Genomic DNA, 113632 nt, shown 5'->3' with positions numbered 1-113632 from the left:
CTGAAGACTCAGGGCCATAGATTTCTACAATACGCCCCATTGGAAGGCCACCAGCACCCAGTGCAATGTCCAAAGAAAGCGAGCCAGTAGAAATCGTTTCAACGTCCATGGTGCGGTTGTCACCAAGACGCATAATTGAGCCTTTACCAAACTGCTTTTCGATCTGGCCTAACGCTGCAGCCAACGCTTTCTGTTTATTATCGTCCATTACTTTCTCCGATCACTTTACTCATTGGGGGAGTATAATTTTGTTGCGGAATTGCCCTACAGGACATTAAGGCCCATTCGCTGTTTAAGCTTAACACGCCTTTACCTCAATTGGTGTTAATTATACTGTAAATACATACAGTGTCCACTGTACAAAGCAAACTTTTTTGCACTCGGTCTAAAGATACAATTTAACCCATTGTGTCGTCAGCATTTATTTTATCGGCGAATTTCACACCTGTTCTCACCCGATCGGGTCATGCAAGTAGTGCTCGTTAAGCACCTGTAAGGCATATCGAACAGATTGTTCACGAACACTCGCCCTATCACCAGTAAAATATTGCGTCTCGACATGCAGCCACCCCGACTTATCGGCCCATGCAAAGCACACAGTGCCAACAGGTTTGGTTTCGGTGGCCCCTCCAGGTCCTGCGATACCACTCACCGATATGGCCGTAGTGGCTTGAGAATGTTCCAACGTTCCCAAAGCCATCTCTGTGACTACAGCCTCACTGACCGCTCCATATGCCTGTAAAGTTTGTGGCTTCACTCCTACCATTTGCGTTTTCGCATCGTTACTGTAGGTCACAAATGCACGGTCAAACCAGGCTGAACTGCCTGCGATATCAGTGATCGCACTTGCAATACCCCCCCCGGTACAAGATTCTGCGGTTGCTAAAACTAATTTGTTTTTGAGTAAAATTTGCCCCGACTGATGACTTAGTTGAAGAAGGGAATTCATAGACAAATACCTTTTGTGTCTTTTCGCGTGCATGGGTTTCACGTATCCTAAGCCGCAAAGGAAATAAACGAAAGAATTTACCTGTGAAAGCCGATCAAAAACACACTCCCATGATGCAACAATATCTGAAACTGAAAGCAGAAAACCCAGATATCTTGCTATTCTATCGTATGGGTGACTTCTATGAGCTGTTCTACGAAGACGCAAAACGTGCCTCACAACTGCTAGATATCTCACTCACTAAAAGAGGCGCTTCCGCAGGTGAACCTATTCCAATGGCTGGCGTCCCTTTTCACGCTGTTGAAGGTTATCTGGCGAAACTCGTTCAGTTAGGTGAATCGGTCGCTATTTGTGAACAAATCGGCGATCCTGCCACAAGTAAAGGGCCTGTCGAGCGAAAGGTCGTGCGCATCGTAACACCGGGAACAGTTACCGACGAAGCCTTACTCGAAGAGCGTATCGATAACCTCATCGCTGCTATTTACTATGCCAATGATCGTTTTGGTTACGCCACCCTCGATGTGACCTCCGGCCGCTTTCAGTTGAGTGAACCTGAAACAGAAGAAGCCATGGCCGCTGAACTACAAAGAACATCACCAACTGAGCTACTGTTTCCTGAAGATTTTGAGCCCGTACATTTGATGGCCAGCCGACAGGGCAATCGCCGAAGACCTGTATGGGAGTTTGAACTCGATACGGCAAAACAACAACTGAACCAACAATTTGGCACTCGAGATCTGGTTGGTTTCGGTGTCGAACACGCGAGCTTAGGATTAGCAGCTGCTGGATGCTTGATTCAGTATGTCAAAGACACGCAACGTACGGCTCTGCCTCATATTCGCTCTCTTACTTATGATAAACACGACAGCTCAGTAATACTGGATGCAGCAACACGTCGGAACCTAGAGATCACCCAAAACCTCTCCGGTGGCACCGATAACACTCTTGCTGAAGTGCTTGATCATACTGCGACGGCAATGGGCAGCCGTATGCTAAAGCGCTGGCTGCACCAACCCATGCGTAGCATAGATACATTAAACCAACGTCTAAACGCTATCACTGAGCTCAAAGAGGATGGCTATTTTTCTGATCTGCATCCAGTGCTTAAGCAAATTGGCGATATAGAACGTATCATTGCTCGTTTAGCCCTACGCTCTGCTCGACCAAGAGACATGGCTCGACTAAGGCAGGCATTACAACAACTTCCAGAGCTGGCTACTGCGTGCAATCACTTTAGCAATGATTATCTGTCACAACTGGCCAAGTTTTGCTCCCCCATCGATAATATTTGCCAACTTTTAGGACGAGCCATCAAGGAAAACCCTCCGGTTGTTATCCGCGATGGTGGCGTCATTGCCAATGGCTACAATCCAGATTTAGATGAATGGCGAAGCTTAGCAGAAGGCGCAACAGAGTATTTAGAGCGCCTAGAAGAAGATGAAAAAGATCGACATGGTATCGATACACTTAAAGTGGGTTACAACAATGTGCATGGTTTTTTCATTCAAGTCAGTCGTGGGCAAAGTCATCTTGTGCCGCCACATTATGTTCGCCGTCAAACATTGAAAAATGCAGAGCGTTACATCATTCCTGAGCTCAAAGAACACGAAGATAAAGTGCTGAACTCTAAATCTAAGGCCTTGGCCATAGAGAAGCAGCTATGGGAGGAGCTCTTTGATCTGTTAATGCCACACTTAGAGAAACTGCAAAACCTAGCTTCAGCTCTTTCTCAACTAGATGTCTTGCAAACGTTAGCAGAACGAGCAGACACATTAGACTATAGCCGCCCCGTATTGACATCCAAGCCCGGCATCCAAATATTGGCAGGTCGTCATCCTGTCGTAGAACAAGTAATGGATGAGCCATTTATCGCCAACCCAATCGACCTCAACGAAAGTAGAAAAATGCTCATTGTCACAGGGCCGAACATGGGAGGTAAGTCCACTTACATGCGCCAAACGGCTCTGATTGCACTGCTTGCTCATATTGGTAGCTTTGTTCCTGCGGAGTCTGCGCAAATTGGCGTCATTGATCGCATTTTTACTCGCATTGGCGCCTCTGACGATCTTGCTTCAGGACGTTCGACCTTTATGGTTGAAATGACAGAAACCGCAAATATTTTGCACAATGCTACCGAGAAAAGCCTTGTTTTAATGGACGAAATTGGGCGGGGAACCAGTACTTATGATGGACTCTCACTCGCTTGGGCAAGCGCCGAATGGCTGGCGAGTAAAATAGGTGCGCTGACACTCTTTGCCACACACTATTTTGAACTCACAGAGCTGCCAAACCAAATCCCAACCTTAGCTAATGTTCATTTAGACGCGGTTGAGCATGGCGATAGCATTGTGTTTATGCACGCTGTCCAAGAAGGCGCGGCCAGCAAATCTTATGGGCTGGCTGTTGCTGGGCTCGCAGGTGTGCCGAAAAGTGTCATAAAAAATGCGCGCAGCAAGCTATCTCAGTTAGAAAGCATTGGCCAGCACATACCATCCAAAACGGCTAGCGCTCCAGATATCGCTAACCAGTTAAGTTTGATCCCTGAGCCTAGTGAGATCGAAGAAACCTTGGCCAGAATAGATCCCAATGATCTTACCCCACGTCAAGCCTTAGAAGAGTTATATCGATTAAAGGCTATGCTATAAAACTTTCTTTTCTTATGCGCGAAAGGGCCACTTAATATTAAGTGGCCCTTTTATCATTGATGATGAGAACGAAAATGGGTGGAGATAAAAGTAGTTACTCGTCCTCTACACTGAATAAATTCTCCATATTGAGCCCTTGTTTAACAAGGATCTCTCTTAAGCGACGAAGACCTTCGACTTGAATTTGGCGAACGCGCTCGCGAGTTAAATTGATTTCACGCCCCACTTCTTCTAGCGTTGAAGGCTCATAGCCAAGCAAACCAAAACGGCGTGCTAACACTTCTTTTTGCTTCGGATTCAGCTCATCTAACCAATGGATTAAAGAAGATTTGATGTCATCATCTTGAGTCGATACTTCCGGATCTGAGTTGTTAGCATCAGGAATAATATCCAATAGCGCTTTCTCACCATCTCCGCCAATGGGCGTGTCCACTGAGCTCACTCTCTCATTCAAGCGCAACATCTTGCTCACATCGTCCACGGGTTTATCCAATTGCAGTGCGATTTCTTCTGCTGTAGGCTCGTGGTCAAGCTTTTGTGATAACTCCCTCGCGGTACGCAAGTAAATATTGAGCTCTTTCACCACATGAATAGGTAAACGAATGGTACGAGTTTGGTTCATTAACGCGCGTTCGATCGTTTGGCGAATCCACCAAGTGGCATAAGTAGAGAAACGGAATCCTCGTTCAGGATCGAACTTCTCAACCGCACGGATCAAACCTAAATTCCCTTCTTCAACTAAATCAAGTAAGGCTAAACCACGATTGCTATAACGACGGGAAATTTTAACCACTAAACGCAAATTACTTTCAATCATGCGCTTGCGAGCTGCTTCATCACCTCTTAATGCACGGCGAGCATAAAGCACTTCTTCTTCAGCGGTTAATAGTGGAGAAAAGCCAATTTCACCAAGATAAAGCTGAGTCGCATCCAAACTCTTTGTGGAGACTTCAAACTCTTCTTTCGCTTCTTCTACGGTTTCAGTGGTTGATTCATTGGTAGTAGTCAGTTCTTCTTCCGAGAGCGAATCCATCGCTTCACGATCTATCTCGAACTCTTCAACTTTTGTTGCTGTGTTGCTGATACTCATAACGCCTCCCCCTGGCGAGCTAGCAAGACATTACTACTTTTTAATGTCGCTACATTACTCTATACAAGTAAGTTTATGGTAAGTAGCGATTAGGATTCACCGACTTACCTTGATAGCGAATTTCAAAGTGCAAACGAACGCTGCTGGTTCCTGAGCTGCCCATCGTTGCAATTTTTTGGCCTGCTTTTACACTTTGTCCTTCGTGTACGAGCAACCGATCGTTGTGAGCATAAGCGCTAAGGTAATTATCGTTGTGCTTAACAATCACTAGATTGCCATAACCTCTTAGTGCATTGCCCGAATAGACAACGGTTCCTCCGGCAGTAGAGACAATTGATTGACCACGCCTACCTGCGATGTCAATCCCCTTATTGCCATGATCTCCTGCAGAATAGTTTTTTATCACTCTCCCTTTTGTTGGCCATAACCACTTAGATATTTTTTGATTTGGTGGCGATGTCTCATTTATAGGTTTTTTAACATTTTGTTTACCTTTAGATTCAACATACTCTTTTGTTTTTGATTGATCAAGCCCATTTTTTGAGTATTTTTTAGCCGATTGTTGATTTTTTGAGTTATTTTTATAACTAAGTTGTTGATTTTTGTTCGCAGTATTGGATGATAGAGAACTGGTAGGAGTTGTAATTTTTCCAACTCCTGTTCCACCGTAGGAAGGAGCAATATATGAAGGACGCCACAAATCCAACTTTTGACCTGGATGAATCGTGTATGGTTTCTTTAGGTTGTTGTATCGGATAATATCGTTGACATCTTTGCCAGTGATATAAGAGATGAAATACAGCGTATCGCCTTTCTTCACTACATAATAACTACCACGGTAACTATTGCGTGAAATAGAACCGTAATCTTTATGTAGCCCAGAAACAGGCGCAGGTGTTTGGGCAGTGCAAGCGACCATCACACTACATAGTCCCACTAACAACGCTTTTTTGGCCGAACACTTCATTTTGATTTAAGCAAGATCCCCCGCAATAAGCGGAACAAACCTTACCATCTCTACCGTTTCAGTAGAATAGTGTTCACCTTGTCGAGTGATCTTCAAGAGCTGTTGCTCGTCGTCGCCGACCGGAATCACCATTATCCCACCTTGATTCAATTGCTCCAATAATGAATTGGGTACGGACTCGGCAGCAGCGGTTACGATAATGGCATCAAAAGGCGCTTTAACTTCCCACCCTTGCCAACCATCTCCATGCTTGGTTGATACATTATAAATATCAAGCTGCTTTAGACGCCTTTTGGCTTCCCATTGCAATGACTTAATTCTTTCTATTGAATAAACATGATCAACGAGTTGGGCAAGCACCGCGGTTTGGTAACCCGATCCCGTCCCAATCTCTAGGACCTTGCTGTGACGAGATAAGTTCAACATCTCTGTCATTTTTGCGACGATATAAGGCTGGGAGATAGTCTGCCCTTGCCCAATGGGCAACGCATTGTTGTCATACGCTTGATGTACCATTGCCTGAGAAACAAAGTTTTCCCTTGGCAGTCGGTAAATCGCGTCTAATACTTGTTTGTCGCGAATACCGCTGGAGACTAAAAACCTCATGAGTCTATCTGCTTGCGGGTTCGTCATTAAGATTCCTTTAACCAATGTTCCATTGTTAATAGCGACTCATGGGCGGTAAGATCAACTTGTAACGGCGTCATCGACACTTTGCCTTGTTCAATAGCGTAAAAGTCGGTCCCCACTCCTGCATCTTGCTCTTTGCCAGGAGGCCCCAGCCAGTAGATTTCATGTCCTCTAGGATCGATTTGTTTAAGCATGGGCTCAGCGTGATGGCGTGCGCCAAGCCGAGTCACTTGTAACTCAAGCCCCTGATCATCGGCAACATCTGGAATATTAACGTTTATCAAACGATTTGTAGGAATAGGAAAACGTTGGTGCTGCATTACCAATCGTTTAGCCACGCGAGCTGCCATATCAAAGTGCACCTTACCCACTAATGACAATGCAATCGATTGAACGCCCAGAAAATGCCCTTCCATCGCCGCGGCAACCGTACCTGAGTACAGTACGTCATCACCCAGGTTTGCACCATGATTTATGCCTGATAGTAAGAGATCGGGCAAATCATTTTTCATCAGCTCATTGAGAGCAAAGTGAACACAATCAGTTGGCGTACCTTGCACAGAGTAAACATTGGGCTCTATTTCATTAACGCGAAGTGGCTGCTCTAGAGTAAGAGAGTTCGATGCGCCACTTCGATTTCTGTCAGGCGCAACAATAATGATATCAGCGATATCTCTTAACTCAGCAGCCAGAAAGCGAATACCCTTAGCGTGCACGCCATCATCGTTACTCAATAAGATTTTTAGTTTATCACCATTCATTAATAACTACGCTCGACTTCAATTTCGTTGATAAGCTCGCGCACAATAGCAGTAGCAAAACAACCCGCTTCAAGTGAAAAAGAAAGCGTGATAGTGTCTTTATCAATTTGCCACGTCAATTGGTTAGGACGCAGCATGATAGGACGCCTATCGTGCCTCATTCTATTCCCTCTAATCAGCGCCATGAGATCAGGCTCTGAATCGAGGTGTTTTTGCTCTAATTCAAGTGCTTGCGACTGAGTAGGTAACGCGTTATCTCCCGGTAGGGCCGCTGTGATTGCCACATCAGCATTGAATAACTGCTGATTGTACTGTGCGATATTGTCTTCGGTTACATTGAAAAGTGTAGAATCTTTTTGCGCGATATCACCAATAATAAGTTGATTGAAGTAGGATTTTTCTATTCTTTCCGACAAAATGGTGTTGAATATCCACGATCTTGCTGCCGACAAATACATACTGCGTTTATTGGCATTGCGAGTACGCACGTTTTCTTTGCCCCAACGACGCGCTTCTTTTAGGTTGTTACCATCACGGCCAAACCTCTGATTACCAAAATAATTTGGTACGCCTGACTCAGAAATTTTCTGCAACCTCTTTTCAACATCTTCGACGTCACTGACTTCTGTTAACGCCACAACGAAATCATTCCCTACTAGGTCTCCTGGGCGCAGCTTCTTGCTATGCCAGGAGGTCTGTAAGACTTCAATAGTTGGGTGCTTGGATAAAAACCCGGACAAATCTGGCTGCTCATTTTTTGGCAAACGCACGCTGAGCCATTGTTCCGTAACCGCGTGACGATCTTTTAAGCCAGCCCAACTGACATCTTTTGAAGCAACGCCACATGCTTTGGCAAGTTCATTAGCGACAAAAGTAGTGTTTTCACCAGTTTTCCTGATTCTCACCATGAAATGTTCACCGTGACCGGCAAAATCAAAGCCCAAACATTCGTTGACTTGAAAATGCTCAGGCTTGGCTTTTAATTTAGCTGTCGCAGTAGGTTTGCCATATAAATAAGATAGGGAGGACAACATATCTGACATGTAATTTACCATCGGAATAATCGTGTTCGACACCAGAAGAGACACTCCTCCTCTAATGTGGATATTAGAGAATCAGCCTTGAGTAAGCAGGACAACCGCTTCCGTAGCGATGCCTTCTTTTCGGCCTGTAAAGCCCAACTTCTCCGTAGTCGTTGCTTTGACATTAATATTGCGAATATCCGTTTCTAAATCTTGTGCAATAACCGCACACATAGCGTCGATGTGTGGGGCCATTTTGGGGGCTTGAGCTAAGATAGTGACGTCCGCATTGCCGAGTACATAGCCTTGCTCTTTCACTTGGCGGTAGACTTCTCTTAGCAATTTGCGACTGTCGACGCCTTTCCAAGTATCATCCGTATCTGGAAAGTGGCGTCCGATATCCCCCTTCGCGATTGCCCCTAATAAGGCATCACAAAGCGCATGTAAGGCAACATCGCCATCCGAATGGGCTACTAACCCTTGCTCATAAGGTATCTCAACGCCACCTATAGTAATCGGCCCTTGCCCACCAAATTTATGTACATCAAAACCATGACCAATTCGAATCATTGTCATTCCTCTAAGGTTGCTTATTTAAATAGTATTTGGCGAGATCAAGATCTTCTGGCTGGGTGATCTTAATGTTGTCTGCACGACCTTGAACCAATAACGGCTGAAATCCAGCCCATTCCATTGCTGACGCCTCATCAGTAATCGTAACGTTCTCTTGCAAAGCCTTGGATAATGCAGAGCGTAGTGGCTCGGTTCGGAACATCTGTGGCGTGAGGGCATGCCAAAGTAATTCTCTTTCCACCGTATGCTGAATTTGCGAAGTCGCGTCGGATCGTTTCATCGTGTCACGAACAGGCGTCGCCATAATGCCGCCAACCGTATGACTCATTGCTTGGTTTATTAATTTGTCTATATCAGCTAAGCAAACACAAGGCCTTGCAGCATCATGGACCATCACCCAATGCGCCATGTCGTTTGAGGCTACATAATCAAGAGCTGATAGCACAGAGTCTGCTCGCTCACCTCCCCCACTAACTCGAATAACCTCTTGCTTATCTGACAAAGGCAATTGGGCAAAGTAAGGATCATGTTCTGAAATAGCGACAACGACTCGAGCAATACTCGAATGAGACAAGAGCTTTTCAATGGTGTGTTCAAGTACGGTTTTGTTGCCGATAGTTAAATATTGCTTCGGCCGATCGGCTTGCATTCGGCTTCCCACGCCCGCTGCAGGCACAATCGCCACTATGGAAGGTTTATTGGTCATACGACTTCGCTCCGTCAGTCAAACGATAGAATGTTTCCCCTTTTTTGACCATGCCTAACTCGTGACGCGCTCTTTCTTCAATCGCATCCAGCCCTTGGCGAAGATCATCAATTTCAGCAAACATCTCATCATTGCGCACTTGCAAACTGGCGTTGACCTTTTGCTGTGCTTGAATTTCGCTACTGACGAGTTGGTACTCGGTAATGCCATTCTTACCAAGCCAGAGCTCGTATTGTAACCAGCCCAGTATCACCACTAAGGCTAAGGTAAAAATTCGCATAACATTATATCTATTGAGGGTATTACTGTTAGGCCACATATATAACATAAACGTACATATCATTCGATAAAGGATTGATTATCAACGCGTCTCGAAGAGAGTTTGTCGACGCTTGGTCAATTCACCCGCTGATTTTGGCGACAAAGCCATCAATGCTCTAACTATGTAGTTTATACCCAAGTGGCCCGTGAAGGCAGAATGTATCATCAAAACTGCCAACAAGTTTATCATTAACGCGCTACTTTTTAACTCCGAGATAACATTTTTTAGCTGAGAGATAAAAAGACAAATAGCGCAGCACCTAGCAATAGCCTATAGATAACGAAGGGCGTCATGCCGATGCGATTAATCAAAGCTAGGAAAAAGTGGATGCATATGTAAGCGCTAACAAAGGATGTCACTATGCCTACGGTTAGAAATCCCACATGAATAGGCTCGCCACTTATTGCCAGCTTCAACCCTAAATATCCTCCAGCCAATAAGATGATTGGAATAGACATTAAAAAAGAAAAGCGAGCCGCGGCTTCGCGAGTAAAGCCAAGGTACAATGCAGCGGTCATCGTAATGCCTGAACGTGACGTACCTGGTATCATAGCGATAGCCTGCGCTACACCGATAAATAGCGCTTTTTTCCAATCCGCCTGATACTCGTCGTCCGTTAACTTGGATACCTTGTCTGCCCACCATAACAGTACAGCAAATACTATCGTCGTGGTGGCAATGACCCAAGCACTGCGTAAATACAGCTCGATAACATCTTTCATTAGCAAGCCAAACAGGGCGGCTGGGAGCGTGGCAACAATGATCATCCAGGCCAATTTGGCTTCTTTGCTTCTATTGCCTTTAAACAATGAAGCAAAAAATGCGCTGAGCAACGCGACCACTTCGTGACGAAAGTAGATCACCACCGCTGCCAACGTGCCGACATGAACCGCCACATCAAAAGCAAGCCCTTGATCTTGCCAACCCAATATCGCAGAAGGAAGGATAAGGTGTGCCGAGCTAGAAATAGGTAAAAACTCGGTTAGCCCTTGAATCAGGGCTAACAAAAACGACTCCATGTAACTCATAGTTTCCTTGACCTTTCTAAACCTCGAACCAGCGCTCGACAGGTTTAAGTAAATCTAATTGGGTTGAATTTTGCCAAACTTGGCGGATGCTTTTGCAATCAGACGGTATGACTCTGTCAGGGCAGAGCTCATACAGCGGCTGGATCACGAAGGGGTATTTGTAGATATCGATACGTGGGATCTGCGGATCTTGCTGAGAGATTTCTTCACCAAATAGGATCAAGTCGAGATCTAGGGTACGGTCTTGATATTTGGCGCTGTGCTCTTTTCTGCCCCAATCTATCTCAATCTCTCGCAGCTTGCGACTGAACTCAGCTAGAGAGAAGTCGGTTTGCAATTCCACCACAAAGTTATAAAAAGCTCGGCCATCAAACCCTAATGCTTCACATTCATAAATTGTTGAGACTTTAAGAGAACATCCTAATTTAGAGAGTTCCTTGACCGCCACTTCTGAATGCTTACAAGGTTCAATATTTGAGCCCACTCCAACATAGGCTACTGTCATAAGCTACCTCGCTCAATGACAACACCGACACCTTTAGCTTGAGGAACCGCACCAGGTTTGGTCAGACGAATTTTGATCCAAGGCACAGAAAATTCAGACATGACGAGACTCGCCACTTCTTCTGCTACGCGCTCGACTAGCAAAAATCTGCCTGACTCAATATGTGTCAAAATGGCTTCGCTGACCGTCGCATAATCCAATGCGTCAGCCACATCATCACTCGCCCCTGCTCGGCGATTATCGTGAGCCATTTCAATGTCTAGTACTAACTTTTGTTTTATTTCTTGTTCCCAATCGTAAACACCAATCGTGGTGATGGCTTCTAGCTGTTCGATAAAAACTTTATCCATAGTCATTCGTGTCCTATACCGCTTATGGTCGAAATATGAGAAAAAAATCGTACTAAATTGGTGATTCGCGATATCATACCAACTAGTGGGACACAGAGCATTATTTTCAAGTAATAAGAAAGACCATGACCTCATTAACACTTGCGATCATCATTTTCGCTTACCTACTTGGCTCAATTTCGAGTGCGGTGTTGATTTGTCGTTTACTCAAGCTACCCGATCCACGCAGCGCTGGTTCCAACAACCCTGGCGCGACGAACGTGCTACGTATTGGTGGAAAAAAAGCGGCGCTCGCAGTGCTATTGGCCGATATGCTAAAAGGAACGATTCCCGTTTGGGGCAGTTACTATTTGGGTGTCGACTCTCTGATGTTAGGCGTGATTGCCATTGCCGCCTGCCTTGGTCACATGTACCCGATTTTCTTCCACTTTAAAGGTGGTAAAGGTGTAGCAACTGCACTGGGCTCGGTTGCCCCTATTGGTCTTGGCTTAACTGGGCTTATTGTCGCAACTTGGCTGGCCATTGTGGTGGTGTTTCGTTACTCCTCGCTCGCTGCCATCGTAACCGTTCTACTCACACCATTTTATACTTGGATGGTTCGACCTGAGTTCACCTTACCCGTTGCCATGCTATGCTGCTTAATCGTGCTGCGCCACCATCAAAATATCCGCCGCTTATTTGAAGGCACTGAGCCTAAGATTGGTCAAAAGCAAAGCAGCAGTAGTTAACGAACAACCAGCTAAATAAAAAAACGGCCGCTTAGCGCGACCGTCATCGACTTAACAAGCTTAGCTATCTTAGCTATTTTCAATTGGCTGCAACTCATCGATGGGCCAACGTGGTCGCACATGAATAGATAAATCGGCCACTTCACCATTTTTCAATCTCTGCATGCCCGCATAAGCAATCATAGCGCCATTGTCGGTACAAAACTCGGTGCGTGGGTAATACACCTCACCACCAATACTAGTCGCAAGTTCTTCAAGAGATTGACGCAGTTGCTTGTTCGCACTCACGCCACCGGCAATCACAATTCGCTTCATACCAGTTTGCTTTAATGCCCGTTTGCATTTAATCACTAATGTATCGCATACCGCTTCTTGGAATGCATAAGCAATATCCGCGCGAGTTTGCTCATCATTATCATGGGCCGCGATGGTATTGGCGGTAAAAGTCTTAAGACCTGAGAAGCTCATATCCAGACCCGGACGATCCGTCATTGGCCGTGGAAACTTAAACCGACCTGGAGTACCTTTTTGCGCCAATCGTGACAATATCGGCCCGCCAGGATAATCCAGCCCCATTAGTTTAGCGGTTTTATCAAACGCCTCTCCGGCAGCATCATCTATCGATTCACCCAAAATTGCGTAACCGCCAATCCCGTTCACTTCGACCAGCATGGTGTGCCCACCCGAGACCAACAGGGCAATAAATGGAAATGGTGGTGGCGTCTCCTCAAGCATAGGTGCAAGCAAATGCCCTTCCATATGATGAACCGGCACCGCAGGAACGCCCCATGCGTAAGCCACACTACGACCAATGGATGCACCCACCATCAAAGCTCCGACTAAACCAGGCCCTGCCGTATAAGCCACACCATCGATGTCTTTTGAGGTTAAGTTTGCATCTGCCAGTGCTGCTTTGATAAGCGGTAGTGTCTTCTTTACATGATCACGAGAGGCAAGCTCTGGCACCACGCCACCGTAATCAACATGCAGATCAACTTGGCTATATAGTTGATGGGAAAGCAATCCCTTTTCATCGTCATAAATTGCAATACCTGTTTCATCACAGGAAGTTTCGATGCCAATAATGCGCATAGTTTTCTCAATATGCCGTGTCAGAATTTCAAAATTGGCGCAATCTTACCTTGCCTTTCCCCAGCAAACAAATTTTGTACAGACTATAATCGACAAAATGCTTTACAAACTCACTCGGATCGGATTAAAATTCCGCACCAATTTTGATCTAGCTGGTTAACGACCGACCAAGACAAAACGTCTTTGAGTTGAGTCAAAAGATGCCAGCATTAACGAATAACCCCTGAGGTGAAAGGCATATGCCAGTAGTTAAAGTACGTGAAAACGAACCGTTCGACGTTGCACTACGTCGTTTCAAGCGCTCTTGCGAAAAAGCAGGTATCCTATCTGAAGTACGTCGTCGCGAGCACTATGAAAAACCAACAACAGTTCGTAAACGCGCTAAAGCAGCAGCTCAAAAGCGTCACGCTAAGAAGCTAGCTCGCGAAAACGCACGTCGTGTACGCTTGTACTAATAGTTAAACTTCTAAAAGGAATTTAACTATGGCTCTCATTGAACAACTCAAAGAAGAGCAAAAATTAGCGATGAAAGCCAAGGACAAACCGCGCCTTGGCACTATCCGTTTGGCCCTATCAGCAATTAAACAGCGTGAAGTTGATGAAAAAATCACTCTAAGTGATGAGGACATCCTTGCTGTGCTGACTAAAATGGTCAAACAACGTCGCGATTCTGTCTCTCAATATGAATCCGCTGGTCGTCAAGACCTTGCCGATGCAGAAAAAGCAGAAATCACAGTGCTTGAGGAATTTATGCCTCAACCATTGAGCGAAGAAGAAGTAAGCGCGCTGCTTGAAAGCGCAATTGCAGAATCTGGTGCTGCTGGTATGCAAGACATGGGCAAAGTCATGGGCGTGCTCAAGCCAAAGATTCAAGGCCGAGCAGACATGGGCAAAGTCAGTGGTTTAGTTCGCGCTAAACTGTCTTAAGCTCAAGTAAATTTCTAGCAAACCGTGCTATCCTTTGGGACGCGCGGTTTGTTTGTCTCTAGGGGCTGTTGACCGAAAGACATTTTCTCTCAAGCATCGTTTCCTTATTTGTTAGGTTTTATGGCTGGACACATCCCAAGACAGTTTATTGATGACCTCCTAGCTCGTCTCGATATCGTTGACGTGATCGACGCGCGAGTAAAACTTAAGAAACAAGGAAAAAACTACGGAGCTTGCTGCCCGTTCCACAACGAAAAAACGCCGTCATTTAGCGTTAGCCAAGAAAAACAGTTCTATCACTGCTTTGGTTGTGGTGTGCATGGTAATGCGATTGATTTTTTGATGGAGTACGAGCGCCTTGACTTCGTGGATACCATCGAAGAGCTCGCTTCTCTGGTGGGCGTCGAAGTACCTAGGGAGCAACGTAACCCTAACTCCTCACCATCAAACCAACCACGTGCGAACAGCGAACAAAAAAGAAGCCTATACGATTTGATGACGAGCATTGGCCAGTTTTATCGCCAGCAACTGAAACAATCGACCAATCGTGCAGCCATTGATTACCTGAAACAGCGCGGCCTATCCGGTGAGATCGTGCAAAAGTTTGGCATTGGCTATATTGCTGATGAGTGGGATCTGGTGCGCAAGAACTTCGGCCAAACCAATGAGAGCCAAGACATGTTGGTCTCTGGTGGTATGCTGATTGAAAACGATAAGGGTAATCGTTATGACCGCTTCCGTGGTCGAGTCATGTTCCCAATTCGCGATAGACGAGGCCGGGTGATTGGCTTTGGTGGGCGAACACTTGGTGATGGTACCCCGAAATACCTCAACTCGCCTGAAACGCCAATATTCCATAAAGGCAAAGAACTGTATGGTCTTTATGAAGTGCTGCAAGCCCATCGAGAGCCAGAGCAAATCTTGGTGGTTGAAGGCTATATGGATGTGGTTGCCCTAGCTCAATATGGCGTGGACTACTCGGTCGCCTCATTGGGTACATCAACAACAGGCGATCACTTACAAGTCTTGTTCAGGCAAACCCATACCGTCGTCTGCTGTTACGATGGTGATAGAGCAGGTAAAGAAGCCGCATGGCGAGCCTTAGAGAACGCACTTGCCTACCTTAAAAGTGGCCACACTCTTAAGTTTTTGTTTTTGCCCGATGGCGAAGACCCAGACAGCTACATTCGACAGCATGGTCGTGAAGCATTTGAAAATAAAATTCAGCAGGCAACCCCTTTATCAAGTTACTTATTTGATAATTTGATTGAGTTGCATCAGATTAATTTAGGCAGCAACGAAGGTAAGTCTGCACTAAGAGCGCAAGCATCTAACCTAATTAATAAAATTCCAGATCCCTACTTTCAAGAACTATTAGAAAAAATACTCGATGAACGGACTGGGTTTGACAATCAGCTAAGGCAGAAAAAAAAGCCAGCAAGGCAAGTGATTCATAATGCTCAGAAAGAGATAAAGCGCACGCCAATGCGCGAAGTTATTGCTTTGCTAATTCAAAATCCGAGCTATGCTGATATGGTACCCGAGCTTGATAGCCTTAAAGAGCTAACATTACCGGGATTAAGTTTGTTTATGGAGGTGCTTGAATATTGTCGCACGCACCCCCATATCAAAACGGGCCAGTTATTAGAGTACTGGCGAAATAAAGAAAATGAGACTCTTCTGTCTCGTCTCGCAAGCTGGAATATTCCGCTTAACGAAGACGACAATCAAGAAGATATATTTTTGGACTCACTGGACAATATATTTGCCCAATGTGTCGAGAAACAAATTGAGAACCTGCAGGCCAAAGCAAGAAGTGTCGGTTTATCAACCGAAGAGAAGAGGGAGCTGCAAGCTTTAATGCTTGATTTAAAAGCGTAACCCTGTTTGATTAGTCAGCAATGAAAAAATTTGTTAGTATTCGTGGTTTGCAATTCGCATACTAATTCCTTCACCAGATACGAAGTTGGATACCGTCTATGGATCAAAATCCGCAGTCACAGCTCAAAATACTTGTTATAAAAGGCAAGGAACAGGGCTATCTGACCTACGCCGAAGTTAACGACCACCTACCAGCAGAGATCGTCGACTCTGAACAGGTTGAAGACATTATTCAGATGATTAACGACATGGGCATTAAAGTAGTGGAAACTGCGCCTGATGCCGATGACCTCGCTCTGAACGATGACAACACCATCACTGATGAAGACGCTGCTGAAGCCGCTGCTGCTGCACTTTCTAGTGTAGAAAACGAGATTGGTCGCACCACGGATCCTGTCCGCATGTACATGCGTGAAATGGGTACTGTTGAGCTATTGACTCGAGAAGGCGAAATCGACATTGCGAAACGCATTGAAGATGGCATTAACCAAGTACAAAACTCCGTTGCTGAATATCCAGGCACTATCCCTTATATTCTTGAGCAGTTTGATAAAGTTCAAGCAGAAGAGCTCCGACTTACTGATCTTGTGTCAGGTTTTGTAGACCCGAACGATGATGAGACAACAGCCCCGACAGCTACTCACATCGGTTCTGAACTTTCAGAAAGCGATCTTGAAGACGAAGACGATGAAGATGTCGATGACGACGATCGTGAAGACAGTGATGATGACGACGAAGAAGATAGCGGCATCGATCCAGAGCTTGCTTTGGAGAAATTCACTGCACTTCGTAATACATTCCAAGATTACCAGCTAGCCGTTAACGAGCATGGCACAGAAAGTGGCCAAGCATCTAAAGCGCAAGAGCTAGTACAAGAAGTCTTCGCTGAGTTCCGCTTAACACCCAAGCAGTTTGACTACTTGGTAGATGAGCTGCGCACCTCTATGGATCGCGTAAGAACGCAAGAGCGCCTTATCATGCGCCAAGCGGTTGAATACAGCAAAATGCCTAAGAAGTCTTTTATTGCCCTCTTTACTGGCAATGAGTCTGACGAAGCATGGCTGGATGAAGTATTGGCCTCTGACAAACCTTACGTTGAAAAACTCAAAGGCTTTGAAGAAGAGATCCGTCGCTCTATCCAAAAGCTAAACACGATCGAACAAGAAACCTCTTTGAGCGTACAAAGCATCAAAGACATCAGCCGTCGTATGTCTATCGGTGAAGCAAAAGCTCGCCGAGCCAAGAAAGAGATGGTTGAAGCGAACCTACGTCTGGTAATCTCTATCGCTAAGAAATACACCAACCGTGGTCTACAGTTCTTGGATCTTATCCAGGAAGGTAACATTGGTTTGATGAAAGCAGTAGATAAGTTTGAATACCGTCGTGGTTATAAGTTCTCAACTTATGCAACATGGTGGATCCGTCAGGCCATCACTCGCTCAATTGCAGACCAAGCTCGTACGATCCGTATTCCGGTGCACATGATCGAAACGATCAACAAGCTAAACCGTATCTCTCGTCAAATGCTACAAGAGATGGGTCGTGAGCCGTTACCGGAAGAGCTGGCTGAACGCATGCAGATGCCAGAAGATAAGATCCGCAAAGTGCTTAAAATTGCCAAAGAGCCAATCTCAATGGAGACACCAATCGGTGACGACGAAGATTCGCACTTAGGTGACTTCATCGAAGATACAACGCTTGAGCTACCACTAGACTCAGCGACCTCTGGTAGCCTAAAAGTGGCCACCAAAGACGTGCTAGCAGGCTTAACGCCTCGTGAAGCGAAAGTACTTCGTATGCGCTTTGGTATCGATATGAATACGGACCACACTTTGGAAGAAGTTGGTAAGCAGTTCGACGTAACTCGTGAACGTATTCGTCAAATCGAAGCAAAAGCACTGAGAAAACTACGCCACCCTAGCCGCTCAGAAACCCTGCGCAGCTTCTTAGATGAGTAGTTTTTAAACACCCTATAGAAAAAGCGAGCTTCGGCTTGCTTTTTTTTTGACCAAACAGTTTAAGTGGGCAAAAACTAAGCGAAATTACCCCCTTCAACACCTAGACACCACCATACGCATCCCCTATAATCATGCACCTAGATTGGCCCCTTAGCTCAGTGGTTAGAGCAGTCGACTCATAATCGATTGGTCCGCAGTTCAAATCTGCGAGGGGCCACCATATACAATAAGGCCTGAGAGCATTTTCGCTTCTCAGGCCTTTTTCGTTAAAATGTATTTATAGCAGTTTAAACCTTCTACTGCTCATTCTCCGACGGACTAAGCATCAAGTTCAGAGTCAAACCAGACATCTTCATAGTCTTCTTCAATCAAAAACCTCCAGCCTTCTGGTAGCGCTAAGTACGGAAGAACGATTTCTGCATGCTTACTTAAGTGCGTTCCGTGCAAAGGAAGAAAAAAGTCTGGATCATCTGACCATTCACCAGCCCAAAAATACCAACCACTAGTGCCATTCTCTTCTTTTACACGAACGCCATTAATTGGTCGCTCGCCATCTAAAACCGCTTGTGAAATTCCTATTTTCAAAGATAAGTCGCAGGGCTTGTAATTTGCTGAGAACCTTTTACATAACTTTCTTTGTCGGAATTGAAGTTCATTGGACATTATCTTAACTCTTTCACTGCTTTCATATTACAGCGTAGATTCTCACCTAATGTATGAGATAAGCCAATAAACAAAGTAGCACTGCTATCAAAGCAAACAATTTCAAAGAGCGAGCTTTTAAGCTGCTTCTTCGCGTGACCATTCCACAAATCTGCGTTTCCATCAGCAAAAGGCTTCTCTGTTGTGAAAGGCTTTGTACCTTTAGGAAAAGCCGAAACAACAGCCCAAGAAAATTGGTAATCGCACTCTTTCAACTTCTTGTGCAAGTTTTCACCTAGAACCCAAGACGGGTCATTTAATTCATCCCACGCACCTTCAATATCTGAAAAATGCCAATCATACTCTCTCAGATCAATACCAAGCCAACTCTCAACATCGAGTAAACTTGTGTACCACTTAACCTCTGGGCAGTTTTCTACAATGAAATTCAAAATACTAACTAACCTCTTCTGAGCATATTTTTATCCTACACAACAGATTTTCTGTCTACTTCCCAATAGCTCAATTCCTGCTCTTCAAATATACCTTCAAGTGCATCGAGCCCATGCTTAACTTTATAAGCACTTTCATTTTCTGTTATAGGAAGAAGCCAATAGACATGAGCGTGCCCATCTTTTAGATTGCAAATTTCTAGATCTGGCCCGAACGGATAAGGAAGAGAGAGTAGAAGATGATCACACATGCTATTTGATATCCACGGCTGACCAATAGATAAGCTGAAGCCAAGCTTTACATTACGTGTTTGATGATAGTATGCAACCATAGCCAACAATTCAACGCACCTTGGATTCTCTTCGTCGGATAGCATGACAAACTCAAGCCTGCCTGAGTCAGGGTGCTCAATAGAGCTAACTCCTATAGTGCCATAAACCCATAAATCTATTTCTGACCCTGGGCTAGCACGAAAAACGCGAAATTGCGGGATGGCCTCCAATACAGGCCCTGCATACCAAGAAAAAATTTCGTGTTCATGCCCCTGAAAAAAATCACAGTAATGATTTAGTACTTGTTCGTTTAAGGAGAGTGACAAGTCTTCATGAATGTTAGTCATATATGAATTTGACGTTATAATCGTTCTTCACTGGGAACTGATTATATCTAGATGATTTTCAATAATGAACCGTATTGTTCCGATAAAGAAAAAACCTGAAGATAGTGACTACCAGTTTTTGTGTGGCTGTGACGTATCAGAGCTAGAACGCCCTCACTTAGTTTTGCGTGAGTCACTTTTTAGATAAAGAACCAGATCTCGAACAATTTGCAAACTTAGAGCCGGGAACAGGCGCTGAGAGAGAATCAATACAGCATGATTGGGAGTTTTTCGAACTTGAGTAAAATAAGAGCTATAAGAGAAAAACAAAGCAAACAATATCAACGCTGTGACCAGTTAATTCGCCGTAAATTCTCAGTATCCAATATGAGTGATTCAAAGTGGATAAGACTACTAAGAATTGCTAGCCAACTATACTCCGATATCAACACCATAGATTTCAAGTTGGTCAACAGCGAAGACGTACGAAGGACTTTCGTGGAAGAGTTTGAAGAGCACGTAGATGAACAATTTTTTCGAGAGCCTATTCTCTACAAAGAAATTGAATGGCTTGAGTTTCCTGATAGTGAGAACTCGAAACTAGACGTGCTCCGCTTGAAGCTCAAAGAAAAAGGGCACTTTCCATTACTTGATACCTCTTCGGGGTTACGCGTTATTGGGTATGAATAGCTTGAACTTTGTATTGAAACTTTAATCCTAAGCCAGATATAAATTCATCTACACGAGACAAAAAGTTAATTGCTGCCTGATCAGGTTCATATTGGCAGACCAGAGAAATTACTACATTTCTTTCTTTTGCATCGTTATATGACCTAAGCAGTTCACCACTTTCAATGAAGCTTACGTAGTTATTTAACTTATCTTGTAAAGCTAATAAGTGCTCTGATGAGCCCCATTCGAGATGATCGCTAATAGTAAGAATAACTTGGTTATCTTCGTCTAAAACACTAATTATATCGACGACATTGGTTTGAGTAACCGACATACAATTCCTCTAATTAAAACTATCATTCGCGAGTTATGCGTTATTTGACGTATTATCACCATCAAGTATTCAAAGTTAAAGACATTAACTCTGGTTCCTTACACAAAATACACTTATTCACAGAACTCCAAGTTAAAAGGTGGCGCGAGCTTTGATTCAAAGCGCCATTGCATAAAACGAGTCACAATCGCTTTGCTCAATGCAGTAACACCCTTAAGTACTTTTGTTAGCTCAGTTTCACAGTAAAGCGTTGTTTTCACCTCGTCTGTGCTTTGGTCTACTGACAACTCATAGTACGGATGGATGGCCTGTTCTTTTCGGCCACAGAACACGCCACCCATTTTCTCTATAAAGTTTTTCTAATCACCTTTGTCTGCTGTTCTGCTTTAATTTGACCGGACACTTCAATAAAGGAATATAATCCTGATATCGAGGTGTGTATGACAAGAAGAAAAAACAGAACTTATACCAAGACTTTAAAACAGCACAAGCTGCCTCAAAGCAATATGAAATCCTAGTTGATGTAGCAGGAATTGGAGACGACTATGGGACGCCTCGAGGTAGAGAAAAGTACATGGAGCAGTTTAAAAAGGCGCGAGAGAAATTAGGTTATCACGATCAAATTGTGGAAGAAGAAAAGCAAGCTCGGTCTAGCTCAAAAAGTCAATCTTTCTCATCAAGAGTAAAGAGCAGGATGGAGTTTGCTTATGATCTCCTTCAACCAATTTGCTTCGCTCCACTTGAAAACTACTTCAGTTAGTCTGATGGCTATTACAACATCACTCGTAACTCACCCTAGTATCAATCTTTAACTTATCTAGAACCGTTATACGATCTTTAAAGGAAGAACCACTATCGAGAGGGATCTCGATGTGAAAATGGCATCCATTGCCTGGCTCACTATGGCATTGAATAGTGCCATGCAGTTTATGCGTCACTAAGTTGTAAATAATATGGGTACCTAACCCGCAGCCTCCTTGCCCTCGCTTTGTCGTCACAAACGGATCAAAAATTTTCGCTAATAGAGCCGCTTCGATTCCTAAGCCGTTGTCTTTGTAATCGATGACAAGTACTCGCTCTGCCTTACTTAAACAAATAGAGATCTCATGAGGCGCATTGGCAGCTTCAAAACCATGAATCAGTGAGTTGAGAATCAAGTTAGAATAGATTTGAGCAAATGCTTCTGGGTAGCTATCTATCTCAAACTCTGGAATGCACTGGGCCTCAACGATAACCTGCTTTTGCTTGAGTTTTTGTTCATGTGTCGATAGCACTTGATGCAGGTGTTCTTCCAAGTTAAACCGACAGTGCTCATCAGACGCTTGCGTGACCGCTACCTGCTTAAAGCTGGTAATCAGCTCGACCGAACGTTTAAGGTTAGATTGAATAAGCTCAACGCCTTTTTCTACATCATCTAACAACTCCTCGATATGCTGCTGTGTCATTGCACCAGAGGTCAGCCCTTGCTTAAACTCAGCCAGTTGTGATTGGATAAACGTTGATGATGTCATGCTAACACCTATCGGCGTATTCACTTCATGGGCAACACCTGCGACAAGTGAGCCAAGCGACGCCATTTTTTCCGACTCGACTAATGTTCGCTGTGCATGCTTAAGATCGTCGTACGCTTTCTCTATCCCAAGAATCGCTGTGATATCGGTGCACACCTCGACGTGTCCAACTGGTTCACCGCTCAGGCTGTATAAGTAATGAGTATCGACCCGAAACTCACGATCAAACTGGCTGAAGAAGGTTTCTGTTTCTCCTTTTCGTAAGCGCCACACTCCGCATTTTTCTGTTTGGCATATCGCTGCTCCCCAATGATGACATTGCTTGCCAACAAATTCCTTTTTGGGCTCATCGAACAACTGCTCTACTGGTTTGTTAATAAAGGTCCAGTTCATCTCCAAATCGGTCACAGAAAGTGGAGTGGGAAGAGAATCTAGCATCTGTTCATACCAATAGTATTTATTTGCCACTTCAAGATAAAGCCGCCTTGCTCCCCAGACAGTAAAGCCAAACAATACAAAGCAGAATACCCAAGACAGCCCCGACATCACCCCATGGGTAGCAAAAATATAGCCAACCATCGCCGATAAAATTGCTACCACGACGACAAGAAGAGCGAGCTTTCTGCCAAATGTCATTTTGGAGTCCTACTAGTGATCCTGCTCCATTAACTTTAGCTTATTCCATCCAAATAGCATTTCATTCGAGAAAGCGCGAGAGTGGCGTACCAGCCTTAATGCACTAACCATTGTTAATAAGAACTGATTGGATAAATCCATAATGTCGATAAATTTAAAAATTCATGACAAATATTGTTAACATTTGCTTACATTTAAAGCCTAGATATAATGTGTACGTCTTGATTTAGCAAAAGCTTTAAACCATTAAAAAATCAATACAATATTAGAAAGGCGTACGATTAAAACTATTCATAAATTCGCCACTTCCACAGTCAAAATTAGCCAATAAAAAGAGTTACAATGAGCCTAAAATTAAAACAAGTCGCTATCGCCGTGTCGGTTACCGTGCTAGGTGCCTGTTCAACCATCCCTCACACTTCTCCTGAGCTTTCAAACTTGATAGCAAAAGCAAAATCTGGTGATGCCGTGAGTCAAGCTCGGCTTGGAGAACGCTACTACGATGGGAAAGGGGTTAAACAAGACGACCAACTCGCCAAGAGCTGGTATCAAAAGGCAGCGAAGCAAGGCAATGCTGACGCCGAACGTAGCCTGGGTGATATGTATTATTACGGTGATGGCGTTGAGCAAGACTACACCACCGCAAAAAAATGGTATTTACAAGCTGCCGAGCAAGGTGATGCCAATGCTCAAAATAGCCTAGGCGATATGTACTACTTTGGCCGCGGTGTCGATATTGATAATCAAAAAGCCGTCGAATGGTATCGCAAATCTGCGGAACAAGGTAACCAATATGGCGAGTTCAATCTAGGCTACGCCTATGAACAAGGCTATGCCCTTCCAATCAATAACAAACTAGCTGCCACTTGGTACGAAAAGTCAGCCAAACAAGGTTATGCTCAAGCGCAAAATGCTTTGGGTAACCTTTACCAACAAGGAAAAGGCGTACCAAAAAACAACAAAACCGCCGAAAGTTGGTATCAAAAGGCCGCCGCTCAAGGTGACGCCACCGCGCAACTCAACATTGGCTACCTGTATGATTACGGCCTAGGCGTAGAGAAAAATGCAAAAATAGCCTTCGGTTGGTACAAAAAATCAGCACTCAAAGGCAATGTCGACGCCGAATATAACCTAGGCAATATGTACCAATATGGCGTCGGAACGAAAGCCGATCTCAAAATTGCCGCAAAATGGTACGCAAAAGCGGCGCAAAAGCACGATGGCGATGCCGCTCTTGCTCTAGGCTACATGACCGAGCAAGGTAAAGGAGTCAAACAAAATGATAAAGAGGCATTAGGCTTGTTTGAAATAGCTTCTTTTTATGGCAATGTCCAAGCTGAGTATGAAGTGGGTCGATACTTTGAAGACGGCATCATTTTCGCTAAAGATGATCAACGAGCATTCACTTGGTACAACCTAGCCGCGCACAGCAACAACATTGATGGTCAAAATAGTGTCGGTCGATTCTATCAATATGGAATAGCCGTACCACAAAACTACCAAAAAGCCGCCTATTGGTTTAAAAAAGCAGAAGCAAATGGCAGTAAGTACGCCAAAGACCACTTAGCTTCGATGTACCTTTACGGTCAAGGGGTGAAGAAAGATTATCAAAAAGCGCTGACCATGTTTAGGACAGCAGCTAAGTCAGACGATGGCTATGCTCAGGACATGATTGGCTGGATGTACGAAAAAGGCTTAGGTGTTAGAAAAAATGATAAAACCGCCGCTTCTTGGTACTTAAAATCTGCCAACCAAGGTGACTCTAGCGGCCAAAATGATTTAGGTCGCGCTTATCAATATGGTAAAGGCGTTAAACAGAGCAATCAAAAAGCGGTGAGCTGGTATAAGAAGTCAGCGGCGCAAGGCAACTCAGATGCTGAGTTCAACTTGGCCTACATGTATGACGGTGAGAAAGGCGTGACTGATTATGCGAAAGCGAAAAAACTGTATGAGAAGCTATCGAATGACAATACAGACGCTATCAATAATCTAGGTGTCATGTACCACTCTGGCCACGGTGTGAAAAAGAACATTGCCATTGCTGGCATGTTATATAAAACAGCAGCTTTAGACGTTGACGCCACCGCTCAAGAGAACCTGGCTAACTTGTATGAAGATGGCATCGATGTCGAGCAAAACTACGTTAAAGCCTATGCCTGGATGAAAGTCGCTGCCAGCAATGGTGATCAAAGTGCGGCAGAACAAGCTAAGTCGATGAAACCGATCCTCTCGGAGTCTCAATTAAAAGCTGCAGATCAATACGTAGCCACACTTAAAAAAGCGATGAACACTCACCCAAGCGCCTAGTTATCATAGATAACCAGACACCAGCGGCATAGTGTCGCTGGTGTCGTTTTAAGAGGCGGCTTGAGGGCAGGTACTGGCTCTCTTATCCGAAGCTGAAGTTACTTACTTGGCTTTAACGCCCACTCGGTACAGCGCCACGAGTCGTCAGAATTTGCGTCATGCTCAAAAATACAGATCCCACCAGTAGGGACTTTAAGGCTCTCGTATTGATATGACTCATCCAATACATTGCTAAATCTCATCAATCCATTACTACTGACCAGCAAAACAGTTTGATTGGCATATTGGTCTACAATAGACGCAGCAAGCCGATGCCAAGATTGTTCAAGCTGCTCAGGGTCGACAAGCCAACCATCAGGCACGATAGCATCTTGGTTCCATTGTTTGATGATCGTTTTACCTTTTTCCATATCACCATGACCAAGACGCAGCATGACCGCTTCTTCTGGCTGGTTCTCATCAGGGCCATAATCGATCTCGTTTAGAAAATGAGATTCCACAATGTGCGAAGCATCATAATCCACTTGCTTGCAAATGATCTCTGCCGTTTGTTTATGTCGTTTTAAAGGCCCAGATAACACGACATCGGGCAGCAAGTTATTTTGTAATAAATACTGGCCTACCGCTTCACTACGCGCTGATTCCACTAAGTCTAAATCAGTACGAGCGCCAACTCTCGTCGGTGTCTCAGAGGGTAAAAAAGTATTGCCATGTCTAGCGATAATAAGTGTTGTTGTCATGATATTTTACTTTGTCCGTGTTCACAGCTGGTTAATATCAAATTCACCATTTTTAGCAATGATCTTTTCCGCTCGCTCAATGTCTTCAGGGCTATCCACACCACTCATTCCATCGCGACCTTGGTAGCTTACTTCAACCATCTTGACTGGCACGGCATTTTCAACAAATCGCATTTGCTCCAGCCCTTCACACTGCTCATACAGGCTTTCGTCCATCGATAAATACGCTTTCAGAGCATCAAGGGTATAGCCATATAAGCCAATATGTCTAAGCACTGGTGAGTACTCACTTTGCTTTTGCATATCCTGCTCTTTGCGAATCGCGGGGACAATATTTTTACTAAACGTCAACGCACACATGTTTTTATCCACTTGTACCGTGGTACCACTAAAAGGCGTGACTGCTTTGGTTTCTCTGAGCGTATTTAGCTCGTCCCAGTTGAGTCTAACAAAAGGTGTAAAGACTTCGCCGAGGTTGGACTGACTCCAAGAATCGATAAGCGATTGGATAAACCAAGGTGGGCACAGGGGATTATCACCTTGTAAGTTGATGATAAAGTCTGGTTTGCTCTCAAGCTTACCAATAAGATCGTAACAACGCTCTGTGCCACTTTTGCAGTGTTCTGATGTGTACTGGAAAGCGATATTGTGTTGTTTGCAAAGTTCACCAATACACTCATCATCGGTGGCAATGACAAAATCGCAGTGCTCGTTTTTACTGCACACATGGTGCGCAATATCGGCCACTCTTAGCAACATTTCTCGGCCAGCAATTTTCAGCATTGGCTTTCCTGGTAAACGCGTACTTCCGTAACGGGCAGGAATAATAATTAGCACTTTTTTCATTGAATTTGTCCGACTATGAGCTTGCCTGAGCCAAGCTCAGAAAGGTAAATAACACAAATGACGAGAGTATATCATAGCTTCACCGAACCACTTCAATATCGGTTCAGTAGTAGCTTCACTTCCTCATCAAAAGACAGGCCACTGATATAATCCCATTCAGCTTGACGCACAGATTGAAAAGCTTGCTGCAGGTTCTCTCCCATGGACGCTTTTAGCATGTCATTACTTTTATACTCAGCCAGCGCTTCAAATAAAGTGGTGGGTAGACGATAAATATTGCGTTGCTTTCTTTGCTGCTCCGAAAGTAGCCCGGGATCTTGATTGCATGGTGGGGGAAGCTGCATCTTGTTTACTACCCCATCCATCCCAGCGGCAATAACCACACCGAGTGCTAAATAAGGATTGGCTGATGCATCCATCGTTTTTAGCTCAAATCGAGTTGGGCTCTGATCAAAACCAGCGAGTCTAAGGGCGGCCTCTCGATTTTGCTCTCCCCAACTCCCAAATGCTCCACTCCAGTAGTGAGGTAAGAAGCGACGATAAGAGTTCACACTGGGAGCCGTCACCGCCATAATCGCTGGCAAATGACACAACACTCCAGCCATAAAACATTGAGCCTCTTCACTCAGTGCATACTGTTTAGATGGGTCGCAGAAGATATTTTTACCCTTGCGCCATAAGCTAACATTCAGATGACAGCCACTGCCTGCGGATTCTTCGTAGGGCTTCGGCAAAAAGCTGGCGACAAAGCCAGATTGCGCTGCAATGGCTTTTACCGTTTGACGAAACCAAACATTTTGATCGGCGCACTGTAAAACGTCGGTATGTTGCAAGGAGATCTCAAATTGGCCAGGTGCAGACTCAGCATGGACTAAATTCACCCCAATATCTTGCGCGCTGAGAGACTCCGTGATTCGCTCTAAAATGTCCGCGGATAAATCTAGTGCCATTGACTCGGCATAAATACAGCTATCGCTTGGTTGTGAAGGTGTGCATTCCTCTGAAGCATGCTTTAGCAAGATAAATTCAAACTCTTGCCCCATTTTAAGCTCAATACCCGCATCTTTTGCCATCGCCACCATTTTGTTCAAAAAGCCTCGTGGGCAATACTCCCACATAGCCCCCTGGTCATGCATTGCACACATGACGCTAGCGTGTTTGGTTGAGTACGGCAGTAGTTGTAAGCTCGACCAATCTGGCATCAGCCTTACTTCGCCAACTGGAGAAAGGCCAACTGGATTGGCGACGACCGTATCAAACATCGCGGGCTGAGCCTGGGCGGCTTTGGTTAAACCTACCCCATATTGAGAGAAGTGCTCCAGCCTATCGATGGGGACAGCCTTAGCGCGGACAATATTGGCGTTATCACAGTATTGAAAACGGACAAATTGTATTCCAGCACGAGTTAATTTTTCTTTGATTTGCTCTAGCATCACCCTCTTCCTAACGTAAATAGGCAAGTAGATTTAATGCAACCAAATTATCATAACTCGTGAGTTTCTCTATTTTTACACTCAATAACTTTTAACTGCTCGACACTGATGTTTTGTGATTGAGTGGTTTAAGTCTCATCAAGAATATATTTGGGAGAAGAAGGTGATGTGTTTATCCTAGGGTACAGTGTCAAGTTGAGTTCAATATCGAGCGTTTCTACAACCGTGTTTGAACCACTATTAAGAAGGTATTCAACCGCATGGATCACTTCCCAAGAGCCAAGCTTATCCTGGCTGATCATGTTGATCCCTTTCGTCATGGTGGCATCGCTTATTCCTGGGCACAAAGCGGTGACTTTTACGTTGTAGGGTGAAAGTTCTTGCCTTAGCGCGGAATTGAATCCCACCACCGCATATTTTGATGCGCAGTAGCCTCCTAAATACGAAAGCGAACGTTTTCCAGCTACCGACGCAATATTGAAGATGTAGCCATCGCGCTGTTGTTTCATTTTCTCACCAAAGATCTTTGCAACCGCAAACACACCTTTTACATTCAAGTCCATCATTTCTGAAAACTGTTCAAAGTCGAGATCTAAGGTGCCCGGGTAAGCAATTCCAGCATTATTGAATAGCACATCCACTTTACTCACTGAGCTCGCTATTTCTTGCAACTTGGGTATCGAGACCTTGCAATTGGCAAGGTCAAGCGGGTGCACATCAATCTGCAAGCTTGGGTAGGATTCAAGAATTTCACCCTTTAGTTGGTGCATCGCGTTACCATCCCTAGCAATCAAAATTAAATTGTACCCTCGGTGCGCAAGATATTGCGCCATTGCTTTTCCGATACATTTTGACGCACCTGTTACTACAGCTGTTTTGGTCATTGAGCGCTTCCTACTTCAACGGTATACCCGGAGCTTATATACCCAAGTTATCCTTTACTTACAGAAATCTCAGGTAGCGTTATGATTTCAAAGCGCAATTAAACACAATTAACAGGCGAAAATGTTAAATGAAAATTAAGATTTAATTTTAATTTATCACGTCTATTTAATAATATTTCCATTAGATTATAAAAATACTAAAACTTCTCACCAAACGTTTTTAATTGCGTTAAAAAAAGATATGCCCAGTATTATTTAAATCTCGCTAGATAATTCTCTAATTTTTGGCGTAAGCACCGATTAAAACTATCCCCTGTCATTAAAGGTTAAACATTCGTTAACATCACTTTAACCGCTGAGCACTTTTTCTGTCATACATCCGAGATAGCATTAGCCATGCGATAAACAAGCAAAGGTTGTTAAGGACATGACTAGCCCGTTTCGTTTGCCGAGAAAAACCCCATTTGGAATCGGTGAAAACATCGCTGAGTGGGCCATAGGATTAAGCAAGCTGGATAAATTCTATGCCGAACGCCCACTAGGCTGCACTACCTCTTCATTTCTTCGTTACACTTTAGAAACCCTAGGTATTCAGTATAAAGTCACTCATGGAGAACTTACCGGAGTGCCCACACATGGCTCAACGTTGGTGGTAGCCAATCATCCACTAGGTTGTGTTGAAGGCGTCATTCTCGCTGAGCTACTATTGATGATTAGACCTGACGTTAAAGTCTTAGCTAATCATTATCTAAAAAACATTCCTGAGTTAGATGAGCTTTTTATTGGTGTGGATGTGTTTGAAGGTCAGCAAGCCAATACCGCAAACCGCAACGCTTATCGACAAGCTCGAGATCACCTCAATCAAGGGGGGCTTTTACTGATCTTCCCTGCAGGCGAAGTATCACAGATGGTCGATAGAAAAACTCAGCGACTAGAAGATAAAGAATGGAGTCGCTCTGTCAGCGCCTTCATAAAAAGTAGCAAAGCGACCACTGTGCCTGTTTTTATCCAGGGAGCCAACTCAAAAAGCTTCTATATGGCTGGAAAAGTGCACCCCTTTTTACGAACCTTAATGCTAGGCCGTGAACTTCTCAATAAACATCAGCAAAACATCAATATATCCATTGGCGAACCGATCAAATACAAAGAACTCCATCGGATAAAAGATGGGCAAATCGTCAGCTATGTCCGACTCAATACTTATTTGCTCAACCCTTCACATCAAACTAAGCGCAATCCCTCTCCCTGTCATCAAATCGAGTCGCCTTTAGCGCCAGCGTTATCTTTGGCAAGCCTTCTCGACGATATAGAAAATATACCCACAAAACACCACCTTTTAAGTAGTGGGGAATTTGATGTCTACTGCACGACTTCGGAGCATATTCCGGCGATCTTGCATGAAATTGGTCGATTACGAGAAGAAAATTTTCGCGCCGTTGGCGAAGGCACGGGACGTTCATTGGATATCGATGATTTCGACCAACACTATCGTCATTTGTTTGTCTGGGATCGAGATAACCAATGTCTAGTGGGAGCTTATCGTTTAGGCATGGTGGATCAAATCTTGGACAACCACGGCCTGGATGGACTCTATTCAACAACCTTATTCAACTACGACCATCATTTTTTACACAAGATGGGGAAAGCCATTGAGCTCGGACGCTCTGTTATCGCAGCCGCTTATCAAAAAAGTATGAGCGCCTTACTGCTACTTTGGAAAGGGATTGGCCGCGTCATTGTTCAAAACCCTCAATATACGCATCTGTTTGGCCCAGTTAGCATCAGCAATGACTACAGTGAACAAGCTCGTCAGTTATTAGCCGACACGATGACGCTGCACTACTACGACACTGACAGCGCAAGTTATGTCGAAGCGTCTAATCCGTTGCATTCATCACCACCCGTTTGGAATACCAGTTTACTCACCGCGCTTGGAGATTTGCAGCTGTTATCCAAAGTTATCGCTCGTATGGACAATGGTAAAGGCGTGCCTGTACTGCTTAGGCAGTACTTGTCCATGAATGGCAAGCTAGTCTGCTTCAATGTTGACCCTGAGTTCAATGGTGCGCTAGATGGACTTATCATGGTGGATTTGAGGAATGTTCCGCTGAAAACATTAGGGCGTTACATGGAGCAAGAGCCAGCAAGGCAGTACCTAGGTTCTCATCAATGTTAATCAAGTTTTCATGGCACTAAATAAATTCAGCTAAGGCAACACTACAACGCATAGCAAAGGTGCACTGAGTGTATTTACATGGTGCACTTTTCCTTTTTTTATGCAGTCAAGTGAGCACAAAACTACTCGAAACTACGGTCAAGTAAAACATTCTTTCCGACTCGAGCGCGTCAAAAACAAGAAACCCGCCTCCCAACGTGACAAATCTGTATTCGGTCTATACTTCAAGTGTATTAAAAATCAAATTGGATGTTTCGATATAACACCAATGAAGCCATTATTTAAAGCGATAAAGGATTGTCTATCTAGGTGATGCAATGGAATGCAAAAAACAAACAAACTATGGATGGAAAAAACTAGCCCGCTACTTGACTGCGACCCTTGTCCTTTTTATGACTCCACTCTTCTCTGTGAATGCCGAGCGCCTGTCGAGTAATGAACTTATTACTTCGTTAAAATCTGGAGGCTATATCATTTATATGCGTCATGGCCCAACAGATCAAACACAAAAAGACTCTATCAAGCCCGATTTTAATGACTGCAACACGCAGAGAAATATTTCTCAGTCAGGATATCAAGAACTAGAAAGGATATCGCAAAGCTTTCGGTCTTTAGAAATACCCGTCGGTGACGTCTTTACTAGCCCTTATTGCCGATGTGTAGAGACGGCAAAAATAATGTTTAATGAGTATCAAATTGAGCCAGATCTTGCATTTTCTCTTACCAAGGATGAACAAGAATCAAGGTATCTAGGAAATCAACTTTACCAAATGATGCTGGACTCGCCCAATAATAACCAAAACACCGTTTTTGTCGGGCATACCTCTAATTTAAAGGAAGGGTTAGGAGTTTGGCCTAAACCTGAGTCCGTGGTAGTCATTTTCAAAAAATTAAACAATGAAATCATCTATCAAGGTATGATTCACCCGTCAGAGTGGCCTAAATAAATGTCCGAAAATGAAGACAACAAACACGCTCTCAAAAGTGGTGGGTTATGGTCTCTTTCGATAAGAGGATGGTTCTTAGTTTCTCCTATATTGGCCATTTTTCTAACCATTGTGTTTTTTATCGCAACCAACAACGTGATTACCCAACATGAGCGCATTTTCGCTAAACTGGAAAGGCAACAGCTGCCAGAAATCACAAAGTTTTCAGAACTGATTATCAATCTAACAGACGTACATAACCAATTGACCTATTTACTGATTTCCACCATCAGCGAGCCAGATGAGGAAAGAGTTTACGTAGAAGGTAAAAGCATTATTCGACAAATATTGTCAATTGAGGAAAAGCTTGAGCAAGAATTAGTGAAAAACGAAGGGCTATTCCATGATAATAAGGAGATCTACAAAAGGATCTATGATGACTTTATTCTGTATAAAATCGCTGTTTTTGGGGCAATAGAACTCTCTACAGTCAATGCGAAACTCGCAGAAAAAGAGCTAAACAATGCCAACAAATTCATGTATGACTTGGTCAGAACGTCCCAGTCCCTCGTCAAACATAGCTGGCAAAGCTTAACAGGGCAATACCATGATGCCTCTGGCTCATCGCATGATAGTGGCCTGATATCAGGCATCTCAATCATGACCATTGCACTGATGATCCTGTCAGCAATGTACTTCTCTAAGCGATTGACTCGCGATCTTATCAACATCAATGACTCCTTGATCCAGCTCTCTCGTGGTAATGAAAATATAACCTTACCGGAAAATAGCCCACCTTATTTACAAGACAGTATTCAGGCCGTGAAAACGTTTCAACAAATGCTCATCAGTCAACAAATACAAAAAGCAGAGCTTAAATCCCTAAATGATGAGTTAACCAAACATAAAGCGAATTTAGAGCAAACCGTGCAAGAAAGAACCGACGAGGTCAAAAAGTCGTATGAAAAGCTTAAAGAGGCAGAGACCAGTTTAATAGAGTCACAAAAACTGGCTGCATTAGGTGCATTGGTTTCAGGCATCTCTCATGAAATAAATACACCCATTGGTATTTCACTTACTGCTGCGACGCATCTTATTGAAGAAACACAACAAATAGTCAACCAAAATGAAAAAGGGACTGTTCATCAGCAAGATTTCGACAATTTCACCGAAGACACCATTGAGATCTCAAACATTATTATTTCCAACATAGAGAGAGCGTCTGAGCTGATTAAAAGCTTCAAAGGTGTTGCTGTCGACCAAACCAGTGAGAAAATGAGAACCATCGAAGTGAAAAAATATATTGATGACATCGTACTCAGCTTAAGGCCACAGCTAAAGAAAACCAATCATGAGATTCGTATCCTCTGCTCCGCTACCATTACCGCCAACACTATTCCTGGTGCACTATCGCAAATACTGACAAACTTGATCATGAATTCCGTTACTCACGGTTTTGAAAATATAGATAAGGGCACAATTGAAATTTCCGTAATCACGCGGGAAAACGACGTAGAAATTGAATACAAGGACAATGGCATCGGCATGAATGATGAACATCAGAAAAAGATCTTCGAGCCTTTTTTCACCACTAAGCATGGTAAAGGTGGTAGTGGCCTAGGCATGCACATAGTGTATGATCTGGCGACAAAGACCCTACAAGGCAGTATCAGTTGTAGAAGCACGCTAGGTGAAGGAACGGTATTTACACTTACCTTCCCAAAAAACCTTGAACATAACACAGTAGATCCTATATAACGGGCTGCTAAGTTGCATACCGAGTAATACGTGATCTAAGCAACATTTGTTTTCTCATTTGACCAGATATTTCCCTTTCAATATTCATCACAATTTACTAACCTTGATCAATAAATCGTTATCTATCTCAATGAAATAGGTGGATTTATATACCTTCACATTGACGTCACTTATATTTGATCATGGATGTTCCAAACCTGCCTTTAATTCTCGTCATTAAATAGGGGAACAAAATGAGCTCAATATCAATGAAAGCCTCAGATTTTAGTAGCAACTGGGGAACCCACAATTCCGTTACCAACGGAGATACCAATACCTTTAATATCGGCAGTACTGTCAACATATTCGGAGGAGCGGTCAATCGTTTCTTTTCGGTTGAATATGGCCAAGTATGCCCAGCTCTCACTTGGGTCTTAGCGGGTAAGCATTATAATTGGACCTTATCAAAAACCGCCGCCACCGGATTGAAACGTGAAACAGTAGGTCAGAAGCTGTCTGCCATTAATAGCAAAATTTCCGCTAATGCCAGCAATATAGAAACAAATTTGGACCAAATAAATTCCAATAAATCTTCCGTAAACAGCAATGATCTGCGTTTATCCTTATCAGATTTTGAAATTAACAAGATCAAAATGCGTTTGAAACAAAGCCAAATAGAGCAACTAGATTGTGATGTACTCTCAGAGCAAAACAGTGTACGTAGTAACAGCGTTGATGCTCAATTATCCAATGTAGGCTCTGCAGTCAATGACTCCGATGTTCGTATTCTTACTGGTGGCTTAACCATTTTTGCGTAACCGTCGCAAAACCAAGAGGAGCAAGGTAAAAAAGGCTCCTCATATCATTATGAGCCTGCTTCTAATCCCTCTTAACTGGTAGCTTTTTCTTTCTCTAACGTTTTTGCCACCGCTAAATGAGAAAACAACTCGATAAAGTTGTGTGTCAATTTGTGCTTTGGATGACTGTAGACCAATGGCGACTGCTCAAAATGAGACTCTTTCATTTTGACCGATTGAGGTAGGTAAGGCTCGAGTACAGGTAAGCCTAGCGACTTGACCGATTCGATGATCTGCTGCGGGAAACGAGCTTGCGAGTTGTACATATTGACCACGATACCTTCAAGCTCTAGATCTCGGTTATGATCATCACGAAGTTCCGCCAAGTTATCTAACAGTGTCATTAATGCTTGTTGGGAGAAACTGTCACAGTCGAAGGGTATCAACAGTTTTTGCGCAGCAATCAGGCCCGCTTTACTGTAAAAATTTAAGTTCGGTGGGGAGTCGATAAAGATACAATCGTAATTTGGCTGGAGCTCGTCGAGGGCCTCTCTGAGTTTGTAGATTTTGTATCGGCGTTCGAGGTCATTTTCCATTGCCGCTAAACGTGGGCTCGATGGGATGACATCCAGGTTTTCATGTGCAGTCTGGTGGGGAAAATCTTTGATTGGCGTGGAGAAAGAAAACCAAGAAGAAGTTTGGTCAAATAAATCGGCGATGGTCTTATCGCTTTTCTGTTGGATATCGTAGCCGAGATAATGGCTACTGTTTCCTTGCACATCGAGATCAAACACTAACGTTTTGAGCCCCTGACTGGCACTCACGGCCGCCAAGTTGACTGTTATGCTCGACTTCCCTACTCCACCCTTTTGATTAAAAACGATTGTGCGCATCTACCTTGCCTCTCAGAACTCATCATATGTTACCCATTGTATAGCATACAAAACAGCGAATCTCCGTTCGTTTATTCATTCTGGTTAAGTTCAGCGCACAAATCTCACAATAATACCCCTGCCGATAGAATCTAGGTCACACGACACTCTCACACCAATAATCTGTCTTTCCTAATGACTCAATACCTTAGAGCGTCGAGCAAACTTGGACAACACTACCGCAAACAAAATCGCAGCAAGTACTAAGAAGAACCAACCTAAATGCATAGATGACGGAGAATAAAGCGATAAAAATGCTGTACCAATAACGCTCCCTAAACCATAACGAATGCTGGCTAGCGCCGCACTGGCAGAGCCCGCAATGGTTTTGTAGTTTTCCATCGCCGCTGAAATTGAAGGCCCAAAGCTAAAGGCAACTCCCCAAAATAAGAACCAAGCTGGAATAATGAAAGTAAGGGCATTTTTAGCAATATACGTGTTGGCTAAAAGCATCATTAGCGCGCCAAACAACATAAAGCTGCTTCCAATCAAAATAGATCGATTGATACCCAAACGCCCCACATATTTATTGGCCGATAAGGCGCCAAGCATAAACATCACAGCAAGAGACGCAAAATAAACTCCATACATAGATTGAGACACATGGTATTGCTCAATCAAAATAAACGGTGACACGCTGCTTAGGGTAAAAAACAAGATGACACTTGCAATACTAAACACGCTATAGCTCAACAAATGCTTGTCTGACAAAATCTTGCCGTAATTACGAAATACCGATGTAAAGCTCGACGGTGCTTGAGAGCTCGACGTGTCCTCTACAAACATCACCGCTATGACGAGTGCAAGCGCGCCAAATAAAGACAGGGCAACAAACGCTGCACGGAAACTATGAAAGTGCTCTTGGAGCAAACCACCAATAACTGGCCCGATGATAGTCCCAAGCGTAGTGGCGCTGGATAAAATGCCAAACCCTTTCGCCGCTTCAATACCCGCGTATTTGTCACGAATAATGGCGAAAGCGGTAACCACAGCCGCTGATGCTGCTAGCCCTTGTAAAACACGAACAGCAATCAATACCGTTACATCTTGCACTAATCCGCAAACAACGGAAGCCAAGGTATAAACAAGCATTGCGGCAATAGCACTTTTTCTGCGGCCAAACTTATCAGAAAGAGGCCCGCTGATCAGTTGGCCAAAACCCATAGCAAAGGTATAAGCCGTCATCGTAAGTTGAGCTTGAACCGTCGTGCTTGATAGAGAACGAGCCATATTCGGCAAAGATGGGGCATAAATGTCTAACGATAGGGTGATGATCGCCACCATCGGACCGAGTATCAAACAAACCAATGTCATTTGGTCTGGAAACTTAGCAAACTTCATTACAGAATCTCGTTTTTTGTTCTGTGAACCTATAACCCTAGTCACTAGGGGATATAACCATTTGCTTTATTCTAGCCCGACATTTAATTTATAAACAAAGCATGTAATTTAAAAACACTGTTTCCATATAGAAACAATAATAGATAGGTGCGTTAAGGTGAAAAGCAATATTCAAAACAACCTAAAAGCCATGGCGGTCTTTGCCAAAGTAGTAGAAACGCAAAGCTACACCATGGCGGCCAACGCGCTACAAATATCCAAGTCATTAGCCAGCAAAGAAATCTATTGGTTGGAGCAAGAGCTCGGGGTCAAACTGCTGCATCGAACCACAAGAAAAGTCCATATTACCGAAGTTGGACTCGCTTATTACCGATACTGTGAGCGAATCTTAACCGAGCTAGACGGGGCGAACGCAATGATTGAAAAGCAGCAATCCGAGCCAACCGGACTCGTAAAAGTGCTTTCACCCATTTCTTTTGCGCATTTCAAGTTAATTCCTGTCGTAAACCAACTGCTTGCCGAACATCCAAAATTGCAAATTGATCTCGAGCTGTCAGACCAAGATGCTACGCTACTTGCGCCTAACTTTGACGTTTCGATAATCATTTCAGAACGGCCACCCGAATCCTATGTGGCGAAAAAGTTGATGGATATAGATTGGGTATTTTGCGCCTCGCCGAATTTTTTCAAGAAGCACTCAAGGCCCAAGCAACCTGAGCAACTGGCGCACGTCGACTGCTTAACCTACCGACAAAGACATCCCGTGCACCACTCCATTACCTTGCGTCATCAAAACAAAGAGCCCGTTAACATCGATATAAACAGTAAGTTTCGTTGCAATACCAGTACGGCATTATTAGAGGCAGCAATATCCGGATTAGGCATCGCCTACCTACCCAAGTTTATTGCCCAGCCAGCGATTAACGACAACAAACTCACGTCGATTCTGGATGATTGGTATTTACAGCCCGAATCCGCCTATGCGATTTACCAAGCCAGCCATTTTATGCTGCCAAAAGTACGTGTTCTGGTCGAGGGCTTAGAAAGTATTCATCGATAACAGCAAAAAACAGTGGAATCACCTTAGCGATTCCACTCATTAATCAACCATTAAAGAGTAACATTTAGGCTATCCATGATGGTAAATTGATGCTTAGGGGAGAAGTGCAAGGTAATGTTAACTAGGTTCTCTTGGATTTCGAAGATCCCGGTCGTAAGCGTTTGAGCATACTCACCTCCAGAGTCACCTTGACGATACAGGGTGTTTTCACTGCCCTTCTCTTGATCAAACAATATGGTGGTAATTTTGTCACTCGAATGCGACGCAAGAGAGTCAAAGATGGAGGTCATTCTTCGTTCACGATACAAAGAAGAGCTGGTTTTTCGGTTGGGCAATTCTCTTAATCGTGAAGATTTTAAATGATTCGCATGACCATAGAACTCATTATTTCTCAGTTGAATCACTTCACATTGATTAGCGGAGGTTTCAACACTAAAGATATAATTTTCCCCAACTTGTGCTAGACCATGATGATAACCAGATGCTCTATCTTTACGCTGCAATAATTCAATCGCTTCCACCAGTGAATTCGCATCTAAAATGGCTCTTGAGATAAATTGTCTTGGAATGCCCGGTTTGCCATCATAAGCACGGATATTATTGATGGTTTGCACTAAGCCTTTTTCATTCACCGAAATAGCATTACCAGCAATCAGTCCTGGGTAGATAAAGCTTTTAAACATGTTGCCGTTGTCAGGGATCACCGTCACCCACGCGCATTTACCCAAAAACTCAACATCCCCATCCTCATTGTGTGCAATGTAGGCGGGGCTTTCATTGGTACCTGGCAGGAAGATGGTCGTACAACCATGAACAGATGCCGTCTCATTTCGCTCCGAAGGAAAGGTAAAATCGCCGCGGCAATTCCACATGAAGATAGTATCAAAGGGCACACCTGCACCTTCACTGATCCCCCTGACCTCTTCATAATAGCCAGAAGAGAACTGTTGTGCGTCCGCTTTCAAGCAGTCGAATTCGTTACTGTCTGACCACTTTTCTAGAAGGTGGGTTAGTTCTTGGTTTTTTAATAAGCTTTCCTGGATGGCAGCCTTAAAAAACTGCCCTAGTTGAAAGCCAATTTGGAAATGATCGCCTTTTATAGTGAGCTGCGGGATATAGGGTGAGTGTCGTCTAGTCATTCCAATTCTCTCTTGTTTTTATTGTTGTTATACCTTTCAGTTGGAGGCGGAAAGGTGAATGTATTTTTGTTGCGCTATGATAGTCCATCCAGAGTGTGATATCAGCGTCAAATAACTTTTAGTTTTAGGAAAAAAACGAGACTTAAAATAAACTTTTATCAATTTATCTATTTAATTTTACAACACTCCGTACCCATTAATTGAATATAAAGCTACCGTCTACTTAATGGGTTGCATATTTAAACCCAAGCCATTTGTTAAATTTCAAAACAATCAATAGTAGCAATTTGTTTGATGGGAAATATTATAAATATATGACAAACCCAATATGATACATTATGTGAATGATTTTTAATGGTTCATTTCTGGTTTATATTTTTTGAGTTAATTTCATCTAACGAGCGTAAAATCTTTGTCATATTTCATTGCTAGGCTTTCGAACAACTACTACTTGTTGTCGAGAATTTTCTAATGAAAAAAATGCGCATGAGTAAGGCCGTCTTGTTGGTCGCCTCTCTAATATCAACCAGTGCTATGGCTCAAGAGCGGACTCAGATCCCTTTTTGGAATGCTATGACTGGCTCGTTACAGACGACGCTACAAAAGATCGTCACCGAATTTAATCAGTCACAAGATAAATACCAAGTCATATCGGTGCCCAAAGGCAGCTACGAAAGCACCTTGACGGCTACGATAGCCTCAGTTCGCAGCCACACATCGCCCGTACTTACCCAAGTTTACGACGCGGGTACCGTGACTATGATGAGTGCAGGTGACCGAGTGTATTACCCAGTCCAACAACTGTTTAAAAACACGGATACACCACTCAACAAAGACAACTTCATTCCAGCAACACGCTCTTATTACAGTAATGGCGCTGGCGAAATGCTTTCCATGCCATTTAACTCATCCACTCCCGTGCTGTACTACAACAAAGATTGGTTTAAAAAAGCAGGCATAACTCAAGCGCCTAAAACATGGCAAGAGTTCAAGCAAGACGCGCAAAAACTGGTGGATGTCAAAGGTGCACCTCAATGTGGATCTACCACCGCTTGGTTTATGTGGGCGATGTTTGAGAACTTCTCAGCCATTCAAAACATCCCTTACGGTAATAACGAAAACGGCTTCAGCGGCAACAGTACCGAATTGCTACCTAAGCCTAACTACTTCATCAAGCAGCTCACCCTGTTAAACGATATGAACAAAACGCACGCCTTCCAATACAAAGGCCGTGATAGTGCTGCCACCAGCTATTTCCAAAATGGCAGCTGTGGCATGCTCATCGACTCTTCTGGCTCATACGGTCAGCTTAAGAATGGCTCTAAGTTCAATTTGGGCGTGACGAGCTTGCCTTATTGGCCAAATGCGGTTGATAACAAACCATACAAAGGCATTATCGGTGGTGCATCAATCTGGGCACTAAAAGGACACTCACAAGCACAGTATCAAGGTGCTGCCGCATTCTTGAAATTCCTAACCTCGGATAAAATTCAAGCACAATGGGCAAAAGCAACGGGTTACGTCACTGTCACTAAGTCTGCAGAAAAGTACCTTGCCAACACTGGTTTCTTTAAAGCAAACCCTGGCACCAAAGTCGCTTACGATCAGCTTTCAAGAGACAGAGTGGCACCGAAGGGCGATGATAACTCGCGAGGCATGCATTTAGGTTTCGACCCTGAAATCCGTGACGCTGGGTACAATGCCATCGAAAGTATGTTCCAAGGCAACATTACTCCTACTCAAGCCATTGAACAGTTGAAGTCAAAAGGAACGAAGATCCTTCAACAATTTAACTCGATCAATAGTTAATCAGGAGCCACGGTGAATCACCCTCAAACTATTGAGCAAGTTGGATACAAGCACCCTTGGGTCGCTTGTATCCTTTTGCTTCCCCAGTTAGCCATTTCGGTTATCTTTTTTTACTGGCCTATGGGCAGTGAATTTCATCAATCTTTGTTTCAAACCGACCCCTTTGGCTTTTCTCAGCGCTATGTTGGACTGAAAAATTTCTCCGAGTTATTGGGCTCATCTCAATTCTGGCATAGCTTTTTGATTAGTGTGGTAATGGCTATTCTGATTACGGTGGGCGTCATGGCATTGACTCTGGTGCTATCGACCATGGTTAACTCGGTAAAATCTAAGCCACTCTCCTTGTTGTATCGCACCTTTTTCATGCTGCCATACGCGATTGCTCCGCCAGTAACTGGAATGATTTGGCTATTCGTTCTCTCTCCATCTGTGGGCATCATTCCCCACTACTTGACAGAGCTTGGCATCAATTGGAACCCGGCACTCAATACCACGAACGCTTTCATACTGGTAACCGTTGCAGCAATTTGGAACCAAGTCGGCTACAACTTCTTGTTTTATTTGGCGGCACACAAAGGGATCCCAGGGGCACTTTACGAAGCGGCGACACTCGATAACGCAAAAACAGTACGAAAATTTACTAAGATCACGGTGCCAATGCTCAAGCCAATGTCACTTTACTTAGTGATCGTCAATTTCATCTATAGCTTCTGTTACATCGTGGGGCTTATTGATGTGACGACCAAAGGCGGCCCTACTAACTCGACCAATGTATTGGTGTACGAAACCTACCAAAAAGGGTTTGTAAACAATAATGTAGGCATGGGCGCTGTCCTTTCTGTCTTGCTGCTCGTCATCGTAGCCAGTCTGGTTTATATCCAATGCAAGTTCTTAAAGCCTAAGGCGGACTACGCATGAAAACACTCAATTTTTGCTTAAAGCATTTGTTCCTTATCCTATCCGCTGGGCTGATTTTACTGCCACTTTGGATGGTCATCTCAGTGGCTGGCACTCATAACACCGATGTGATTGGCTCAACCGCACCGCTTTACCCAAACCTCTCTTTACTCATTGATCATATCAACGAAGTCTTGTTCAAAGGAGTATTAGGTTTGCCGCCGTATGTGGATTTATTGTGGCGAAGCTTTGTGATGGCCGCGAGTATCGCGATTGGCAAAATTCTGCTGTCTATCTGCTCGGCGTATGCCATAGTTTATTTTCGATTACCCTTTAAGCGCTTTTTCTTTGTGGTGATCTTCTTAACCTTGATGCTGCCAATTGAAGTACGTATGTTGCCAAGCTATCAGATCATTGTCGATTTCCATATGATCAACAGCTACACCGGATTGATATTACCGGTGATCGCATCCGCAACTGCTACCTTATTCTTCAAACAATTTTTTGAAACCATACCAGTTGAATTACTGGAAGCGGCTAGACTTGATAACGCTGGCTATTTCCGCTTCTTATTTAAAATTGTACTACCACTATCGAAAACCAATATCGCCGCTATTTTTCTGATCATGTTTGTGTATGGCTGGAACCAATACTTGTGGCCTTTGATGATCACATCGAAGCCTGAGTTTTACACTATCACGATGAGCTTAAGTCAGCTCAGCACATCATTAGATAGCCAACCTTTATGGTGGCAAGCCATGGCCGGAACCCTTGTTTCTACCATACCTGTCATCATCCTTATGATCGTCATGCAAAAATTCTTTGTTAAAGGCCTGATCCAAACCGAAAAGTAACGGAGCCAACATTATGCTAACTATCAAAAACCTCAGTAAGAAATACCCCAATGGCTACGAAGCGATTAAAGCACCTGGCTTAAGCTTTTCAATCGAACCGAATGAGTTTGTGGTGCTTGTCGGACCTAGCGGCTGCGGAAAATCCACACTACTTAGAATGATTTCAGGCCTTGAAAGCATTACAGCTGGCAGCATAGATCACGATGGGTTTCGCATGGATGATAAAGATCCCGCGAAACGTAAAATTGCCATGGTGTTCCAAAACTACGCACTTTATCCACATATGAGCTGCTATCAAAACATGATGTTTGGTTTGAAAAACCTAAAAGTGCCCAAAGCGGAAGCCCACGAACGTATTGTGCGCACAGCCAAAATGTTAGATGTTGAACACCTTCTAGAGAGAAAACCCGCTATGTTGTCTGGTGGCCAACGTCAACGAATTGCCATTGGCCGTGCGATTGTGAAAAAGCCTAATATCTTTTTGTTTGATGAACCCCTCTCCAACCTAGACGCACAGCTGCGTAACCATATGCGCATGGAAATCAAAAAGCTGCACAAACAGCTCAATGCGATTTCCATCTATGTGACTCACGATCAAACCGAAGCCATGACGTTGGCAGATAAACTGGTCGTGTTAAATAAAGGGGAAATCGAGCAAATTGGTACACCACAAGAAGTGTTCGAAAACCCCAACACGCTATTTGTCGCCAAATTCATTGGCACCTCGCCACTTAACCAGCTTTCAGCGGACGACATACCTGTTAGCAAACTCGGTGGACAGATACTGGATGAAACGAGAACACTAGCGATTCGCTCAGAGGATATTTGTTTTGAACCAGATTCAGCCCGAGAGCCATATTTAGTGCTTGAAAATGGCAAACTTGAAGAGCAGGAAATACTAGGTACCGATTCTTTATATCACTACGATTTTTCAGGCTTACAAGTCACCGCTAAAGGCTCAACCAATCGTCCACAAAATGATTCTCAAACACTGTATTTACCATGGCGAAAAATCATACAATTTAATGACAAGGGTGAGAGTTTAAACGAGGTAAAAAAGTCACCTGGCAACAGCCCGAAGCTGCGTTTGCACACATCTAGTGCGGCATAATGGGTTGGTTAACTCGAACCGATGTAATTGGCGAGGGTTAAAGGAAGATTAAAAACGAATAGAGGAGCGGCAGCTCCCCTACTGCGTGATAGATTATGAAGTTTGCTGAGTCACTTGACCAGCCGAGCTGGTTTTTGCCACCACGGCATGCTGATCTGGTTTATTAATGGAGTTCACACCAAAAACAATGACAGCAGCAATAAATAGGACTAAAGATGAGGTAATCAACTTCTTCGCTTTTGCTCCCGCACCTTTCCATTCACCGTGAACAAAACTCCAAAAGTTTGCTGTAAGCACGATAAAAATCATAAACAGTGGCCAAGCGATGGTTGGCGCTAACGCCCCACCGATGAGGGCTTGAGCTTGGCAAAACAGTAGCACTGACCCCCAAGCACCAACGCCCATTAGTAATGCATAGAACCAATTGGTGGCGGCACCTTTTTGCAGCAAACTCGATAGTGATTTTCTGCGATAAGCAAGACAGGCAAAATAAATAACATTAGGCAAAAACGCACCGACAAATATGAGCGTGAAAGCAATGGTGTTCGCTGGTAATAACGTCGCCCCATTCTCTATCGCTGCATGCGATAAGGTTGGATTCGCATAGGTATAAGAGTTCCCTTGAATAATACTACCCAGCCCAGAAAGAATGGCAAAAAACACCCCTAGAATCATATACAAGACACTGCTATTTGCTTGGCTATTTTCTTGATGAGTCTCTTGACAAGCTCGCCTCGCTTCACCCGCTAAAATCGTGGTGATCACAGCGACAACAAATATCACCGCCCCTAACAGCTGCAAATAGGCATATTTAGTCCCAAGAAGTGATTGATTCCAAAGCAGTGGAAGCAACGCGCCACCCGCCGTTCCCATAGAAATATTCACAACAAAGCTCACGGCCAACCCGGTCCGTTTAAGCGCTAAAACGAAAAATAGCTGGCTGATCCCCCAAAGTACACCTCCTACTAAAACCAACTCAATATAATGGCGCGGAACCTGACTGATCTGAGTAAAAATTTCAGGATCGAGGGCAAAAACACTTAATACGGGCAATAATATGAAACCAAATAAGGTATAACTCAACCAAACAACTTCATCATTCCACCCTTTCATCCATTTTGACGGCGTCACATAAGAACCATTAATGAACCCGGCGACAATACAAAGAATGATAGGAAGCAGTACATACTGCAAAGACATAGCATCTCCTAACGACATAAAAACTCGGCTTTAATTTTGAGCCGTAAAAAAATTGCCGCATTATCACCAATTTTGGCTACAAAGTTCAATGCCATTCACGCCTTGATTTTACGATCAGCGCAATTATTTGATAAAACTCTAGATAGGAATAGTCTTGCTGGCCACTTACTCCCTTGGTTTGCAAAATCCAACGAGAAATTTAAGAAATAGTTTTCCATAAATGACAAATTTCATCCCGATGAATAGATAAACCATCAATATTGTCTTGATGTATACCCAAGTTACTTCAAGATCACGTATTGACTCCTAATTTTCACGCACTTTGTTATTTATTTTCAGGTATTAACCAATTTGTCATATTGACTAACTATTATTCAAAGCCTTTCTTATACCCAAACTTGCAATTCGGTATTGATTAATGAGTGATGAGAAAAGTAATGAATTCCCTGGCATCTCGATATCCACCTCCGATGGTATCGATTTTAAGTCTTCAGAGTGGTGCGCCATTACGGTTGGTAACAAAGACGACTGGGTAATAGGAAACTACTTCAGTGTAGCTGGCCCTTTTACCAATAAGATCTATGGCGGAGAGTATGTACAATACTACCCAGGGCAAAAAATAGACATCCATTACTGGACACATAAGTTCCATGGCTGGCAAGGCGTATATACTGCAGCGAAGGATGCTTATTATATGAATAAGCTTGAGGCTATCCAAGAAAACGTTAATGTCACTGCCACTGCGTTCAACGCATGTAACGCCGAACTATCAACCATAGCCGAGACCGTAAGGACCAGCCAAAACGAAATTAACTTTAGAACGTTGTATACTCAGGTTGGCCAAATTAACACCGAGAAAAACGAGCTATCTACCAGGGCGAACGGTTTGAATGTAGAGAAAAATAAAATAGTGTCAAAATTGTCTGAAACGCAGCTGAACAAATCCACGGCTATGTTGAACAGCATTAATACCCAGATCACTTCTGTCACAGGCGTGATAATGCTAGGGTAAGGCCTCTGTTGCTTTGGCCATGCCAGCTCCAATCGTTAGCCTAGAACGCTCACCCCACCAAACAAAGCTCAACCTTGATATGTTTAGTTGAGCAAAACCATAGCTCTAATTCTCGTTTAGATAGCGTTATGCTCGACAAAGCAGCATAATTTCTGATTAGACTAGATACACCACCGAAACCATTGAGACACAACAAAAGATGACCGATAAGAAAATCCTGGTTCTCTACGCACACCCTTCTCAGCGTCGCAGTGAAGTAAATCAGCCTTTATTTAAGATGGCCAAAAGCATACCCAACGTGACCTGCGTTGACTTATATGCCGAATACCCCACCTACGATATTGATATCGACAAGGAGCAGCAGAGACTCGTCGATCATGACGTGATCGTCTTTCAATTCCCCCTGTATTGGTATTCGACACCTTCGATACTAAAAGAGTGGCAAGATTTGGTGCTTGAATACGATTTTGCTTATGGAGAGCAAGGCACAGCTCTGCATGGTAAAACTCTGGTTTGCGTCATTTCTGCAGGCGGGAAAGCGGATGCTTATCAAACAGATGGTTACAACCATTTTACCATCCGAGAGCTGCTTCAACCTATCGAACAAACCGCTAACCTGATCGGCATGAAATACCTTGCTCCTTTTGCCATCTTTGGCTCTAGAACGGCTTTGGAAGAGAACAGAATTGATAACCATGTTGAGCAATATCGTCAACTTCTGCTGGCCTTAAGTGAAAATCGCGTCAACCTAAAGAAAGCCAGCAAAGTGGAAAAACTCAATCATTATTTGAGTGAACTGATAGCGGAGCGTCCACTATGACCGATTATTTCCTGCAAGCATTTATTTATCTCGTTGCCGCTGTCATTGCGGTTCCTATTGCAAAAAGGCTAGGGTTAGGCTCTGTATTGGGCTACCTCATCGCCGGGGTAATCATTGGCCCAGTACTTGGATTAGTTGGAAAAGAGACCACCACTATTCAGCATTTTGCAGAGTTTGGCGTGGTAATGATGCTTTTTCTGGTGGGGTTGGAGCTCGAACCCAAAACCTTATGGAACATGAGAAACCGTTTAATGGGCTTAGGTGGCCTGCAAGTTGGACTCACTGCTGCGGTTGTGATGGGCGTGGCCATTGCATTCGGACAAGTATGGTCGGTTGCGCTCTCTATCGGTTTGATCTTTGCGCTGTCATCCACCGCTATCGTCTTACAAACCTTCAATGAGAAAAACTTAAATAAAACCGATGGAGGCAAAAATGCCTTCTCTGTATTACTTTTTCAAGACATTGCCGTGATACCCATGCTAGCGTTTATTCCCTTACTGGCGTTACCTGAACTCATCGCAAAATCTCAACATGCAGTAAAAGCCGCCGCAGATCATAGCCAAACATTGAGCTTAGTCGCAGGCTTGCCTAGCTGGGCATACGGCCTGGTCATTATTGCTTCCATCGCGGGTGTCGTCATCGGTGGGCATTACCTAAGTCGGCCATTATTTCGATTTGTTGCCACTTCAGGGCTAAGAGAAATATTTACTGCGACGGCTCTTATGCTGGTAGTCGGTATCGCCGCCATCATGAGCTTGGTGGATTTATCTCCAGCATTAGGGACCTTCTTAGCCGGTGTGGTGCTTGCCAATAGCGAGTTTCGCCATGAGCTAGAGTCGAATATTGATCCCTTTAAAGGCTTATTATTAGGGCTATTTTTTATTACCGTTGGCGCAGGTATCGACTTTACTATTTTATTTAACCACCTATTTCTGATTGTAGGTATCACGTTAGCGGTCATGCTGATAAAAGCGGCGGTGCTTTATGCCCTAGCCGCCACCTTTAAGATAGAGAACAGTGACCGCTGGCTGTTCACACTTAGCCTTGCACAAGCGGGAGAATTTGGTTTTGTCTTGTTGAGCTTTACGGTACAAAACCACGTGATTCCCGAGTCTATCGCCCAAACCCTGTCTCTTGTCGTTGCCTTATCGATGTTTTTAACTCCTGGTCTATTTATTCTGTTTGATAAAGTGATTCTGCCCCGATTTGAGCAAAAGTCTAATGATAGAGAAGCCGATATTATTGAAGAAACAGGCAGCGTCATTATCGCAGGTGTTGGCCGATTTGGTCAGATTGTTAACCGCTTGCTGGTGTCTAATGGCATTAAAACTGTCGTACTTGATCATGAAGCTGCGCAAGTAGATACATTACGCAGAATTAACACCAAAGCCTATTTTGGTGATGCCACTAAACCCGATCTATTACACACCGCTGGTATTGAAGAAGCTTCTTTGCTTGTTGTCGCTATCGATGATCAAGACAGCAGTGTCGAGCTTGTTAAATATGTCAAACACTCCCACCCTAACCTAAAAGTACTCGCGCGAGCTTTTGACCGCGGCCATGCCTATCGATTAAGACAAGTGGGGGCAGATATTATAGAGCTGGAAACCTATCATTCAGCGTTAGAAGTCGGTTCAGCATCAATGCGAGAGCTAGGCTTGCACCCGTTTTTTGTTGAGCAACAAAAAACTAAATACAAGAAAACAGAAGCTGCCCAATCGGATGCACTATATGAAGCTTGGCTTGATGACTCTGAAGGTGAACGCTATGACAATAACTTCCGTAAGTTATTCATTCAGCTTGAAGAGCAACTCAAGTTAGGCATGAAACAGGATAGGTCTGACAAACATTCGAAAATTGAGCGGGAGTGGACGCCACCACCAAAAGGTTATGATGAAGAGTTTTGCGATAAGTGTTAGATAAAGCCTAACAAGAAGCGTCCTCTGTTGGAGCATAAAAGTGGACGCTGACTTTACGGCCACCATCAACAAGCTCATTTTGGTACTGCCAGCCAATTTTGCTCACAATACGCTCCACTAATCTAAGCCCTAACCCATAACCATAATCACTGGTGCTTATCGGTTCAGGGCTTTCACTATCATCATTATTTTCGATCACTATGGATTGATTGGAATAATGAATAGCGACGCTACCTTGCTGAGTATATTGAAATGCGTTACGCAGAATATTGTTGATCACCAGTTGGCATGGAATCGCTTCAATAGATAGGTTTTCTATTGAAATATCAGTTTTAATTTTAATATCTTTGCCTTCACGCAAATAAGCATTGTCTTCGATAAGACTCTGTATTAACGCATGTATGTCGACAGTTTCAACCTTTATTTGTCGTTCATCATCACTGCTTAACCAGAGCAAGGTTTCTGTAATGTGCTGCATATTTAGTGCAGCGCGATTCACTCTTGCAATTGAAGGAGCATATTTCTCCTCACTACTTGCTAGCTTGTTAAGCAACTCACCATTGTTACGCAAAATAGCAATAGGTGTCCTGAGCTCATGGCTAGCATGACGCAAAAAACTCTTCTCTTGCTCGATAAGTTGAGTAATCTTTATAAAACTCGATTGCTGTTGCCTAGCAACTCGATTGATCTCTTCAAAATAAAAGTTAGGCACGGGCTTATCGACATCTTGTGGCTGTAGCGAGTCCACCCAATCACCCAACTTTTTTAATAGACTCATTGCCTTATAAAATAAAGATCTGGCAAGAAAATGCATAATGAGACCCACGATAAGTCCGATAGGGAATGTGAGCAATAAAAGATTTTTCAGTCTGTTATCACTGTATAAAGTAATGCTGATGGGATAAAAGATAGAGGTAAGATAAAGCGTTTTGCCATTTTTTAACGGGTAAGTCAGCAAGAATAGGGTCTTATCTGGCCAAAATACCCAAGTAACCTGACCATCGATATACCGTATTCGTTGCAAGCTTGGCTGCCCTTCTGATTTGGGCGTGCTGACTGTGTTTTGTATCCACTCTGGTAAGGCTTGCCAAGATAGATAACCTGTAATGCTGGCGGTATGTGGCAAGGAAGCATTGGCATTGATCTCATACTGCTTTTCAAAGTGAATCGCTTCATTCATCAAAAACTCGCGCTGCGCTTCTTTGAAGCCCTGTAACATGAAAAAGCCAATGATATACGAATAACAAGCCACAACGATAATTGTGGTAGTGAGTTGCGATTTGTAGAACGTTTTGGATATATATGTGAGTTTAGCCACTTTGAAATGCAGGAATTAACCCCTAAAAGCTATCCCTTGCCCCGCTATGGTTGTAATGAGTTTGCACTCAAACTTACTGTCTATCTGCTTTCTGAGCTTGAACATGTGAACTTTAAGCGTATTACTATTGGGCCGCTCATCTCCCCAAACAGACGCATAGAGTTTCTCCTGCGACACGACCTGAGGCGACTTACGCATCAGTACTTCCAGTAGCTTCCAACCTGTGGGAGACAGCTGTATTGACTGGCCATCCCTTGTTAGCGTTTTCTGGCTAAAATCCGCTTCTACGCCCCACATGGAAAGCTTATTGCTTTGGCCACTGCTCCTTTTCGTCAGCGCTTTTAATCTCGCGGTTAGTTCGAGTAGTTCAAAAGGTTTGACTAAGTAGTCATCTGCACCAGCCTCAAACCCAAGTAGCTTATCATCCAATGTATCCCGAGCGGTTAACATGATTATAGGTACGCTGACGCCCTGCTCTCTTAACCGCTTGCACACGGTAAGGCCATCAATTTTCGGCATATTGATATCAAGAATGATCACATCAAACTCAATTTTATTCACAAGAGCCAGACCTTCGGAACCATTGGCTGCATGGTCACAACAAATGTTTTCGAGAGACAGATAATCAACGACCGTCGCGGCCAAATCTATGTCGTCCTCAATTAATAACACAGATGAACTCATGCCATTACCTTAACTTTCTACCCATTGTTTCGCCATCCATTAATTCTACCCTAGACGTCGTTTTACTACTCTCAATATTGTTGTAGCAAATGTCCCCTTCGTCCAGATTCTGGGCGTTATTATATACCCATGTGACTTCTAGGTGCAGGAATAAGGTGATGCAATTAAAGGAATGGTAAAGAATTACACCTTCAAGCAAGTTAAGGTTAAACAGAAAATAAAGTTCTCATTATCAGTGAATTTCAAATAGGAACCATATAAAAAATATAATACTGGAGGTAACTTAAAAACTATCCAGCCGATGCGCTCTCTGCCGAATTTTGGTAAGTCACCAGTCTGCCATCAGGATGAATCACTTTTATACTACCATCACCAAGAAAAAGCGTTGTCATACCATTGGGCTGTACCATCTGTACCACTTTTCCAGCTTTATACACCACCTTACTGCCATCTTTGTAGATATCTGTCGTGGTGTTTTTGGAGTTATCAGTGATCGTTTTCTCGATATAAAACACCGAATTCATGCTACTGCCCTGCTTGCTCTTACTCCGTTCCACTTTTTCAGCATGTTCTAATGAAGTAATCGCTTGCCTAGGCGGAGGCAATGGTACGCCGGGGGGTAGCGGTATCATCACAGTATCGGCATAAGACATACCAGGTACAACTAGCCCAATAGAGATAAATAACAAACAGAGTTTCTTTGTCATAATATGTATAACCGTTAATAGACACGGTTACACAACATACTAATGTTTAAAATAAAAACAACGTTTATATATTATAATTCTTCATTTTCTAATAAATCATTAAATAACACTTAAACGTTAACCAAGCAGTAACCCAAGGCACGTTATTATAATTGGTTTAAATAGAGAAAAAATATAAATATTATTTATTTACAACATTCAATATAATGAATAGTCTTCCCAGTACTTTACTGGATATTCTCAATTGGTTTAGCCGGAATCTGAAATACCTTCTGACGAATGAGATCGTATACCCAATTAAACACAATCGCGTAAATCACAAAGAAAATGACCACACCGATATCCATTGCCAATACCGTCCAAAAGCCAAGATCCAGCACCCACATCAGCAGCGGAAAGGTCACCAATATCATACCAAACTCAAATCCAACACCATGCAGGATACGAGTCGTTGCGGTACGTTTGCTTCTATCTGCACCAAATATACGGTCGTAAACATAGTTATAAACATAATTCCATGCCATCGCGATCACCGAAACCATCAGCGCCAATCCCGCCATTTTTTCCATCTCACCATCAATGATGAGTGTCGCCAATAGCGCCATTAGCACTAGGGCAACTAATTCAAATAACACCATATGCACTAAACGTTCTTTATGTGACATATCTAATACTCCTTAACAAACCATTGCTGGCAATTCTATCTGCAATTATGATTAATAAAAGATAGTAACTATCAGATTTTATGATATGTACAACATAGATAAATTACGTATGTTTGTTGAAGCTGCGGAACTGGGATCGTTTTCCGCGGCAGCAAGAAAGTTGGCAAAAGTGCAGTCCGCCATTAGCCAAGGAATTAGCGATCTTGAAATAGACTTCAACGTACAACTGTTTGATCGCTCGACCAGAAAGCCAACCCTCACCAAGGCGGGTAAGCAGCTATTTAAGCAAGCAAAAGTCGTTATATTACAAGCAGAAGAGCTCAGTGCTACCGCACACTCTATTAATAACCGAGAAGAAGACATCATCAGGCTCACGCTTGATGATGCGCTGTTTATGCCATCGCTGTTTCGAATCTTGGGAGATTTTAGTCAGGTGTTTCCATCAACCGAGATAGAAATCATCGCGGTATCTAGCACAGATGTTATCCCTATTATTGGTGAACAAAGAGCAGATATCGGCTTAATGTTTACCGATCTCAATCCATATAAAGATATCGATCCCTGCTTTATTGGCAATCTCCGCTTTAGCTCAGTCTGTCACCCGAAGCATGATCTAGCTCAAGTGGGCGATATTAGCTTCCCTGAACTGGTGTGCTACCGGCAACTTGTCGTGCGTGGATATGAAGAAAAATCCATTTGGCAACTTCCCGTTAGCACGGGCAAAGTCTATTGGTCAAACAGCTTCAATTCCGTAAAAGAGATGTTAATTCACGGCAATATGGGATGGGCGTATTTACCTAGCCATCTAGTTCAAGCTGATATCGACAATCAGCGACTTGCTGAAATTAGTATTAGCTTTGACCACAAAGCCTGGACGCCACCAGTCGATCTGGTCGTATCCAAATTAAAAGCAAAAGGGCCTGCCCTTTCTTGGTTGGAAAAAAAGCTTAAAACGTTGTTGGACTAGAGAAGAGTGAGAATGGAGAAGAAGGGAGTGAGTCCACCTTGCTATAAGGCGGACTCAGAATCACATTAGTGAGCGAAGCTTTCTTCCAATTGTGAATTGGCTTTGTGCTTGGTGAACATCCCCAACAGCGCACAAGAGATGAAAACTAGCACGTACAGTGCGTCAGCAGTCACCAGTGCCGCGTGCGTTCCATACGCCTTAACGATTGGGCTTGAAACGACAAACGTCAGCATAGTACCCGTTGTGCCACAAGTAAGCACAAAGTTAACTAGCTTAGGCGAGGCAATCTTGGTTTGCTGAGACGCCAGAGTGATGATGGTGGTGTAGATTGCGCTAGAAACAAAGCCTAATGCAATAATCCAGTAGCCAAGGTGGGCGGCAACCGTAGAAGCATTAAACATATACATAAATACCGTCGCCAGCAGAGATAGCACAAGTACCAATTTATGTAGATCCACATAACGTAGAACAACCGTCAGTACCCACATGCCTATCATGTAAGACATCCAGAAACGTGCGACCATTGTACCCGCTTCTTCAACACTCATATGGAATGAGTTTTGTACGTATTGAGGTACCCAAGAAATAAAGGCTAATTGACCTAAAATGTAGCAAAGTGCTGCAAACGCCAAGATATAAACCCCAACCCCCCACTTTTCACTACTCTTGCTCTCGGCGTTGTCGCCACTTTCTTTATTGCCAATGGCAGGAAACTCAGAGATCCAAGTTAATACGAATATCGCCACATAAATAAGGCCAATGACCGCATAGACCCAGTACCAAGGTGCGTGTTTGCCCAGCATGTAACCTGCAATAGCTGGAAGTATCATGCTAGCCATACTAAAGAAAGAGTCCGTAAATAGAAGACGAGAACCACGCTGACGGCCATCATACAAACGAGTAATTAAGAAGGTTCCGATGGACATAGTGATTCCACCCATCACGCCAAGAACAAACATACATAGCGAGAAGATGGTTAAACTGTGGGTGAGCATCAATGCGATGATCATCAATACCATCAAAGCAAAACCGAAGTTCAATTGCTTTTTGAGTGGGATGATTTCCATCAACCATGCGTTGAGGAAAATCGCGATCAACATACCGCCATTGAGAAAAGTAAAGGTATTACTCATGCTCGAGACTGGAATGGAAAAGAAGTTAGCCACTGGCTCCATCACAATGCCCGTTACCGCGACGAGCGCTCCAACTAAAGCATAAGAGAGGAAGCTAATCCACGTTAATTGGATTCGATTTCGATTATTCATGTCGACACCTGAAGAGTAAGATAAACTCGATGTATTTCAATGGTATTGATAAAAAACCAATGCCATCCATCAGACCTATTTATTGAAAAAATTATTGTAATTCAGCGAGATGCTGATTTTATGTGGTCTTCATTAAATGAAAGGGGGGATTCTATTGAAGGTCAAAGCCCTTACATGTGATAGAACTCTCAATAATAATGAAAACTATGATGTAACAAATTCTGATAACTAAATCTGTGGAAGGGTAAATTTAGCTAAAAATTTGAAAATATAAATATATAAAAAAAGAGAGCCGAAGCTCTCTCTAGGTGTATGGTCGGACTGAGAGGATTTGAACCTCCGACCCCCGACACCCCATGACGGTGCGCTACCAAGCTGCGCTACAGTCCGATGGGGCTAAATTTACCAGTAACTCACTAATTGTCAATGCTTTGATTTTAATAAAATTTAAATCACTCTTAGTGGTGGATTTTTAACCTAAAAATTCACCACTTCGTAAGAGGGGAATCCCTATCCTTCTTACTTGGTGTTTATTGCATACAAACCTTTCTTGCTTGAGCTATTTTTTGCACCAGCTGATTTTTTACCTCTGCAGCCGTCATCGCAACATCATCAAACTCGTGATACGTCGATTGACTACCGTTTCTTATATAACAGCCATCCGGTTGAATGCCGGTCATGCTAATCTCCTCTTCCGGCGTGCGTTTAAGCGCCGATAGCAATATTTTCATGGCATCAACATGATCCTGATTCATGTGCTCAGCCATATCGAGTTCAGCTTGCTCATTCCACTCAGGCTTAGGCAATAACCACTCTTTTTTGTCTATCCAGTAGGCTTTGGCAAAACCACCAATATAACGAATCATTTGTGGCTCGATTTGCCAAAAATGAAAGCCGTGATCGATTGGGTAATCTTGATATTGAGGGTATTGTTGTAAAAACCGTTGCCGAATTGCTTGGCTCGCTTCTTGATCTAATGGATGGGCATCGCCCATGATGGTGACGCGCGCATTTTGGTTTTGATCATCCGTTGATGCCGGGTTGCCAAAAAAGGTCAAGCTGACCTTATTGTTTCTTTTAATATTCTTAGTGTGCTGAGCAATATCACTAATATAGACAATGGGTTTTCCTTCATAACTAGAGATAAAAGGCGTCACCGAGCCAAATGGATAATCCGCCAGTTTTTTCGATACGGTGGAAATAACGCACTGACGTGACTGACGCATATAATGCCTTGCTTGGTTAACCACTTTGTTATTCATAATGTTTCCCTTAAATGATTGTTTAACCTAACGCGACTTAAAAAGTGTAACGTGCGCTGAGTTTAAAGTTTCGACCTGGCTGGGCTAATGTTTGCGGAGCAGGTATGTAGTATTGGTTAGTCAGGTTATCTATGCCGAATCGTAACGTCAGTGGCTTGGCGCCAAACGCATGATTCCAAGATGAGTAGATATCGGTAATGGTGTAATCGCCGTAGTACTGACTATCTTGTGTTGTTGACGCGGTATAAGTCACTCTCGCCCCTACATTGACTGTATTGTCCATAAAGCCTTGATCGATATGAGCAACCCATTTGTTAGCAGGTATGGAGTCAATCGTACTGCCATCATTGCTCTTAGCCTTGACTTGCCCATAACTAAGGCCTGCACTGGTATCATGGATCTTGTAGTCAGCGGCAACGGAATAACCTGTCAGTCTGGCATTACCGACATTTTGGAATGTCGTGGTTCCGCCACTAATATTGACAATGGTGTTGATAAAGTCATCGACATCATTACGAAATACTGACGCTTTAACCGTGAGTTCGTCGTCACCGAGTAAATCACCAAATGCCATATTGGCGTCAATTTCTTTATTTTTGGCTTTTTCAGGTTCCAGATTTGGATTGGGCACAAATTCATTGCCCGGGAAGTGATAGCCTCCAGTGTAAAGCTCCTCAGACGTTGGTGCCCGGAATGCTTCATCGTAACGAGCGGTTAATTGAAGCCAATGGGTGGTTTGCCAGCTTAGTGCTGCACTCGGTGACAATGCTGAATCGCTACGGCGTGCTGACGTAGCTTGCTGGTTACTATCTGTATAATCGGCATTCGTGCGCCAGTAATCGTAACGAAGTGCAGGTTGTAGCGTCCAATCCTGTGCAAAACTCCAACGCACACGAGAAAACACGCCTAATGTTCGGGTTGTCGCGTCAGGTATAATTGGACGAAACGAGGATGAGGTTCTGTCACGCGTACCACTAGAATGTTCTTGATAACCATCTGTACCGACAGACAGATCGAGATGTTCAAATTTAGAGTGGTTGATGGCACTTAAACCCAATGTACGATTTCGAGTGGTATCGTTTTGCGTTGTCGTCGTGCGTGAACTGTCCACTTTCACATCGTTATAGTAGAGCGTCCCTTGTGTATTGATCAGATCGTTATCTTTCGGGTCCAATTTATAGTTAACGGTCGCATTGAGTGAATCGGTTTTCATGCCAACGATGTAGTTACTGTTTGCATTCTCCGCAGCACTCGGATCAATGGGCGAATCTTGGTTATCACGTGCATAGCGAGTCGATAATTCGATGCGCTGGGAAGGGGTAAGCTGGATGCCAGTTTTGGCTAAGAATCCCTTGTTTTCATCGGAAGAGTTTTGCAACTCAGTACCATTACCATCTTTTACATTATCCGAATCGCTGTAATAACCATTGAATAACCAATCGTAGTTGTCTTGCTTACCATACGCCGCACCATTAGTTAGCCAGCGTTGATTGACCGATTGATAGCTCTGCTCTACGTAGCCACCTACGTTTTGGCCCTTTTCCAACAACTCTTCTGGTGACTTGGTCGTAATAGCCACAACACCACCAATTGCGCCGCTGCCCCAAATTGCGCTACCAGGGCCTTTAAGCACTTCTATCGAGTTCACAAGGCTTGGGTCTATCAAATAGGTTCCTGTGTGACCAGAGCTATAAGTTTGGCGCGCACCGTCAATGACTTGTAGCACTCGGTCATCAGAAAGACCTCGAATAATCGGCTCCTGGGCTGAAGGCCTTGGCCCTCCGTCAAAACTCAAGTTAGGCTGATATTTCAATGCTTCAGCCACAGATTGAGGTTGAGTTTGTTCAAGCTGTTTTTGGCTAATTTTATCAACGGGATATAGATGCTTGCTATCGGTGGCATCTTCGCGTGTTGCCGACACTTCAATGGCATCGAATACCACAGCATTATTGGGCTCTGTAGAAGGCGAGTTGGTCGCCGCATAACTAATTTGCATCAGTTCAGCAGATGAAAGCAATACCAAAGCTGAGACCTGAGTTATTTTCCTTCGGTTCATGAAAAGACCTTATTTTAACAATCAATAGATTTAAGTTGATCCATTGCATTACCAATGATGCGGCGTATAATACGCACACCACAAATGATAATGCAAACGATAATTATTACTATTCGTGTTATGGATAATTTTGTTAATAGAACAAGCTTGGCAGTCATGCTGCTTGCATCATTGTCAATTCACTTATTGATACTGTTTGGCCAACAGGCCCATCGAGTTCATTCTGGAAAGATTGGCATTCCAGCAGAGCTATCCTTATCCAATTTCTCTTCCGTGCAGTTAGCGCCATCTTCCAAATCGACAAACGACATTCAGCCAAAGGCTCAAGCAAAACAGGTTTCCAGTCAGATAACCAAGCCAACGCAACCTGTGCGACCGGAAGTAAAAAGACAAGGCCGAGGTTTGATAGATAAAAAAAGTCAGCCAACCGCTGATAAAAGATTAAATACCGCGAAGGATACGATTAAAAAGCCTGATCCAGTAAAGAAAACCGCCGCAAAACAAGAGCAAACCACTAAGCCTTCTGTGGAAAAAGCTCTGGCAAAATCGACCACATCAACCATAGCGTCGGGTGCTCAAAGTGGGCAACTAGGCAGTAAATCTACCCCTATCGTCAACACCGCCCCCAAGTTTAAAACCCGGCCTGTTGCGCCCATTTACCCCGACTCCGCTCGACGTTTTGGCCGTGAAGGTGAAGTCATCATGTCGATCATTCTTAATGATAAAGGGGATAAAACATCTATTTCTATTGTGCATTCTTCCGGCTATCGCAGCCTTGACCGCGCCGCGTTGGCGGCAGTGAAAAAATGGCAATTTGTTGCTTATATAAAAAATGGTCGCCCTGTAGCGTCTCAGGTGACCATTCCAATTCGGTTCTCTTTAGGAAATTAGCTTTATGTTGATGATATTACACTCTCTTGAACAGTCAGCCGTCGTACGCTCTATCAGCGAAGCGATAGCTCAGCTTGGCTCGATGAAATGGCCGCTACTCATCTGTTCAATGCTGGCGTTAGCGCTACTATTGGATCGACTATTTCATTTGCTTGTGACCCGCACACACGTTTCAAACCAGAGAATGCATCGCGGCCTGAAAAATTTTCAAGGCAAACGCCAAACTGACAGTCAATTGGCCGTATGGGGAGCGAAAAAAAGCCTGAGCCGACAGCTGGCGGAATTACTCCACCATCATCGCGACATCCCACGTGATCAACGTGAAGATCTGGCATCCATTTGGATAGACAAGCAAGAGCGCCGCTTAGGCACAGGCCTTAATATTCTGGCGTTAATATCAGTCGTCAGCCCACTTTTAGGTCTGCTGGGAACAGTATTAGGTTTGATGGAAATGTTTAGCAAGATTGCCTCCACCAGCCAAGCCATTAACCCTTCCATGCTCGCGCAAGGACTTGGTATGGCATTGATGACCACCATAGTCGGTCTCTTTATAGCAATACCTGCTCTGGTCGGCTTTCACACCTTAAAACTGTGGCGCAATCATAAAATCGCCTTCATCGTTATGCTAGCCAATCAGATCAACCTAGTAATAGATGGGGTGGGCATTGCAACGACTTCTGATAGTGAAATCGAATCCGAGCGCTCTGCGCCTATAGAGCTTGCCTATTCGGCGGTGGCAGGTGAACGACGTGATTAAATCTTCACCTCGCGATAATGAAAGCGATATTTTATCGCCAGATTTGATGCCTTTATTGGATGTGATATTCATTGTTTTGGTGTTTTTATTGCTCACCGCCAATGCACCGTTACAAACGCTAAAAGTGCAAGTTCCGCAAGTCAATCAAGAGCACCTATTACAACCTATGGACGCGCGCGACCCACTTTCACTCAGCTTAAGTCCTCAATCTCCCCATTGGAAATTAAACAGCCGAACCTATGATTCTTGGCAAGCTCTTGAGCCCGTGCTACTGGCAGAGCTTCGCAATAATCCAAATAAACCACTCATTATTTCGGGCGATCGAAAAGCAACCTTACAGCGTTTTTTAAAGCTGATTGCCTTCTTGCAAGCCCATCATATTCAACACAGCAAGATTGTTTTGGAACCTGAACATCATGAATAACAAGTATTTAAAATTCTGGCTAGTATTACTCGCTGGCTGTTGGTTTACTTTCCCAGCTTTTGCTTCGAGCAATGAAGCGTCTCCCTCACCAACTCGAATCGTGAGTATTGGCTCTGCTGTCACCGATCTCGTGGTGGCACTCGGCGGCGCATCCCAACTGGTTGCCGTCGATAGCACCAGTAAAGTGCCACCATCAGCACAGGTCAAAACGCTCGGTTATCAAAGGCAGTTATCCACTGAGGGCATATTATCGGTGAAACCTAGTGTCGTTATTGGCAGCGATGAGATGGGGCCACCAGAGGTCCTTCACCTGCTAAAGCAAGCCCACATTCCTTTGATCACCTTATCTTCTGCACCAACGTTATCCGCACTAAAAGATAACATTGCTAAAATCGCTACACTGCTTGGCGAACCCACGCGTGGTGACGCTCTCATTGCTAAGATTGACCGCCAAATTAATACCTTAGCTCACAAACAAAACACTCAGAAACACCATGACTCAACATTATTCTTACTGATTTTGGGCAGTGGCAGTCCTCAAGTGGCAGGCAAAGGTACCGTGGCAAATCGTATGATCGAACTTGCCGGAGGAGAGAATCCAGCTGCACAAACAGTTAATGGCTATAAACCTATTTCACAAGAATCCTTATTGGAAATGCAGCCCAACGTATTACTGGTATCCCAGCGCATTCTTAACAACTTAGGAGGAGTTTCTGGCCTTATCAAACATTACCCCATTCTAGCCGCGACGCCCGCCGGACAACATGGTCATATTTATGGCGTGGATTATCATGCACTTATTGGTGGGCTGAGCTTGACGACGCTCAGCGAGGCACAGCGTTTAGCCCCTCTACTCTCTCCAACCAGTAACAAAGAAAGGGCGATTTAGTGCAACAACCAGCCCATCAAGATCATGCGCTCAATACGAACGTGCCATTGACACGCTACGCGGCATTAGCAAGCCTGGTATTGGTCGCTGCCGCTATAGCGTCTGTGGTGCTAGGGCCTATTTCTGTCTCACTCAATCAAGTGTTGGCATCGGTATTACACCTTATTGGCTGGCAACACATCAGTTGGGCAGAGACAAACGCCTACCTAAATGTGGTGATTGGCCAAATTCGCCTACCCAGAACGTTATTATGTATTGCTGTTGGCGGCATTTTAGCAATTTGTGGCGCGGCTATGCAGGGGCTGTTTCGCAACCCGTTGGCCGACCCAAGCATATTAGGCGTGTCGAGCGGCGCATCTGTGGGGGCCGCTTTATCAATTGTGGCTGTCAACGTACTCACGCATTATTTAAGCTGGCTGCCACCCGCTACCGTCTCTTTATGGTTAACCCCTATGATGGCATTTTTGGGTGCGTTAGCCGCGACGATACTGGTTTATCGCTTAGGAACCGTGTCAGGACGAACATCCGTTAATTTAATGTTGCTGGGTGGGATCGCCGTGGCTTCCATCGCTGGAGCCATTATTGGCCTACTCTCTTATGTGGCAGACGATCAGCAACTGCGCGCTTTAAGCTTTTGGCAAATGGGATCATTAGAAGGGGCTACATGGCCACAAATTGGCTTGTGTTGGGCCAGCTTAATCGGCCTAGTTGTCTATTTCCAGCGTCAAGACAATGCCCTAAACGCCTTATTATTAGGAGAAGCAGAAGCTGGCCACCTTGGCATTAATGTGCACAGGCTAAAACTGGAGTTGATCGCCTTCTCTGCGTTTGGCGTCAGTATTGCCGTATCGGTATCAGGTATCATTGGTTTTGTCGGTTTAGTTGTCCCCCATTTGATCCGTTTAGTACTAGGGCCTAGTCACCGCCACTTATTGCTACTGAGTGCCTTACTTGGAGCCATTTTGCTGTTATTTGCCGATATCATCTCACGGACAGTTGTTACGCCTGCTCAACTGCCAGTGGGTATTGTGACAGCAGCCATCGGCGCGCCATTTTTTATCTTTTTGCTGATGCAGCAGCGCCAGCGATTTGGAGGATAATCATGCTAACTTGTCGCAAATTAACCGCCAACTATAACCAACCATCCCGATCCTATAAAAAGCCATTAGCCCAAAGGCCTGTCTTAAATGTGCCTTCATTATCCATTAATGAAGGCACGCATACTGGTATTTTAGGAGCAAATGGCGCCGGAAAAAGCACCTTGCTAAAGAGCCTATCCGGCGATGTCGACTATCAAGGTGAGATACAGATCATGGGAAAAGAGCGTAAAAGCTGGCCGTCGCGGTTACTGGCCACACATCTTGCCGTGCTGCCACAAAATACCCAACTGATGTTCTCATTTACCGTGGTTGAAGTGATACGCCTTGGCTTACTCAATTCGTCATTAAATCTAAACCAACAATCGGAAATGATTCGGCACATCATGATAGGAAGTGACGTGCTGAACTTAGCACAACGCAGCTTCCTGACACTATCGGGAGGGCAACAACAGCGAGTACTCTTTGCCAAAGCGCTATGCCAAATCTCATCATGTCAAGAAAGCATACAACAATACAAAGATAAGTTGTTACTCCTTGATGAGCCTATCGCTGCACTGGATGTTTACCACCAACACCAGCTACTACAAGAGGTTAACGAGATTGTCGCCAAATCGGGTACTGTCATTAGTGTGCTGCATGACCTAAACCTAGCCGCCCGTTATTGCGATCGACTGATACTCATGCATCAAGGAGAGATTATCGCAGACGGCTCTCCAGAAAAGGTACTCACTGAACAAAACATCCATCAAGCCTACGGCTATAAAAGCTCCATTATCCGCCACCCTAGCAACGGCTACCTAATGGTCAGCTAACAGGACGAATTTCTATCGCGAAAATACCATGTATGGGAATCATTTCTGTGTATTCGTGGAAACTTTGCAATAATTCGACGCCTTCTTGCAGGCTTTCACATAAATTGGAGAGCACCTGCATGCCTTCAGCAACAAGAAGCGAATTGGCGTCGGGATAGTGGCGTACGTCAATGACTTCAACGGATAATGCATTGGGGACAATCACATCGAGTCCAACAAATGGCGGTCCGGCGATCACTTGAAAGTCGATACGATCACCAGGGCAAAGTTGATCGTATCGAATCGCTTCATAGCTATTATTGGTGCGTATCTCTACCTTTTTCTTGCCAGAAAGTATCGAGTCCAAAGGTGCTTGGTATATCTCTAATGGGTAACGCTTCATAGATTGCCTCCGTCAAATGGAAGCTTTTACCACAAATGAAGTAATGGCGGAAACATAAAAGCCGCGAATCGACCCTTCGCGGCTTTTATATTTTCTGTTACGCCCTAGATATTACGATTAAAACCCAGTGCCTGTAGCTGTGTATTTTTTAAAAATCTTATCCAATTCCCCATCTGCTTTAAGTTTGTTTAATCCGTTATTAATCGTCTCTACAAGCTGAGCTGAACGAGGAGAACCCTTGGATACCCAAGCGTAGAATTTGGTTTTTGGTAGCTCGTTTAACACCGCATACTTAATATCTGGAGTGAAAGTGATTTGACCAACCAAATTACCACCCAGAATCGGCTCAATAGCACTTAAGAAAATATCGCAACGACCTGCGGAGAGTTTTTGCAGCACATTCTTCGGAGATTTGGCCCGAGTATCAATTTCTGCGGTTAATCCATTTTTCATGTAGGTTTCATAGTTATAGCCCGCAATGCCACAGACTTTGTATTTATTCAAGTCACTGACTTTTTTCACCTCCGGACCTGATGGAAATTTCTTGGTGCTGTATAGGTATCCTTGGTTCGTTTGATAAAACGCTTCGGTCCGAATGTACTTACTCATTCTTTCATCGTTAGAGCTGCCATCCATAAAAAGCTCAAACTGACCTTTTTTAGCGTAATTTTGAACCTCATCTAAGCAACGCTTCCAAGGGATCATCTTCATTTCCATCTTCATTCCAGCTTGCTGGAAAATCACTTTAAGTGTGTCATAACTCGCCCCAACAAGAGAGGATTTATCCGCTTTTCCATTATCTCTAGGGTGAAATGTATACGGTGGCCACTCTGCATTATCATTACATATATTGACAACCTGTGACATTGCTGGGAAACCAACCAAAGCAGATAAGAGCAGCAAAACACTCATTCCATATTTGTTCATCTTTCTCTCCTTAGCATGAACGCCTAACTAAGTGTAGTAGATGACTATAATTTACTGTTTTTGTTGATGAACCATCATTTGTCGCATTGAGGTTTACCGCAAATCCATTCGGTAACAGTCAAACAAAAGATCATCTTGTTTGTGCTGCCCAACAAATTGCATTCCTAGTTTTTTCAATACATGGCTAGAAGCGAAATTTTCAGGCATCGACGTGCCATATATAGTATTGATATCCAAATGTTTGCGAGCATAATCCACACACGCTTGGCTCGCTTCCGTGGCAATACCCATTCCCCAATAATCTGGATGAAAGCGGTAGCCGATATCGACGCCATTGATACGCGGCTCATGTTTAAAGCCGCAAAATCCAATGACTGTTTCTGATGCTTTTAACACGACAGCCCAGCGCGCAAAACCAAAATCAGCGTATTGCTTTAGCCAAACGTGCTCTATGATTGCTTTCGCATCATCAATGTTTTGGCATAAACCGGCATCATCCGTATATTGCGTAACTTCGGCTGGTAAATTGAAATGCAATACGGCTTCAGCGTCATCCATAGTAAATTCTCGAATAATCAGCCTCGGCGTTTCGGTAATAAATTTCATGGTGCTCCTCTTATTTACTCTGTCATTGGGCTATGGTTGGATCTGCTCCATTTCCGTGACGATTAAACCTGTTCTATGTTTACCTAAATTGGCATCAGTCGGCAAAGTGCTATCGACAATCGATGGTCTGTCATGGTGGTGCAGCTATCAAAACCAAACTCTTCTTGGTTTGCTCGCTCATACCTGAGACAATTGCGCTGCAACTTAAACTAGGCAAAATATTATGAAACTTTTAGTCCGCAATCTAGCGCGAACCACAACTGAACAAGAAGTTCGAGTTCTATTCTCGGCTCACGGTACCGTTACCCAATGTAATTTGGTTCTAGATCAGGAGACAGGGCAATCTAAGGGCTTCGCTTTCCTTGAGATGCCTGATGAGAATGAAGCTAAGGCAGCTTTAAACAGCTTGAACTTAACCAATGTAGCAAAGAGTAAGATTCGAGTTAAATACGCTCAGAGCTAAACCAAAAAAAGAGGGAGTCAACTTATCTAGGCTCTCTTTTCTATTCATTCGCTTTGACTTGCTCCCTCGGAAACCACTTTCGCAAATTATCCTACTTGCAGAAAGTCTCGATATACAGCGCTTCCACCTTGTCCCTTGCCCACTGAGTGCGACGCAAAAATTTTAAAGATGACTTAATTGAAGGGTTATTGTAAAAACAGTTGATTTGGATTTCTGCGTCCAAGCCTTCCCATCCATAATGTTCTTGTAAACGTACAAGGATTTTTTCAAGGGTCAGACCGTGCAAGGGGTTTTTGGGTTGTTCTTGGCTCATCTCAGAAAGTTCTTAAATATTTATATATGAAGCATAGTTTACCAGAATAAGGCCTACCGTTTTCGTTTTCACCAAACCAAACACGTGTTGGTTGACTAACACGTGCTAAGAATGAGCAAATTTTATTGCATATGGTCATACTTCATTGTCTTCTGATACAAATTGTCAGAGGACAATAGAGTTTGATCAATTTCTAGCGAAGTGTTGGACAAAAATGAGTTTTTGGAAAATCAAACATTCGCAAATGACTAATAACTTCAAGTATGACAAATAGCTAAACCTGATAGACAAAACTGCCACGAAACAGCAAAAGACAAGACCTGACCCTATTGGTTTTGCTCTGGAATATGCAACCACATTGACTTAAATTATTTTATATGAATCAGATGTATAGTAAGATGCAAGAAATTACAACTGATGAAACGGAAGCATGTCAGAGGATACCCCCGCTAGCCCTAGCATCTACAAGACAATCTTTTTTGTAAGCTTAATCACATGCTCACTTTTTTGTATTGTGCTACTGGCGTTACTTGTATGCTTACCTTCCCCATCACTGCTATCTTACCTTGGCTATGCCGACTCAGTTGCACTTGCTAATGCTGACAATATCAACGATCCGTTCACATCCCACATTGTAGGTGAATTAGTCAAGAATGGGACATTGATCAGCCTTAAAGATGTATGGTCATTTCAAACTGGTTTTTATCAAACAATAATCACCTTTCTTATAGCCATTAACGGTTTGATCGCTGCCATATCCGTGATTTACATCAAAAGCACATCAGAAGAAAAAGCCGAAGAAATCACAAAAAAGTATATGCATAGCGACACTTTCAATCACGTGCTCAATACAAAGGTTGAAAATGAGGCGGAGTTACGACTACGAGTTGTACAAAGTGAATTGGAAACTACTGTTGGTGAATATGAGACGTCAGTAAGGGCTGTTGGTGGTGCATTTGACCGCTTACAACTCTTAGAAACAGAAAACCAAACCCTACGCCAACAAATAAAAATCATTTCAGAACGTGTTGCTCAGTTAGATATGACCGAATCTGAAGGCAAAGAAACTCTACTTGTCAAAAAGGAACAATAGATGGCATTCGTTAGAAAATCTGATAGAAAAACTCAAGCGAATACTGAATTTGAAGATTTGTCTACACCTGAACATCTAATAGCACTCGCTGAAGATAAGGGACTAGAGACTGATCCTGTCAATGTATCTGAATTGGCCAGACACCTAGGGATTGCCGTTAGATATGAGCCAATGCAAGACGAAGAATCAGGCTCACTAAAGAAAGAGAAAAAGTCAGGTAGTTGGGTTATGACTGTTAACTCACTACACCATCCACATAGACAAAGATTTACGATAGCCCACGAAATTGCACACCGTATACTCCATGCTGCTAGCAGTGATTGCTTTGAAGATACAACTTTCTTTAGAAATGGGGAGACAAACTGGATGGAGGCCGAGGCCAATGAATTTGCAGCATCACTATTGATGCCCAAAGATGCTTTCGATAATTTTATTGCCAACGTATCGTCAAAGGTTGAAGATGTTGCTATGCACTTCCAAGTGTCATCTCATGCCGTTCGAATTAGAGCCAAAGTTCTTGGCTATGCCGGACATAATCTATGAGTGAATTTGTCTATTTTCCAATCATAAAGACGAGAGATGGCGAACTTCGTTGTTTTGAACACATCAATGATGATGATTTTTCAAAGATTTTGCCAATTTATGAACTAACAAAATCGAGAAAAACGAAAAAAGCACCTGATGGTGATATCTATCGTCGTATGAAGCAGATTGCTGAAATACAAAAAAAACGGCCATTCATACTTGATTTGAGTACAAATGAAAAATACATCAACCCTCAAATTGATCAATTGTTATCACAACACAATGGCTTTAGAGAGTGGCAATATTTCTTGTTTGATCTTCATTGCGATTTGAACATCATCCCTATGGTTCACTTGTATGAAGATGATGACGGTAAGTTCGAAGACGTTGAAAAATTCGTAAGAAATGCTTCTGCTAGGACTGATTTTCTGGCGGTTAGATTGCCATATGACTTAAGTGACGAAGAAGTTGAATACTACTTAGATCCTATAGCAAGTAACTTAAACGAAAATTGTAAACTCTACGTAGTTTTAGACGCTGAATTCGTAAGAATGAAAGCCATTAGTGATGTAGTTGATACTTTCCTTGAAGCGTGTTCAGGTACGAAGTCATTCGCAGATAAAATCGAAGCCGTTGTTATGCTCTGCTCTAGTTTCCCATCGAATGTCGCTCAAACTGGTGGTGAAGATATTGCAGGTGAATTTAGGATCTGTGAAGAAGATATCTATCAGGGTATTAGTGAAGAGTTCCCAATCAAATATGGTGACTACGTTTCAATTAACACCGAGCAAATTGAAATGAAAGGCGGCACTTTTGTCCCTAGGGTTGATATTGCATCTTTAGAAGGAAAATCATTCACTTATAAAAGGTATCGTAGAAATAATGGTGGATATGTAAGAGCCGCAGAGCACACCGTTAGAGATACAACATCATATAAACCGCTTGGTGTTTGGGCTGATGAAGAGATTCAAGCGGCAGCAAATGATAATCCATCAGGTATCAGCCCCGCATTTTGGATATCAGTTCGGATGAACTACTACATTAAAAGCCGAATTTTACTTAGAGAGTCAGACGATTCTTCGCTTTAGTGATGACGGGGCTTTCTTTGTAATTGTGTATATATCATCCGACGTCAAATGAAGAGTGGTTTCTTGTTTCAATAGTTTTGAAGCCACTCCATATCTTTCATTAAAATCGTTTCTTGATAACTGTCTTAATGAATCTAACGTATTGTTTTTTGACACGTACTCGCATAACTCATATTTCGATCTTAAATTGCTACCTTTCGATAGCGCACTCAATTTTTGAACACTTAGCGCACTGGACAACACTCTTTTATCGTGTCGTTTGAACTGTTTTGATTGGCGAACATGAGTAATTTTGCCACTCTCGATCAGTAAGATGCCAACATCTCTTGAAATAGTTGCTCGTACTTCAGCCAAATTACTTGGTTCACACACAACAAAGCAAAAATCAAAAAACTTTTTATAACTTTCAATTTGATAATTCAATCTATATACAGTGTCACGAGCACCTTTTATTTCAAAGGCAGTTAAGTAGCCATCATCCAGCAATGCTAGATCCGCTCGTCTTTCACCAAATTGAAATGAAAATTCAGAACCAACAACAAAATTTTCATACTTTTCTAGAAAGTACCTTACTAGTAGTTTTTTAATTTCTAGTTCTGTCATCTATGCCACTTAAACTGTATATACAAACAGTATTATCGTATATCACTTGCCTATCAGCAAGCATATTATTGGCACCCTTTTTATTGTTATTTCTCCCGAATTTCGGGGGCAGGTCTTGTCTCTTGACTCTTATTACTTTTTGTATATCAAAGTTGACTGAGTATCATTGTGTGATTTGGAGGCGTAACTCACTTTGGGGCATAAACGTGTTAGTTTGATGTTCTAACACGCCTAAAAAATGGACAAACTTTATTGTATATGATCAGACTTTATTGTAACTGCTCAAACTTTAATGTACTCCGACACAAATAATAACGATATATTTTACTTTTACTCCACCGTCACCGACTTGGCCAAGTTCCTGGGTTGATCCACATCTGTGCCTTTAATGAGTGCCACGTAGTAAGACAATAGCTGCATTGGAATGGTGTAATAAATCGGTGCGGTTATGTCGCTCACATGAGGAAGGGTAATAATCTTCATGCTTTCATCGGCTTCAAAGCCAGCGGCTTCGTCCGCGAACACATACAGCAACCCACCACGGGCGCGCACCTCTTCTATATTGGATTTCAGCTTTTCTAACAAATCATTGCTCGGTGCTACCACCACCACAGGCATATCAGCGTCGATTAATGCCAATGGCCCATGCTTTAGCTCTCCCGCTGCATAGGCTTCAGCGTGGATGTAAGAAATTTCTTTAAGCTTTAATGATGCTTCCATTGCAATGGGGTAGAACTCACCACGGCCTAAAAACAAAGTATGATGTTTGTCGGCAAAATCTTCGGCAAGCGCTTCAATTTGCTTATCGTAGCTTAACGCGGAGATGATTTGCTCTGGCAGATCGAGTAACGCTTTTACAATCTCCGCTTCTTTGGCATTGTCTATCTGCTGCTTTTGTTTGCCTAATGCGGTCACCAGCATCAATAGCGCAGATAGCTGAGTGGTGAAGGCTTTGGTCGAGGCCACACCAATCTCTGCGCCCGCTCGGGTCATGAAAGCAAAGTCTGATTCGCGAACCAATGATGAACCTGCCACATTGCAGATGGTCATCGCGGCCATATAACCCTTCTCTTTTGCCAACCTTAACGCGGCTAAGGTATCTGCTGTCTCTCCAGATTGAGATAAGGTGATAAGCAAGCTATTAGGGCGAGTCACAAATTTGCGATAACGAAACTCAGAGGCAATCTCAACGTCGCAACCCACGCCAGCAAGATCTTCAAACCAATAACGCGCTACCATGCCCGCATTATAAGATGTGCCGCAAGCGACAATTTGTACATGCTCGACTTTTTGCAAGATCTCGAGGGCATTCACACCTATGCTTTCGGTAATCACTGAGTCTTTGGTTAAGCGCCCTTCAGCGGTATTGATCAACGCCGAAGGTTGCTCAAAAATCTCTTTTTGCATGAAGTGGCGGTATTGGCCCTTATCTCCAGCATCATGCTCAGCATTTGATTCTATGACTTCCCGTTCAACCGGGTTACCTGCACTATCAAAGATGTTCACCTGACGGCGACTAACTTCCGCGACATCCCCTTCTTCAAGATATGCAAAACGACGAGTCACGTTGAGCAGGGCCAATTGATCAGAGGCTAAGAAGTTTTCGCCCACACCATAACCGACCACAATGGGGCTGCCAGAGCGTGCAACCACTAGTCGGCTGGGATCTTTACGATCCATAACCACCGTGCCATAAGCACCATCTAGCTGCTTCACGGTTTTTTGCAACGCTTCAACTAAAGATTTTGCGCTTCTCATTTCCCATTCCACCAAGTGAGCAATCACTTCGGTGTCGGTTTGTGAGTCAAAGGAGTAACCTTTATCACGCAGCATTTGGCGTAGCTCTTCGTGATTTTCAATAATGCCATTGTGGACAACAGTAATATCACCGGATAAATGTGGATGTGCGTTGGCTTCAGAAGGTTCGCCATGGGTAGCCCAGCGAGTATGCGCAATACCCGTGCCGCCAACCATTTCTTGTTGTTCGGTTGCATCGGCGAGCTCTTGCACTTTGCCTAAACGGCGAATGCGCGTCAGTTTATTTTGTGAGTCGACAATCGCTACACCGGCTGAGTCGTATCCGCGATACTCCAAACGACGTAATCCCTCAACCAAAATTTCCGCGACATCACGTTGAGCAACCGCTCCTACAATCCCACACATAAATTTACTCCAGTTAAATTTTTCTGCTCTTCTGTTTATAACGAGCGTTTCTATCTAGACACAGATGACGTTGACATCGTGTGCTTCAATCTTTTCTTTGTACTCTTGAGGTAAGTCAGAGTCTGTGATCACAACATCAATGCTGGTCCAATCTAGCTCCATATTCGGTATTTTTCGGCCAACTTTTTTAGATTCGATCATCACGATCACTTCTCTTGATACCTCTGCCATCACCTTGCTAAGGCCGAGGATTTCATTAAAGGTTGTGGTTCCTCTAGCAAGGTCGATGCCGTCAGCCCCAATAAATAGCTGGTCAAAGTCATAAGAGCGCAATACCGATTCAGCCACTAAACCCTGAAATGCTTCAGAACGCTTATCCCATGTGCCACCCGTCATTAAAATGGTCGGCTCATTTTCTAATTCGTTTAGCTTATTGGCGACGTTCAGTGAGTTGGTCATCACTACCAAACCTTGTTTGTGGTTCAGTTGAGAAATTAACGCTCCCGTTGTGCTACCACTATCGATAAGGATGCGATTGTGGTCGCGAATCAGATTTACGGCAGCTTTCCCTAGCGCTAACTTTCGCGCTGAAACTTTTTGTCCAAGCTCTTCATTCACCACTTCCTTAGGTAGGGCAACTGCACCACCGTATCGACGTAACAAAAGCCCATTTTCTTCCAAAGAAGCCAAGTCTTTTCGGATAGTTACTTCAGAAGTTTCAAAAAGTGATGCGAGCTCTTCAACACTGACTTCACCCTGCTCACTAACGACATTGGATATGGCATGCCGACGATACTGTGTATTGCGCTTTGACATTGTCTTTCATTTTAAAATTTCGAAACGAAAGATAGATTAGTTGAATCGAAACTTATCTGTCAATTTATTTTGATGCAAAAAATAAATTTTCGGCACAAAAGCTTGTCTTAAAACAACTGTTAGGTCGTGATATTGAGTTCATTCGGTGGTAGAATCCGTTCCCGAAAAGAAAAAAAATTACAGAAATTTCTGTAAGCTTTTGCACATCACCCACTAATAAGTGGGATGAGCCACAGAGTTTAGCCATTTTAGCCAATCCATTTGGTTATAAAATGACTAAATTTTGTGAAAGAGTTACAGCCCAGAGAGAATGGAAAATAAGACGATTATCGGCGTTAAACATGCCTCTATCCCTTACTACTTTATCTCAGCAACTAAATTTCAAATTGTAACTATATTTACCGGAGATTATCTTCCATGAAAAAAACCAAAATCGTATGTACGATTGGACCAAAAACTGAACCTGTAGAAAAACTATCGGAGCTAGTTAATGCAGGAATGAACGTGATGCGCCTTAATTTCTCCCACGGAGACTTTAATGAGCACGGTACGCGTATCGCGAACTTCCGCAAAGTTATGGAAGAAACTGGCAAGCAGCTTGCCATCCTTTTGGATACTAAAGGGCCAGAGATCCGCACAATTAAGTTAGAAGATGGTGAAGATGTCGATCTTGTTGCTGGACAAGAGTTCACTTTTACTACTGACATTAGCGTTGTAGGTAACAAGAACCAAGTGGCTGTAACATACGAAGGGTTCGCCGATGACCTGTCAGTAGGTAACACTATCCTAGTCGACGACGGCCTAATCGAAATGGAAGTATTGGCGACAACTGACACTGAAGTGAAATGTAAAGTGCTTAACAATGGTGCACTTGGCGAGAACAAAGGTGTTAACCTACCTGGCGTTTCGGTCAACCTGCCTGCACTGTCTGAAAAAGACAAAGCTGACCTTAAGTTTGGTTGCGAACAAGGTGTTGATTTCGTTGCAGCTTCTTTCATCCGTAAAGCTGATGACGTACGCGAGATCCGTGAGCTACTCAACGCTAACGGTGGCGAGAACATCCACATCATCTCTAAAATCGAAAACCAAGAAGGTGTCGACAACTTCGACGAGATCTTAGAGCTATCTGATGGCATCATGGTTGCTCGTGGCGATCTCGGTGTAGAGATTCCAGCAGAAGAAGTTATCTTCGCTCAGAAGATGATGATTGAGAAATGTAACCGCGCACGTAAAGTGGTTATCACAGCCACTCAGATGCTTGACTCAATGATCAAAAACCCTCGCCCAACTCGCGCTGAAGCAGGCGACGTTGCCAACGCTGTCATGGATGGAACCGATGCTGTTATGCTTTCTGGCGAAACGGCAAAAGGTAAATACCCAGTTGAAGCTGTAACTATCATGGCGCAAATTGCTAACCGCACTGACTCTGCACTTAAAGCAGAATTAAGCTCACGCTTGGATAGCCCACGTCTACGCATCACTGAAGCGGTGTGTAAAGGTGCCGTTGATACTGCAGAAAAACTTGCAGCGCCACTGATTGTGGTTGCAACAGAAGGCGGTAAGTCTGCTCGCTCTGTACGTAAATACTTCCCAACTGCAAACATCCTGGCATTAACCACCAACAAGAAAACTGCGGCCCAATTAGTGCTTACTAAAGGTGTTACGCCAGTTGTGGTTAATTCTATCGAAAATACTGATGCTTTCTTTGCTAGCGGTAAAGAGCTTGCTCTAGAGTCTGGCCTAGGCAAAAAAGGCGACATCGTGGTAATGGTTTCTGGCGCGCTAGTTCCTTCAGGCACCACTAATACTGCATCTGTTCACGTGCTATAACTACCTGCATCGGTTAACAGAAACGCAAAAGGAGAGCACATTGCTCTCCTTTTTCATATTCAGTGAAGGCTCAAATCACCTTAGCCCATAAAATCTTTCGTATGTGTGACTAACAACACCACCATAAGTAAGAAATACAAGGCACTGACTTTAATACTCAGCACGGCCAGAGCAATCACAGATCCTCTGACAAGAAAACGGTTAATCATTGTTTACCTCACGACATCAAGTTAAATGAAATCCGTTTTCTTATTGAATAAGTTGCTAACCTACTATCTATCCCATACCGCTCAAAAAACGAGCAAATAAAAAGCCGGGCTATAGGTTACCAAAAACTCGCGGCAGTGTTAATTTTTTAGTTTATATACCACTTCAACATTGTCGTGAATCACGAGACTAGAATCTTGATAGCTGTTGGACTCTTTACGTACATCCAGAGCCATCGCTCTCATGACAACAGGCTGTGTATTCGGCGCGTTGTAGTCGATCTGCCACACCTTACCAAGCTCCAAACCAAAGCCTTTAGCCAGTGATTTTGCTTTGCGATTCGCATCTTTAATGGCTTCCATGCGAGCTTGTCGCTTAAATTTTGCCTCGTCTTTGACCTTGAGCTGGATGTTATTAACTTGGTTAATACCATCACGCAGAGCCAAATCCAAATAGCCATTCAGTTTTGCTAACTCCATAACCGTGACATTCACTGTACGATTGGCTCTATATCCAGTGAGCTCAGGTTTGCCATCTTTTGGGTAATGGTATTGGGGCGCTAGATACAAATTCGAGCTTTGAATATTCTCCGATTTGACGCCCTCTTTCTTTAAGCCACTGAGAAAAGTATCGACCACTTTGTCGACCGATTGCTTGGCTTGCTCAGCGGTTAAAGCCGTTTCTACCACACGCACGGAGAACTCCGCCATATCGGGCTTAGCCGTCACTTCTCCGTAACCTGTGGTGGATAAATGCGGAAAATCAAAATTATCTGCAAATGCAGAAACACTAATAAACCCTGATAGAAAAACAAATACACTGACTAACTTTTTCATCCTTTTCACCTTAATGCATTTTGGTATGTTTCAGTACATTAGTTAGATACCAATTTGATGAATAATTTCATTAGCTAACAAAACTTTTACATTTAAAATAGCTTTCGCCTATGTGGCCGTTGTTGCATCATGATTTTTGCATATGCACGTCCATTTGTGGAAATGGAATCTCAATACCATTTTTATCCAGCGCTTCTTTAATTGCCTGAATGGAATCGAAATATACTGGCCAATAGTCCGACGTCTTACACCAAGGGCGGACCACAAAGTTCACTGAAGAGTCGGCAAGGGCCACAATACCGATCGTGATATCGGGATCTTTTAAAATGCGTAAGTCTTGCTCAAGCGTCTCTCTGATCACCTTTTTGGTTAACTGCAAATCGGCGCTGTAAGAGACACCGATGGTGAAGTCGATGCGTCTAGTCTCATGCTTGGAGTAATTCGTGATCGCACCGCCAATGACCGATGAATTAGGCACCACCACCATTTTATTATCAGGTGTCTTTAAAATGGTCTGGAATATATGGATCGTTTCCACCGAGCCTGCCACCCCGGCCACTTCAACATAATCTCCGGACTTGAACGGCCTAAACGCTACAATGAGCACGCCAGCGGCGAAATTCGATAGCGACCCTTGCAGAGCAAGACCAATCGCTAAGCCTGCTGCACCAATCACGGCCACAACCGAAGCAGTTTGCACCCCAAGACGGCTAAGCGCTGCAATCAGAACAATCACAAACAATAGGTAACGAACGATAGCGCTAATGAACTCCACCACCGCCTTGTCTAACTGCTTTTTGTGTAGCACCTTAGAAACACTATTGGATATCGCCTTTACCACCAAGTTACCAATAAACAGTATCAATATCGCCGAAATAATATTCACACCATATTGCACCAGTAAGTCGGAGTGTTCTAAAAACCAGCTTTGAGCTTGGGTTAACCCATCGGACAGTGCCACCTTACTAACTGAATCTGCAGACATAAGTCATTTCTCCATTATTTCGCTCAATTCCTGTTTGACTAGACACATATCCATTAACGTACGACAGGAGCGATGAGCATAGATTAGTCACAGCCAAGAAATAATAAATTGAACAGACAGTTAGTGGAGAAAGAGTTAGACGGGATTGTGAATTGCCCCACGAATTCAGGGCAAAATTTGTTCGATTGCAAAATTAAGCTACAAAAAAGCCCACTCTGAAAGTGGGCCTAGCAATACACGCAAGTAACGATTTAGATTACAGTACGTTTACCGAGTTTAAGTCAGCAAAAGCTTGCTCAAGACGAGTCACCATTGAAGACTGACCAGCACGTAGCCATACGCGTGGGTCATAGAATTTCTTGTTTGGCGCGTCTTCACCCGTTGGGTTACCAATTTGACCTTGTAGGTAGTCAAAGTTCTCTGCTGAGTATTGGCGAATACCATCCCAAGTTGCCCATTGAGTATCGGTATCAATGTTCATCTTAATCACACCGTAAGAGATAGACTCACGGATTTCTTCTAGAGAAGAGCCTGAACCACCGTGGAATACGAAATCTAAAGAGTTCGCTTCTAGGCCAAATTTCTCGGAGACATAAGCTTGAGAATCACGCAGGATAGTTGGAGTTAACACAACGTTACCTGGCTTATATACACCGTGTACGTTACCGAAAGAAGCCGCGATAGTGAATCGTGGGCTCACAGCGCTTAGTTTTTCGTAAGCATACGCCACATCTTCAGGAGAAGTGTACAGTTCAGATGCATCCATATCAGAGTTATCCACGCCGTCTTCTTCGCCACCAGTACAACCTAGTTCGATTTCTAGCGTCATGTTCATTTTTGACATGCGCTCTAGGTATTTGGCACAAATTTCGATGTTTTCTTCTAGAGACTCTTCAGAAAGATCAATCATGTGAGAAGAGAATAGAGGCTTACCAGTTTGCTCGAAGAACTCTTCACCAGCGTCTAGTAGACCGTCAATCCAAGGCAGAAGTTTTTTCGCCGCGTGGTCAGTGTGAAGAATCACAGGCACACCGTATGCTTCGGCAACCGAGTGAACGTGCTTAGCACCAGCAATAGCGCCAAGAACTTGAGAGCCTTGACCTTCAAGTTTTAGACCTTTACCCGCAAAAAACGCAGCGCCGCCGTTCGAGAACTGAACGATAACTGGCGATTTAACTTTAGCCGCAGCTTCTAGTACTGCGTTTACAGAATCAGTACCGACACAGTTTACTGCTGGAAGTGCAAAGCTGTTTTCCTTCGCTACGGCAAAAACTTTCTGTACGTCGTCGCCAGAAATCACTCCTGGTTTTACGAAATCGAAGATCTTAGACATGGATTGAGTCCTATTTTCAGTCGTTTTAGATAAAACGGTTAATTTTCATTCTGTCAATGTTTGCTCACAACGTGCGCTATTCTAGCAAATTAAATATTAGCTTGCAGCAAACATAAAAGCGGGTATTTCCTCCCGCTTCCATCAGATATTGGTTACTTTGCACGCTCTTCTAGCATGGCGACCGCTGGTAGTACTTTACCCTCGACAAATTCAAGGAATGCGCCGCCACCCGTTGAGATGTAAGACACGTCAGCTTTGATGCCAAATTTGTCGATAGCCGCAAGTGTGTCACCACCGCCAGCGACAGAGAAGCCTTCAGATTCAGCGATAGCACGAGAAATGCCTTCAGTACCCGCTTCAAAGTTTTTAAACTCAAAAACGCCAACTGGGCCATTCCACAAAATGGTTTTCGCGCCTTTTAGGATTTCTGCAAGTGCTGCGGTTGATTCTGGACCTAAGTCAAAAATCATATCGTCATCTTGCACATCCGCGACGTTTTTGATTTCTGCTTGTGCATTTTCATCGAATGCTTTTGCACAAGCCACATCCGTCGCAACAGGGATCGCGCACTCGTCCATAAGCTTTTTCGCTGTATCGACTAAGTCTGCTTCATAGAGAGATTTACCAACATTGTGGCCAGCCGCTGCGATGAAAGTGTTTGCAATACCGCCACCCACAACAAGTTGGTCTGCCACTTTAGATAGTGACTCAAGTACGGTTAACTTGGTAGACACTTTTGAACCACCCACAATTGCCACCATTGGACGAGCAGGCTTGTCCATTGCTGTAGCCAGTGCTTCTAGCTCATTAGCGAGCAGTGGGCCAGCACATGCGATTGGAGCATGCATGCCAACACCATGGGTTGATGCTTGAGCTCGGTGAGCAGTACCGAAAGCGTCCATCACAAACACATCGCACAAGGCAGCGTATTTCTTAGAAAGTGCTTCGTCGTTTTTCTTCTCACCTTTGTTAAAGCGAACGTTCTCTAGAACGACAAGCTCGCCCGCATTTAGCTCAAGGCCATCTAGGTAGTCTTTTTCAAGCTTAACGTTGCAATCTAGTGCGTCGTTTAAATAATTTACTACAGGCTGTAGAGAGAACTCCTCAGCGTATTCACCTTCAGTTGGTCGACCTAAGTGAGAAGTCACCATTACCTTAGCGCCTGCCTCTAGACAACGTTTGATGGTTGGTAGAGATGCAAGGATACGTGCATCAGACGTTACTTTGCCATCTTTTACTGGCACATTGAGATCAGCACGGATAAATACGCGTTTACCTGATAGTTCCAGGTCAGTCATCTTGATTACAGACATGATGAGTCCTCTCAGCTCGATTAATTTCAATTCTTAAGCGCTCAGTCTCTTACTAAGCCTTCATAATTCTGATCACTGCCATCATAAATGGAGATGGCAATACTTTATTTCAAGGCTAGAAATAAATAATATCTCTAGGTTAGCTAGTCGCATGCATGACAAGTGCAGTATCTAGCATACGGTTGGCAAAACCCCACTCGTTGTCGCACCAAACTAGCATTTTTACCAATTGTCCATTACTGACCCGCGTTTGAGTGCCATCCACAATCGCGCTATGCGGATCGTGGTTAAAATCGATGGAAACAAGTGGCGCCTCAGTATAATCAACAATGTTATGTAATGTACACCTAGAAGCCTCAATGACGGTTTGATTTACGTCATTAACTTTCACATTGGTATTTAAAGTAACACTTAAGTCCATAGCAGTCACATTTACTGTGGGAACTCGCACGGAAATGGCTTCAAATTTGTTGGAAAATTTCGGAAAAATCCGTTCTATCCCCAAGTGAAGTTTCGTGTCGACAGGGATAATAGATTGGCTGGCCGAGCGAGTTCTGCGTAAATCAGTATGATAGGCGTCGATCACCTGTTGATCATTCATAGAAGAGTGGATGGTCGTGATAGTGCCTGAGTCAATGCCAAATGCGTCATCTAGCAATTTAATAATCGGGACAATACAGTTTGTCGTGCATGAACCATTTGACACTATATTATGCTCAGCTGTAAGCGTTTCATGGTTAACACCGTAGATAACCGTATTATCAAGATCGTGAGCACCAGGATGCGAAAACAGCACCTTTTTCGCACCAGCTGCAATGTGCTCTAACCCATCGGCTTGGTTGCCATACACACCGGTACAATCGAGCACAATATCAATATCTAAATCATGCCACGGCAACAAGTTGATTTCCGCCATATGCAAAATGCGTATCGAATCCTTCTCGCCATTTTGATGATGCACGTAGATATGCTCTTGATCATTGGTGATCTTCTTCTGAAACCGGCCGTGGCTAGTATCGTATTGCAATAGGTGGGACATCGCATCAGGCTGAGCTAACTCATTGACCGCCACGACTTTAATTTGCTCATATTTACCGCTTTCGTAAACGGCACGAAGTACATTTCGACCAATACGGCCAAATCCATTAATTGCTACTTTTAACATGAGCGAACGATCCTGCACAAAATATGATAGCCGCTAATAGTAATGCAAAGCTGAAAGGAAGAATACTTCTCTGTACGTTAAAGTTACTTTTCCAATGCCAACTCGCCGACTGCAAACGTTTTCTCGGCTTTATGTTATGAGTTTTCGCTTAAATTCGCCGATTTTACCACCACTTCGTCATCAATGCCGTAGCGGCCTGGAAGGTATTGTTGCAGAAAAATGACTTGAAATTTCACTATCAAAACCTAAAATAGACGTCTAGATGTAGAAACATCTACACCAAACTAATGCATACAAGTGCCGATATTGCACTTGCTTATCAACCAATACAACGGAGCTCTTATGGCTAAGCACTTGTTTACTTCTGAGTCAGTTTCAGAAGGCCATCCAGATAAAATCGCGGATCAAATTTCAGATGCTGTTCTTGATGCAATCATAAAGCAGGATCCAAAAGCTCGCGTCGCGTGTGAAACCTATGTCAAAACAGGCATGGTAATGGTCGGTGGTGAAATCACGACTTCTGCGTGGGTAGACATCGAAGAGCTCACTCGCCAAACCGTTCGCAATATCGGTTATGTGCACTCGGACATGGGCTTTGACGCTGATTCTTGTGCCATTCTAAACACGATTGGTAAGCAGTCTCCAGATATCAACCAGGGTGTTGATAAATCAGATCCTAAAGAGCAAGGTGCGGGTGACCAAGGTATAATGTTTGGTTATGCAACTAACGAAACAGACATTTTAATGCCAGCGCCTATTACCTACGCTCACCGTCTTGTAGAAAAACAAGCGGAAGTACGTAAAAATGGAACGCTGCCTTGGCTTCGTCCAGATGCTAAGTCTCAGGTCACCTTCCAATATGACCAAGGTAAGATCGTGGGTATTGATGCTGTCGTTCTTTCTACTCAGCACTGTGATTCTATTTCAACTCCTGACCTACGCGAAGCCGTGATGGAAGAGATCATTAAGCCTGTGCTTCCTTCTGAGTGGATCAATACAGAAACGAATTTCTTCATCAACCCAACGGGTCGTTTTGTTATTGGTGGCCCTATGGGTGACTGTGGACTAACTGGTCGTAAGATCATCGTAGATACTTATGGTGGGGCTGCTCGACACGGTGGTGGGGCGTTCTCAGGTAAAGATCCATCGAAAGTAGACCGCAGCGCAGCCTACGCCGCTCGTTATGTTGCGAAAAATATCGTTGCCGCAGGTCTTGCTGATCGCTGTGAGATCCAATTGTCTTACGCTATCGGTGTAGCAGATCCAACCTCTATCATGGTTGAAACCTTTGGCACTGAAAAAGTGTCGCATGAAGTCATTATCGGCGCGGTACGTCAACACTTTGACCTACGCCCTTACGGACTGCAAGAAATGCTTAACCTACTGCAACCTATCTACCAAAAAACGGCGGCATACGGACACTTTGGCCGTGATGAGTTCCCTTGGGAAGCGACGGATAAAGCCGCACTGCTACGTGAGTTTGCTGGTCTATAAGACTTCTGCAAGCCTAAAACATCACTGAGATGAATAACAAACCCCTGCTTTTTTGGCAGGGGTTTTATTTTTGTTCAAAAAAACACCGCTAAATTTGTAATTTCGACAAACCGCAACAATAGTTAATTCAAGGTATTGAATGCGTTGCTATCACCCTAACCACGCCTTCTTTGTACTTCATCCATGAACCAGCCATTTGAGAACAGCACAGTGCTGACTTGAATGGTTAAGCCTGTCCAACTCAAACAAGGAGGAAGCATGCCAAGAACGGTTGAACCTTCCAATATTGAAGATAAGCATAAAAGAGTTCCTGACGAAGAATACGCCAGAACCATTCCCTGTAACACCGTCAGTGTGTCGGCTCCTTTCCATTGGTTAGCACAAGGCCTGGATGATTTCATTCGTATGCCACTCATTAGCATTGCCTACGGGCTGTGTTTTACCGCCGCAGCGGTGGGCATTGTGCTGCTAGTTCAATGGCAAGGCACTCACCTTGTTGTTTTGCCAAGCTTGATCGTTTATATGTTAATCGGCCCATTTTTAGCCCTTGGCCTCTATGATGCGAGCTGGGAAAGAGAAAAAGGCCACTCACCAACGCTCATTCACTCTATGAAGGCGATTGGTCGGAACTCAACTTCACAGTGGGCATTTGCCATTATCCTCATGGTTGCGATGATCTTTTGGATGCGAATTGCGGCGCTACTGCATGCCTTGTATCCATCGGTACAAGGGGCACCTTTAATCGACTTTTTGCCGTTTTTACTGGTAGGCTCAGCGATAGGATTTGTCCTAGCGGTGATCATTTTTACCATATCCGCCTACTCTATGCCGCTGATGATGGAACGTAGAGTGGATGTAATGACGGCCGTGTTCACCAGCTTTAACGCCGTCAAATCAAACATTCCGGCCATGATTGTGTGGGCCTTTATCATTTGTGGCGGCATATTGCTTGGATTTGCAACGTATGGTTTAGGTATGTTGATCACCATGCCTATTCTTGGCTATGGTACTTGGCATGCCTACCATGAAACCATCAAGAAGAACCATCATAAGTAGGATGTAAAAGAATCTCCTTCTACTTGTTATCTGAAATATGGTAAAAGTCCTTAGCTACTGCTTAGGACTTTTTTATTGGCAAAACCATCATGGATTCTGAACTCGATCACCGCATTCACACAACTATCCACCATTGTATTCAACAAGCAAGCCAATACTTTGATGTTCAATTCCAAACACCAAGTGTGTCATATCAATTAAGGGGCAAAGCCGCTGGCAAGGCGCTGCTGTTGGACAATCAAATTCGCTTAAACCCCATATTACTGAAAGAAAACCAGCAGGCTTATTTTGATGATGTCATCCCACATGAGATTGCTCATCTCATCGCGTTTCAACGCTATGGTAGGGTTAAACCACATGGCAAGGAATGGCGTAATATTATGCAAAGCGTATTTCAACGGCCTGCTTTAGCAACGCACAACTTGGACATTCGTTCCGTGCAAGGCAAAACCTTCCAATATGATTGCAGCTGTTCTAGCTACCCTTTAAGTGTGCGCAGACACAACAAAGTGACAAGAAAGCAAGCGAGCTACTTTTGTAAAAAGTGTACAAAACCACTTAAATACACAGGCAAACAGCTCAGTTAGGGTTGAATTTATCTAAAGATGCGCCCATCTTATTGAGTATCTAAACCCTCAAGTACCCTACATATCGCCATGAGAATACCTCGAGTTTACCACCCAAACAAAATTGAACAGCTGGGGCAATTACCATTATCTGACGACGCCGCAGGACATATTGCTCGAGTGTTAAGAATGAAAGTTGGACAACACATTATCTTGTTTGATGGCAGCGGCTTTGAGTACCCAAGCGTCATTGCCAACGTGGCTAAAAAACAGGTAGACGTCGACATTCAAGAGAAAGTGCATAAGGATATAGAGTCTCCCCTTGATCTTCACCTTGGCCAGGTAATTTCAAGAGGCGAAAAGATGGAGTTTACTATCCAGAAGTCAGTGGAATTAGGAGTAAATACCATTACCCCACTGCTTTCCGAGCGTTGTGGCGTCAAACTGGACGAGAAACGATTTGAAAAGAAGCTCCAACAATGGCAGAAAGTGGCGATATCGGCCTGCGAACAATGTGGTCGGAATACGGTTCCAACGATTCGGCCTATTATGAGCCTAGAGGATTGGTGTCGAGAAGAAAGTGAAGCTCTTAAACTCAACCTACACCCAAGAGCAAAGTATTCAATCAATACTTTGCCCAACGCATCCAACAAAATCAGGCTGCTCATTGGCCCAGAGGGCGGCCTGACAAGTGATGAGATTGATATGTCGAGAAGCCAAAATTTTGAAGAAACATTACTGGGCCCACGTGTACTGCGTACCGAAACCGCAGCGCTAACTGCAATCACCGCGCTACAAGTTCGTTTTGGTGATTTAGGATAACCGGAGATAACAATGATTAAACTTGGTGTCGTGATGGACCCAATTTCGGCCATCAATATTAAGAAAGATTCAAGCTTTGCGATGATGCTCGAGGCGCAGCGCAGAGGTTACCAAATACACTATATGGAAATGAATGATCTACACTTAGATCAAGGTACCGCTATTGCGGACACAAAAGTTGTAGAATTACAGGATGATCCAAACGCTTGGTATCAGTTTAAATCAGAGCAAACTATAGCGCTTGCTGAACTTGATGTCATCTTGATGCGCAAAGATCCTCCTTTCGATACGGAGTACATTTACGCGACCTATATTTTGGAGCGTGCAGAGGAACAAGGGACGTTAGTGGTCAACAAACCACAGAGCCTGCGTGATTGTAACGAAAAGCTCTTTACTGCATGGTTCCCTGAGCTCACTCCTACAACGATTGTGACCCGTAAAGCAGAGAAGATTAAAGCATTCCGTGAACAACATGGCGATGTGATCTTAAAACCACTAGATGGCATGGGTGGTGCATCTGTTTTCCGAGTGAAGGAAAACGATCCGAACCTTTCCGTGATTATTGAGACGCTCACGAATCACGGCCAAAACTATGCGATGGCGCAGACATTTGTGCCCGATATTAGCAATGGTGACAAACGAATATTAGTGGTAGACGGAGAACCAATGCCTTATTGTCTGGCACGAATTCCTGCAAAAGGAGAGACTCGCGGGAACTTAGCGGCAGGTGGAACAGGAGAAGCCCGCCCTCTGAGTGAAACAGACATAAAAATTGCGGAGACGGTAGCCCCAACACTAAAAGAAAAAGGTCTAATTTTTGTCGGCCTTGACGTTATTGGCGATAAGCTGACTGAGATAAACGTAACCAGCCCAACTTGCATAAAGGAAATAGAGGCCGCTTTCGACATCTCAATCACAGGGAAGTTAATGGATGCAATTGAGCGCCGCTTGCAGGCGTAAAATAGCGTGCGGTGTTTTAAGCCATCAGCTGAGATACTGCTAAGTCTATTGGGATTGGAGTTACTATGAACCTAACAAATCATTTCTTAGTGGCAATGCCAGGTATGAAAGATCCCTACTTCAAACATAGGGTCATTTATGTTTGCGAGCACAATGATGAAGGGGCAATGGGGTTGATGATCAATGCTCCTATCGATATTACGGTTGGGGGCATGCTCAAACAGGTGGACATTGAACCTGTCCACCCACAACTGCAAAAAGATAGTCTAGAGAAACCCGTGCTCAATGGTGGTCCCGTCTCAGAAGATCGCGGCTTCATTTTGCATCAGCCTAAAGATGATTACGAATCAAGCTTGCAAATGACCGATAAGATATCAGTCACCACTTCGAAAGATATTTTGAGTGTGTTAGGAACTGAAGCTGAGCCAGATAGCTACTTAGTGGCACTGGGTTACTCCGGCTGGGAAGCTGGCCAGTTGGAGTCTGAGTTAGCAGAAAACTCCTGGCTAACGATTGAAGCTGACCCTGACGTGATATTCAATACGCCTATTCATGAGCGCTGGAAAAAAGCGGTACAAATGCTCGGTATCGATTCAGCGCAATTGTCCACTCAAATCGGTCATGCCTAATGAAATAAGTGTGCTAACCTTTAGCGCACTTATTTTTTAACATTATTCAACGAGACCATTTATGTCACGCACCATCATGGCATTTGATTACGGTACCAAAAGCATTGGCAGTGCAATTGGCCAAGAAATTACGGGCACCGCCTCGCCACTAAAAGCCTTTCAAGCCAAAGATGGCATCCCAAATTGGGATGATATCGAAGCCCAACTAAAAGAATGGCAACCTGATTTGGTGGTTGTCGGCCTTCCAACTGATTTACACGGCAAAGCATTAGCAGACATCACGCCAAGAGCCAAAAAATTTGCCAATAGACTGCATGGCCGATTTGGCGTAGCTGTCGAGTTGCATGATGAACGACTATCCACCACGGAAGCTCGCTCAGAGTTATTCGCGAGAGGCGGCTATAAGGCGCTTAGCAAAGGCAATGTCGATTGCCAATCTGCCGTAGTGATATTAGAAAGCTGGTTTGAGCATCAATGGGACTAAGGTCATTTTCCCCTAGTCCATATCGATTTTGACATCTTTTAACGTCGATGAAGCCGCTTGGCCTTGACTCGTTTTGAGCATAATTCTTAAATCGTTCGCAGAGTCGGCATGGTGCAGTGCTTCTTCTTCGCTGATTTTATCGTCGATAACTAACTGGTATAGGGATTGATCGAACGTTAGCATGCCATGCTCGTTCGATTTCACCATGGTGGCTTTTAGCTCGTGCAGTTCGCCACGACGAAGCAAATCGGATACCCGCGGAGTATTAAGCAAGATTTCAAATACGCCATGTCGTCCATTCGCCTGTTTATCTCTGACCAATTGCTGAGCAATCACACCTTTAAGGTTAATCGATAAATCAAACAAAAACTGATCTTTACGCTCTTTCGATACGAGATGCAAAATGCGCTCAATCGCTTGGTTAGCATTGTTGGCGTGTAGTGTTGCCACGCACAGATGCCCTGTTTCAGCAAACGTCATGGCGTATTCCATGGTTTCCCGATTTCTGATTTCTCCAATAAGAATCATATCCGGCGCTTGGCGAAGTGAGTTTTTTAATGCCATTTCATAACTTAATGTGTCTAATCCCACTTCCCGTTGTGTGACGATGCACTGATTGTGTTCATGAACAAACTCGATGGGATCTTCCACCGTTAGGATATGGCCTTGGGTATGATGATTGCGATGCCCCACCATCGCCGCTAATGTGGTTGATTTACCGGAGCCAGTAGCACCGACGACCAAAATAAGCCCGCGTTTAGCCAGCGATAGTTCATTAATAACACTAGGCAGCTTTAAGCTCTCAATAGTAGGAATTGTGGTTTCAATACGGCGGATAACGGCACCTGGCATTTCTCTTTGAAAAAAGGCACTAACACGAAAGCGCCCTTCATCACGAACTATCGCAAAATTGGCTTCACGACTTTGCTGAAATGTTTGCCAGTGATCCTTATCCATCGAAGAGTTCAGAAGCGCTGTCACCTTATCATGATCGAGTGATGCTCCTACAGTGACTAACGCACCATCCACTCGGTAAGAAACAGGCTTGCCTACTGTAATATAAAGATCAGATGCCTTGCGCGTGATCATTTCATGTAAGCATTGATTTAAATCCATTCTATCCTCCTACATGATCCCAGAATCAAGCTCAATTTTCTTCTTCACTTCTTCTAGGTCCACTAACCCTTGTGCAGTTAACTGCTTAGCCGTTTGTTCCATCGTCTGCATGCCATGAGCCGCGCCAGTTTGGATAATAGAATACATCTGCGCAATCTTGTCTTCTCGGACCAGATTACGAATAGCAGGGGTGGCGATCATGATCTCATGGCAGGCCACTCGCCCTCCTCCGACCTTTTTAAGCAACTTTTGAGCAATAACGGCGCGAAGTGACTCAGACAGCATAGAGCGCACCATGCCCTTATCTGAGCCGGGAAACACGTCAATGATCCGATCTATCGTTTTCGCAGCCGAGCTAGTATGCAATGTGCCAAATACTAAGTGCCCGGTTTCCGCTGCCGTCAGCGCTAAGCTAATGGTTTCTTGATCTCGCAGCTCCCCCACTAAAATGACATCCGGATCTTCACGAAGCGCGCTTCTCAGTGCGTTATTGAAACTCAGCGTATCTCGATGCACTTCTCTTTGGTTAATCAAACACTTTTGGTTGCTGTGAACAAACTCTATTGGATCTTCTATGGTGAGAATATGTTTATTGTGATGGTTATTGATGTAATTCACCATGGCCGCGAGTGTGGTTGATTTACCTGATCCTGTTGGGCCCGTTACTAATACTAACCCTTTCTCATAATTGGAGATTTTCTCAAAAATATCTGGAGCATCTAATTGTTCCAATGTAGGAATGACCACTGGAATAGTACGAAATACCGCAGAGCAGCCACGCGCTTGATTAAATGCATTGACCCGAAAGCGACCGACATCCGGTAATTGGTAAGAAAAGTCTACCTCCATCCTTTCTTCAAACTCACTACGTTGCCCGTCGTTCATGATATCAAAAACCAGATTGTGTACTTCAGAATGAGACAAAGCCGGCACACCAAGCTTTCTTACTTCACCATCTATGCGTACCATGGGAGGAACACCAGCAGAAAGGTGTAGATCTGAAGCATTATGCTTTACACTAAAATCCAATAACTCTGCAATATCCATTTATTTTCCTTAGTAAAACGCGCCATGAGTAATATTCAACAAAATATCGAACATATCTCTTCACTGATCCATCGTGCTCAACAAAAGTGTGGACGAGCTCCAGACTCGGTGCAACTTTTGGCCGTCAGTAAAACGAAACCTTTACAAGACATTCTTGCAGCAGCGAAAGCGGGGCAAACCGCTTTTGGCGAAAATTATGTTCAGGAAGGGGTGGATAAAATTCAAAAAGTGCGTGAAATCGCACCTGAATTAACGCTCCAATGGCACTTTATCGGCCCGATTCAGTCAAACAAAACCAAACCAATTGCTGAAAGTTTTGATTGGGTACACAGCATAGAACGCGCTAAAATCGCGCAAAGATTGAACGAGCAAAGGCCAGTAGAAAAAGGGCCGCTGCAAGTGTTAATCCAAGTCAATACCAGTGGAGAAAGCTCAAAATCCGGCACGACAGAACATGAAGTTTTTCAACTTGCGGAGTTGATTTCATCTTTGCCCAACCTCACTTTAAGAGGATTGATGTCGATTCCTGCTAACGTGAGTGACTACCAGTCCCAATTAAATGCTTTTAAACAATTAGCTCTACTGCAAGGCAAGTTGTCGCAAAGGTTTGAGCAGATCGACACACTATCAATGGGTATGAGTGGTGATATGGAAGCCGCCATAGAAGCAGGAAGCACCATGGTGCGCATTGGCACCGCGATTTTTGGCGCTAGACATTACAACAAGCAATAAGGTCCTTCGCACCATCCCAACTTTAGTTAATAGAATTAGTATTTTAGGGTATGTTGTCTACGATTAACGTGCCTGCATAGAACAGAGCATTTAAGGTATCTCTATGAAGTATAAAAAAATCACATTCGTCGGTGCAGGCAATATGACTCGTTCCATCATTGCAGGGCTTGTCGCAAGCCAATACCCTGCCGAGTACATCACTGCAACAAACCCAAGCCAAGCCAAACTAGACGAATTAAGCGATTCATTTTCTATTAATACGAGTAACGATAACCTTGTACCAGTGGAAGAAGCCGACGTTGTCGTGCTAGCTGTCAAACCACAGCTCATGGAGAAGGTTGCGCAAGAATTGAAACACATGGATTTGAGCAGCAAGCTGATCATTTCTATTGCAGCTGGCATCAAGTGTGAAAGACTCAATGAAATGTTTGCTCAAACATTAAAGCTTGTGCGTGTAATGCCGAATACTCCATCATTGATAGGCCTTGGCATGAGTGGACTATTTGCGTCCCAAAGCGTCGATAGCACAGATAAAAGCTATGCTTCCACATTGATGGAATCGGTCGGTAAAGTGTGCTGGGTTGAAGAAGAGTCAGGCATTAATGGCGTTATTGCAGCGGCGGGAAGCTCTCCTGCTTATTTCTTCCTATTTTTGGAAGCCATGCAAGCAGAGGCGATGGCGCAAGGCTTTGATAAACAAACGTCACGCACACTCGTAGAGCAAGCAGCGCTAGGCGCAGCGCAAATGGTCATTGCCAATCCAGATATGGAGCTGTCGACCTTAAGAGAGCAAGTGACATCAAAAGGTGGCGCAACCGCTGAAGCCATTAGAACCTTTACCGAGCATCAACTGGGCGATACGGTTGCTAAAGCGATGCAAGCTGCAGTTACGCGCGCAGAAGAAATGGAACAATTATTTTAATAATGTCATCGCTCATTCAGTGCTGGCATTAAAACTCACTTAGTATTAACAAGGGCTAAATATGGACGCATTTTACTTTTTATTTCGCACCCTTTTTGATTTATACATCATGGTGGTGATATTGCGCATTTGGCTACAAGCCGCTCGCGCGGATTTCTACAACCCATTTTCTCAATTCATCGTAAAAGCGACCCAACCTGTCGTTGGGCCATTACGACGAATCGTCCCTTCTTTTGGAAGCATCGATATGGCAACACTGTTGTTTGCCTATGTACTTTCCGTATTGAAGTTTGTGATTTTAAATTTAGTCGCGTCAGGCGGCGCTGCAGCAGGCTTCAGCACTGGTTTACTGCTCGTTGGCTTATTGTCGCTGATTAAAGCCGCAGGTGGCCTACTATTTTGGATACTGATTATCCGAGCAATCTTGAGCTGGGTAAGCCAAGGCCAAAGCCCTATTGAATATGTATTCCACCAGCTTACCGAGCCTTTCTTGACACCCATTCGTCGTATTGTCCCAGTCATGGGCGGGCTGGATTTAAGCGTGTTGGTTCTGTTTATTTTATTGCAATTTATCAACATGCTGATCGGCAGTTACATTGGCCCACTTTGGTATCAACTTTAACTTCCATCACAAAATGCTTACCATCATAGAGTAACATTATAAGAAACCATCCTAGGATGGTTTCTTTGCTTTTCAAACTACGGATAAAATTATGAAATGGATCATCGCACTTATTGCCTGTGCCCTAGCCGTACCAAGCTGGGCGCAACAAGCCAAAACCATCAAAGACATCGAAGTGCACTATGCTGCGCTAAATTCTACTTTTCTAACGCCGCAGATTGCGAAAAGCTACCAGCTCAGGCGAAATGGCCACACAGCCATACTCAACCTAAGTATCTTAGATCTTTCCAAAGCGGGTAAACCTGCAACGCAAGCCACCATTACCGCTACCAGCAAAAATTTGGTTGGAAACACCAGAAAGCTAGCCTTTAACGAATTCAAAGAAGGCAGTGCCATTTACTATATTGCTGAGTTTCCCATCACCAATGAGGAAAATATTACCTTCGACATTAATATTGATGCTGGTACAAAAGGCGCAGGTACTATAAAGTTCAACCAAAAATTTTATGTTGAAGAATAGCTCGCCAACGCATTCGGTTGGCATGCCTCATTGGAAGCCATTATGAGTAAAATAGTCCTAGCCACGGGTAACCAAGGCAAAGTGCGCGAAATGTCCGATCTTCTTGCCGAGTTTGGCTTTGAAGTTCTACCACAAAGTCAGTTCAATGTATCTGAAGTCGCTGAGACGGGCACAACCTTTATTGAAAATGCCATCATCAAAGCCCGTCATGCCGCTAAAGAAACTGGCTTACCAGCAATCGCTGATGACTCAGGACTTGAGGTTGACGCCCTTGATGGCGCTCCTGGCGTATATTCTGCTCGTTATGCTGGGGAAAGTGCTAGCGATAGCGATAACCTCAATAAGCTGCTCGACGCTTTACAAAATGTACCTGAAGAGCAACGCAGCGCCCGTTTCCACTGTGTGTTAGTCTTTATGCGTCATCATAATGATCCGACCCCAATCGTGTGTCATGGTCATTGGGAAGGCCGTATCTTGACTGAAGCTCATGGTGAAAATGGCTTCGGCTACGATCCTATCTTCTACGTACCAGAGCAAGATTGCGCCTCTGCACAGCTGGCACCCGAGCAGAAAAAGCAGCTATCGCACCGAGGCAAAGCGTTGCAAAAGCTGTTTCAAGCGTTATCAAACGCCCAGCACGACTCTAAGCGCCAAGATTAACCATGATGAAGCTCGTTCCACCCCCTCTGAGTTTATACATTCACATTCCATGGTGCGTACAAAAGTGTCCCTACTGTGATTTTAACTCTCACACCCTAAAGAACGACATTCCTGAGAGTCAGTATATTGAGGCTTTACTTGAGGACTTAGCGGCAGATATCGCTCGATATCGACTCGACAATGCTGTAAGACCGCTGCGTTCGATATTTATTGGTGGCGGCACACCGAGTCTCATCTCCGCTCAAGGGATCGCAACATTACTTAAAGGCGTTCAGGCGCAACTTCCGTTTTCTGACGATATTGAAGTGACGATGGAAGCTAACCCTGGCACCATTGAGGTGGAGAGATTCGAGCAATACCGAGTGGCAGGCGTGACACGAATTTCCATCGGTGTGCAAAGCTTTGAGCAAGCTAAGCTAGAAAGTTTGGGACGCATACATGGTGAAAATGAAGCAATCAATGCTGCGCGGAAAGCTCATGAAATAGGGCTAAACAGCTTCAATTTGGACTTAATGCATGGCCTACCCGATCAGAGCATAGGTCAAGCGCTTAAAGATCTCGATAAAGCCATTGATATCGCGCCGCCGCACTTGTCTTGGTATCAACTCACCATTGAACCCAATACCCAGTTTTTCTATAAAACCCCGACGCTTCCCGATGACGATGATCTCTGGGAGATCTTCGATAAAGGACACAACAAGCTTCGTGAAGCAGGATACGTTCAATATGAAATATCCGGCTACAGTAAACCTGGCTTCCAGTGCCAGCATAACCTCAATTATTGGCGCTTTGGTGATTATCTGGGTATTGGTTGTGGTGCGCATGGAAAAGTCAGCTTTGCCGATGGTCAAATTCTACGTACCAACAAAATTAAACACCCTAAGGGGTACCTAGCCGCCAAAGGCAACCTAGTTAAGTCCTACTTAAATGAACAAGCGCCAGTGTTAGAAAAAGATAGGCCATTTGAGTTTTTTATGAACCGTTTCCGGCTTATCGAGGCTTGCCCAAAGCAAGACTTTATCGACACGACAGGACTCGCTCTGGAAACCATTGAAGAGACCATTCAATGGGCCGTTGACAAACAATACATTGACGACACAGAAACCCATTGGCAAGTGACACAAAAAGGTAAGTTGTTTTTAAACGACCTGCTCGCCGCATTTGTCGATGAAAGTGATTGATACCTTGAAGAATGAGGCAATGGCTTTGCCTCATCTATCTAGCCTCTAAAAAATGGACCGTCCGATACGCTCAGAAAGCAATTCTAGCGCCCGCGTGCCTGCTAGCGAGTTGCCCGATTTATCCAGCTCGGGCGACCAAACCGCAATCGTCATATCACCGGGTACGATGGCAACAATCCCACCGCCAACACCAGATTTACCTGGCATTCCAACTCGGTAAGCGAATGAGCCAGCTCCATCATAAAGGCCACAAGTGGCAAGAAGCGCATTCAGCTGCTTGGCTTGAGTCGGTTCGATAATCTTTTGCCCAGATTGGACCGATACGCCCTTATTAGCGAGATAACTGTAGGTTTTGGCCAACTCTTCACAGCTTAATCGCAATGCACAAGCGTGAAAGTAATTATTCAAAACAGGAATCACTTCGTTACTGAAGTTGCCAAAAGAGCGCATTAGATAAGCAATGGCTGCGTTTCTATCGCTGTGCATCATTTCTGAAGCTGCCACCACTTTGTCATAAACGATATGGCTGTTCCCTGATAGCTGGCGAACAAACTCTAGCACGCGCTGTCTAGGCGCTGATAAACGACTAAACAAGAGATCTGCAATCACAATAGCGCCCGCATTGATAAACGGATTACGAGGAATGCCTTGCTCCATTTCCAGCTGGATCATCGAGTTGAAAGCTTGCCCAGACGGCTCTTTACCCACCCTTTGCCACAACTCTTCAGGCTTATATAAGTGCAATGCCAATGTCAGGCTTAATACTTTAGAAATTGATTGGATAGAAAACGGCTCAGTGGCATCACCTGCGCGAAATACTTCACCTTGGTTTGTGCATACCGCAATGCCAAGCTTATTGTTATCCACTTTAGCAAGCGCAGGGATATAGTCGGCCACTTTCCCTTGACCGATTAGTGGGCGAACTTCATCCAGAATTTCAGAGAGTATCTCATCGGTTGGTTTTATCATTGAAGTCAGAACTCCTAGTGACAAGCCAACCTTGCGAAAAGCTGGCTTATAAGTAAGTACTTATTAACATGAAAAGATTAGCGAGTGCGCTGATATTGAATGTCCCAAACGCCATGTCCGAGCCTGTGACCACGAGCCTCAAACTTGGTTAATGGACGCGAGTCTGGACGCGGAACGAAATGGCCGTCTTGGGCGATATTTGCAAAGCCTGGCGCTTGCTCCATAACTTCAATCATGTGCTCGGCGTAATTCTCCCAGTCGGTTGCCATATGGAAGATACCTTGATTCAGAATCAATTTACTTCTTACCATCTCTGCGAACTCAAGTTGCACAATGCGGCGCTTATGGTGACGTTTTTTATGCCATGGGTCTGGGAAAAACAGCTGCAAAGTATCTAGGCTATTGTCTGGAATCATATTGGCAAACACTTCCACCGCGTCATGGCACATGACACGTAGGTTGGACAGGCCAGCCTCTTTTGCTGCCGCTAAGCAGGCACCGACACCTGGGCTGTGAACTTCAATACCAATGAAGTTTTTCTCAGGCGTTTGTTTTGCCATTTCAACTAACGAAGCCCCCATGCCGAAGCCAATTTCTAACACGACAGGATTAGCGTTACCAAATACCTCTTTCCAATCAAGCAATTGCTCTTGATAGTCGATACCCATTGTCGGCCAACATTCTTTCATCGCGGTTTCTTGGCCTTTAGTCAATCGGCCTTCGCGACGAACAAAGCTTCTCACTTTACGAACAAGTTTGCCGTCTTCGGTATATTCATTGGTGGTTACTTCACTCATTTTCTGCCTGCTTAAAAATTGGTCTTACTTTAGCGGATTTGAGATTATCCAAAGAATTGGCAAGGGTGCAAGCTTTTATCGAGCTAAAGCGTATTTATCCTTAAATTTGACCACTCACATCGCCTCAATCCAGCATCTTGAAGTCACTGGGATGTACTATTTTTTTAGTTGTATTGAGTAGGTAAAGTGTGATGCAATTTCGCCCTCGAACGTGAACGACATACTCAAAGGTGAAAAACCCGTGACTCCTTTTGCTTCCGCAATATTAAACTGGTACGACGCATATGGTCGGAAAAACCTCCCTTGGCAACAAAACAAAACCGCCTATAGCGTTTGGCTCTCAGAGATTATGCTGCAGCAAACTCAAGTAACAACGGTCATCCCCTACTTTGAACGTTTTTTACAACGATTTCCTAGCGTGATTGATTTGGCCGACGCTCATCAAGATGAAGTACTGCACTTATGGACCGGCCTTGGTTACTACGCGCGCGCAAGAAACCTGCATAAAGCAGCGCAAATCGTCCGTGACCAATATCAAGGGGAATTTCCATTAGATTTAGAAGCGATGAATGCACTGCCCGGCGTAGGACGCTCTACTGCAGCTGCGGTGCTATCGTCTGTGTACAAAAAACCATTTGCGATCTTAGATGGTAACGTCAAACGTACACTCGCAAGAAGCTTCGCCGTGCCGGGTTGGCCAGGACAAAAAAAGGTAGAAAACCAACTTTGGGATATCGCGCAAGAACATACGCCAGAAACGGATACTGACAAATACAACCAAGCCATGATGGACATGGGGGCTATGGTTTGCACTAGGAGCAAACCAAAATGTTCACTTTGCCCGGTGAGTGAATTTTGCCTCTCTCACCGTCAAGGTAACCCACTGGATTACCCTGGGAAAAAGCCTAAAAAAGAAAAACCAGTCAAAGAGACTTGGTTTGTGATATTACATCATGATAATCAAGTTTGGCTGGAGCAGCGCCCTCAAACAGGCATTTGGGGAGGGTTATATTGCTTCCCTGAGCATGACAGCCAACAGATCACCTCCCAGCTACAACGTCGCTTTATTAATGACGGGGATATATCCAATGTCTCCCAGCTGATTGCTTTTCGCCATACGTTTAGCCATTACCACCTAGACATCACCCCGATATTAGTCGATATATCAAAACAGCCTGATATGGTCATGGAAGCTGGCCAAGGTCTTTGGTATAACTTATCCCAACCTAAACAAGTCGGACTAGCGGCACCAGTAAAACAATTGCTAGAGTCGCTACCACATGAACTTGATTCGAATATTCACGAGGAAACATTATGAGCCGCACCGTATTTTGCGTCCGCCTGAACAAAGAAGCTGAAGGCCTCGATTTTCAGCTATACCCTGGCGATTTGGGCAAACGTATTTTTGACAACATCTCTAAAGAAGCATGGGCGCAATGGCAACATAAACAAACCATGTTAATCAACGAAAAGAAGCTCAACATGATGGATCCTGAGCATCGTAAAGTAATTGAAACCGAGATGGTCAACTTCCTATTTGAAGGCAAAGACGTGCATATTGAAGGCTATACGCCACCAAGTGACCAATGATTGGCTACACAACGCTTTCCTTGAAGTGAATGCGCAGATTTCACCCTGATTTGTGCATGTGACGTTTACTTGGGTATATACTGTATTTGGCTTCTTCAAGGAGAAGCCAATGATAGGGATGGACGACAATAACTAGGATAGTGCATGAGGACAGCAGTCTTACTACTTTCAGCAATCGCGCTTACCGGATGTAGCCGAGAGTTTATTGAAAGTGTTTATGACGTCGATTACGAGCCCACCAACCGATTTGCCAAAAACCTAGCCCAACTTCCCGGGCAATACACCAAAGATACCGCGGCTTTTGATGCCTTAATTAACAGTTTTTCGGGAAACATCAAAAAACGCTGGGGAAGCAAAGAAATACGTATTGCTGGTAAGAGCAACTACGTAAAATACATCGACAACTATCTGAGCCGAACGGAAGTAAACTTCAGTAAAGGTACGATAATCGTTGAGACTGTCGCTTCAACCGAGCCCAAAGAGCACTTACGTAAAGCCATCATTACCACTCTGCTCACCCCAGATAATCCATCACAAGTCGACTTATTTTCCTCAAGAAGCATTAAGTTAGAGGGCAGGCCCTTTCTCTATAAACAAGTGGTAGACGAAGATAACCAACCAATACAGTGGTCGTGGCGTGCTAATCGATTCGCCAACTATTTAATTGATAATAAACTGAAAGTTAAGAGCGTCGATTTTAAAAAAGCCTATTATGTTGAGATACCCATGGTGAAAGATCAAATGCAGATCCGAAGCTATCAGTATGCGAGCATTGTGCGTAAAGCCGCGCGAAAATACGGTATCCCAGAAGATCTGATCTACGCCATCATCAAAACGGAAAGCAGTTTCAACCCTTATGCTGTGAGCTGGGCAAACGCCTATGGACTGATGCAAGTCGTTCCTAAAACAGCTGGTAGAGATGTATTTAAGCTGGTCAAAAACCGCTCTGGCCAACCATCACCAGAGTACCTATTTAACCCAGAGAACAATATAGATACTGGCACGGCGTATTTCTACTTATTGAAGAATCGTTACTTAAAGGGCGTGCGAAACCCATTGTCACTCGAATACAGCATGATCTCAGCCTATAACGGAGGAGCCGGAGGGGTACTAAACACATTCGACCGAAACCGCACTCGTGCTTTAAGAGATTTAAACGCCTTGCAACCCAATCAAGTTTACTGGGCACTTACCAAGAAACACCCTAGTTCAGAATCTCGCCGTTACCTTGAGAAAGTGACTAAATTTAAAAAAGAATTTAACTCAAACAAAACCTAACTCTCATTTTTGCCTAATTTATCACCAGTCAAACATCATTTCGGCCTTTTTTGCAAAAACAAGTTGACGAGAGAGCGGAAAATCCGTTTAATAGCGCTCCGTTGCCCGGATAGCTCAGTCGGTAGAGCAGAGGATTGAAAATCCTCGTGTCGGTGGTTCGATTCCGCCTCCGGGCACCACAATTTGGTGTTAATGCTTATTGATAAACGATAAGTGCTAGTGCAAAAAATAAAATGTGCCGACTTAGCTCAGTAGGTAGAGCAACTGACTTGTAATCAGTAGGTCACCAGTTCGATTCCGGTAGTCGGCACCATTTTTGCCTCGATAGCTCAGTCGGTAGAGCAGAGGATTGAAAATCCTCGTGTCGGTGGTTCGATTCCGCCTCGAGGCACCATCTATTCCCCCTTAGTTCAGTTGGTAGAACGGCGGACTGTTAATCCGTATGTCGCAGGTTCGAGTCCCGCAGGGGGAGCCACTTTTAAGAAGCCGCAGTGAAAACTGCGGCTTTTTTTGTATTCAGTATTCGCCCCGATTCCCTCTCTCACTCTTCAGCGACTCCTAAATATGGCTTAACGATTTAGGTATGCTTTCTCACCAATTAACCAATATCCTTGACAACAAAATAGACAAAAACATTAAACTAAGTACATAAAAGCAACAAACGACACTTTTTTTGCAATTTGATGTTGACCTCCACCAGGAAAAACCGTTTAATACACCCCGTCGCCCGGATAGCTCAGTCGGTAGAGCAGAGGATTGAAAATCCTCGTGTCGGTGGTTCGATTCCGCCTCCGGGCACCACGATTTTCAGTGAGTGCTTATAGAGAAACTCTAAGCGCTGACAATAAATTAAGTGCGCCGACTTAGCTCAGTAGGTAGAGCAACTGACTTGTAATCAGTAGGTCACCAGTTCGATTCCGGTAGTCGGCACCATTTAACTGTTTAAGATAAATAGTTAACAAAGATAATTCCCCCTTAGTTCAGTTGGTAGAACGGCGGACTGTTAATCCGTATGTCGCAGGTTCGAGTCCCGCAGGGGGAGCCATTTTTAGCCGATAGGGCAAAAATGCCGACTTAGCTCAGTAGGTAGAGCAACTGACTTGTAATCAGTAGGTCACCAGTTCGATTCCGGTAGTCGGCACCATTTATTTGTATAAGATAAATGGTTAAGAAAAGATAATTCCCCCTTAGTTCAGTTGGTAGAACGGCGGACTGTTAATCCGTATGTCGCAGGTTCGAGTCCCGCAGGGGGAGCCACTTTTGCAAAACCGCAGTTTTTACTGCGGTTTTTTGCGTTTTACACCACATCGCATCAGTTCAGCACTCTTTATAGTGCCCACTTTCATGCTTCAGCTAACCAAGCTACTCAGCTCCACTCATGAAAGCCTAGCAGCGCACAAAATACAGGGGAGCAGGATTAGCTCGCAGGTACAAAAAAACCAGCTGATTCTCACCAGCTGGCTTTGTAAGGCGAATAAGCACTACTTGGTAGCGTTGCGCTCTGCTACCTCTTTATCAAGCTCTTCGAGCTTTTCCTTCATTTGTGCACGACATAAGTTTGTTAGCTTACGTACGCCTGCCTTGTCGACACCTTCTGTGCTAATTGGTGGCAGGATTTCTACGATCACATGACCATTGTTCCACTTGTTTAGCTTAAGGTGCTTGGTCGAGCTACATACAATTGGGATAATTGGCACTTCTGCTCTAGCAGCAGCATGGAAGGCTCCTGTTTTGAAAGGCAATAGACCTCTGCCACGAGAACGCGTTCCTTCAGGAAACATCCAGACCGATACGTTAGTTTTTTTCATGGTATCGACCACCTGACCAATCGTATCCATGGCTTTCGCTAGGTTTTTCCTATCGATTAAGATGTTGCCAGTCAACCAATACAACTGGCCAAACAAGGGCAAAAACGCCAGACTCTTTTTACCCACAGTCACAACGTTCGGTGTCACTGCGCTCGATACGGTAAACATATCCCAGTTACTTTGATGGTTTGCGACATAAATATGCTGCCCACGCTCGTGGTAGTCTTTTGGGGCACGCAATTCTAGTTTGATACCAAACACTCTCGACATACGTGCAAAGAAACGGCCAAAGGTGAAAACATGCTTTGGGTTTCTTGGGCTTAAAAGGCAATACCCACAGCCAAATACAAACATCAAAACCGCAAAAACTGCTGTGGCAATGATACGAAGTAATGCAATCATTATCGCTCTCCAAAAGAACACAATAAAAAAGCCGAAACCCTCGTTTCGGCTCGTTACAAATTATCGGAGCTTACTTATAACTCTCTGTAGCGCTCTATATTAACACCAAGTGCGGATAACTTGTCTTCTATTTTTTCATAGCCACGATCAATGTGATAAATTCTATCGACAATGGTTTCACCTTTCGCGATACAACCTGCCACAACTAAACTTGCCGAAGCGCGTAAATCGGTTGCCATCACTTGTGCGCCACTGAGTTTTTCAACGTCGCCTAGGATAACCGTGTTACCTTCAATTTCAGCTTTCGCACCCATTCGCATCAACTCAGGCACATGCATAAATCGATTTTCAAATATGTTTTCGGTGATAACTCCACCACCTTTTGCAACCATATTCAGTAGCGTAAATTGTGCTTGCATGTCGGTTGGGAACCCTGGGTGTGGTGCCGTTCTTATGGTGACAGCTTTTAATTCCCTATCTGTCATATCCACACCGATCCAGTCATCACCGACTTCAACTTTTGCGCCTGCTTCTTCTAATTTGGCTAACACAGCTTCTAATAGGCTCGCTTTGGTGTTTCGGCATACCACTTTACCGCCACTTACTGCGGCAGCAACGAGAAACGTGCCCGTTTCAATTCTATCAGCCACTACAGAATGTTGACCGCCGCGGAGATTATCCACACCATCGATCACAATAGTATCAGTGCCTGCACCTGTAATTTTGGCACCAAGCTTATTTAGAAATTCAGCCGTATCTACAATCTCTGGTTCGCGAGCGGCATTATCGAGTATCGTTTGGCCTTCTGCTAATGTCGCCGCACACATAATGGTAATCGTGGCCCCAACACTGACTTTATCCATTACAATGTGAGCACCACGCAACCGCCCATCTACTTGAGCTTTTACATAACCGTCTTCTAGCGTGATGTTCGCACCAAGCTGCTCCAATCCATGTATATGAAGATCTACAGGGCGAGCACCAATCGCGCAGCCGCCAGGTAAAGAGACTTGTCCTTCACCAAATCGAGCAACAAGCGGGCCAAGCGCCCAAATCGAGGCACGCATGGTTTTCACCAAATCGTAGGGCGCGCAATATTCGTTGATGCTACTTGGGTCCACATGCACGGAGCCATTGCGATATACCTTAGCGCCTAATTGCTTTAGCAGCTCCATTGTCGTATCAATGTCCTTTAATTTAGGTACATTGCTCACTTCTACAGGCTCTTCAGCGAGAATGGAGGCAAATAAGATAGGCAGCGCGGCATTTTTTGCACCGGAGATGGTCACTTCACCTGACAAAGGCTCATCGGACCCAATAACACGAAACTTTTCCATTAATAAACCTTACAACGACATCAACTTTTTATCTCTCGCCCACTCATCAGGAGTGAAGGCTTTGATTGAGACGGCGTGAATGTCGTTTCTTTGAATGTACTCCATCAAGGGGGCGTAAATCATTTGCTGTTTTTTCACTCGACTCATACCGTCGAAGCAAGCATCTACTGCCACTACTTCATAGTGGCTCCCCTCACCTTTTACGTGCAGCTCTTCTAGCTTAAGAGCTTCGTTTAAAATTTGTTGTACTTGAGTACTGTCCACAGTCTTACCCTAGTTAATTCGAATATGATCAGCCATAAGCTCTTGAACATTGCTTAGCTTAAATAAGGTGTTCAACTGCTCAGGCACAAAGCTGAGCATTATATGACAATTTTGATTTTTTGCATGCTTTACAAGCTGAATGAGCATCGCCATTCCTGAAGAGTCAACTCTTTCGACACGCTCTAAACTTACATCTAAGTGTTCTGACGTCGGCGACCATTTGCGAACAGATTGCCAAAGGCTTGGTACTGACTCCCTATCTAGGGAGCCAGTAAGCGTTATCTTGTCTTTGTCGTCCAATTGCCACTGCGGATGCGCCATTAGCTTTTACTCGTTTCAAATTGAATAGGTTTTTCCGACAGAGCTTGAAGTCTATTGGCAACTTCTAAGATACCTTTTTGACGAATCTCCCCACTCCATTCTGACTGCTTGCTCGACAGTAGACTAACGCCTTCTGCAACCATATCAAAGGCTGACCATTTGCCTGTTTTTTTGTTTTTAATCAGTTTAAATGCAAGCTGGATGTTCGGTCGTGGTGTATCAATAATATTCACCTTGACTGTCACAATACGTCTGTTTTCATCCATTCGCGGCGCAGGTCCAAACTCTACAGTTTGGTCAGTGTACTGAGTTAACACTTGCGCATAAGAACTTACTAGGTAGTTATGGAAGGCTTTGATAAATGCTTCAACATCGCTTCTCTTCGCCCCACGCAGATTCGGCCCAAGTAATTTAAGTGCGGCATAGGTAGAGTTAACATAAGGCATTAGCTCTTGTTCAACGATCACTTTAAGCATTTCTGGATTCTTGTGGATCGCTTTTTGTTCATCTTTCAAGCGTGAGAAGGTGTGGTTAGCCACCTGTTTCATCATCACGTACGGATCGGTCTGATTGATCTGCTCTGCCTGAGCCGTCGCACTTGTTGACTGGGCGTTAGCCGTCGCAGCTTGCGCAAATGATGGGGCAGAAATCACTAGAGCTAAAGCGGGGATTAATATCTTATTGAGTGACTTTTTCACGTTATTTACCTTTCGAACTCGAGCCACCCACGTTGTAGAGCAACTGGCCAATTAAATCTTCTAAAATCATCGCAGATTTGGTGTCTTCGATGGTGCTACCATTTTTTAACATCGTGTTATCTTCAGGAGTGATGAACCCCGGAATCAAACTCACATATTGCTCACCAATCAGGCCGGATGTGAGAATTTGCAAACTCGACGTTTCTGGAAACTCGTTGTATTTACTGTTGATTGCCATGGTCACCAATGGCAGGAGGGTTTTTGGATCTAATGTAATGCTTGATACTCGCCCAACAACTACCCCACCGACTTTGACAGGAGCCCTGACTTTTAGGCTACCTACATTGTCAAATTCTGCTTTCACAGTGTAAGTATCGCTTGAGCCAAAGCTTTTGACGTCAGCGACTTGAAAAATCATGACAAGAATTGCGCAAATACCAGCAAGTACAAAAATGCCTACTAGTAGCTCTGTTTTACGTGTTTGTTGCATGTTTAGTTCCCAAACATCAATGCTGTTAGTACAAAATCTAGCGCCAATACGGCTAGAGAAGAGTGCACCACGGTGCGTGTTGTTGCTCGACTGATTCCTTCAGATGTCGGAATTGCATCGTAGCCGTTATATAAAGCAATCCAAGTAACAGTAAATGCAAAGACAAGACTTTTAATTAAACTGTTACCTATATCGTAGCCAAGACGAACTGAGTCTTGCATGGTTGACCAGAACGTACCGGGATCGATACCTTTCCAATCCACACCAACTACTTGCCCACCCCAAATACCGACTGCGACAAAAATCATAGTCAGGAGCGGCATGGATATTAGCCCTGCCCAAAGCCTAGGAGCAATGATCCGCTTTAGCGGATCAACTGCCATCATTTCCAAGCTGGATAACTGCTCAGTGGCCTTCATTAGCCCTATCTCAGCCGTCAATGCAGACCCTGCTCTGCCTGCAAACAACAGCGCGGTCACAACTGGGCCAAGCTCCCTTAGAAGAGATAAAGCCACCATTTGGCCTAAATTGCCTTCCGCACTGTAGTCCACCAGCACAATGTAGCCTTGTAAGCTTAATACCATGCCGATAAATAAACCCGACACGACAATAATGGCCAATGACTGAACGCCAACACTGTAGAGTTGTTTAGTTAACAGAGGGAAGTTTTTAATAGGACGTGGGCGAGAAAAAATGGCCCCTAATAGCATTAGCGTTGCCCGGCCGTAGGATTCGCAAGTGCCTATGGCCCTGCGACCTAACGACGCGGTAAACATGGTTAGTTTGTTCAGCATTTAGAACAAGTCCTTCTCTAATGAATTTGCTGGGTAACGAAATGGCACCGGCCCATCCGCTTCCCCCAATAGAAATTGCTTCACTCGCGAGTCTTCGTTTAAACGAAGTTCATCAGGCGTGCCACTTGCAATGATTTTTCCATCGGCTAATAAGTACACCCAATCAGCAATACTCATCACCTCTGGAACATCGTGTGAAACCACAATAGAAGTGACGCCTAACGCCTGGTTTAGATTCCGTATAAGCTCAACCAGTACGCCCATAGTGATAGGATCTTGGCCAACAAACGGTTCATCGTACATGATGAGATCTGGGTCTAGCGCTATCGCTCGCGCTAATGCCGCTCTTCTTGCCATTCCGCCAGATAACTCACTTGGCATAAGCTGCGCGGCCCCTCGAAGCCCTACCGCTTCCAGTTTGAGCAAAACTAAAGTGCGTATAAGAGTTTCATCTAAAGCCGTGTGTTCACGAAGCGGATAAGCGACGTTATCGAACACGGTCAGGTCGGTAAATAATGCTCCAGATTGGAACAGCATGCTCATTTTCTTACGAGCTTGGTATAATTTTTTTCGGCTAAGGGTTGGGATATTATCTCCATCAAAAATAACCTCTCCACTGTCTGGTAAGAGTTGACCTCCAACCAATCTTAGTAGTGTGGTTTTTCCGATACCGGAGGGCCCCATAATAGCCGTCACCTTCCCTTTTGGAACATGCAGGCTGATATCATCGAATATCTTCCTGTCCGCTCTGGAAAAGCTCAGATTTTTTATCGTGACTAAATCTTCATTTGACATGGTGACCTTGCACGCTCCCTACATGAATTATGCATAGACGTGGCAATCATAAGCACAATAGATGAGAATTAAAAGCACTGTTCAATTAAATCTAAGTCAGGTTTGTTGATTCTCCAAACTGTGCGTATCTCACAACGGTAAATTTTGTGCCTTTTGGTAAAATTATTTGAAGTGACGCTTCACATTTAGATCCTAAACGGTCAAAATTAGCGGTCAACTTACTCGATATTGTAAAAGTTAGGGATCATCATGTTCGAAGCGGTAACGTTTCTGATCATCGGCTTGGTGTTTTTGGTATGGAGCGCCGATAGGTTAGTATTTGGTTCAGCAGCATTAGCAAAAAATTTAGGTATTTCACCGCTTGTCATAGGCATGACAATCTTAGCAATGGGCTCTTCCGCGCCTGAAATGGTGGTCTCTGCAACCGCAGCTCTTGCCGGAAAAACCGATACGGCCGTGGGCAATGTCATTGGCTCTAACATTACTAATATCGCGTTAATTATTGGCCTGACCGCCATCATAAAACCACTTTCCATTAGCTCTAAAGTACTCCGCCGAGAACTTCCCTTGATGATAGGTGTCACTTTATTAGCAGGGGCGATTTTATGGGACAATCACTTAGCCTTTTATGAAGGTGTACTACTGTTTATATTATTCGCTGCATTTATTTTGGCGATGCTACAAATTAGCCGTAAAGAAAAAGGCCAGGGAGATCCACTTCTTGAAGAGCAAGAATCTGAGATCCCCACTGGCGTCAGCAATAAAAATGCCTTGGTATGGGTCGTAATCGGCCTGATTTTACTGCCAATCTCTGCTGATGTGCTGGTCGATAGTTCGGTGAAAATCGCGCACTATTTTGGTATGAGTGATCTCGTCATTGGTTTAACCATTATCGCTGTCGGTACCAGCTTGCCCGAACTCGCCGCGACCATTGCAGGTGTGCTAAAAGGTGAAGACGATATGGCGGTTGGGAATATAATTGGCTCGAATGTGTTCAACATTCTTGCAGTCATGGGAATTCCTGGCATTATTCACCCTTCAATTTTGAATGAGCACGTTATGCATCGCGACTATTGGGTCATGCTAGGCGTATCGCTTCTGCTGGTCATTATGGCGCTAGGTAAAACTCGTATCATAAATCGTATTGAAGGCGCGATATTACTTCTGTGCTTTATCGTATACCAAGCGTATTTATTAATGAATGTATCTTCATAGGCTGCTGAAATTTAGGATTTAACCATGTTCAATTATCGAAGCGTTGCACAACAGGTGCTCGATACAGAAATTCAAGCTCTACAGCAGCTCGATCAATATTTTGACGACAATTTCGACCAAGCGTGCGAATTGATATTGTCCAACTCAAACGGCAAGGTTGTTGTGATGGGGATGGGTAAGTCTGGGCACATTGGCAATAAAATAGCAGCATCTCTTGCCAGCACTGGCACCTCAGCTTTTTTTGTTCATCCAGGAGAAGCCGCTCACGGCGACTTAGGCATGATAGAATCTGGTGATATTGTGTTAGCCATCTCTTACTCAGGCGAGTCAACAGAAATACTATCTCTGTACCCGGTTCTAAAGCGTCTAAAAGTTCAAATTATCAGCATAACCGGCAACCCAACCTCAACGATGGCAAGGCTAGCAAACACTAACCTCACCATCAAAGTACCTAAAGAAGCGTGTCCTTTGGGGTTAGCTCCCACATCAAGTACCACCGCTACTTTGGTCATGGGCGATGCCTTGACCGTCGCACTACTTGAAGCAAGAGGCTTCACGGCCGACGATTTTGCGCTTTCCCATCCTGGGGGAGCACTAGGTCGGAAGTTACTGTTAAAGATTTCAGATATTATGCACAGTGGCGACGAGTTACCCATAGTGTCACCTGATACCCCAGTCAGCGAAGCGCTGTTAGAAATCAGCCAGAAAAAGCTCGGCTTTACTGCGGTCATCGATAACGATGAGCAATTGGTAGGTGTTTTCACCGATGGTGATTTGAGAAGAGTGTTGGATAAACGAGTCGATATCCATTCATCTCTCATCAAAGACGTCATGACGAAAAAGCCAACCGTCGCTAACCCAGACATGCTCGCCGTCGAAGGGCTGAATATGATGCAAGAAAAAGCCATCACAGGCCTTCTCTTATGTGAACAAGGAAAGTTGGTAGGAGTACTTAGCATTCACGATTTACTTAAAGCTGGAGTGATGTAATGTTCCAACCTTCTTACCATGAAAAAGAACCCAATATCGCTTTAAGCGTAAGCGCGGTATACCAGCAAGGCCAGAATATATGAAGCTATCTCGCATCATATACACGCTGTTGGTCTTTGTCGCACTATGGTCAGCTTACTATCTGTTTGATAGGGAGCAAGCCTCCAATGAGCAAGTTGCGCCAAATGCCGAATTGCCAATGTTTACTGGAGATAATATAGTCAATGATTCGTACAACTCAAATGGTGTACTGAGCTATATCATCTCCTCAAAACACTTAGAATATTACTCGAATAGTGGTGATACCTACTTTGATCATCCTATTTTAAAAATATATAGAGATGGCACAGTTCAAGAATGGCAAGTCACCGCAGATAAAGGCATTCTTGATAAAAATCACGTGCTCAAATTAAAACAAAACGTACTGGCAAAGAACTTATTACCAAAGTCAGCGTTTGATACTTTTTCCACCACAGAATTGAACATTCAGGTGATAAAAAGAGACTTTTGGACGGACACCCCAGTAACCATGGTGGGCCCACAATTTAAAACGGTAGGACAAGCGATGAAAGGTAACTTTGGCGATCATCAAGCTGTTCTTTTCAACCACGTACAAGGTCGATATGAAAATCTCACACGTTAGTTTGATTGCCTGTTTAATCTTTTCTACAAGCGCATTTGCGCTTTCGACAGACCGCAATCAACCTGTTTACATAGATTCAGACAGTCAGCAACTTGACATGCAAAGTCATAAGGTGACCTTTTTAGGTGATGTGAAGCTCAAACAGGGCAGCATCAATATGAACGCGGACAAAGTGATTGTCTATCGCGATGCCAAAACAGGTGCAGTGAAAGAAATAGAAGGCTATGGCAAACCTGCCACCTTCTCCCAGTTAACAGATGATGGCAAGACTCTACATGGCGAAGCAAACGAGCTTTATTACAGTATGGCCAATGACCAGCTGACCATGATTCAAGATGCCGTACTCTCGCAAGATGACAGTGTCGTTAAAGGCAATAAGATCCGTTACAAGATATCAACACAAACGTTGATTGCTGACGGTACCAACAAAGGCGATCGAGTTTCCACTGTTATACAGCCCCAAACAATGAATCAGAAATAATTATGGCCATATTAAGAGCAGAGCATTTAGCCAAAAGCTACAAAAATAGAAAAGTCGTTTCTGACGTAAGCATCCAAGTCGAGTCTGGCCAAATTGTTGGCTTACTTGGGCCTAACGGAGCAGGTAAAACCACTTCGTTTTACATGATTGTAGGCCTAGTGGCTCGTGACGAAGGCAAAATTATGATAGACGATCAAGACATCAGTATTTTGCCTATGCACAGTCGCTCGCGCATGGGTATCGGCTATCTGCCTCAAGAAGCATCCATCTTCCGCAAGTTATCTGTTGAAGACAATATCATGGCTGTATTACAAACCCGAAAAGAGCTCACTAGGGAACAAAGGCAAGACAGGCTGGAAGATTTATTGGAAGAATTCAATATACAGCACATTCGTCACAGTGCCGGTATGGCACTATCAGGTGGAGAACGTCGACGAGTGGAAATCGCCCGAGCGTTAGCCGCCAACCCACAATTCATATTATTGGATGAACCCTTTGCTGGGGTTGACCCAATATCGGTTATCGACATAAAAAAAATAATTGAACACTTAAGAGATCGTGGCCTCGGGGTATTGATTACCGACCACAATGTTCGCGAAACTCTTGATGTATGTGAGAAAGCTTATATTGTGAGCCAAGGGCATCTCATCGCAGAAGGTACGCCAGCGGATGTTCTCAACAATGAGCAGGTAAAACAAGTTTATCTCGGTGAGCAATTCCGTCTATGATTAAACAGAGCGTAGCGAGATTTTAGAGAAGAATAAAAGGTCAGAATTAGTTAATGAAACCTTCATTGCAACTCAAGCTAGGTCAGCAGTTAGCCATGACACCGCAATTGCAGCAAGCCATCCGCTTACTGCAATTATCTACGTTGGACTTACAACAAGAAATACAAGACGCACTCGACTCAAACCCGCTACTCGATGTTGAAGATGCCACTGAAGACTCGCCTTCTGCTGAAGAAAAGTCGCCCTCAGAGACAAAAGAGGCTTCGGCAGAGGTCAGCGAAACCAGCGAGCCTATCGAAGTCGAGGCCAAAGACAGCTCTGAGCTAATCGAGAAGTCAGAAATTTCGAATGAGCTTGAAATCGATACCACTTGGGATGACGTCTACAGTGCTAACACAGGCAGTACAGGCTTAGCCCTAGATGACGACACCCCTATCTATCAGGGTGAAACCACAGAATCTCTTCAAGACTATCTTATCTGGCAACTCGACCTGACACCTTTTTCTGAAACTGACCGAACCATTGCTCTAGCGATTATCGACGCTATCGATGATTACGGTTATTTAACGGTTTCTACTCAGGACATTCTAGATAGCTTTAATGATGAAGAAGTAGAGCTTGATGAAATTGAGGCCGTTCGAAAACGCATTCAGCAGTTTGATCCCGTCGGAGTTGCCTCTGCAAATTTGCAAGATTGTTTGCTGCTTCAGCTTGCTTCTTTCCCAGAAGATACCCCTTGGCTTTGCGAAGCTAAATTGATCCTGCGCGATCATATCGATCAACTGGGTAACCGAGATTACAAGCAGATCATTAAAGATTCCAAGCTTAAAGAGTCTGACTTAAAAGAAGCGTTGAAACTGATTCAACAGCTCGACCCTCGCCCTGGAAATCGAATCACTTCAGAACACGCGGAATACGTGATCCCTGATGTGTCTGTCTATAAAGATCATGGTAAATGGGTTGTCACCATAAACCCAGACAGCGTGCCAAAACTGAAAGTTAATCAGCAATACGCTTCCCTAGGCAAAGGTAATAGTGCCGATAGCCAATATATCCGCACCAATTTACAAGAAGCGAAATGGCTGATAAAAAGTCTAGAAAGCAGAAATGAAACACTATTAAAAGTCGCTAAATGCATCGTCGAACATCAAAGAGAGTTTTTTGAGCACGGTGAAGAAGCCATGAAACCCATGGTTTTAAATGATGTTGCACTCGCAGTGGATATGCATGAATCAACGATTTCACGTGTGACCACGCAAAAGTTTATGCATACACCAAGAGGGATCTTTGAATTGAAATACTTTTTCTCCAGCCACGTAAGCACGGATAACGGAGGAGAATGTTCATCAACTGCAATTCGAGCACTCATCAAAAAATTGGTGGCGGCTGAAAATACCGCAAAGCCACTCAGTGACAGCAAAATTGCAGCACTTTTAGCTGATCAAGGGATTCAGGTAGCAAGGCGGACCATTGCTAAGTACAGAGAGTCCTTAGGTATCGCCCCTTCAAGTCAGCGCAAACGCCTGTTATAGGCACCACAACAGAGAAGGAAAGTCTATGCAAATTAATATAAAAGGCCATCATGTTGATTTAACCGAGTCAATGCAAGACTATGTGAACTCCAAGTTTCAAAAACTCGAACGCTTTTTTGACCATATAAATAACGTTCACGTTGTATTACGAGTTGAAAAAGTTCGCCAAATAGCCGAAGCTACCCTTCATGTGAATCAAGGCGACATCCACGCAACCGCAGACGATGAAAATATGTATGCCGCTATTGACGCCCTCGTTGATAAGCTGGTTCGCCAACTTAATAAACACAAAGAAAAGTTAAGTAGTCATTAACCATGCAAATAAGTGAAGTACTTACCTTGGACTGCACAAAGAGTGCAGTCCATTGTACAAGTAAGAAACGCGCACTTGAAATGATAAGTGAAATTGCCGCATCTCACACAGGCCAAGATGCCACCGAACTATTTGAGTGTATGCTTAGTCGTGAAAAGATGGGTAGCACAGGTATTGGCAATGGCATTGCGATTCCTCACGCACGAATGAAATCCAGCGATGAGGCGATTGCTGTTCTCATGCAATGTGATGAACCCATTGAGTTTGATGCCATTGACAACCGCCCGGTAGATTTACTCTTTGCTCTTTTAGTCCCAGATGAAAAGTGTAAAGAGCACCTAAAGACGCTTTCATGTATGGCAGAGAAACTCAACGATAAGAAGATTCTCAAGCAATTACGCAGCGCACAAAGCGATCAAGAACTTTATAGCATTATAGTGAATGAGTGAGCCGAAACACTATGCGATTAATCGTTGTAAGTGGTCAATCGGGGGCTGGCAAAAGTGTCGCCTTACGATCATTAGAAGACATAGGGTATTATTGTGTTGATAACCTACCCGTTGATCTGTTTCAATCCTTTGTTCAGTCAGTCAAAACCAGCAATCAAAATGTCGCGGTAAGCATTGATATTCGTAACTTACCCAAAGATCCAACCTTGGTCTCTAAGCTACTTGATAAGCTGAAAAAAGATCGCGATGTCGAAATATTATTCCTCGACGCCACCCAAGATACCTTGCTCAAGCGTTATAGCGAAACTCGCCGTCTTCACCCTCTGTCACTTACTGAGTCAAGCTTAACCCTGTCGCAAGCGATTGAATTAGAAAAAGACATACTCGCTCCCTTAAAAGAAAACGCTGATTTAGTCATCGATAGCTCAAAGCAGTCGCTACATGAGTTAAGCGAGAATGTACGCATGTACGTTGAAGGAGAGCAAAGACAAAAGCTTGTTATGGTTTTCCAATCGTTTGGCTTTAAATATGGGCTCCCAAAAGATGCCGACTACGTGTTTGACGTGCGCTTTCTCCCTAACCCTCATTGGCAACCAGAGCTCAGGCCATTCACAGGCTTAGACTCTCCGGTGAAGACTTTTCTTGAATGCCATATTGAAGTGATAAAACTTCGAGTACAGTTGCAACGTTTTATTGAACAGTGGCTGCCACTACTTGAAAAGAACAATCGCAGTTATTTGACCGTCGCCATCGGCTGTACCGGAGGCAAACATCGCTCTGTTTACCTTACTCAGCAGATAGGTGAATACTTTATGGACATGGGTCACCAAGTTCAAATTCATCATACAACTTTAGAAAAACAAACGCCTTAGAGTTATTGTATGCAATGTAGCAAAACCGTTTTGATCCAAAATCGACTCGGCTTACATGCTCGGGCCGCTATCAAGCTCGTTGAACTCGCTCAATCCTTCAATTCAACCATTACCATCCAAAACCAGGAAGGTAAAGAGGCGACTGCCGACGGCGTAATGGGCCTGCTAATGCTAGAGTCAGCACAAGGACAGCATGTAACCATTATTGCCCACGGACACGATTCACAATCCGCACTTAACGCTATCTGTCATCTTATCGAAGTGAAATTTGACGAAGAAGACTAACCGTTACCGAAATATACAATAAATCTGTAATCCGTCATAAGATGTTATTAAACAATAACTAGAATTCGGTTACCATTTTAAGATTCTATCAATATCTAGTTCAGGAGGAACAGATGACGGATCAAATTGAGTTTGACCAGGCTCACCTAACCCTCCAAGAGATCACAGAAGCGCTCGAAAGCGGCCGGTTTGTTCATGTCAGAAGGCAGTTGCAAGACATGGAGCCAGAGGATATCGCCCTGCTCCTTGAAGCGTCTCCGCGAAAAATACGTGAAGTCCTTTGGCAACTAACCGATCAAGAAGACTATGGCGAAATACTTGACGAGCTTAACGAGGAAGTCAAAGATGCCATTGTTTCAAAGATGCCACCAGAAAAGCTGGTTGAAGCGACAGAAGGCATGGACACCGATGATATTGCCTATGTACTTAGAAGCTTACCCGATGAGCTATCAAGGGAAGTTTTGGCACAAATGGATGCCGCTGATCGCCTACGAGTAGAAACAGCACTTTCTTATCCTGAAGATACCGCTGGCGGGCTAATGAACACCGACGTTATCACAATACGTGGTGACGTTGATATTGACGTAGTATTGCGCTACTTACGTATCAAAGGGGAATTACCTGAAGCAACCGATAGCCTCTATGTGGTTAATGCGGAAAGTAAACTCATTGGCCAGTTATCTTTGTCAACGTTACTCACTACTCAGCCAGATATTCCTGTCAGTGAAGTGATGGAAAGCGCAGATGAGGCCATTGATGTAGAAACTTCCGATACTGATGTTGCCAGCTTATTTGAGAGAAGAAATTGGATTTCTGCTCCCATAGTAGATAACAACTATGTTTTAGTTGGCCGTATCACCATTGATGATGTGGTTGACGTTATTCGTGAAGACGCTGAACACTCAATGATGAGCTTAGCTGGTATGGACGATGACGAAGACACATTCGCACCGGTCATTAAGTCTGCAAGAAAAAGAAGCGTATGGCTAGGAGCAAATGTACTTGCCGCCCTCGCCGCAGCATCTGTATCGAATTTGTTTGAAGCAACCTTAGACCAAATGGCTGCCATAGCTGTACTGATGACTATCGTACCGTCTATGGGTGGTGTGGCAGGTAATCAAACGGTAGCTCTAGTAATTCGTGGGCTTGCCTTAGGCCAAATTGGAGACAGTAACAAACAGCAGCTGTTATACAAAGAAGCGGCAATCGGCTTTTTAAATGGCATCGTTTGGGCGGTAATTATTGGCGGAATTGTGATTCTTTGGAAAGGCAGCTGGCTGTTAGGAAGCATTATATCAGCAGCAATGCTCACGAACTTACTGGTCGCAGGAATCGCAGGCGTTACTCTACCAATTTTACTTAAAAAAATGAAAATAGATCCTGCTCTCGCTGGCGGTATGGCCCTAACGACAGTCACTGATGTAGTAGGACTTTCAGCATTTTTAGGCTTAGCTACTCTTCTTATTAAATAAAGAAACGGCACCTAGTCCCAGGTGCCTTCTTCCCCAAGTCCTCTTACATAAAGTCTTTAAATTCTCGAAACACACCGATTTATAAAAACGACATATCCAGACAAGCTCTAGCCAAAGCTAGAACTATAATATTATGGTAGGGATGGAGATATTCGACCGGGCTGGCACTCCAGCTCCCAACACATCGCTTTGCAAAAGTGACATATACAAAAAAGCTCCATCCGAAGCTAGAGCTTTAAGATTATGGCAGGGGTGGAGAGATTCGACCGGGCTGGCGCTCTAGCTCCCAACACATCGCTTTGCAAAAGTGACATATACAAAAAAGCTCCAGCCGAAGATAGAGCTTTAAGATTATGGCAGGGATGGAGAGATTCGGCCGGGCTGGCGCTCCAGCTCCCAACACATCGCTTTGCAAAAGTGACACATACAAAAAAGCCCCAGCCGAAGCTAGAGCTTTAAGATTACGGTAGGGGGGAGAGATTCGACCGGGCTGGCGCTCCAGCTCCCAACACATCGCTTTGCAAAAGCGACACATACAAAAAAGCCCCAGCCGAAGCTAGAGCTTTAGGATTATGGCAGGGGTGGAGAGATTCGAACTCCCAACACGCGGATTTGGAATCCGCTGCTCTGCCAATTGGAGCTACACCCCTAGAATATTCTATTTATTCTCACTACCCCAAAAGAGAGAGCAGAATAAGTGGCGGAGTGGACGGGACTCGAACCCGCGACCCCCGGCGTGACAGGCCGGTATTCTAACCAACTGAACTACCACTCCGCAGCTAAATTTTTCAATCCAAAGTCTTACTTATGACCGCTTTGGATGGCAAATTGCTGTTGTAGCGCTGTCAGATTTTGATTTGAGAAGCGCAGCGTACAAACGTACGTGAGCATCGCAGAATCAAAAGATGCAAGCTACAGCATCAATTTGTATTC

120 protein-coding genes and 13 tRNA genes (1 of these 133 cut by a window edge) are annotated in these 113632 nt (G+C 44.0%); 70 read left to right on the top strand and 63 right to left on the bottom strand.

Annotation, left to right across the window (positions count from 1 at the left end; genetic code table 11):
* Positions 1 to 208 carry the beginning of a recombinase RecA gene (recA, locus tag M9194_RS06020; RefSeq protein ID WP_250611727.1) on the bottom strand. 836 nt of this gene lie to the left of the window's left edge, so the window shows 208 of its 1044 coding nt (coding positions 1–208); its start codon is at positions 206 to 208; its stop codon lies off the left edge, out of view.
* Positions 209 to 451: 243 nt separating this feature from the next.
* Positions 452 to 949 carry a nicotinamide-nucleotide amidase gene (gene pncC / locus M9194_RS06015; protein ID WP_250611726.1) on the bottom strand — a complete coding sequence of 166 codons (498 nt, stop codon included), beginning with the start codon at positions 947 to 949 and terminating at the stop codon, positions 452 to 454.
* An 83-nt stretch (positions 950 to 1032) separates the two neighbouring features.
* Here pncC and mutS point away from each other — a divergent pair, with 83 nt between their 5' ends.
* The gene (gene mutS, locus M9194_RS06010; protein WP_250611725.1) at positions 1033 to 3594 is read left to right on the top strand and encodes a DNA mismatch repair protein MutS; all 2562 of its coding nucleotides are present in this window, start codon (positions 1033 to 1035) and stop codon (positions 3592 to 3594) included.
* Positions 3595 to 3688: 94 nt separating this feature from the next.
* On the opposite strand, the gene rpoS is transcribed toward mutS, so the two are convergent.
* From rpoS to folB, 11 genes are all read right to left on the bottom strand, one after another.
* Positions 3689 to 4684: an RNA polymerase sigma factor RpoS gene (gene rpoS / locus M9194_RS06005; protein WP_250611724.1), complete on the bottom strand. Its 996-nt coding sequence runs from the start codon at positions 4682 to 4684 to the stop codon at positions 3689 to 3691.
* Between the two features lie 73 nt (positions 4685 to 4757).
* Entirely contained in the window at positions 4758 to 5651 is an 894-nt protein-coding gene (gene nlpD, locus M9194_RS06000; protein ID WP_250611723.1) for a murein hydrolase activator NlpD, read from the bottom strand.
* Between the two features lie 6 nt (positions 5652 to 5657).
* Positions 5658 to 6284, bottom strand: coding sequence for a protein-L-isoaspartate(D-aspartate) O-methyltransferase (locus tag M9194_RS05995; protein WP_250611722.1), 627 nt, complete (start codon positions 6282 to 6284; stop codon positions 5658 to 5660).
* Positions 6284 to 7042, bottom strand: coding sequence for a 5'/3'-nucleotidase SurE (gene surE, locus M9194_RS05990; protein ID WP_250611721.1), 759 nt, complete (start codon positions 7040 to 7042; stop codon positions 6284 to 6286). The genes M9194_RS05995 and surE overlap by 1 nt, the downstream gene beginning before the upstream one ends.
* A complete protein-coding gene (truD, locus tag M9194_RS05985) occupies positions 7042 to 8085 on the bottom strand; it encodes a tRNA pseudouridine(13) synthase TruD (RefSeq protein WP_250611720.1) in 1044 nt (347 codons plus the stop codon). Before truD ends, surE begins: the two co-directional genes overlap by 1 nt.
* Positions 8086 to 8157: 72 nt before the next feature.
* Positions 8158 to 8634: a 2-C-methyl-D-erythritol 2,4-cyclodiphosphate synthase gene (gene ispF, locus M9194_RS05980; protein WP_250611719.1), complete on the bottom strand. Its 477-nt coding sequence runs from the start codon at positions 8632 to 8634 to the stop codon at positions 8158 to 8160.
* Between the two features lie 10 nt (positions 8635 to 8644).
* Positions 8645 to 9343, bottom strand: coding sequence for a 2-C-methyl-D-erythritol 4-phosphate cytidylyltransferase (gene ispD / locus M9194_RS05975; RefSeq protein WP_250611718.1), 699 nt, complete (start codon positions 9341 to 9343; stop codon positions 8645 to 8647).
* Entirely contained in the window at positions 9333 to 9623 is a 291-nt protein-coding gene (gene ftsB / locus M9194_RS05970) for a cell division protein FtsB (RefSeq protein WP_250611717.1), read from the bottom strand. Before ftsB ends, ispD begins: the two co-directional genes overlap by 11 nt.
* Before the next feature lie 266 nt (positions 9624 to 9889).
* Positions 9890 to 10693, bottom strand: a complete 804-nt coding sequence (locus M9194_RS05965) for an undecaprenyl-diphosphate phosphatase (RefSeq protein ID WP_250611716.1) — start codon at positions 10691 to 10693, stop codon at positions 9890 to 9892.
* Positions 10694 to 10709: 16 nt separating this feature from the next.
* The gene (gene folK, locus M9194_RS05960) at positions 10710 to 11198 is read right to left on the bottom strand and encodes a 2-amino-4-hydroxy-6-hydroxymethyldihydropteridine diphosphokinase (protein WP_250611715.1); all 489 of its coding nucleotides are present in this window, start codon (positions 11196 to 11198) and stop codon (positions 10710 to 10712) included.
* Positions 11195 to 11548 carry a dihydroneopterin aldolase gene (gene folB / locus M9194_RS05955; RefSeq protein WP_250611714.1) on the bottom strand — a complete coding sequence of 118 codons (354 nt, stop codon included), beginning with the start codon at positions 11546 to 11548 and terminating at the stop codon, positions 11195 to 11197. Before folB ends, folK begins: the two co-directional genes overlap by 4 nt.
* 125 nt (positions 11549 to 11673) lie before the next feature.
* On the opposite strand from folB, the gene plsY reads away from it, so the two are divergent.
* Positions 11674 to 12276 (top strand): glycerol-3-phosphate 1-O-acyltransferase PlsY, encoded by a 603-nt coding sequence (plsY, locus tag M9194_RS05950; protein ID WP_250611713.1) that lies wholly within the window; start codon positions 11674 to 11676, stop codon positions 12274 to 12276.
* 69 nt (positions 12277 to 12345) lie between these two features.
* Here plsY and tsaD read toward each other — a convergent pair whose 3' ends face one another.
* Positions 12346 to 13368, bottom strand: coding sequence for a tRNA (adenosine(37)-N6)-threonylcarbamoyltransferase complex transferase subunit TsaD (gene tsaD / locus M9194_RS05945; protein ID WP_250611712.1), 1023 nt, complete (start codon positions 13366 to 13368; stop codon positions 12346 to 12348).
* A gap of 239 nt (positions 13369 to 13607) precedes the next feature.
* On the opposite strand from tsaD, the gene rpsU reads away from it, so the two are divergent.
* The 5 genes from rpsU (at position 13608) to M9194_RS05920 (ending at position 18354) form a co-directional block, all read left to right on the top strand.
* The gene (rpsU, locus tag M9194_RS05940; protein ID WP_001145625.1) at positions 13608 to 13823 is read left to right on the top strand and encodes a 30S ribosomal protein S21; all 216 of its coding nucleotides are present in this window, start codon (positions 13608 to 13610) and stop codon (positions 13821 to 13823) included.
* Positions 13824 to 13851: 28 nt separating this feature from the next.
* Positions 13852 to 14295: a GatB/YqeY domain-containing protein gene (locus tag M9194_RS05935; RefSeq protein WP_250611711.1), complete on the top strand. Its 444-nt coding sequence runs from the start codon at positions 13852 to 13854 to the stop codon at positions 14293 to 14295.
* Between the two features lie 120 nt (positions 14296 to 14415).
* A complete protein-coding gene (gene dnaG, locus M9194_RS05930) occupies positions 14416 to 16176 on the top strand; it encodes a DNA primase (RefSeq protein WP_250611710.1) in 1761 nt (586 codons plus the stop codon).
* A 98-nt stretch (positions 16177 to 16274) separates the two neighbouring features.
* Entirely contained in the window at positions 16275 to 18134 is a 1860-nt protein-coding gene (gene rpoD, locus M9194_RS05925; RefSeq protein ID WP_250611709.1) for an RNA polymerase sigma factor RpoD, read from the top strand.
* Positions 18135 to 18278: 144 nt separating this feature from the next.
* A tRNA-Ile gene (locus M9194_RS05920) sits at positions 18279 to 18354 on the top strand.
* Positions 18355 to 18452: 98 nt separating this feature from the next.
* Here M9194_RS05920 and M9194_RS05915 read toward each other — a convergent pair.
* Genes M9194_RS05915 through M9194_RS05905 form a run of 3 tightly spaced genes read right to left on the bottom strand, consistent with a single transcriptional unit; the run spans position 18453 to position 19848 of the window.
* Positions 18453 to 18797 carry an immunity protein Imm33 domain-containing protein gene (locus M9194_RS05915; RefSeq protein ID WP_250611708.1) on the bottom strand — a complete coding sequence of 115 codons (345 nt, stop codon included), beginning with the start codon at positions 18795 to 18797 and terminating at the stop codon, positions 18453 to 18455.
* Positions 18797 to 19228 (bottom strand): hypothetical protein, encoded by a 432-nt coding sequence (locus M9194_RS05910; RefSeq protein WP_250611707.1) that lies wholly within the window; start codon positions 19226 to 19228, stop codon positions 18797 to 18799. The genes M9194_RS05915 and M9194_RS05910 overlap by 1 nt, the downstream gene beginning before the upstream one ends.
* A gap of 35 nt (positions 19229 to 19263) precedes the next feature.
* Positions 19264 to 19848, bottom strand: a complete 585-nt coding sequence (locus tag M9194_RS05905) for a suppressor of fused domain protein (RefSeq protein WP_250611706.1) — start codon at positions 19846 to 19848, stop codon at positions 19264 to 19266.
* Positions 19849 to 20124: 276 nt separating this feature from the next.
* Here M9194_RS05905 and M9194_RS05900 point away from each other — a divergent pair, with 276 nt between their 5' ends.
* The gene (locus M9194_RS05900) at positions 20125 to 20517 is read left to right on the top strand and encodes a hypothetical protein (protein ID WP_250611705.1); all 393 of its coding nucleotides are present in this window, start codon (positions 20125 to 20127) and stop codon (positions 20515 to 20517) included.
* On the opposite strand, the gene M9194_RS05895 is transcribed toward M9194_RS05900, so the two are convergent.
* Positions 20501 to 20833 (bottom strand): DUF6572 domain-containing protein, encoded by a 333-nt coding sequence (locus M9194_RS05895; RefSeq protein ID WP_250611704.1) that lies wholly within the window; start codon positions 20831 to 20833, stop codon positions 20501 to 20503. The two genes, M9194_RS05900 and M9194_RS05895, sit on opposite strands and share 17 nt — an antisense overlap.
* A gap of 113 nt (positions 20834 to 20946) precedes the next feature.
* Positions 20947 to 21174: a hypothetical protein gene (locus tag M9194_RS05890; RefSeq protein ID WP_250611703.1), complete on the bottom strand. Its 228-nt coding sequence runs from the start codon at positions 21172 to 21174 to the stop codon at positions 20947 to 20949.
* 95 nt (positions 21175 to 21269) lie between these two features.
* On the opposite strand from M9194_RS05890, the gene M9194_RS05885 reads away from it, so the two are divergent.
* Positions 21270 to 21593, top strand: a complete 324-nt coding sequence (locus M9194_RS05885) for a hypothetical protein (protein ID WP_250611702.1) — start codon at positions 21270 to 21272, stop codon at positions 21591 to 21593.
* Between the two features lie 19 nt (positions 21594 to 21612).
* Here the strand turns inward: M9194_RS05885 and M9194_RS05880 are convergent, their stop codons facing one another.
* Entirely contained in the window at positions 21613 to 22980 is a 1368-nt protein-coding gene (locus M9194_RS05880; protein ID WP_250611701.1) for a PAS domain-containing sensor histidine kinase, read from the bottom strand.
* Between the two features lie 342 nt (positions 22981 to 23322).
* Between M9194_RS05880 and M9194_RS05875 the strand changes: the two genes are divergently transcribed.
* Positions 23323 to 25287 carry a tetratricopeptide repeat protein gene (locus M9194_RS05875; protein ID WP_250611700.1) on the top strand — a complete coding sequence of 655 codons (1965 nt, stop codon included), beginning with the start codon at positions 23323 to 23325 and terminating at the stop codon, positions 25285 to 25287.
* A gap of 98 nt (positions 25288 to 25385) precedes the next feature.
* Here M9194_RS05875 and M9194_RS05870 read toward each other — a convergent pair whose 3' ends face one another.
* From M9194_RS05870 to M9194_RS05855, 4 genes are all read right to left on the bottom strand, one after another.
* Positions 25386 to 26027: a histidine phosphatase family protein gene (locus tag M9194_RS05870; RefSeq protein ID WP_250611699.1), complete on the bottom strand. Its 642-nt coding sequence runs from the start codon at positions 26025 to 26027 to the stop codon at positions 25386 to 25388.
* A gap of 21 nt (positions 26028 to 26048) precedes the next feature.
* Entirely contained in the window at positions 26049 to 26873 is an 825-nt protein-coding gene (locus tag M9194_RS05865) for a 3-deoxy-manno-octulosonate cytidylyltransferase (protein ID WP_250611698.1), read from the bottom strand.
* 92 nt (positions 26874 to 26965) lie between these two features.
* The gene (locus tag M9194_RS05860) at positions 26966 to 28306 is read right to left on the bottom strand and encodes a glutamine synthetase family protein (protein ID WP_250611697.1); all 1341 of its coding nucleotides are present in this window, start codon (positions 28304 to 28306) and stop codon (positions 26966 to 26968) included.
* Positions 28307 to 28434: 128 nt separating this feature from the next.
* Positions 28435 to 29190 carry an SDR family NAD(P)-dependent oxidoreductase gene (locus M9194_RS05855; protein WP_250611696.1) on the bottom strand — a complete coding sequence of 252 codons (756 nt, stop codon included), beginning with the start codon at positions 29188 to 29190 and terminating at the stop codon, positions 28435 to 28437.
* Positions 29191 to 29617: 427 nt separating this feature from the next.
* Between M9194_RS05855 and M9194_RS05850 the strand changes: the two genes are divergently transcribed.
* The 4 genes from M9194_RS05850 to M9194_RS05835 all read left to right on the top strand — a co-directional run bounded on the left by M9194_RS05850 (position 29618) and on the right by M9194_RS05835 (position 34847).
* A complete protein-coding gene (locus M9194_RS05850; protein ID WP_250611695.1) occupies positions 29618 to 31366 on the top strand; it encodes a bifunctional lysophospholipid acyltransferase family protein/GNAT family N-acetyltransferase in 1749 nt (582 codons plus the stop codon).
* Positions 31367 to 31683: 317 nt separating this feature from the next.
* Positions 31684 to 32313 carry a histidine phosphatase family protein gene (locus tag M9194_RS05845; protein WP_250611694.1) on the top strand — a complete coding sequence of 210 codons (630 nt, stop codon included), beginning with the start codon at positions 31684 to 31686 and terminating at the stop codon, positions 32311 to 32313.
* A complete protein-coding gene (locus tag M9194_RS05840; RefSeq protein WP_250611693.1) occupies positions 32314 to 34050 on the top strand; it encodes an ATP-binding protein in 1737 nt (578 codons plus the stop codon).
* Between the two features lie 233 nt (positions 34051 to 34283).
* The gene (locus tag M9194_RS05835) at positions 34284 to 34847 is read left to right on the top strand and encodes a hypothetical protein (RefSeq protein ID WP_250611692.1); all 564 of its coding nucleotides are present in this window, start codon (positions 34284 to 34286) and stop codon (positions 34845 to 34847) included.
* 71 nt (positions 34848 to 34918) lie between these two features.
* Here the strand turns inward: M9194_RS05835 and M9194_RS05830 are convergent, their stop codons facing one another.
* A complete protein-coding gene (locus M9194_RS05830) occupies positions 34919 to 35719 on the bottom strand; it encodes a ParA family protein (RefSeq protein WP_250611691.1) in 801 nt (266 codons plus the stop codon).
* Between the two features lie 171 nt (positions 35720 to 35890).
* Positions 35891 to 37099, bottom strand: a complete 1209-nt coding sequence (locus M9194_RS05825; protein ID WP_250611690.1) for a multidrug effflux MFS transporter — start codon at positions 37097 to 37099, stop codon at positions 35891 to 35893.
* 157 nt (positions 37100 to 37256) lie between these two features.
* On the opposite strand from M9194_RS05825, the gene M9194_RS05820 reads away from it, so the two are divergent.
* The gene (locus tag M9194_RS05820) at positions 37257 to 38159 is read left to right on the top strand and encodes a LysR family transcriptional regulator (RefSeq protein WP_250611689.1); all 903 of its coding nucleotides are present in this window, start codon (positions 37257 to 37259) and stop codon (positions 38157 to 38159) included.
* A 50-nt stretch (positions 38160 to 38209) separates the two neighbouring features.
* On the opposite strand, the gene M9194_RS05815 is transcribed toward M9194_RS05820, so the two are convergent.
* Positions 38210 to 39298: a C45 family autoproteolytic acyltransferase/hydrolase gene (locus M9194_RS05815; protein WP_250611688.1), complete on the bottom strand. Its 1089-nt coding sequence runs from the start codon at positions 39296 to 39298 to the stop codon at positions 38210 to 38212.
* Positions 39299 to 39769: 471 nt separating this feature from the next.
* Here M9194_RS05815 and M9194_RS05810 point away from each other — a divergent pair, with 471 nt between their 5' ends.
* From M9194_RS05810 to M9194_RS05795, 4 genes are read left to right on the top strand one after another with little or no spacing between them, the layout of a single operon-like run.
* Positions 39770 to 41107 carry an extracellular solute-binding protein gene (locus M9194_RS05810; protein ID WP_250611687.1) on the top strand — a complete coding sequence of 446 codons (1338 nt, stop codon included), beginning with the start codon at positions 39770 to 39772 and terminating at the stop codon, positions 41105 to 41107.
* Between the two features lie 12 nt (positions 41108 to 41119).
* Positions 41120 to 42025: a carbohydrate ABC transporter permease gene (locus tag M9194_RS05805; protein WP_250611686.1), complete on the top strand. Its 906-nt coding sequence runs from the start codon at positions 41120 to 41122 to the stop codon at positions 42023 to 42025.
* On the top strand, positions 42022 to 42858 hold the full coding sequence (locus M9194_RS05800) for an ABC transporter permease subunit (protein WP_250611685.1): 837 nt from the start codon (positions 42022 to 42024) through the stop codon (positions 42856 to 42858). The genes M9194_RS05805 and M9194_RS05800 overlap by 4 nt, the downstream gene beginning before the upstream one ends.
* A gap of 13 nt (positions 42859 to 42871) precedes the next feature.
* Entirely contained in the window at positions 42872 to 43969 is a 1098-nt protein-coding gene (locus M9194_RS05795) for an ABC transporter ATP-binding protein (protein ID WP_250611684.1), read from the top strand.
* A gap of 93 nt (positions 43970 to 44062) precedes the next feature.
* Here M9194_RS05795 and M9194_RS05790 read toward each other — a convergent pair whose 3' ends face one another.
* Positions 44063 to 45169: an L-rhamnose/proton symporter RhaT gene (locus M9194_RS05790; protein ID WP_250611683.1), complete on the bottom strand. Its 1107-nt coding sequence runs from the start codon at positions 45167 to 45169 to the stop codon at positions 44063 to 44065.
* A gap of 418 nt (positions 45170 to 45587) precedes the next feature.
* On the opposite strand from M9194_RS05790, the gene M9194_RS05785 reads away from it, so the two are divergent.
* The 3 genes from M9194_RS05785 to M9194_RS05775 all read left to right on the top strand — a co-directional run bounded on the left by M9194_RS05785 (position 45588) and on the right by M9194_RS05775 (position 48920).
* On the top strand, positions 45588 to 46181 hold the full coding sequence (locus tag M9194_RS05785) for a hypothetical protein (protein ID WP_250611682.1): 594 nt from the start codon (positions 45588 to 45590) through the stop codon (positions 46179 to 46181).
* Positions 46182 to 46380: 199 nt separating this feature from the next.
* Positions 46381 to 47001 (top strand): NAD(P)H-dependent oxidoreductase, encoded by a 621-nt coding sequence (locus tag M9194_RS05780; RefSeq protein ID WP_250611681.1) that lies wholly within the window; start codon positions 46381 to 46383, stop codon positions 46999 to 47001.
* On the top strand, positions 46998 to 48920 hold the full coding sequence (locus tag M9194_RS05775) for a monovalent cation:proton antiporter-2 (CPA2) family protein (protein ID WP_250611680.1): 1923 nt from the start codon (positions 46998 to 47000) through the stop codon (positions 48918 to 48920). Before M9194_RS05780 ends, M9194_RS05775 begins: the two co-directional genes overlap by 4 nt.
* Before the next feature lie 7 nt (positions 48921 to 48927).
* On the opposite strand, the gene M9194_RS05770 is transcribed toward M9194_RS05775, so the two are convergent.
* The 4 genes from M9194_RS05770 to M9194_RS05755 all read right to left on the bottom strand — a co-directional run bounded on the left by M9194_RS05770 (position 48928) and on the right by M9194_RS05755 (position 52294).
* Positions 48928 to 50139 carry a sensor histidine kinase gene (locus tag M9194_RS05770; RefSeq protein WP_250611679.1) on the bottom strand — a complete coding sequence of 404 codons (1212 nt, stop codon included), beginning with the start codon at positions 50137 to 50139 and terminating at the stop codon, positions 48928 to 48930.
* A 114-nt stretch (positions 50140 to 50253) separates the two neighbouring features.
* Positions 50254 to 50922 carry a response regulator transcription factor gene (locus M9194_RS05765; protein WP_250611678.1) on the bottom strand — a complete coding sequence of 223 codons (669 nt, stop codon included), beginning with the start codon at positions 50920 to 50922 and terminating at the stop codon, positions 50254 to 50256.
* A 290-nt stretch (positions 50923 to 51212) separates the two neighbouring features.
* The gene (locus tag M9194_RS05760) at positions 51213 to 51629 is read right to left on the bottom strand and encodes a hypothetical protein (protein ID WP_250611677.1); all 417 of its coding nucleotides are present in this window, start codon (positions 51627 to 51629) and stop codon (positions 51213 to 51215) included.
* Between the two features lie 227 nt (positions 51630 to 51856).
* Positions 51857 to 52294, bottom strand: a complete 438-nt coding sequence (locus tag M9194_RS05755; protein ID WP_250611676.1) for a PACE efflux transporter — start codon at positions 52292 to 52294, stop codon at positions 51857 to 51859.
* A gap of 85 nt (positions 52295 to 52379) precedes the next feature.
* On the opposite strand from M9194_RS05755, the gene M9194_RS05750 reads away from it, so the two are divergent.
* Complete coding sequence (locus M9194_RS05750; protein ID WP_250611675.1) at positions 52380 to 53261, top strand: LysR family transcriptional regulator; 882 nt, start codon at positions 52380 to 52382, stop codon at positions 53259 to 53261.
* A gap of 65 nt (positions 53262 to 53326) precedes the next feature.
* Here the strand turns inward: M9194_RS05750 and tsgA are convergent, their stop codons facing one another.
* The 4 genes from tsgA to M9194_RS05730 form a co-directional block, all read right to left on the bottom strand.
* Positions 53327 to 54526: an MFS transporter TsgA gene (gene tsgA / locus M9194_RS05745; protein WP_250611674.1), complete on the bottom strand. Its 1200-nt coding sequence runs from the start codon at positions 54524 to 54526 to the stop codon at positions 53327 to 53329.
* Between the two features lie 313 nt (positions 54527 to 54839).
* Positions 54840 to 54916 (bottom strand) — tRNA-Pro (locus M9194_RS05740).
* A gap of 140 nt (positions 54917 to 55056) precedes the next feature.
* Positions 55057 to 55788: a HugZ family pyridoxamine 5'-phosphate oxidase gene (locus tag M9194_RS05735; RefSeq protein ID WP_250611673.1), complete on the bottom strand. Its 732-nt coding sequence runs from the start codon at positions 55786 to 55788 to the stop codon at positions 55057 to 55059.
* A gap of 37 nt (positions 55789 to 55825) precedes the next feature.
* Positions 55826 to 57844, bottom strand: coding sequence for a TonB-dependent hemoglobin/transferrin/lactoferrin family receptor (locus M9194_RS05730; RefSeq protein ID WP_250611672.1), 2019 nt, complete (start codon positions 57842 to 57844; stop codon positions 55826 to 55828).
* A gap of 90 nt (positions 57845 to 57934) precedes the next feature.
* Between M9194_RS05730 and M9194_RS05725 the strand changes: the two genes are divergently transcribed.
* The 6 genes from M9194_RS05725 to M9194_RS05700 are packed head-to-tail and all read left to right on the top strand — an operon-like array spanning position 57935 to position 62717.
* Positions 57935 to 58735, top strand: a complete 801-nt coding sequence (locus M9194_RS05725; RefSeq protein ID WP_250611671.1) for an energy transducer TonB — start codon at positions 57935 to 57937, stop codon at positions 58733 to 58735.
* 4 nt (positions 58736 to 58739) lie between these two features.
* Positions 58740 to 59492 (top strand): MotA/TolQ/ExbB proton channel family protein, encoded by a 753-nt coding sequence (locus M9194_RS05720; RefSeq protein WP_250611670.1) that lies wholly within the window; start codon positions 58740 to 58742, stop codon positions 59490 to 59492.
* A complete protein-coding gene (locus tag M9194_RS05715; protein WP_250611669.1) occupies positions 59485 to 59916 on the top strand; it encodes an ExbD/TolR family protein in 432 nt (143 codons plus the stop codon). Before M9194_RS05720 ends, M9194_RS05715 begins: the two co-directional genes overlap by 8 nt.
* Complete coding sequence (locus M9194_RS05710; RefSeq protein WP_250611668.1) at positions 59909 to 60805, top strand: heme/hemin ABC transporter substrate-binding protein; 897 nt, start codon at positions 59909 to 59911, stop codon at positions 60803 to 60805. Before M9194_RS05715 ends, M9194_RS05710 begins: the two co-directional genes overlap by 8 nt.
* On the top strand, positions 60805 to 61905 hold the full coding sequence (locus M9194_RS05705; RefSeq protein ID WP_250611667.1) for a FecCD family ABC transporter permease: 1101 nt from the start codon (positions 60805 to 60807) through the stop codon (positions 61903 to 61905). Before M9194_RS05710 ends, M9194_RS05705 begins: the two co-directional genes overlap by 1 nt.
* 2 nt (positions 61906 to 61907) lie before the next feature.
* Positions 61908 to 62717 (top strand): heme ABC transporter ATP-binding protein, encoded by an 810-nt coding sequence (locus M9194_RS05700; protein WP_250611666.1) that lies wholly within the window; start codon positions 61908 to 61910, stop codon positions 62715 to 62717.
* Here the strand turns inward: M9194_RS05700 and M9194_RS05695 are convergent.
* The 3 genes from M9194_RS05695 to M9194_RS05685 all read right to left on the bottom strand — a co-directional run bounded on the left by M9194_RS05695 (position 62710) and on the right by M9194_RS05685 (position 64632).
* Positions 62710 to 63099 carry an ASCH domain-containing protein gene (locus M9194_RS05695; RefSeq protein ID WP_250611665.1) on the bottom strand — a complete coding sequence of 130 codons (390 nt, stop codon included), beginning with the start codon at positions 63097 to 63099 and terminating at the stop codon, positions 62710 to 62712. The two genes, M9194_RS05700 and M9194_RS05695, sit on opposite strands and share 8 nt — an antisense overlap.
* Positions 63100 to 63216: 117 nt before the next feature.
* Positions 63217 to 64026, bottom strand: coding sequence for a substrate-binding periplasmic protein (locus tag M9194_RS05690; protein WP_250611664.1), 810 nt, complete (start codon positions 64024 to 64026; stop codon positions 63217 to 63219).
* 93 nt (positions 64027 to 64119) lie between these two features.
* Entirely contained in the window at positions 64120 to 64632 is a 513-nt protein-coding gene (locus tag M9194_RS05685; RefSeq protein WP_250611663.1) for a GNAT family N-acetyltransferase, read from the bottom strand.
* Positions 64633 to 64855: 223 nt separating this feature from the next.
* Between M9194_RS05685 and M9194_RS05680 the strand changes: the two genes are divergently transcribed.
* On the top strand, positions 64856 to 65095 hold the full coding sequence (locus M9194_RS05680) for an RNA recognition motif domain-containing protein (protein WP_250611662.1): 240 nt from the start codon (positions 64856 to 64858) through the stop codon (positions 65093 to 65095).
* Between the two features lie 91 nt (positions 65096 to 65186).
* Here M9194_RS05680 and M9194_RS05675 read toward each other — a convergent pair whose 3' ends face one another.
* Positions 65187 to 65408 carry a VF530 family protein gene (locus M9194_RS05675; RefSeq protein ID WP_250611661.1) on the bottom strand — a complete coding sequence of 74 codons (222 nt, stop codon included), beginning with the start codon at positions 65406 to 65408 and terminating at the stop codon, positions 65187 to 65189.
* Positions 65409 to 65838: 430 nt separating this feature from the next.
* On the opposite strand from M9194_RS05675, the gene M9194_RS05670 reads away from it, so the two are divergent.
* From M9194_RS05670 to M9194_RS05660, 3 genes are read left to right on the top strand one after another with little or no spacing between them, the layout of a single operon-like run.
* Positions 65839 to 66501: a phosphohydrolase gene (locus M9194_RS05670; protein WP_250611660.1), complete on the top strand. Its 663-nt coding sequence runs from the start codon at positions 65839 to 65841 to the stop codon at positions 66499 to 66501.
* Positions 66502 to 67044, top strand: a complete 543-nt coding sequence (locus tag M9194_RS05665; protein ID WP_250611659.1) for an ImmA/IrrE family metallo-endopeptidase — start codon at positions 66502 to 66504, stop codon at positions 67042 to 67044.
* Positions 67041 to 68114, top strand: a complete 1074-nt coding sequence (locus M9194_RS05660) for a beta family protein (protein WP_250611658.1) — start codon at positions 67041 to 67043, stop codon at positions 68112 to 68114. Before M9194_RS05665 ends, M9194_RS05660 begins: the two co-directional genes overlap by 4 nt.
* On the opposite strand, the gene M9194_RS05655 is transcribed toward M9194_RS05660, so the two are convergent.
* The 3 genes from M9194_RS05655 to M9194_RS05645 all read right to left on the bottom strand — a co-directional run bounded on the left by M9194_RS05655 (position 68094) and on the right by M9194_RS05645 (position 71696).
* Positions 68094 to 68717: a sce7726 family protein gene (locus tag M9194_RS05655; RefSeq protein WP_250611657.1), complete on the bottom strand. Its 624-nt coding sequence runs from the start codon at positions 68715 to 68717 to the stop codon at positions 68094 to 68096. The genes M9194_RS05660 and M9194_RS05655 overlap by 21 nt on opposite strands.
* A 330-nt stretch (positions 68718 to 69047) precedes the next feature.
* A complete protein-coding gene (gene glmS, locus M9194_RS05650) occupies positions 69048 to 70880 on the bottom strand; it encodes a glutamine--fructose-6-phosphate transaminase (isomerizing) (protein ID WP_250611656.1) in 1833 nt (610 codons plus the stop codon).
* Between the two features lie 54 nt (positions 70881 to 70934).
* The gene (locus M9194_RS05645) at positions 70935 to 71696 is read right to left on the bottom strand and encodes a DeoR/GlpR family DNA-binding transcription regulator (RefSeq protein WP_250611655.1); all 762 of its coding nucleotides are present in this window, start codon (positions 71694 to 71696) and stop codon (positions 70935 to 70937) included.
* A gap of 417 nt (positions 71697 to 72113) precedes the next feature.
* Between M9194_RS05645 and pykF the strand changes: the two genes are divergently transcribed.
* Positions 72114 to 73526: a pyruvate kinase PykF gene (pykF, locus tag M9194_RS05640; RefSeq protein ID WP_250611654.1), complete on the top strand. Its 1413-nt coding sequence runs from the start codon at positions 72114 to 72116 to the stop codon at positions 73524 to 73526.
* Positions 73527 to 73606: 80 nt separating this feature from the next.
* Here the strand turns inward: pykF and M9194_RS21660 are convergent, their stop codons facing one another.
* The 6 genes from M9194_RS21660 to epd all read right to left on the bottom strand — a co-directional run bounded on the left by M9194_RS21660 (position 73607) and on the right by epd (position 79365).
* A complete protein-coding gene (locus tag M9194_RS21660) occupies positions 73607 to 73735 on the bottom strand; it encodes a hypothetical protein (protein WP_284676516.1) in 129 nt (42 codons plus the stop codon).
* A 138-nt stretch (positions 73736 to 73873) separates the two neighbouring features.
* Positions 73874 to 74569 (bottom strand): oxidative stress defense protein, encoded by a 696-nt coding sequence (locus tag M9194_RS05635; RefSeq protein ID WP_250611653.1) that lies wholly within the window; start codon positions 74567 to 74569, stop codon positions 73874 to 73876.
* Between the two features lie 127 nt (positions 74570 to 74696).
* Positions 74697 to 75554 carry a mechanosensitive ion channel domain-containing protein gene (locus tag M9194_RS05630; RefSeq protein ID WP_250611652.1) on the bottom strand — a complete coding sequence of 286 codons (858 nt, stop codon included), beginning with the start codon at positions 75552 to 75554 and terminating at the stop codon, positions 74697 to 74699.
* Between the two features lie 256 nt (positions 75555 to 75810).
* Positions 75811 to 76887: a class II fructose-bisphosphate aldolase gene (gene fbaA, locus M9194_RS05625; RefSeq protein WP_250611651.1), complete on the bottom strand. Its 1077-nt coding sequence runs from the start codon at positions 76885 to 76887 to the stop codon at positions 75811 to 75813.
* Positions 76888 to 77039: 152 nt separating this feature from the next.
* Positions 77040 to 78200: a phosphoglycerate kinase gene (locus tag M9194_RS05620; protein WP_250611650.1), complete on the bottom strand. Its 1161-nt coding sequence runs from the start codon at positions 78198 to 78200 to the stop codon at positions 77040 to 77042.
* A gap of 139 nt (positions 78201 to 78339) precedes the next feature.
* The gene (epd, locus tag M9194_RS05615; RefSeq protein WP_250611649.1) at positions 78340 to 79365 is read right to left on the bottom strand and encodes an erythrose-4-phosphate dehydrogenase; all 1026 of its coding nucleotides are present in this window, start codon (positions 79363 to 79365) and stop codon (positions 78340 to 78342) included.
* A 342-nt stretch (positions 79366 to 79707) separates the two neighbouring features.
* Between epd and metK the strand changes: the two genes are divergently transcribed.
* The 7 genes from metK (at position 79708) to ruvX (ending at position 85376) form a co-directional block, all read left to right on the top strand.
* Positions 79708 to 80859, top strand: coding sequence for a methionine adenosyltransferase (gene metK / locus M9194_RS05610; protein WP_250611648.1), 1152 nt, complete (start codon positions 79708 to 79710; stop codon positions 80857 to 80859).
* A 258-nt stretch (positions 80860 to 81117) separates the two neighbouring features.
* Positions 81118 to 81915, top strand: a complete 798-nt coding sequence (locus M9194_RS05605) for a DUF2189 domain-containing protein (RefSeq protein ID WP_250611647.1) — start codon at positions 81118 to 81120, stop codon at positions 81913 to 81915.
* Between the two features lie 89 nt (positions 81916 to 82004).
* Positions 82005 to 82502 (top strand): SprT family zinc-dependent metalloprotease, encoded by a 498-nt coding sequence (locus M9194_RS05600; RefSeq protein ID WP_250611646.1) that lies wholly within the window; start codon positions 82005 to 82007, stop codon positions 82500 to 82502.
* 69 nt (positions 82503 to 82571) lie between these two features.
* Complete coding sequence (gene rsmE / locus M9194_RS05595) at positions 82572 to 83303, top strand: 16S rRNA (uracil(1498)-N(3))-methyltransferase (RefSeq protein ID WP_250611645.1); 732 nt, start codon at positions 82572 to 82574, stop codon at positions 83301 to 83303.
* Between the two features lie 12 nt (positions 83304 to 83315).
* Positions 83316 to 84263 carry a glutathione synthase gene (gshB, locus tag M9194_RS05590; protein ID WP_250611644.1) on the top strand — a complete coding sequence of 316 codons (948 nt, stop codon included), beginning with the start codon at positions 83316 to 83318 and terminating at the stop codon, positions 84261 to 84263.
* Between the two features lie 65 nt (positions 84264 to 84328).
* Positions 84329 to 84892 carry a YqgE/AlgH family protein gene (locus M9194_RS05585; RefSeq protein WP_250611643.1) on the top strand — a complete coding sequence of 188 codons (564 nt, stop codon included), beginning with the start codon at positions 84329 to 84331 and terminating at the stop codon, positions 84890 to 84892.
* Between the two features lie 61 nt (positions 84893 to 84953).
* On the top strand, positions 84954 to 85376 hold the full coding sequence (ruvX, locus tag M9194_RS05580; protein WP_250611642.1) for a Holliday junction resolvase RuvX: 423 nt from the start codon (positions 84954 to 84956) through the stop codon (positions 85374 to 85376).
* A 12-nt stretch (positions 85377 to 85388) separates the two neighbouring features.
* Here the strand turns inward: ruvX and M9194_RS05575 are convergent, their stop codons facing one another.
* Together M9194_RS05575 and M9194_RS05570 are read right to left on the bottom strand one after the other, a co-directional pair.
* A complete protein-coding gene (locus M9194_RS05575) occupies positions 85389 to 86492 on the bottom strand; it encodes a PilT/PilU family type 4a pilus ATPase (protein ID WP_250611641.1) in 1104 nt (367 codons plus the stop codon).
* Between the two features lie 9 nt (positions 86493 to 86501).
* The gene (locus M9194_RS05570) at positions 86502 to 87539 is read right to left on the bottom strand and encodes a type IV pilus twitching motility protein PilT (RefSeq protein WP_250611640.1); all 1038 of its coding nucleotides are present in this window, start codon (positions 87537 to 87539) and stop codon (positions 86502 to 86504) included.
* Between the two features lie 24 nt (positions 87540 to 87563).
* Between M9194_RS05570 and M9194_RS05565 the strand changes: the two genes are divergently transcribed.
* The 6 genes from M9194_RS05565 (at position 87564) to hemW (ending at position 92176) form a co-directional block, all read left to right on the top strand.
* Positions 87564 to 88271 (top strand): YggS family pyridoxal phosphate-dependent enzyme, encoded by a 708-nt coding sequence (locus M9194_RS05565; RefSeq protein WP_250611639.1) that lies wholly within the window; start codon positions 87564 to 87566, stop codon positions 88269 to 88271.
* A gap of 103 nt (positions 88272 to 88374) precedes the next feature.
* Entirely contained in the window at positions 88375 to 89193 is an 819-nt protein-coding gene (gene proC, locus M9194_RS05560; RefSeq protein ID WP_250611638.1) for a pyrroline-5-carboxylate reductase, read from the top strand.
* Between the two features lie 61 nt (positions 89194 to 89254).
* The gene (locus tag M9194_RS05555; RefSeq protein ID WP_250611637.1) at positions 89255 to 89815 is read left to right on the top strand and encodes a YggT family protein; all 561 of its coding nucleotides are present in this window, start codon (positions 89255 to 89257) and stop codon (positions 89813 to 89815) included.
* 88 nt (positions 89816 to 89903) lie between these two features.
* Positions 89904 to 90335 (top strand): DUF4426 domain-containing protein, encoded by a 432-nt coding sequence (locus M9194_RS05550; RefSeq protein ID WP_250611866.1) that lies wholly within the window; start codon positions 89904 to 89906, stop codon positions 90333 to 90335.
* Between the two features lie 42 nt (positions 90336 to 90377).
* The gene (locus M9194_RS05545) at positions 90378 to 90995 is read left to right on the top strand and encodes an XTP/dITP diphosphatase (RefSeq protein WP_250611636.1); all 618 of its coding nucleotides are present in this window, start codon (positions 90378 to 90380) and stop codon (positions 90993 to 90995) included.
* A gap of 2 nt (positions 90996 to 90997) precedes the next feature.
* Positions 90998 to 92176, top strand: a complete 1179-nt coding sequence (gene hemW, locus M9194_RS05540; RefSeq protein ID WP_250611635.1) for a radical SAM family heme chaperone HemW — start codon at positions 90998 to 91000, stop codon at positions 92174 to 92176.
* Between the two features lie 45 nt (positions 92177 to 92221).
* On the opposite strand, the gene glsB is transcribed toward hemW, so the two are convergent.
* Together glsB and trmB are read right to left on the bottom strand one after the other, a co-directional pair.
* Positions 92222 to 93142, bottom strand: a complete 921-nt coding sequence (gene glsB / locus M9194_RS05535; RefSeq protein WP_250611865.1) for a glutaminase B — start codon at positions 93140 to 93142, stop codon at positions 92222 to 92224.
* Between the two features lie 80 nt (positions 93143 to 93222).
* Positions 93223 to 93942, bottom strand: coding sequence for a tRNA (guanosine(46)-N7)-methyltransferase TrmB (gene trmB, locus M9194_RS05530; protein ID WP_250611634.1), 720 nt, complete (start codon positions 93940 to 93942; stop codon positions 93223 to 93225).
* A 241-nt stretch (positions 93943 to 94183) separates the two neighbouring features.
* Here trmB and mutY point away from each other — a divergent pair, with 241 nt between their 5' ends.
* The 12 genes from mutY (at position 94184) to M9194_RS05470 (ending at position 98067) form a co-directional block, all read left to right on the top strand.
* Positions 94184 to 95260, top strand: coding sequence for an A/G-specific adenine glycosylase (gene mutY, locus M9194_RS05525; RefSeq protein ID WP_250611633.1), 1077 nt, complete (start codon positions 94184 to 94186; stop codon positions 95258 to 95260).
* A complete protein-coding gene (locus M9194_RS05520) occupies positions 95257 to 95532 on the top strand; it encodes an oxidative damage protection protein (RefSeq protein WP_250611632.1) in 276 nt (91 codons plus the stop codon). The genes mutY and M9194_RS05520 overlap by 4 nt, the downstream gene beginning before the upstream one ends.
* Positions 95533 to 95676: 144 nt before the next feature.
* Positions 95677 to 96810 (top strand): membrane-bound lytic murein transglycosylase MltC, encoded by a 1134-nt coding sequence (gene mltC, locus M9194_RS05515; protein ID WP_250611631.1) that lies wholly within the window; start codon positions 95677 to 95679, stop codon positions 96808 to 96810.
* Positions 96811 to 96913: 103 nt separating this feature from the next.
* Positions 96914 to 96989: transfer RNA gene (locus M9194_RS05510), tRNA-Phe, on the top strand.
* A gap of 58 nt (positions 96990 to 97047) precedes the next feature.
* Positions 97048 to 97123: transfer RNA gene (locus M9194_RS05505), tRNA-Thr, on the top strand.
* Positions 97124 to 97128: 5 nt separating this feature from the next.
* Positions 97129 to 97204 (top strand) — tRNA-Phe (locus M9194_RS05500).
* Between the two features lie 5 nt (positions 97205 to 97209).
* Positions 97210 to 97285: transfer RNA gene (locus M9194_RS05495), tRNA-Asn, on the top strand.
* Between the two features lie 250 nt (positions 97286 to 97535).
* A tRNA-Phe gene (locus tag M9194_RS05490) sits at positions 97536 to 97611 on the top strand.
* A 56-nt stretch (positions 97612 to 97667) separates the two neighbouring features.
* Positions 97668 to 97743: transfer RNA gene (locus tag M9194_RS05485), tRNA-Thr, on the top strand.
* Between the two features lie 36 nt (positions 97744 to 97779).
* A tRNA-Asn gene (locus M9194_RS05480) sits at positions 97780 to 97855 on the top strand.
* A gap of 23 nt (positions 97856 to 97878) precedes the next feature.
* Positions 97879 to 97954 (top strand) — tRNA-Thr (locus M9194_RS05475).
* Positions 97955 to 97991: 37 nt separating this feature from the next.
* A tRNA-Asn gene (locus tag M9194_RS05470) sits at positions 97992 to 98067 on the top strand.
* Between the two features lie 224 nt (positions 98068 to 98291).
* Here the strand turns inward: M9194_RS05470 and M9194_RS05465 are convergent.
* The 8 genes from M9194_RS05465 to mlaF all read right to left on the bottom strand — a co-directional run bounded on the left by M9194_RS05465 (position 98292) and on the right by mlaF (position 103719).
* On the bottom strand, positions 98292 to 99020 hold the full coding sequence (locus M9194_RS05465) for a 1-acylglycerol-3-phosphate O-acyltransferase (protein WP_250611630.1): 729 nt from the start codon (positions 99018 to 99020) through the stop codon (positions 98292 to 98294).
* 74 nt (positions 99021 to 99094) lie between these two features.
* On the bottom strand, positions 99095 to 100357 hold the full coding sequence (gene murA / locus M9194_RS05460; RefSeq protein WP_250611629.1) for a UDP-N-acetylglucosamine 1-carboxyvinyltransferase: 1263 nt from the start codon (positions 100355 to 100357) through the stop codon (positions 99095 to 99097).
* 9 nt (positions 100358 to 100366) lie between these two features.
* Positions 100367 to 100621 (bottom strand): BolA family iron metabolism protein IbaG, encoded by a 255-nt coding sequence (gene ibaG, locus M9194_RS05455; protein ID WP_250611628.1) that lies wholly within the window; start codon positions 100619 to 100621, stop codon positions 100367 to 100369.
* A gap of 9 nt (positions 100622 to 100630) precedes the next feature.
* On the bottom strand, positions 100631 to 100942 hold the full coding sequence (locus M9194_RS05450) for an STAS domain-containing protein (protein WP_250611627.1): 312 nt from the start codon (positions 100940 to 100942) through the stop codon (positions 100631 to 100633).
* Positions 100942 to 101592 carry an ABC transporter substrate-binding protein gene (locus tag M9194_RS05445; RefSeq protein WP_431769394.1) on the bottom strand — a complete coding sequence of 217 codons (651 nt, stop codon included), beginning with the start codon at positions 101590 to 101592 and terminating at the stop codon, positions 100942 to 100944. The genes M9194_RS05450 and M9194_RS05445 overlap by 1 nt, the downstream gene beginning before the upstream one ends.
* A 49-nt stretch (positions 101593 to 101641) precedes the next feature.
* Positions 101642 to 102130, bottom strand: a complete 489-nt coding sequence (gene mlaD, locus M9194_RS05440) for an outer membrane lipid asymmetry maintenance protein MlaD (protein ID WP_250611626.1) — start codon at positions 102128 to 102130, stop codon at positions 101642 to 101644.
* Between the two features lie 2 nt (positions 102131 to 102132).
* Positions 102133 to 102924: a lipid asymmetry maintenance ABC transporter permease subunit MlaE gene (gene mlaE, locus M9194_RS05435; RefSeq protein WP_250611625.1), complete on the bottom strand. Its 792-nt coding sequence runs from the start codon at positions 102922 to 102924 to the stop codon at positions 102133 to 102135.
* Complete coding sequence (mlaF, locus tag M9194_RS05430) at positions 102925 to 103719, bottom strand: phospholipid ABC transporter ATP-binding protein MlaF (protein ID WP_250611624.1); 795 nt, start codon at positions 103717 to 103719, stop codon at positions 102925 to 102927.
* A 249-nt stretch (positions 103720 to 103968) separates the two neighbouring features.
* Between mlaF and M9194_RS05425 the strand changes: the two genes are divergently transcribed.
* From M9194_RS05425 to mgtE, 11 genes are all read left to right on the top strand, one after another.
* Complete coding sequence (locus M9194_RS05425) at positions 103969 to 104934, top strand: calcium/sodium antiporter (RefSeq protein ID WP_250611623.1); 966 nt, start codon at positions 103969 to 103971, stop codon at positions 104932 to 104934.
* A 24-nt stretch (positions 104935 to 104958) separates the two neighbouring features.
* The gene (locus M9194_RS05420) at positions 104959 to 105924 is read left to right on the top strand and encodes a KpsF/GutQ family sugar-phosphate isomerase (protein ID WP_250611622.1); all 966 of its coding nucleotides are present in this window, start codon (positions 104959 to 104961) and stop codon (positions 105922 to 105924) included.
* Between the two features lie 79 nt (positions 105925 to 106003).
* On the top strand, positions 106004 to 106567 hold the full coding sequence (lptC, locus tag M9194_RS05415; RefSeq protein WP_250611621.1) for an LPS export ABC transporter periplasmic protein LptC: 564 nt from the start codon (positions 106004 to 106006) through the stop codon (positions 106565 to 106567).
* Entirely contained in the window at positions 106548 to 107048 is a 501-nt protein-coding gene (gene lptA, locus M9194_RS05410) for a lipopolysaccharide transport periplasmic protein LptA (RefSeq protein WP_250611620.1), read from the top strand. The genes lptC and lptA overlap by 20 nt, the downstream gene beginning before the upstream one ends.
* Before the next feature lie 2 nt (positions 107049 to 107050).
* Positions 107051 to 107776, top strand: a complete 726-nt coding sequence (gene lptB, locus M9194_RS05405; protein WP_250611619.1) for an LPS export ABC transporter ATP-binding protein — start codon at positions 107051 to 107053, stop codon at positions 107774 to 107776.
* 53 nt (positions 107777 to 107829) lie between these two features.
* Positions 107830 to 109308, top strand: coding sequence for an RNA polymerase factor sigma-54 (locus M9194_RS05400; protein ID WP_250611618.1), 1479 nt, complete (start codon positions 107830 to 107832; stop codon positions 109306 to 109308).
* 25 nt (positions 109309 to 109333) lie between these two features.
* Positions 109334 to 109621 (top strand): ribosome hibernation promoting factor, encoded by a 288-nt coding sequence (gene hpf, locus M9194_RS05395; protein ID WP_250611617.1) that lies wholly within the window; start codon positions 109334 to 109336, stop codon positions 109619 to 109621.
* Between the two features lie 2 nt (positions 109622 to 109623).
* On the top strand, positions 109624 to 110070 hold the full coding sequence (ptsN, locus tag M9194_RS05390; RefSeq protein ID WP_250611616.1) for a PTS IIA-like nitrogen regulatory protein PtsN: 447 nt from the start codon (positions 109624 to 109626) through the stop codon (positions 110068 to 110070).
* Positions 110071 to 110081: 11 nt separating this feature from the next.
* Positions 110082 to 110942, top strand: a complete 861-nt coding sequence (rapZ, locus tag M9194_RS05385; protein ID WP_250611615.1) for an RNase adapter RapZ — start codon at positions 110082 to 110084, stop codon at positions 110940 to 110942.
* Between the two features lie 9 nt (positions 110943 to 110951).
* The gene (locus M9194_RS05380; RefSeq protein ID WP_250611614.1) at positions 110952 to 111227 is read left to right on the top strand and encodes an HPr family phosphocarrier protein; all 276 of its coding nucleotides are present in this window, start codon (positions 110952 to 110954) and stop codon (positions 111225 to 111227) included.
* 113 nt (positions 111228 to 111340) lie between these two features.
* Positions 111341 to 112699 (top strand): magnesium transporter, encoded by a 1359-nt coding sequence (gene mgtE / locus M9194_RS05375; RefSeq protein ID WP_250611613.1) that lies wholly within the window; start codon positions 111341 to 111343, stop codon positions 112697 to 112699.
* Positions 112700 to 113272: 573 nt separating this feature from the next.
* Here mgtE and M9194_RS05370 read toward each other — a convergent pair.
* A tRNA-Trp gene (locus M9194_RS05370) sits at positions 113273 to 113349 on the bottom strand.
* Positions 113350 to 113397: 48 nt separating this feature from the next.
* Positions 113398 to 113474: transfer RNA gene (locus M9194_RS05365), tRNA-Asp, on the bottom strand.
* Between the last annotated feature and the right edge of the window lie 158 nt (positions 113475 to 113632).

The sequence above is a fragment of the Vibrio sinus genome (assembly GCF_023634645.1).
Taxonomy (GTDB): Bacteria; Pseudomonadota; Gammaproteobacteria; order Enterobacterales; family Vibrionaceae; genus Vibrio; species Vibrio sinus.
The sequence above is the reverse complement of the archived record's forward strand: the minus strand, read 5'-3'. Positions and strand labels throughout refer to the sequence as shown.

Bases quoted from the DNA above. Each gene is read 5' to 3' on its own strand.
- M9194_RS05995 (WP_250611722.1), bottom strand. From the start codon at position 6,284: ATGACGAACCCGCAAGCAGATAGACTCATGAGGTTTTTAGTCTCCAGC.
- hpf (WP_250611617.1), top strand. From the start codon at position 109,334: ATGCAAATTAATATAAAAGGCCATCATGTTGATTTAACCGAGTCAATG.
- folK (WP_250611715.1), bottom strand. From the start codon at position 11,198: ATGACAGTAGCCTATGTTGGAGTGGGCTCAAATATTGAACCTTGTAAG.
- M9194_RS05570 (WP_250611640.1), bottom strand. From the start codon at position 87,539: ATGGATATTGCAGAGTTATTGGATTTTAGTGTAAAGCATAATGCTTCA.
- M9194_RS05465 (WP_250611630.1), bottom strand. From the start codon at position 99,020: ATGATTGCATTACTTCGTATCATTGCCACAGCAGTTTTTGCGGTTTTG.
- M9194_RS05655 (WP_250611657.1), bottom strand. From the start codon at position 68,717: ATGACAGAACTAGAAATTAAAAAACTACTAGTAAGGTACTTTCTAGAA.
- M9194_RS05680 (WP_250611662.1), top strand. From the start codon at position 64,856: ATGAAACTTTTAGTCCGCAATCTAGCGCGAACCACAACTGAACAAGAA.
- truD (WP_250611720.1), bottom strand. From the start codon at position 8,085: ATGTCAGATATGTTGTCCTCCCTATCTTATTTATATGGCAAACCTACT.
- M9194_RS05795 (WP_250611684.1), top strand. From the start codon at position 42,872: ATGCTAACTATCAAAAACCTCAGTAAGAAATACCCCAATGGCTACGAA.
- mlaE (WP_250611625.1), bottom strand. From the start codon at position 102,924: ATGCTGAACAAACTAACCATGTTTACCGCGTCGTTAGGTCGCAGGGCC.
- ispD (WP_250611718.1), bottom strand. From the start codon at position 9,343: ATGACCAATAAACCTTCCATAGTGGCGATTGTGCCTGCAGCGGGCGTG.
- tsgA (WP_250611674.1), bottom strand. From the start codon at position 54,526: ATGAATAATCGAAATCGAATCCAATTAACGTGGATTAGCTTCCTCTCT.
- M9194_RS05555 (WP_250611637.1), top strand. From the start codon at position 89,255: ATGGACGCATTTTACTTTTTATTTCGCACCCTTTTTGATTTATACATC.
- M9194_RS05825 (WP_250611690.1), bottom strand. From the start codon at position 37,099: ATGAAGTTTGCTAAGTTTCCAGACCAAATGACATTGGTTTGTTTGATA.
- mlaF (WP_250611624.1), bottom strand. From the start codon at position 103,719: ATGTCAAATGAAGATTTAGTCACGATAAAAAATCTGAGCTTTTCCAGA.
- nlpD (WP_250611723.1), bottom strand. From the start codon at position 5,651: ATGAAGTGTTCGGCCAAAAAAGCGTTGTTAGTGGGACTATGTAGTGTG.
- M9194_RS05735 (WP_250611673.1), bottom strand. From the start codon at position 55,788: ATGAATAACAAAGTGGTTAACCAAGCAAGGCATTATATGCGTCAGTCA.
- M9194_RS05855 (WP_250611696.1), bottom strand. From the start codon at position 29,190: ATGACCAAAACAGCTGTAGTAACAGGTGCGTCAAAATGTATCGGAAAA.
- M9194_RS05730 (WP_250611672.1), bottom strand. From the start codon at position 57,844: ATGAACCGAAGGAAAATAACTCAGGTCTCAGCTTTGGTATTGCTTTCA.
- ptsN (WP_250611616.1), top strand. From the start codon at position 109,624: ATGCAAATAAGTGAAGTACTTACCTTGGACTGCACAAAGAGTGCAGTC.
- M9194_RS05620 (WP_250611650.1), bottom strand. From the start codon at position 78,200: ATGTCTGTAATCAAGATGACTGACCTGGAACTATCAGGTAAACGCGTA.
- rpsU (WP_001145625.1), top strand. From the start codon at position 13,608: ATGCCAGTAGTTAAAGTACGTGAAAACGAACCGTTCGACGTTGCACTA.
- murA (WP_250611629.1), bottom strand. From the start codon at position 100,357: ATGGAAAAGTTTCGTGTTATTGGGTCCGATGAGCCTTTGTCAGGTGAA.
- M9194_RS05810 (WP_250611687.1), top strand. From the start codon at position 39,770: ATGAAAAAAATGCGCATGAGTAAGGCCGTCTTGTTGGTCGCCTCTCTA.
- lptA (WP_250611620.1), top strand. From the start codon at position 106,548: ATGAAAATCTCACACGTTAGTTTGATTGCCTGTTTAATCTTTTCTACA.
- M9194_RS05870 (WP_250611699.1), bottom strand. From the start codon at position 26,027: ATGACAACAACACTTATTATCGCTAGACATGGCAATACTTTTTTACCC.
- ruvX (WP_250611642.1), top strand. From the start codon at position 84,954: ATGTCACGCACCATCATGGCATTTGATTACGGTACCAAAAGCATTGGC.
- M9194_RS05780 (WP_250611681.1), top strand. From the start codon at position 46,381: ATGACCGATAAGAAAATCCTGGTTCTCTACGCACACCCTTCTCAGCGT.
- gshB (WP_250611644.1), top strand. From the start codon at position 83,316: ATGATTAAACTTGGTGTCGTGATGGACCCAATTTCGGCCATCAATATT.
- M9194_RS05890 (WP_250611703.1), bottom strand. From the start codon at position 21,174: ATGGGTGGCGTGTTCTGTGGCCGAAAAGAACAGGCCATCCATCCGTAC.
- M9194_RS05755 (WP_250611676.1), bottom strand. From the start codon at position 52,294: ATGTCACATAAAGAACGTTTAGTGCATATGGTGTTATTTGAATTAGTT.
- glmS (WP_250611656.1), bottom strand. From the start codon at position 70,880: ATGTGTGGGATTGTAGGAGCGGTTGCTCAACGTGATGTCGCGGAAATT.
- M9194_RS05840 (WP_250611693.1), top strand. From the start codon at position 32,314: ATGTCCGAAAATGAAGACAACAAACACGCTCTCAAAAGTGGTGGGTTA.
- M9194_RS05710 (WP_250611668.1), top strand. From the start codon at position 59,909: ATGAATAACAAGTATTTAAAATTCTGGCTAGTATTACTCGCTGGCTGT.
- M9194_RS05380 (WP_250611614.1), top strand. From the start codon at position 110,952: ATGCAATGTAGCAAAACCGTTTTGATCCAAAATCGACTCGGCTTACAT.
- M9194_RS05835 (WP_250611692.1), top strand. From the start codon at position 34,284: ATGAGCTCAATATCAATGAAAGCCTCAGATTTTAGTAGCAACTGGGGA.
- mgtE (WP_250611613.1), top strand. From the start codon at position 111,341: ATGACGGATCAAATTGAGTTTGACCAGGCTCACCTAACCCTCCAAGAG.
- M9194_RS05660 (WP_250611658.1), top strand. From the start codon at position 67,041: ATGAGTGAATTTGTCTATTTTCCAATCATAAAGACGAGAGATGGCGAA.
- M9194_RS05605 (WP_250611647.1), top strand. From the start codon at position 81,118: ATGCCAAGAACGGTTGAACCTTCCAATATTGAAGATAAGCATAAAAGA.
- rsmE (WP_250611645.1), top strand. From the start codon at position 82,572: ATGAGAATACCTCGAGTTTACCACCCAAACAAAATTGAACAGCTGGGG.
- M9194_RS05845 (WP_250611694.1), top strand. From the start codon at position 31,684: ATGGAATGCAAAAAACAAACAAACTATGGATGGAAAAAACTAGCCCGC.
- M9194_RS05905 (WP_250611706.1), bottom strand. From the start codon at position 19,848: ATGACTAACATTCATGAAGACTTGTCACTCTCCTTAAACGAACAAGTA.
- metK (WP_250611648.1), top strand. From the start codon at position 79,708: ATGGCTAAGCACTTGTTTACTTCTGAGTCAGTTTCAGAAGGCCATCCA.
- M9194_RS05690 (WP_250611664.1), bottom strand. From the start codon at position 64,026: ATGAACAAATATGGAATGAGTGTTTTGCTGCTCTTATCTGCTTTGGTT.
- rpoS (WP_250611724.1), bottom strand. From the start codon at position 4,684: ATGAGTATCAGCAACACAGCAACAAAAGTTGAAGAGTTCGAGATAGAT.
- hemW (WP_250611635.1), top strand. From the start codon at position 90,998: ATGATGAAGCTCGTTCCACCCCCTCTGAGTTTATACATTCACATTCCA.
- mlaD (WP_250611626.1), bottom strand. From the start codon at position 102,130: ATGCAACAAACACGTAAAACAGAGCTACTAGTAGGCATTTTTGTACTT.
- M9194_RS05670 (WP_250611660.1), top strand. From the start codon at position 65,839: ATGTCAGAGGATACCCCCGCTAGCCCTAGCATCTACAAGACAATCTTT.
- M9194_RS05725 (WP_250611671.1), top strand. From the start codon at position 57,935: ATGCAAACGATAATTATTACTATTCGTGTTATGGATAATTTTGTTAAT.
- M9194_RS05630 (WP_250611652.1), bottom strand. From the start codon at position 75,554: ATGTCTGCAGATTCAGTTAGTAAGGTGGCACTGTCCGATGGGTTAACC.
- M9194_RS05790 (WP_250611683.1), bottom strand. From the start codon at position 45,169: ATGTCTTTGCAGTATGTACTGCTTCCTATCATTCTTTGTATTGTCGCC.
- dnaG (WP_250611710.1), top strand. From the start codon at position 14,416: ATGGCTGGACACATCCCAAGACAGTTTATTGATGACCTCCTAGCTCGT.
- M9194_RS05520 (WP_250611632.1), top strand. From the start codon at position 95,257: ATGAGCCGCACCGTATTTTGCGTCCGCCTGAACAAAGAAGCTGAAGGC.
- M9194_RS05865 (WP_250611698.1), bottom strand. From the start codon at position 26,873: ATGAAAAAAGTGCTAATTATTATTCCTGCCCGTTACGGAAGTACGCGT.
- M9194_RS05800 (WP_250611685.1), top strand. From the start codon at position 42,022: ATGAAAACACTCAATTTTTGCTTAAAGCATTTGTTCCTTATCCTATCC.
- M9194_RS05425 (WP_250611623.1), top strand. From the start codon at position 103,969: ATGTTCGAAGCGGTAACGTTTCTGATCATCGGCTTGGTGTTTTTGGTA.
- M9194_RS05875 (WP_250611700.1), top strand. From the start codon at position 23,323: ATGAGCCTAAAATTAAAACAAGTCGCTATCGCCGTGTCGGTTACCGTG.
- M9194_RS05785 (WP_250611682.1), top strand. From the start codon at position 45,588: ATGAGTGATGAGAAAAGTAATGAATTCCCTGGCATCTCGATATCCACC.
- tsaD (WP_250611712.1), bottom strand. From the start codon at position 13,368: ATGCGCATTATTGGCATCGAAACTTCCTGTGATGAAACAGGTATTGCA.
- M9194_RS05585 (WP_250611643.1), top strand. From the start codon at position 84,329: ATGAACCTAACAAATCATTTCTTAGTGGCAATGCCAGGTATGAAAGAT.
- M9194_RS05695 (WP_250611665.1), bottom strand. From the start codon at position 63,099: ATGAAGCGTTACCCATTAGAGATATACCAAGCACCTTTGGACTCGATA.
- folB (WP_250611714.1), bottom strand. From the start codon at position 11,548: ATGGATAAAGTTTTTATCGAACAGCTAGAAGCCATCACCACGATTGGT.
- M9194_RS05720 (WP_250611670.1), top strand. From the start codon at position 58,740: ATGTTGATGATATTACACTCTCTTGAACAGTCAGCCGTCGTACGCTCT.
- M9194_RS05915 (WP_250611708.1), bottom strand. From the start codon at position 18,797: ATGTCCAATGAACTTCAATTCCGACAAAGAAAGTTATGTAAAAGGTTC.
- M9194_RS05685 (WP_250611663.1), bottom strand. From the start codon at position 64,632: ATGAAATTTATTACCGAAACGCCGAGGCTGATTATTCGAGAATTTACT.
- M9194_RS05830 (WP_250611691.1), bottom strand. From the start codon at position 35,719: ATGCGCACAATCGTTTTTAATCAAAAGGGTGGAGTAGGGAAGTCGAGC.
- M9194_RS05635 (WP_250611653.1), bottom strand. From the start codon at position 74,569: ATGAAAAAGTTAGTCAGTGTATTTGTTTTTCTATCAGGGTTTATTAGT.
- proC (WP_250611638.1), top strand. From the start codon at position 88,375: ATGAAGTATAAAAAAATCACATTCGTCGGTGCAGGCAATATGACTCGT.
- M9194_RS05645 (WP_250611655.1), bottom strand. From the start codon at position 71,696: ATGTCAAAGCGCAATACACAGTATCGTCGGCATGCCATATCCAATGTC.
- M9194_RS05545 (WP_250611636.1), top strand. From the start codon at position 90,378: ATGAGTAAAATAGTCCTAGCCACGGGTAACCAAGGCAAAGTGCGCGAA.
- M9194_RS05770 (WP_250611679.1), bottom strand. From the start codon at position 50,139: ATGTTACAGGGCTTCAAAGAAGCGCAGCGCGAGTTTTTGATGAATGAA.
- M9194_RS05965 (WP_250611716.1), bottom strand. From the start codon at position 10,693: ATGAGTTACATGGAGTCGTTTTTGTTAGCCCTGATTCAAGGGCTAACC.
- lptB (WP_250611619.1), top strand. From the start codon at position 107,051: ATGGCCATATTAAGAGCAGAGCATTTAGCCAAAAGCTACAAAAATAGA.
- M9194_RS05420 (WP_250611622.1), top strand. From the start codon at position 104,959: ATGTTCAATTATCGAAGCGTTGCACAACAGGTGCTCGATACAGAAATT.
- M9194_RS05450 (WP_250611627.1), bottom strand. From the start codon at position 100,942: ATGGCGCATCCGCAGTGGCAATTGGACGACAAAGACAAGATAACGCTT.
- M9194_RS05575 (WP_250611641.1), bottom strand. From the start codon at position 86,492: ATGGATTTAAATCAATGCTTACATGAAATGATCACGCGCAAGGCATCT.
- epd (WP_250611649.1), bottom strand. From the start codon at position 79,365: ATGTTAAAAGTAGCAATTAATGGATTTGGCCGTATTGGTCGAAATGTA.
- rapZ (WP_250611615.1), top strand. From the start codon at position 110,082: ATGCGATTAATCGTTGTAAGTGGTCAATCGGGGGCTGGCAAAAGTGTC.
- M9194_RS05895 (WP_250611704.1), bottom strand. From the start codon at position 20,833: ATGTCGGTTACTCAAACCAATGTCGTCGATATAATTAGTGTTTTAGAC.
- M9194_RS05600 (WP_250611646.1), top strand. From the start codon at position 82,005: ATGGATTCTGAACTCGATCACCGCATTCACACAACTATCCACCATTGT.
- surE (WP_250611721.1), bottom strand. From the start codon at position 7,042: ATGAATGGTGATAAACTAAAAATCTTATTGAGTAACGATGATGGCGTG.
- M9194_RS05750 (WP_250611675.1), top strand. From the start codon at position 52,380: ATGTACAACATAGATAAATTACGTATGTTTGTTGAAGCTGCGGAACTG.
- ispF (WP_250611719.1), bottom strand. From the start codon at position 8,634: ATGATTCGAATTGGTCATGGTTTTGATGTACATAAATTTGGTGGGCAA.
- M9194_RS05935 (WP_250611711.1), top strand. From the start codon at position 13,852: ATGGCTCTCATTGAACAACTCAAAGAAGAGCAAAAATTAGCGATGAAA.
- rpoD (WP_250611709.1), top strand. From the start codon at position 16,275: ATGGATCAAAATCCGCAGTCACAGCTCAAAATACTTGTTATAAAAGGC.
- M9194_RS05400 (WP_250611618.1), top strand. From the start codon at position 107,830: ATGAAACCTTCATTGCAACTCAAGCTAGGTCAGCAGTTAGCCATGACA.
- M9194_RS05700 (WP_250611666.1), top strand. From the start codon at position 61,908: ATGCTAACTTGTCGCAAATTAACCGCCAACTATAACCAACCATCCCGA.
- fbaA (WP_250611651.1), bottom strand. From the start codon at position 76,887: ATGTCTAAGATCTTCGATTTCGTAAAACCAGGAGTGATTTCTGGCGAC.
- pykF (WP_250611654.1), top strand. From the start codon at position 72,114: ATGAAAAAAACCAAAATCGTATGTACGATTGGACCAAAAACTGAACCT.
- M9194_RS05860 (WP_250611697.1), bottom strand. From the start codon at position 28,306: ATGCTAGAGCAAATCAAAGAAAAATTAACTCGTGCTGGAATACAATTT.
- M9194_RS05850 (WP_250611695.1), top strand. From the start codon at position 29,618: ATGACTAGCCCGTTTCGTTTGCCGAGAAAAACCCCATTTGGAATCGGT.
- ftsB (WP_250611717.1), bottom strand. From the start codon at position 9,623: ATGCGAATTTTTACCTTAGCCTTAGTGGTGATACTGGGCTGGTTACAA.
- lptC (WP_250611621.1), top strand. From the start codon at position 106,004: ATGAAGCTATCTCGCATCATATACACGCTGTTGGTCTTTGTCGCACTA.
- M9194_RS05775 (WP_250611680.1), top strand. From the start codon at position 46,998: ATGACCGATTATTTCCTGCAAGCATTTATTTATCTCGTTGCCGCTGTC.
- M9194_RS21660 (WP_284676516.1), bottom strand. From the start codon at position 73,735: ATGATTAACCGTTTTCTTGTCAGAGGATCTGTGATTGCTCTGGCCGTG.
- pncC (WP_250611726.1), bottom strand. From the start codon at position 949: ATGAATTCCCTTCTTCAACTAAGTCATCAGTCGGGGCAAATTTTACTC.
- mltC (WP_250611631.1), top strand. From the start codon at position 95,677: ATGAGGACAGCAGTCTTACTACTTTCAGCAATCGCGCTTACCGGATGT.
- M9194_RS05760 (WP_250611677.1), bottom strand. From the start codon at position 51,629: ATGACAAAGAAACTCTGTTTGTTATTTATCTCTATTGGGCTAGTTGTA.
- plsY (WP_250611713.1), top strand. From the start codon at position 11,674: ATGACCTCATTAACACTTGCGATCATCATTTTCGCTTACCTACTTGGC.
- trmB (WP_250611634.1), bottom strand. From the start codon at position 93,942: ATGAGTGAAGTAACCACCAATGAATATACCGAAGACGGCAAACTTGTT.
- M9194_RS05880 (WP_250611701.1), bottom strand. From the start codon at position 22,980: ATGACATTTGGCAGAAAGCTCGCTCTTCTTGTCGTCGTGGTAGCAATT.
- M9194_RS05675 (WP_250611661.1), bottom strand. From the start codon at position 65,408: ATGAGCCAAGAACAACCCAAAAACCCCTTGCACGGTCTGACCCTTGAA.
- M9194_RS05815 (WP_250611688.1), bottom strand. From the start codon at position 39,298: ATGACTAGACGACACTCACCCTATATCCCGCAGCTCACTATAAAAGGC.
- M9194_RS05765 (WP_250611678.1), bottom strand. From the start codon at position 50,922: ATGAGTTCATCTGTGTTATTAATTGAGGACGACATAGATTTGGCCGCG.
- M9194_RS05665 (WP_250611659.1), top strand. From the start codon at position 66,502: ATGGCATTCGTTAGAAAATCTGATAGAAAAACTCAAGCGAATACTGAA.
- M9194_RS05565 (WP_250611639.1), top strand. From the start codon at position 87,564: ATGAGTAATATTCAACAAAATATCGAACATATCTCTTCACTGATCCAT.